Annotated in this window: 106 protein-coding genes, 1 tRNA gene, 1 pseudogene and 1 riboswitch (2 of these 109 running past the window's edge); of the genes and pseudogenes, 43 read left to right on the top strand and 65 right to left on the bottom strand. The window is 64.0% G+C overall.

Annotation, left to right across the window (positions count from 1 at the left end; translation table 11 throughout):
• Together C725_RS00790 and C725_RS00785 are read left to right on the top strand one after the other, a co-directional pair.
• Nucleotides 1-427, top strand: partial view of an HprK-related kinase A gene (locus C725_RS00790; protein WP_051051174.1) — the end only. Its footprint begins 458 nt before the window's first position; 427 of the gene's 885 nt are visible here — the last part of the coding sequence; its start codon lies beyond the left edge, outside the window; its stop codon occupies nt 425-427.
• Nucleotides 424-1,512 (top strand): nucleotidyltransferase domain-containing protein, encoded by a 1,089-nt coding sequence (locus C725_RS00785; RefSeq protein WP_008599539.1) that lies wholly within the window; start codon nt 424-426, stop codon nt 1,510-1,512. The genes C725_RS00790 and C725_RS00785 overlap by 4 nt, the downstream gene beginning before the upstream one ends.
• Here the strand turns inward: C725_RS00785 and C725_RS15600 are convergent.
• Nucleotides 1,400-2,104, bottom strand: a complete 705-nt coding sequence (locus tag C725_RS15600; RefSeq protein WP_038280962.1) for an HAD hydrolase-like protein — start codon at nt 2,102-2,104, stop codon at nt 1,400-1,402. The two genes, C725_RS00785 and C725_RS15600, sit on opposite strands and share 113 nt — an antisense overlap.
• 79 nt (nt 2,105-2,183) lie before the next feature.
• On the opposite strand from C725_RS15600, the gene glmU reads away from it, so the two are divergent.
• The 5 genes from glmU (at nt 2,184) to C725_RS00755 (ending at nt 9,015) form a co-directional block, all read left to right on the top strand.
• Nucleotides 2,184-3,548: a bifunctional UDP-N-acetylglucosamine diphosphorylase/glucosamine-1-phosphate N-acetyltransferase GlmU gene (glmU, locus tag C725_RS00775; protein ID WP_008599538.1), complete on the top strand. Its 1,365-nt coding sequence runs from the start codon at nt 2,184-2,186 to the stop codon at nt 3,546-3,548.
• Between the two features lie 3 nt (nt 3,549-3,551).
• The gene (gene glmS / locus C725_RS00770) at nt 3,552-5,378 is read left to right on the top strand and encodes a glutamine--fructose-6-phosphate transaminase (isomerizing) (RefSeq protein WP_008599537.1); all 1,827 of its coding nucleotides are present in this window, start codon (nt 3,552-3,554) and stop codon (nt 5,376-5,378) included.
• A 428-nt stretch (nt 5,379-5,806) separates the two neighbouring features.
• Nucleotides 5,807-6,628, top strand: a complete 822-nt coding sequence (locus C725_RS00765) for an NAD(P)-dependent oxidoreductase (RefSeq protein WP_008599535.1) — start codon at nt 5,807-5,809, stop codon at nt 6,626-6,628.
• Nucleotides 6,629-7,933, top strand: coding sequence for a glycerate kinase type-2 family protein (locus C725_RS00760; RefSeq protein WP_008599534.1), 1,305 nt, complete (start codon nt 6,629-6,631; stop codon nt 7,931-7,933).
• Nucleotides 7,930-9,015, top strand: a complete 1,086-nt coding sequence (locus C725_RS00755; RefSeq protein WP_008599532.1) for a tartrate dehydrogenase — start codon at nt 7,930-7,932, stop codon at nt 9,013-9,015. The genes C725_RS00760 and C725_RS00755 overlap by 4 nt, the downstream gene beginning before the upstream one ends.
• Nucleotides 9,016-9,282: 267 nt before the next feature.
• Here the strand turns inward: C725_RS00755 and C725_RS16065 are convergent, their stop codons facing one another.
• From C725_RS16065 to C725_RS00710, 10 genes are all read right to left on the bottom strand, one after another.
• Nucleotides 9,283-10,125: an AsmA family protein gene (locus C725_RS16065; protein WP_243442676.1), complete on the bottom strand. Its 843-nt coding sequence runs from the start codon at nt 10,123-10,125 to the stop codon at nt 9,283-9,285.
• Entirely contained in the window at nt 10,025-11,260 is a 1,236-nt protein-coding gene (locus C725_RS16060; protein WP_008599529.1) for an AsmA family protein, read from the bottom strand. The genes C725_RS16065 and C725_RS16060 overlap by 101 nt, the downstream gene beginning before the upstream one ends.
• Before the next feature lie 237 nt (nt 11,261-11,497).
• Complete coding sequence (locus C725_RS00745) at nt 11,498-12,256, bottom strand: crotonase/enoyl-CoA hydratase family protein (RefSeq protein ID WP_038281164.1); 759 nt, start codon at nt 12,254-12,256, stop codon at nt 11,498-11,500.
• Between the two features lies 1 nt (nt 12,257).
• The gene (locus C725_RS00740; protein ID WP_008599527.1) at nt 12,258-13,778 is read right to left on the bottom strand and encodes a class I adenylate-forming enzyme family protein; all 1,521 of its coding nucleotides are present in this window, start codon (nt 13,776-13,778) and stop codon (nt 12,258-12,260) included.
• Between the two features lie 75 nt (nt 13,779-13,853).
• On the bottom strand, nt 13,854-16,058 hold the full coding sequence (locus C725_RS00735; RefSeq protein WP_008599526.1) for a xanthine dehydrogenase family protein molybdopterin-binding subunit: 2,205 nt from the start codon (nt 16,056-16,058) through the stop codon (nt 13,854-13,856).
• Nucleotides 16,055-17,035 (bottom strand): FAD binding domain-containing protein, encoded by a 981-nt coding sequence (locus tag C725_RS00730; RefSeq protein ID WP_008599525.1) that lies wholly within the window; start codon nt 17,033-17,035, stop codon nt 16,055-16,057. Before C725_RS00730 ends, C725_RS00735 begins: the two co-directional genes overlap by 4 nt.
• On the bottom strand, nt 17,032-17,532 hold the full coding sequence (locus C725_RS00725) for a 2Fe-2S iron-sulfur cluster-binding protein (protein ID WP_008599524.1): 501 nt from the start codon (nt 17,530-17,532) through the stop codon (nt 17,032-17,034). The genes C725_RS00730 and C725_RS00725 overlap by 4 nt, the downstream gene beginning before the upstream one ends.
• A 140-nt stretch (nt 17,533-17,672) precedes the next feature.
• Nucleotides 17,673-18,791: a glycoside hydrolase family 130 protein gene (locus C725_RS00720; protein ID WP_008599523.1), complete on the bottom strand. Its 1,119-nt coding sequence runs from the start codon at nt 18,789-18,791 to the stop codon at nt 17,673-17,675.
• Nucleotides 18,788-19,573 (bottom strand): SDR family oxidoreductase, encoded by a 786-nt coding sequence (locus C725_RS00715; protein WP_008599522.1) that lies wholly within the window; start codon nt 19,571-19,573, stop codon nt 18,788-18,790. Before C725_RS00715 ends, C725_RS00720 begins: the two co-directional genes overlap by 4 nt.
• Before the next feature lie 58 nt (nt 19,574-19,631).
• Complete coding sequence (locus C725_RS00710) at nt 19,632-21,875, bottom strand: hypothetical protein (protein WP_008599521.1); 2,244 nt, start codon at nt 21,873-21,875, stop codon at nt 19,632-19,634.
• Between the two features lie 633 nt (nt 21,876-22,508).
• On the opposite strand from C725_RS00710, the gene C725_RS00705 reads away from it, so the two are divergent.
• Together C725_RS00705 and C725_RS00700 are read left to right on the top strand one after the other, a co-directional pair.
• Complete coding sequence (locus tag C725_RS00705; RefSeq protein WP_243442661.1) at nt 22,509-23,621, top strand: serine hydrolase domain-containing protein; 1,113 nt, start codon at nt 22,509-22,511, stop codon at nt 23,619-23,621.
• 225 nt (nt 23,622-23,846) lie between these two features.
• Nucleotides 23,847-25,493, top strand: coding sequence for a peptide chain release factor 3 (locus C725_RS00700; protein WP_008599519.1), 1,647 nt, complete (start codon nt 23,847-23,849; stop codon nt 25,491-25,493).
• 7 nt (nt 25,494-25,500) lie between these two features.
• On the opposite strand, the gene C725_RS00695 is transcribed toward C725_RS00700, so the two are convergent.
• The 6 genes from C725_RS00695 to C725_RS00670 form a co-directional block, all read right to left on the bottom strand.
• The gene (locus tag C725_RS00695; RefSeq protein ID WP_008599518.1) at nt 25,501-27,063 is read right to left on the bottom strand and encodes a DHA2 family efflux MFS transporter permease subunit; all 1,563 of its coding nucleotides are present in this window, start codon (nt 27,061-27,063) and stop codon (nt 25,501-25,503) included.
• Nucleotides 27,060-28,319: an HlyD/EmrA/EmrK family protein gene (locus tag C725_RS00690; RefSeq protein WP_008599517.1), complete on the bottom strand. Its 1,260-nt coding sequence runs from the start codon at nt 28,317-28,319 to the stop codon at nt 27,060-27,062. The genes C725_RS00695 and C725_RS00690 overlap by 4 nt, the downstream gene beginning before the upstream one ends.
• Nucleotides 28,316-29,800: an efflux transporter outer membrane subunit gene (locus tag C725_RS00685; protein WP_008599516.1), complete on the bottom strand. Its 1,485-nt coding sequence runs from the start codon at nt 29,798-29,800 to the stop codon at nt 28,316-28,318. Before C725_RS00685 ends, C725_RS00690 begins: the two co-directional genes overlap by 4 nt.
• Nucleotides 29,788-30,267, bottom strand: coding sequence for a MarR family winged helix-turn-helix transcriptional regulator (locus C725_RS00680; protein ID WP_008599515.1), 480 nt, complete (start codon nt 30,265-30,267; stop codon nt 29,788-29,790). The genes C725_RS00685 and C725_RS00680 overlap by 13 nt, the downstream gene beginning before the upstream one ends.
• Before the next feature lie 110 nt (nt 30,268-30,377).
• Nucleotides 30,378-32,015: a mechanosensitive ion channel family protein gene (locus C725_RS00675; protein ID WP_243442675.1), complete on the bottom strand. Its 1,638-nt coding sequence runs from the start codon at nt 32,013-32,015 to the stop codon at nt 30,378-30,380.
• Nucleotides 32,016-32,093: 78 nt separating this feature from the next.
• Complete coding sequence (locus C725_RS00670; protein WP_008599513.1) at nt 32,094-32,666, bottom strand: TMEM165/GDT1 family protein; 573 nt, start codon at nt 32,664-32,666, stop codon at nt 32,094-32,096.
• 94 nt (nt 32,667-32,760) lie between these two features.
• Nucleotides 32,761-32,878, bottom strand: a riboswitch (yybP-ykoY riboswitch).
• Between C725_RS00670 and C725_RS00665 the strand changes: the two genes are divergently transcribed.
• Nucleotides 32,868-33,641 (top strand): phosphatase PAP2 family protein, encoded by a 774-nt coding sequence (locus C725_RS00665; protein WP_160165693.1) that lies wholly within the window; start codon nt 32,868-32,870, stop codon nt 33,639-33,641. (Overlaps the previous riboswitch by 11 nt.)
• A gap of 13 nt (nt 33,642-33,654) precedes the next feature.
• Here the strand turns inward: C725_RS00665 and C725_RS00660 are convergent, their stop codons facing one another.
• The 3 genes from C725_RS00660 to C725_RS00650 are packed head-to-tail and all read right to left on the bottom strand — an operon-like array spanning nt 33,655 to nt 37,274.
• Entirely contained in the window at nt 33,655-35,823 is a 2,169-nt protein-coding gene (locus C725_RS00660; protein ID WP_008599511.1) for a TonB-dependent receptor, read from the bottom strand.
• A gap of 48 nt (nt 35,824-35,871) precedes the next feature.
• Complete coding sequence (locus C725_RS00655) at nt 35,872-36,111, bottom strand: hypothetical protein (protein ID WP_243442660.1); 240 nt, start codon at nt 36,109-36,111, stop codon at nt 35,872-35,874.
• Nucleotides 36,108-37,274, bottom strand: coding sequence for a PepSY-associated TM helix domain-containing protein (locus C725_RS00650; protein ID WP_008599507.1), 1,167 nt, complete (start codon nt 37,272-37,274; stop codon nt 36,108-36,110). The genes C725_RS00655 and C725_RS00650 overlap by 4 nt, the downstream gene beginning before the upstream one ends.
• 350 nt (nt 37,275-37,624) lie before the next feature.
• On the opposite strand from C725_RS00650, the gene C725_RS15595 reads away from it, so the two are divergent.
• The 3 genes from C725_RS15595 (at nt 37,625) to C725_RS00635 (ending at nt 41,109) form a co-directional block, all read left to right on the top strand.
• The gene (locus tag C725_RS15595; protein WP_008599505.1) at nt 37,625-38,767 is read left to right on the top strand and encodes an alpha/beta fold hydrolase; all 1,143 of its coding nucleotides are present in this window, start codon (nt 37,625-37,627) and stop codon (nt 38,765-38,767) included.
• Nucleotides 38,768-38,803: 36 nt separating this feature from the next.
• Nucleotides 38,804-39,673 (top strand): alpha/beta fold hydrolase, encoded by an 870-nt coding sequence (locus tag C725_RS00640; RefSeq protein ID WP_008599504.1) that lies wholly within the window; start codon nt 38,804-38,806, stop codon nt 39,671-39,673.
• 191 nt (nt 39,674-39,864) lie between these two features.
• Entirely contained in the window at nt 39,865-41,109 is a 1,245-nt protein-coding gene (locus tag C725_RS00635; protein ID WP_008599503.1) for a sigma-54 interaction domain-containing protein, read from the top strand.
• Here C725_RS00635 and C725_RS00630 read toward each other — a convergent pair.
• From C725_RS00630 to fliE, 18 genes are all read right to left on the bottom strand, one after another.
• Complete coding sequence (locus C725_RS00630) at nt 41,085-41,402, bottom strand: hypothetical protein (RefSeq protein WP_008599502.1); 318 nt, start codon at nt 41,400-41,402, stop codon at nt 41,085-41,087. The genes C725_RS00635 and C725_RS00630 overlap by 25 nt on opposite strands.
• The gene (fliS, locus tag C725_RS00625; RefSeq protein WP_008599501.1) at nt 41,399-41,785 is read right to left on the bottom strand and encodes a flagellar export chaperone FliS; all 387 of its coding nucleotides are present in this window, start codon (nt 41,783-41,785) and stop codon (nt 41,399-41,401) included. Before fliS ends, C725_RS00630 begins: the two co-directional genes overlap by 4 nt.
• Nucleotides 41,786-41,798: 13 nt before the next feature.
• Nucleotides 41,799-43,805, bottom strand: coding sequence for a flagellar filament capping protein FliD (gene fliD, locus C725_RS00620; RefSeq protein ID WP_008599500.1), 2,007 nt, complete (start codon nt 43,803-43,805; stop codon nt 41,799-41,801).
• A gap of 88 nt (nt 43,806-43,893) precedes the next feature.
• Nucleotides 43,894-45,039, bottom strand: coding sequence for a flagellar type III secretion system protein FlhB (flhB, locus tag C725_RS00615; RefSeq protein ID WP_008599499.1), 1,146 nt, complete (start codon nt 45,037-45,039; stop codon nt 43,894-43,896).
• Entirely contained in the window at nt 45,039-45,821 is a 783-nt protein-coding gene (gene fliR, locus C725_RS00610; protein ID WP_008599498.1) for a flagellar biosynthetic protein FliR, read from the bottom strand. The genes flhB and fliR overlap by 1 nt, the downstream gene beginning before the upstream one ends.
• Nucleotides 45,818-46,084: a flagellar biosynthetic protein FliQ gene (locus C725_RS00605; protein ID WP_008599497.1), complete on the bottom strand. Its 267-nt coding sequence runs from the start codon at nt 46,082-46,084 to the stop codon at nt 45,818-45,820. The genes fliR and C725_RS00605 overlap by 4 nt, the downstream gene beginning before the upstream one ends.
• A 4-nt stretch (nt 46,085-46,088) precedes the next feature.
• On the bottom strand, nt 46,089-46,850 hold the full coding sequence (gene fliP / locus C725_RS00600) for a flagellar type III secretion system pore protein FliP (protein WP_051051193.1): 762 nt from the start codon (nt 46,848-46,850) through the stop codon (nt 46,089-46,091).
• A 47-nt stretch (nt 46,851-46,897) separates the two neighbouring features.
• Nucleotides 46,898-47,188: a flagellar biosynthetic protein FliO gene (locus tag C725_RS00595; protein WP_008599494.1), complete on the bottom strand. Its 291-nt coding sequence runs from the start codon at nt 47,186-47,188 to the stop codon at nt 46,898-46,900.
• A gap of 4 nt (nt 47,189-47,192) precedes the next feature.
• Complete coding sequence (fliN, locus tag C725_RS00590; protein ID WP_008599493.1) at nt 47,193-47,516, bottom strand: flagellar motor switch protein FliN; 324 nt, start codon at nt 47,514-47,516, stop codon at nt 47,193-47,195.
• Nucleotides 47,517-47,521: 5 nt separating this feature from the next.
• On the bottom strand, nt 47,522-48,430 hold the full coding sequence (locus C725_RS00585) for a FliM/FliN family flagellar motor switch protein (protein ID WP_008599491.1): 909 nt from the start codon (nt 48,428-48,430) through the stop codon (nt 47,522-47,524).
• Nucleotides 48,427-48,858 (bottom strand): flagellar basal body-associated FliL family protein, encoded by a 432-nt coding sequence (locus C725_RS00580; protein ID WP_008599490.1) that lies wholly within the window; start codon nt 48,856-48,858, stop codon nt 48,427-48,429. Before C725_RS00580 ends, C725_RS00585 begins: the two co-directional genes overlap by 4 nt.
• A gap of 58 nt (nt 48,859-48,916) precedes the next feature.
• On the bottom strand, nt 48,917-50,467 hold the full coding sequence (locus C725_RS00575) for a flagellar hook-length control protein FliK (protein ID WP_008599489.1): 1,551 nt from the start codon (nt 50,465-50,467) through the stop codon (nt 48,917-48,919).
• Nucleotides 50,468-50,527: 60 nt separating this feature from the next.
• On the bottom strand, nt 50,528-50,938 hold the full coding sequence (locus C725_RS00570) for a hypothetical protein (protein WP_008599488.1): 411 nt from the start codon (nt 50,936-50,938) through the stop codon (nt 50,528-50,530).
• A complete protein-coding gene (locus C725_RS00565) occupies nt 50,935-52,305 on the bottom strand; it encodes a FliI/YscN family ATPase (RefSeq protein ID WP_008599487.1) in 1,371 nt (456 codons plus the stop codon). The genes C725_RS00570 and C725_RS00565 overlap by 4 nt, the downstream gene beginning before the upstream one ends.
• Nucleotides 52,302-52,994, bottom strand: coding sequence for a FliH/SctL family protein (locus tag C725_RS00560; protein ID WP_008599486.1), 693 nt, complete (start codon nt 52,992-52,994; stop codon nt 52,302-52,304). Before C725_RS00560 ends, C725_RS00565 begins: the two co-directional genes overlap by 4 nt.
• Nucleotides 52,987-54,006, bottom strand: coding sequence for a flagellar motor switch protein FliG (locus C725_RS00555; protein WP_038280953.1), 1,020 nt, complete (start codon nt 54,004-54,006; stop codon nt 52,987-52,989). Before C725_RS00555 ends, C725_RS00560 begins: the two co-directional genes overlap by 8 nt.
• Nucleotides 53,999-55,711, bottom strand: a complete 1,713-nt coding sequence (fliF, locus tag C725_RS00550) for a flagellar basal-body MS-ring/collar protein FliF (RefSeq protein ID WP_008599483.1) — start codon at nt 55,709-55,711, stop codon at nt 53,999-54,001. Before fliF ends, C725_RS00555 begins: the two co-directional genes overlap by 8 nt.
• Before the next feature lie 26 nt (nt 55,712-55,737).
• The gene (gene fliE, locus C725_RS00545) at nt 55,738-56,055 is read right to left on the bottom strand and encodes a flagellar hook-basal body complex protein FliE (RefSeq protein WP_008599481.1); all 318 of its coding nucleotides are present in this window, start codon (nt 56,053-56,055) and stop codon (nt 55,738-55,740) included.
• 213 nt (nt 56,056-56,268) lie between these two features.
• Here fliE and C725_RS00540 point away from each other — a divergent pair, with 213 nt between their 5' ends.
• Nucleotides 56,269-58,167, top strand: coding sequence for a flagellin N-terminal helical domain-containing protein (locus C725_RS00540; RefSeq protein ID WP_008599480.1), 1,899 nt, complete (start codon nt 56,269-56,271; stop codon nt 58,165-58,167).
• Nucleotides 58,168-58,516: 349 nt separating this feature from the next.
• Here C725_RS00540 and C725_RS00535 read toward each other — a convergent pair whose 3' ends face one another.
• The 6 genes from C725_RS00535 to flgA form a co-directional block, all read right to left on the bottom strand.
• Nucleotides 58,517-59,251 (bottom strand): FliA/WhiG family RNA polymerase sigma factor, encoded by a 735-nt coding sequence (locus C725_RS00535; RefSeq protein WP_008599479.1) that lies wholly within the window; start codon nt 59,249-59,251, stop codon nt 58,517-58,519.
• Complete coding sequence (gene flhA, locus C725_RS00530; protein WP_008599477.1) at nt 59,248-61,368, bottom strand: flagellar biosynthesis protein FlhA; 2,121 nt, start codon at nt 61,366-61,368, stop codon at nt 59,248-59,250. Before flhA ends, C725_RS00535 begins: the two co-directional genes overlap by 4 nt.
• Nucleotide 61,369: 1 nt before the next feature.
• Nucleotides 61,370-62,182, bottom strand: coding sequence for a transglycosylase SLT domain-containing protein (locus C725_RS00525; RefSeq protein WP_008599476.1), 813 nt, complete (start codon nt 62,180-62,182; stop codon nt 61,370-61,372).
• A 56-nt stretch (nt 62,183-62,238) separates the two neighbouring features.
• On the bottom strand, nt 62,239-62,595 hold the full coding sequence (locus C725_RS00520; RefSeq protein WP_008599475.1) for a hypothetical protein: 357 nt from the start codon (nt 62,593-62,595) through the stop codon (nt 62,239-62,241).
• Nucleotides 62,592-62,885 carry a flagellar biosynthesis anti-sigma factor FlgM gene (gene flgM / locus C725_RS00515; RefSeq protein WP_008599474.1) on the bottom strand — a complete coding sequence of 98 codons (294 nt, stop codon included), beginning with the start codon at nt 62,883-62,885 and terminating at the stop codon, nt 62,592-62,594. The genes C725_RS00520 and flgM overlap by 4 nt, the downstream gene beginning before the upstream one ends.
• Before the next feature lie 61 nt (nt 62,886-62,946).
• Nucleotides 62,947-63,651, bottom strand: coding sequence for a flagellar basal body P-ring formation chaperone FlgA (flgA, locus tag C725_RS00510; protein ID WP_008599472.1), 705 nt, complete (start codon nt 63,649-63,651; stop codon nt 62,947-62,949).
• A 243-nt stretch (nt 63,652-63,894) separates the two neighbouring features.
• On the opposite strand from flgA, the gene flgB reads away from it, so the two are divergent.
• From flgB to C725_RS15080, 14 genes are all read left to right on the top strand, one after another.
• The gene (gene flgB / locus C725_RS16590) at nt 63,895-64,272 is read left to right on the top strand and encodes a flagellar basal body rod protein FlgB (protein WP_008599471.1); all 378 of its coding nucleotides are present in this window, start codon (nt 63,895-63,897) and stop codon (nt 64,270-64,272) included.
• An 8-nt stretch (nt 64,273-64,280) separates the two neighbouring features.
• Nucleotides 64,281-64,679: a flagellar basal body rod protein FlgC gene (gene flgC, locus C725_RS00500; RefSeq protein WP_038281130.1), complete on the top strand. Its 399-nt coding sequence runs from the start codon at nt 64,281-64,283 to the stop codon at nt 64,677-64,679.
• A 2-nt stretch (nt 64,680-64,681) separates the two neighbouring features.
• Nucleotides 64,682-65,326 carry a flagellar hook assembly protein FlgD gene (locus tag C725_RS00495; RefSeq protein WP_008599467.1) on the top strand — a complete coding sequence of 215 codons (645 nt, stop codon included), beginning with the start codon at nt 64,682-64,684 and terminating at the stop codon, nt 65,324-65,326.
• A 25-nt stretch (nt 65,327-65,351) separates the two neighbouring features.
• Nucleotides 65,352-66,638, top strand: a complete 1,287-nt coding sequence (locus C725_RS00490; protein WP_008599466.1) for a flagellar hook protein FlgE — start codon at nt 65,352-65,354, stop codon at nt 66,636-66,638.
• 22 nt (nt 66,639-66,660) lie between these two features.
• Nucleotides 66,661-67,407, top strand: coding sequence for a flagellar basal body rod protein FlgF (locus C725_RS00485; protein ID WP_008599465.1), 747 nt, complete (start codon nt 66,661-66,663; stop codon nt 67,405-67,407).
• Between the two features lie 18 nt (nt 67,408-67,425).
• Entirely contained in the window at nt 67,426-68,211 is a 786-nt protein-coding gene (gene flgG / locus C725_RS00480; protein ID WP_008599464.1) for a flagellar basal-body rod protein FlgG, read from the top strand.
• The gene (locus C725_RS00475) at nt 68,192-68,857 is read left to right on the top strand and encodes a flagellar basal body L-ring protein FlgH (protein WP_008599463.1); all 666 of its coding nucleotides are present in this window, start codon (nt 68,192-68,194) and stop codon (nt 68,855-68,857) included. Before flgG ends, C725_RS00475 begins: the two co-directional genes overlap by 20 nt.
• A gap of 16 nt (nt 68,858-68,873) precedes the next feature.
• On the top strand, nt 68,874-69,968 hold the full coding sequence (locus C725_RS00470; protein WP_008599462.1) for a flagellar basal body P-ring protein FlgI: 1,095 nt from the start codon (nt 68,874-68,876) through the stop codon (nt 69,966-69,968).
• On the top strand, nt 69,968-70,300 hold the full coding sequence (locus tag C725_RS00465; protein ID WP_008599461.1) for a rod-binding protein: 333 nt from the start codon (nt 69,968-69,970) through the stop codon (nt 70,298-70,300). Before C725_RS00470 ends, C725_RS00465 begins: the two co-directional genes overlap by 1 nt.
• Nucleotides 70,297-72,165 carry a flagellar hook-associated protein FlgK gene (flgK, locus tag C725_RS00460; RefSeq protein ID WP_008599460.1) on the top strand — a complete coding sequence of 623 codons (1,869 nt, stop codon included), beginning with the start codon at nt 70,297-70,299 and terminating at the stop codon, nt 72,163-72,165. Before C725_RS00465 ends, flgK begins: the two co-directional genes overlap by 4 nt.
• A gap of 16 nt (nt 72,166-72,181) precedes the next feature.
• Nucleotides 72,182-73,117 carry a flagellar hook-associated protein FlgL gene (flgL, locus tag C725_RS00455; RefSeq protein ID WP_008599459.1) on the top strand — a complete coding sequence of 312 codons (936 nt, stop codon included), beginning with the start codon at nt 72,182-72,184 and terminating at the stop codon, nt 73,115-73,117.
• A 77-nt stretch (nt 73,118-73,194) separates the two neighbouring features.
• Nucleotides 73,195-74,061: a flagellar motor stator protein MotA gene (gene motA / locus C725_RS00450; RefSeq protein WP_008599458.1), complete on the top strand. Its 867-nt coding sequence runs from the start codon at nt 73,195-73,197 to the stop codon at nt 74,059-74,061.
• Between the two features lie 3 nt (nt 74,062-74,064).
• The gene (locus C725_RS00445; protein ID WP_008599457.1) at nt 74,065-74,967 is read left to right on the top strand and encodes a flagellar motor protein MotB; all 903 of its coding nucleotides are present in this window, start codon (nt 74,065-74,067) and stop codon (nt 74,965-74,967) included.
• Nucleotides 74,960-75,388, top strand: coding sequence for a PilZ domain-containing protein (locus tag C725_RS15080; protein ID WP_008599456.1), 429 nt, complete (start codon nt 74,960-74,962; stop codon nt 75,386-75,388). The genes C725_RS00445 and C725_RS15080 overlap by 8 nt, the downstream gene beginning before the upstream one ends.
• Here C725_RS15080 and C725_RS00435 read toward each other — a convergent pair.
• From C725_RS00435 to cpdR, 5 genes are all read right to left on the bottom strand, one after another.
• On the bottom strand, nt 75,385-77,124 hold the full coding sequence (locus C725_RS00435) for a hypothetical protein (protein WP_008599455.1): 1,740 nt from the start codon (nt 77,122-77,124) through the stop codon (nt 75,385-75,387). The two genes, C725_RS15080 and C725_RS00435, sit on opposite strands and share 4 nt — an antisense overlap.
• A 48-nt stretch (nt 77,125-77,172) precedes the next feature.
• Nucleotides 77,173-79,533 (bottom strand): pyruvate dehydrogenase E1 component, encoded by a 2,361-nt coding sequence (locus C725_RS00430; RefSeq protein ID WP_008599454.1) that lies wholly within the window; start codon nt 79,531-79,533, stop codon nt 77,173-77,175.
• Nucleotides 79,534-79,537: 4 nt separating this feature from the next.
• Nucleotides 79,538-80,218 carry a 6-phosphogluconolactonase gene (locus tag C725_RS00425; RefSeq protein WP_008599453.1) on the bottom strand — a complete coding sequence of 227 codons (681 nt, stop codon included), beginning with the start codon at nt 80,216-80,218 and terminating at the stop codon, nt 79,538-79,540.
• A gap of 24 nt (nt 80,219-80,242) precedes the next feature.
• Nucleotides 80,243-80,317, bottom strand: a tRNA-Val gene (locus C725_RS00420).
• 77 nt (nt 80,318-80,394) lie between these two features.
• Nucleotides 80,395-80,784 carry a cell cycle two-component system response regulator CpdR gene (gene cpdR / locus C725_RS00415; protein ID WP_008599452.1) on the bottom strand — a complete coding sequence of 130 codons (390 nt, stop codon included), beginning with the start codon at nt 80,782-80,784 and terminating at the stop codon, nt 80,395-80,397.
• A 178-nt stretch (nt 80,785-80,962) separates the two neighbouring features.
• Here cpdR and C725_RS00410 point away from each other — a divergent pair, with 178 nt between their 5' ends.
• The gene (locus C725_RS00410) at nt 80,963-81,844 is read left to right on the top strand and encodes an N-formylglutamate amidohydrolase (RefSeq protein WP_008599451.1); all 882 of its coding nucleotides are present in this window, start codon (nt 80,963-80,965) and stop codon (nt 81,842-81,844) included.
• A 173-nt stretch (nt 81,845-82,017) separates the two neighbouring features.
• Here C725_RS00410 and C725_RS00405 read toward each other — a convergent pair whose 3' ends face one another.
• Together C725_RS00405 and C725_RS00400 are read right to left on the bottom strand one after the other, a co-directional pair.
• Complete coding sequence (locus C725_RS00405) at nt 82,018-82,566, bottom strand: cytochrome b (RefSeq protein ID WP_008599450.1); 549 nt, start codon at nt 82,564-82,566, stop codon at nt 82,018-82,020.
• Nucleotides 82,567-82,642: 76 nt separating this feature from the next.
• Nucleotides 82,643-83,455, bottom strand: coding sequence for a SapC family protein (locus tag C725_RS00400; RefSeq protein ID WP_008599449.1), 813 nt, complete (start codon nt 83,453-83,455; stop codon nt 82,643-82,645).
• A gap of 157 nt (nt 83,456-83,612) precedes the next feature.
• Between C725_RS00400 and C725_RS00395 the strand changes: the two genes are divergently transcribed.
• The 3 genes from C725_RS00395 (at nt 83,613) to C725_RS00385 (ending at nt 86,359) form a co-directional block, all read left to right on the top strand.
• Entirely contained in the window at nt 83,613-85,016 is a 1,404-nt protein-coding gene (locus C725_RS00395) for a leucyl aminopeptidase family protein (RefSeq protein ID WP_008599448.1), read from the top strand.
• A 142-nt stretch (nt 85,017-85,158) separates the two neighbouring features.
• Nucleotides 85,159-85,518 (top strand): MarR family transcriptional regulator, encoded by a 360-nt coding sequence (locus C725_RS00390; RefSeq protein ID WP_051051191.1) that lies wholly within the window; start codon nt 85,159-85,161, stop codon nt 85,516-85,518.
• Entirely contained in the window at nt 85,448-86,359 is a 912-nt protein-coding gene (locus C725_RS00385) for a C40 family peptidase (RefSeq protein ID WP_051051171.1), read from the top strand. The genes C725_RS00390 and C725_RS00385 overlap by 71 nt, the downstream gene beginning before the upstream one ends.
• Nucleotides 86,360-86,393: 34 nt before the next feature.
• Here C725_RS00385 and ntrC read toward each other — a convergent pair whose 3' ends face one another.
• Genes ntrC through dusB form a run of 3 tightly spaced genes read right to left on the bottom strand, consistent with a single transcriptional unit; the run spans nt 86,394 to nt 89,943 of the window.
• Nucleotides 86,394-87,854, bottom strand: a complete 1,461-nt coding sequence (gene ntrC / locus C725_RS00380; RefSeq protein ID WP_008599445.1) for a nitrogen regulation protein NR(I) — start codon at nt 87,852-87,854, stop codon at nt 86,394-86,396.
• Nucleotides 87,851-88,948 carry a two-component system sensor histidine kinase NtrB gene (locus tag C725_RS00375; protein WP_008599443.1) on the bottom strand — a complete coding sequence of 366 codons (1,098 nt, stop codon included), beginning with the start codon at nt 88,946-88,948 and terminating at the stop codon, nt 87,851-87,853. Before C725_RS00375 ends, ntrC begins: the two co-directional genes overlap by 4 nt.
• Complete coding sequence (dusB, locus tag C725_RS00370; protein WP_008599442.1) at nt 88,945-89,943, bottom strand: tRNA dihydrouridine synthase DusB; 999 nt, start codon at nt 89,941-89,943, stop codon at nt 88,945-88,947. The genes C725_RS00375 and dusB overlap by 4 nt, the downstream gene beginning before the upstream one ends.
• Nucleotides 89,944-90,051: 108 nt before the next feature.
• Here dusB and C725_RS00365 point away from each other — a divergent pair, with 108 nt between their 5' ends.
• Together C725_RS00365 and C725_RS00360 are read left to right on the top strand one after the other, a co-directional pair.
• On the top strand, nt 90,052-91,179 hold the full coding sequence (locus C725_RS00365; protein ID WP_008599441.1) for a bifunctional 2-C-methyl-D-erythritol 4-phosphate cytidylyltransferase/2-C-methyl-D-erythritol 2,4-cyclodiphosphate synthase: 1,128 nt from the start codon (nt 90,052-90,054) through the stop codon (nt 91,177-91,179).
• Between the two features lie 16 nt (nt 91,180-91,195).
• On the top strand, nt 91,196-91,759 hold the full coding sequence (locus C725_RS00360; protein WP_008599440.1) for a CinA family protein: 564 nt from the start codon (nt 91,196-91,198) through the stop codon (nt 91,757-91,759).
• Here C725_RS00360 and C725_RS00355 read toward each other — a convergent pair.
• Entirely contained in the window at nt 91,657-92,181 is a 525-nt protein-coding gene (locus C725_RS00355; RefSeq protein ID WP_038280947.1) for a type II toxin-antitoxin system RatA family toxin, read from the bottom strand. The genes C725_RS00360 and C725_RS00355 overlap by 103 nt on opposite strands.
• A gap of 85 nt (nt 92,182-92,266) precedes the next feature.
• A complete protein-coding gene (locus C725_RS00350) occupies nt 92,267-94,204 on the bottom strand; it encodes a GGDEF domain-containing protein (protein ID WP_160165691.1) in 1,938 nt (645 codons plus the stop codon).
• Nucleotides 94,205-94,429: 225 nt separating this feature from the next.
• Between C725_RS00350 and C725_RS00345 the strand changes: the two genes are divergently transcribed.
• A complete protein-coding gene (locus C725_RS00345; RefSeq protein WP_008599438.1) occupies nt 94,430-95,587 on the top strand; it encodes a cyclic di-GMP phosphodiesterase in 1,158 nt (385 codons plus the stop codon).
• A 124-nt stretch (nt 95,588-95,711) separates the two neighbouring features.
• Here the strand turns inward: C725_RS00345 and C725_RS00340 are convergent, their stop codons facing one another.
• Nucleotides 95,712-96,329 (bottom strand): PEP-CTERM sorting domain-containing protein, encoded by a 618-nt coding sequence (locus C725_RS00340; RefSeq protein ID WP_008599436.1) that lies wholly within the window; start codon nt 96,327-96,329, stop codon nt 95,712-95,714.
• 218 nt (nt 96,330-96,547) lie between these two features.
• Here C725_RS00340 and C725_RS00335 point away from each other — a divergent pair, with 218 nt between their 5' ends.
• A complete protein-coding gene (locus tag C725_RS00335) occupies nt 96,548-97,567 on the top strand; it encodes a glucokinase (protein ID WP_008599435.1) in 1,020 nt (339 codons plus the stop codon).
• Here the strand turns inward: C725_RS00335 and C725_RS00330 are convergent.
• The 6 genes from C725_RS00330 to C725_RS00305 form a co-directional block, all read right to left on the bottom strand.
• Entirely contained in the window at nt 97,562-97,855 is a 294-nt protein-coding gene (locus C725_RS00330) for a hypothetical protein (RefSeq protein ID WP_149864474.1), read from the bottom strand. The genes C725_RS00335 and C725_RS00330 overlap by 6 nt on opposite strands.
• Before the next feature lie 90 nt (nt 97,856-97,945).
• On the bottom strand, nt 97,946-99,106 hold the full coding sequence (locus C725_RS00325) for an HD-GYP domain-containing protein (protein ID WP_051051170.1): 1,161 nt from the start codon (nt 99,104-99,106) through the stop codon (nt 97,946-97,948).
• Between the two features lie 62 nt (nt 99,107-99,168).
• A complete protein-coding gene (gene lpdA / locus C725_RS00320) occupies nt 99,169-100,557 on the bottom strand; it encodes a dihydrolipoyl dehydrogenase (RefSeq protein WP_008599432.1) in 1,389 nt (462 codons plus the stop codon).
• A gap of 6 nt (nt 100,558-100,563) precedes the next feature.
• Complete coding sequence (locus C725_RS00315) at nt 100,564-101,988, bottom strand: dihydrolipoamide acetyltransferase family protein (protein WP_008599431.1); 1,425 nt, start codon at nt 101,986-101,988, stop codon at nt 100,564-100,566.
• Nucleotides 101,988-102,995 carry an alpha-ketoacid dehydrogenase subunit beta gene (locus tag C725_RS00310; RefSeq protein ID WP_200858575.1) on the bottom strand — a complete coding sequence of 336 codons (1,008 nt, stop codon included), beginning with the start codon at nt 102,993-102,995 and terminating at the stop codon, nt 101,988-101,990. Before C725_RS00310 ends, C725_RS00315 begins: the two co-directional genes overlap by 1 nt.
• Nucleotides 102,996-103,007: 12 nt before the next feature.
• A complete protein-coding gene (locus C725_RS00305) occupies nt 103,008-104,240 on the bottom strand; it encodes a 3-methyl-2-oxobutanoate dehydrogenase (2-methylpropanoyl-transferring) subunit alpha (protein ID WP_038280945.1) in 1,233 nt (410 codons plus the stop codon).
• Nucleotides 104,241-104,613: 373 nt separating this feature from the next.
• Here C725_RS00305 and C725_RS16790 point away from each other — a divergent pair, with 373 nt between their 5' ends.
• A complete protein-coding gene (locus C725_RS16790; protein WP_008599428.1) occupies nt 104,614-104,739 on the top strand; it encodes a hypothetical protein in 126 nt (41 codons plus the stop codon).
• Here the strand turns inward: C725_RS16790 and C725_RS00300 are convergent.
• On the bottom strand, nt 104,736-107,471 hold the full coding sequence (locus C725_RS00300; protein WP_051051190.1) for a phosphoenolpyruvate carboxylase: 2,736 nt from the start codon (nt 107,469-107,471) through the stop codon (nt 104,736-104,738). The two genes, C725_RS16790 and C725_RS00300, sit on opposite strands and share 4 nt — an antisense overlap.
• 348 nt (nt 107,472-107,819) lie before the next feature.
• Between C725_RS00300 and C725_RS00295 the strand changes: the two genes are divergently transcribed.
• Nucleotides 107,820-108,347: a gamma carbonic anhydrase family protein gene (locus C725_RS00295; protein WP_008599426.1), complete on the top strand. Its 528-nt coding sequence runs from the start codon at nt 107,820-107,822 to the stop codon at nt 108,345-108,347.
• Nucleotides 108,348-108,452: 105 nt separating this feature from the next.
• Here C725_RS00295 and C725_RS15585 read toward each other — a convergent pair.
• A pseudogene (locus tag C725_RS15585) lies at nt 108,453-108,767 on the bottom strand (GFA family protein); the annotation flags it as partial.
• Nucleotides 108,768-108,874: 107 nt separating this feature from the next.
• On the opposite strand from C725_RS15585, the gene rsmD reads away from it, so the two are divergent.
• The 5 genes from rsmD to C725_RS00270 all read left to right on the top strand — a co-directional run.
• A complete protein-coding gene (gene rsmD, locus C725_RS00290; protein ID WP_038280943.1) occupies nt 108,875-109,429 on the top strand; it encodes a 16S rRNA (guanine(966)-N(2))-methyltransferase RsmD in 555 nt (184 codons plus the stop codon).
• A gap of 103 nt (nt 109,430-109,532) precedes the next feature.
• Nucleotides 109,533-111,815, top strand: coding sequence for an ATP-dependent helicase (locus C725_RS00285; RefSeq protein ID WP_038281112.1), 2,283 nt, complete (start codon nt 109,533-109,535; stop codon nt 111,813-111,815).
• Nucleotides 111,816-111,858: 43 nt separating this feature from the next.
• Nucleotides 111,859-112,230, top strand: coding sequence for a tRNA-binding protein (locus tag C725_RS00280; protein WP_008599423.1), 372 nt, complete (start codon nt 111,859-111,861; stop codon nt 112,228-112,230).
• A gap of 60 nt (nt 112,231-112,290) precedes the next feature.
• On the top strand, nt 112,291-113,124 hold the full coding sequence (locus C725_RS00275) for an alpha/beta fold hydrolase (protein ID WP_008599422.1): 834 nt from the start codon (nt 112,291-112,293) through the stop codon (nt 113,122-113,124).
• Between the two features lie 119 nt (nt 113,125-113,243).
• Nucleotides 113,244-113,437, top strand: the beginning of a protein-coding gene (locus tag C725_RS00270) for a 50S ribosomal protein L11 methyltransferase (protein ID WP_160165690.1). Its footprint extends 649 nt past the window's final position; 194 of the gene's 843 nt are visible here — the first part of the coding sequence; its start codon is at nt 113,244-113,246; its stop codon lies beyond the right edge, outside the window.

Here is a 113,437-nt window from a genome sequence, read left to right as displayed (position 1 = left end):
GGACGCGCCGCACCTGAAGCCCTACCCCCGTCCCATCGGCCTGAAAAATCGCAGTATCGAGGAAATGGCCGCCCGCGCGCCGGCAACGCGTTTCGGGCCCCGGCTTGAAAATACGGTGAAGGGTACGGTGCAGCATCTCCTGCCGCCAGTAGGCGCTATCGCGGCGATGCAAAGGTTCGCGCCCCCTGCCCTCATCGTTGCGCCGCACTATCGGGAGGGCGCTGAACCCGCCTATTATCCGATGAGCGAATCCGCCTGTTATCTAAGACTTTCTACTGCGTCGACCAATCAGTTGAAACTCGGGGAACGGGGGTTCGCCGCTCTCGTTTCCGTCGTGCGGAGCGTCCCGGCATACGATATCGTCTACGGCAAAAGCGAGGATGCCCTTGCCCTTGTCGACCGCCTGTGGACGGAGCACAGGCGATGACGCCCCCGGCGGAACTGCTGCATCATGCACTCGTCCAGCCCGAAACCATGGCCGCGCTCCAGCCCAGGGACTGGAACGCGCTCATCCGTGCGGCCCGATCCGAAATGCTGCTCGGCTCGCTCGCCCATGCTGCCCGCGGCATCCAAGTTCCTGCAAAGGTTTCGGCGCTCTTCGCCGAGGCAAGCGACGGCGCGGCGATGAACCAGAACGCCATCCGCTTCGAAATCGAGCGCATGGAAGAGGCGCTGGCGGGCTCCGGCATTCCCGTTCTGCTGATGAAGGGGGCGGCCTATATGCTGGCGGACCTGCCGCCACTTCCCGGCCGGCAGATCGGCGATCTCGACGTCATGGTGCCGGCAGCGCGATTGGCCAAGGCGGAGGCCCTGTTGAAGGCGCATGGCTGGCAATCCGTGAAGCCGCGCGGCGGCTATGACGATCAATATTACCGCGAGTGGATGCACGAACTGCCGCCGCTGGCTCATGAGCGGCGCGGCAACGTCATCGATCTTCACCACAATATCATGCCGCGCACCGCTCGCCTGTCCCCCCGCCCGACCCGCATGTTCGAACACGCCGTGCCGGTTACGAGCGTCCTGTCGGTCATGGGTCCGGAGGACATGCTCCTTCATGCCGCTGCTCACCTCGCCTATGATGGAGATTTCCAGGGCGGAGCGCGCAACCTTTGGGACATTGACCGCCTGACTCGGCACTTCGCATCCCTGCCGGACTTCTGGACTCGCGTGCAGGCGGTAGCCCACGATCAGCAACTGAAAGCGCCGTTGGCGCGCGCGCTGCGCCTGGCGGCGGAGCTCTACGGCACGCCGAGTCCGTCATCCCTGCGCGGACGTAGCGACATCGTCGACCTCCTGGCGCTGCGAAAGCTTCGAGGCCTCGACGAATATGGCCAGCGCCGCACGCCGATAAGCGATTTTCTCCTTTTCGTGCGCGGCCACTGGCTACGAATGCCGCCGTTCATGCTGGCGCGGCATCTGACGACCAAATGGCGGGCGCGCAGGCGCGAAGCGCGTCTGGAAGGTCGCTCCACGAATCGATCTCGGCGTCCGCCGCAAGCTCCTGTGGGGTAAGGTCGAGATAGCCGAATCGGCACAGGACGAACGGTATTCCCGCGCCATGCGCCGCTTCGCTGTCCGCCGAGGAATCGCCGACATAGGCGGAACGCGCGGGATCGGCTCCGGCCATACGGATCGTTTCCAGAAGATGCCGGGGGTCGGGCTTGCGGACCTCCAGACTGTCCCCGCCCAGAACGGCCTGAAAGCGCGATGTCCAGCCAAGCGCCTCGACGAGCGCCTTTGCAAGATGGAGGGGCTTGTTCGTGCACACCGCCAGAACGGCGTGACCCGCAAGCGCGTCCAGCACCTCGTTCGTCCCTTCCCACGGCCGCGAACCATCGCAAATGTGGTCTGCATAATGGTCCAGGAAGATCGGCACGCCTTCATCCAGCATCGCCTCCGTCCCGCCGCCGGTCAGTTCCAGACCCTTCTCGATCGTACGCCGGGCGCCGCGTCCGACCATGTCGCGAACCTGTTCAGGATCGACGAACGAGCGCCCGAAATGCGCAAGGACAGCATTCATCGCTCCGGCAAGATCGGGCGCGGTGTCGACAAGGGTGCCGTCGAGATCGAAGGCAATACACGATTTGGAAGCGTTTCCTGACATAGGCCGATGGCTTGTAGAAATCCGCCGCGTTTCACAATAGGCGGTCCGAAACCCAAGGGGAGCGTTCAGAGGGAACCGAATGAGCCAGCGTCCGATCGCCGCCATTATCCTTGCCGCCGGCAAGGGCACGCGCATGAAATCCGATCTGCACAAGGTCCTGCACCCCGTTGGCGGACGGCCCATGCTGCTCGGCCTTCTGGATGAAATGGCCAGCATCGAACTGCGCCGCGTGGTCGTGGTCGTCGGCGCGGGTGCCGATAGCGTCAGGCAGGCGGCCGGTCGCAGCGGCGTGGTCTTTGCACATCAGACGGAGCAGCACGGCACTGCGCATGCCGCCCTGCAGGCAAGGGACGCTCTCCAGGATTTCGCCGGCGACGTTCTCGTCTGTTTCGGCGACGTTCCGCTGCTGAAGGCGGCGACGGTCGCGCGTATGCAGGATCGTCTGAACGCGAAGGATGCGCCGGCCTGCGTCGTCCTTGGCTTCCGCCCGAGCGATCCGAAGGCCTATGGCCGTGTCATCGCGGACGAAGGCGGTCAGATCAGGAAAATGGTCGAATATAAGGACGCGACGGAGGCGGAGCGCGCCTGCGACCTTTGCAATGCCGGTCCGCTCATGGCTCGGGGCGAGGAGCTCTTCGACCTCTTGTCCCGCATTTCCAACGACAATGCCCAGGGCGAATATTACCTGCCGGACGTGGTCACGGTCGCAGCCGGCGGCGGTCGCGCCGCCGCCGTGGTGGAGGCGCCGGAGACCGAGGTCGCGGGTGTCAACGACCGCCGGGATCTCGCAGCGGCCGAGGCGTTGTGGCAGGCCGAGCAACGCGAACGGGTGATGCTTGCCGGCGTGACCTTGCGCGATCCCGGCAGCGTGTTCTTCTCTTACGATACCGAGATCGAGGCGGATGTCCTCGTCGAGCCGAACGTGGTTTTCGGCCCCGGCGTCCGCATCGAGCGCGGCAGCACGATCCGCGCCTTCAGTCATATTGAGGGGGCCCATGTCGGCCCGAGCTGCGAGGTCGGCCCCTATGCCCGCCTGCGTCCCGGTGCCCGCATGGAGGCGGGCGCCAAGGTCGGCAATTTCGTGGAAATGAAGAAGGCCGTTCTAGGGGCGGGCGCCAAGGCGAACCATCTGACCTATCTGGGCGATGCGGATGTCGGTGCCGGGGCGAACATCGGCGCCGGCACCATCACCTGCAATTATGACGGATTCTTCAAGTACCGGACCCTGATCGGGGACGGCGCATTCATCGGGTCGAACAGCGCGCTGGTTGCGCCCGTCAAGATCGGTGACGGCGCCATCGTCGGCGCTGGGTCGGTCGTGACGAAGGATGTGGACGTCGGCGCGCTGGTCGTCGCGCGCGGCCGCCAGGAGGTTCGGAGCGACTGGGCAAGGCGCTTCCGGGAAACGCAGACCGCCAAGAAACAGGCGGCAGGGAAAGACTGATCTATGTGCGGAATTATCGGCATTGCTGCGCGGCGGAACGTGGCGGACGAGCTCTACGACGGGCTGAAGCGATTGGAGTATCGCGGCTACGATTCCGCTGGCATCTGCACGCTGTCCGACGGTGAGCTCGAACGCAGGCGCGCCGAGGGGAAGCTGCATAATCTGCGCACAAAGCTCGACGAGGCGCCCCTTTCCGGCACCATCGGCATCGCGCATACGCGGTGGGCGACGCATGGCGCGCCGACGATGGGGAATGCCCATCCCCACGCCACCGATCATGTCGCGCTCGTTCACAATGGCATCATCGAAAATTTCAAGGCCCTGCGCGAGGAACTGATTGCGGCTGGCCGCACCTTGGAGAGCGAAACCGATTCAGAGGTGGTCTGCCACCTCGTAAGCCGGGAAATCGAAGCCGGGGCCAGTCCGGAACAGGCCGTCCAGACGGTGCTTCCCCGCCTGCGCGGCGCCTTCGCTCTCGCCATGATCTTCACCGGTCATTCCGACCTGATGATCGGCGCGCGCAAGGGATCGCCGCTCGTGCTCGGCTATGGCGAGGATGAGGAGATGTACCTCGGATCCGATGCCCTGGCGCTGGCCGGTCTGACCCAGCGTATCTGTTATCTGGACGAGGGCGACTGGTGCGTCGTGCGCCGGAGCGTCGCAGATATTTACGATGCGGAAAATCGACCGGCAGACCGCGATATCGTGCACTCCGGTGCCAGCGCTGCCGCGGTCGAAAAGGGCAATTACCGCCACTTCATGCTCAAGGAAATCCACGAGCAGCCGATTGTGGTCGCGCAGACGCTGAAATCCTATCTGCGGCCGCTTGAGGAACAGGTGGCCCTGCCCGACATGGAATTCGACCTGTCCGGGGTCACGCGCGTCTCCATCGTCGCCTGCGGCACGTCATCCTACGTCGGCATGGTCGGCAAATACTGGATCGAACAGTTCGCTCGCGTTCCGGTGGAAGTCGACGTCGCGTCCGAATATCGCTACCGCGACCCGGTGCTGGAAGAGGGTCAGCTTGCGCTGTTTATCTCCCAGTCCGGCGAGACCGCGGATACGCTTGCCGCCATGCGCCACTGCAAGGAGGCCGGGATCACCACGGCCGGCATCATCAATGTCCCGACGTCCACAATGGCGCGAGAGGCAGACCTTCTGATGCCGACCCATGCCGGCCCGGAAATCGGCGTCGCGTCGACAAAGGCGTTTACGTGCCAGCTTGCCGTCATGGCGGCCTTCGCAACCAACCTCGCCCGCGCGAAGGGGCGCCTCCCCGCGGATGAGGAACGCGAGATCGTCCGGCATTTGCAGGAAGTTCCGGAGTGCATGAATGCCGCGCTGGAGCGTGAGGATGTCATCGAGAAGGTCGCCGCCTTCGTCGCGAAAGCCCGCGACGTGCTCTATCTGGGGCGTGGCCCGGATTATCCCATGGCGCTGGAAGGCGCTCTCAAGCTGAAGGAAATCAGCTACATCCACGCAGAGGGCTATGCGTCCGGCGAGATGAAGCATGGTCCCATCGCGCTGATCGACGAGACTGTCCCGCTTATCGTTCTCGCGCCGTCAGGCCCGCTGTTCGAGAAGACGGTTTCGAACATGCAGGAGGCGCAGGCCCGCGGCGCCCAGGTCGTGCTGATCTCCGACGACACCGGCATCGACGAGGCCGGTAACGATGTGATCGAATATGTCCGCATGCCGAAGGTACACCCCCTTATCGCCCCACTCGTCTATGCGATTCCGGTCCAGCTTCTCGCCTATCACGTGGCTGTCGCAAAGGGCACGGACGTCGACCAACCCCGGAATCTTGCTAAGTCCGTTACAGTCGAGTGATACACCTCTGAGAGCTTTCGACTGTTGTAAGAGGAAATATTTCTTTCACTTACAACATAGCCTTCATGTCACAGTGTTAACAGGAACAGATTTTTAATATTTACCTTTATTGTCAGAATGATGAGCTGCTCCGAAATCAAAGAATATAGATAGTTCTTTTGGACTGCTATACGAGCTAAAATCGCCCTGTTTAGAACCCGGCAATGAAACTATTGGCGCCATCCTCTTGAAACGGATAGGTCACGTTTTGGCGCCCCTCTGCAGGCATGATTTTTGAGGATGTGCATTCCGCTGACTGGGCGGCCATGTGTTCGGCCTCTCGATGCGTCCTTGTCATGCGCCGCTGGCCATGATGCCTTTCTGAGGCGCGCTCTCGAAGCGCCACGCCCAAGATAGGTTTTCCCGATCCGGCGGATTCGACCGGCTTGATGCATCAACTCCCCCTTGCCCCTTCCAACTGCGTTAGGCGGTGGCGCGCGCTTGTTCATTACCCTCTCATCGGCATCGGCCCGCGAAGCGGTTGCCGCTGCCATCATAGCGCACATCATGCGCGTTTATCGGCAGGCGGCAACGACGCGTCGGTCGCCGATCACACGCTGGCGCTGATGCTCGCGGCGGATCAACGGCTACGCGAAACGCAGGAACGCATGTCCCGAGGCGACTGGTCGATCCTTCGCGGGCACGATCTGTACCGAAAGACGGTCGGGATCGTCGGGTTCGGCCGCATCGGCCGCAGCCTTGTGCAGCGGCTCAGAGGGTTCGACTGCGTTCTTCTCGCGGTCGCGACGGAGAGCAGCCGCGCGTTCGCGAAGCAGAACCACGTGCAGCTTGTCGAACTGGACGAATTGCTTCGCCGCAGCGACTATGTCTCCATCCACGCCCCGTTGACGGAGGAGACGCAGTTCATGTTCGGCGCAGAGGCTCTCGGCAAGATGAAGCCAGAGGCGGTTCTGGTGAATACGGCGCGGGGCGGACTGGTTGACGACCGGGCACTGCTCGCGGCGCTGAAGGATGGCACGATCGCGGCTGCGGGCCTGGATGTCTTCGTCAGCGAATCGGATCCCGCCTTCACATCCGTCACCGAGGAGTTGATCGGTCTTCCTAATGTCATCGCCACACCGCACGCCGCAGCATCTACCGAAGAGGGGCTTGCCCGCACGAACATGGTTGCGGCGCGCTGCGTGGTGGATGTCCTTACCGGCGGCGATCCGCCGGCCCAGTGCGTCGTCGCCGATGGCCGCCGCCGCTGAATGGAGGACGGCGCATACAGACATGCGATAGACGGCGATCCGCAGGCATTGCTGCGCGCCATGTTCGACGCCGCCGTGGCGAGCGCGCAGGCCGGCAACTGCGTGCCGCCAAACCTGCCCTCCCCGCCGCCCGGCCGTACCGTCGTCGTGGGTGCGGGCAAGGCGACGGCCGCAATGGCGCAGGCAGTCGAGGACAACTGGACCGGCGACCTGTCGGGGCTCGTCATCACGCGCTACGGGCACGAGGTGCCCTGCAAGAGAATCGAGGTTCGATCCGCCGCGCACCCCGTTCCGGACCAGAACGGAGTCGCAGCAACGCTGGAAATGCTCGCGCGGCTGGAGGGACTTACAGCTGACGATCTCGTGATCTGCCTGTTGTCGGGCGGCGCGTCCGCGCTGCTGGCTGCGCCGGCGGAGCGTGTAGCCTTGCCCGATTTGCAGCAGCTGACATCGGCGCTGCTCCGATCAGGCGCCGACATCGGTGCGATCAACACCGTGCGAAAGCATCTCTTGCGCGCGGCAGGCGGTAAGCTCGCCCTCGCAGCGCGGCCAGCGCGCCTCGTCACCTTGGCGATTTCCGATGTTGCGGGCGATGATCCTAGCGCGATCGGATCCGGGCCTACGGTCGGCGACCCGACGACACGCACGGACGCGCTGGCCGTGCTGGACCGCTACCGCATTTCGCCGCCGCCCGCTGTTCGCGCCTGGCTGGAAGATCCGGCCTCGGAGACGCCCGTTACGTCCCAAATTCCTAAAAGCGAATACCGCCTGATCGCGGGCGCCCGCAGCGCGCTAGACGCCGCGTCGTCACTGGCGCGGCAGGCCGGCTACGAGCCGCTTATTCTCGGTGAAGCGGTGGGCGAGGCGCGTGAAGTCGCTGAGAGTCAGGCTGACCTGGTCAAATCCCTGACCGAACGAGGGTCCAGCCCAGCGCCGCCCTGCGTTCTGCTGTCTGGCGGAGAGACGACCGTCACGGTGGCCGGTGACGGACGTGGGGGGCGCAACACCGAGTTCCTCCTCGCCCTCTTGCTTGCCCTGGGCGCTATACCACATGTGCACGCCCTTGCCGCCGACACTGACGGTATCGACGGCAGCGAGGACAATGCCGGAGCCATCATCAGTCCGGACACGCTCGAACGGGTGCGGGGGGCCGGCCACGACCCGGCGGCGTTCCTTGCGCGCAACGACAGTTACGGGTTCTTTGAGAAGCTCGGCGCGCTGGTCATCACGGGACCGACCCTGACCAATGTGAACGATTTTCGCGCCATCCTTATCGACCGCCCGCATTCGGGAGCAGCAGCATGACCAAGACCAACGCTCATCATATCGCCGTCATTCCCGACGACGGCATCGGCAAGGAAGTCGTGCCGGAGGGGCTGCGGGTGCTGAAAACCGTGTCCGAGAAATTCGACTGCGCCTTTGCCTTCGATCATTTCGATTTCGCGTCCTGCGACTATTATCTGAAGCATGGCCAAATGATGCCGGACGACTGGAAGGCGCTGCTCGGTGATCATGACGCGATCTTCTTTGGCGCGGTTGGCTGGCCCGACACCGTACCCGATCACATCTCCCTATGGGGTTCCCTGATCCAGTTCCGGCGCGAGTTCGACCAATATGTGAACCTGCGGGCTGCGAGGCTGATGCCCGGCGTTTCAAGCCCGCTTGCAAACCGGGGACCCGGCGACATCGACTTCATGATCGTGCGGGAGAATACGGAGGGCGAATATTCCTCCATCGGCGGGAAGATCTTTCCCGGCACCGAGCGCGAAGTCGTGATGCAGGAAACCGTCATGACCCGGACAGGTGTCGACCGCATCCTGCGCTTCGCCTTCGACCTCGCCCAGCGGCGCGAGAAGAAGCACCTGACTTCTGCGACGAAGTCGAACGGCATTTCCATCACCATGCCCTATTGGGACGAACGGGTCGAAGCAATGGCGGCGAACTTCCCGGACGTCCGCTGGGACAAGTATCATATAGACATCCTCGCGGCGCACTTCGTGCAGCACCCCGACTGGTTCGACGTGGTTGTCGCCTCCAACCTGTTCGGCGACATCCTGTCGGACCTCGGCCCCGCCTGCACCGGCACGATCGGCATCGCGCCGGCCGGCAACATTAATCCGGAGCGTGAATTTCCTTCACTCTTCGAGCCCGTCCATGGCTCCGCTCCCGACATTGCCGGACATGGCATAGCAAACCCGGTCGAGCAGATCTGGGCCGCGGCAATGATGCTTGACCATCTCGGAGAGCGAGATGCCGCTGCGGCGGTCGTATCAGCAATCGAAGCAGTTCTCGCCGAGCCACAATACCGCACACCCGATCTCGGAGGTCCCGCCAAAACCAGCGAATGCACGGAAGCGATCTGTCGCGCGCTAAGGGACATCGGGTGAGTAGCTCATCGTCATTCTCCTCGGCCTGATTGGCCAGAAGGAGGACGCTGAGGTGCCGGGACATTCCGGCAAGCTGCAGCCTGCCCGCTTCTCGGCCGCGAAAATGGTGGAGCAATTCTGCTCCTTGGAGGCCGAGCAGCTAAGAAGTCTGTCCGCGCAATATTGAACTCAGAGTCTCCGCGCGTTCAGTCGAGGCGGAACTGGGCCGGGGGCGCTTCGCGTCTGGACAACGATCAAATCGGTCAGCCTTCATAGCAGCACCTCTTCTCAACGCCGATCGCGACCGTTTTTTGCTGTCGTGCCGTCCCTGACGTCGTCACGCGGCTCGCCGGAGGAGGTTTTTTGGGCGGATGAGTTTGCGCCGGCAAGAATGGGGGCGCATGCGGCGGACTTAGCGTCGCCCGGATCGACGAAGGCCAGCAGTCCGGCAACGGGCGTTGCAACGACGGCCAGTCCCAGTGCGGCGCCCGCACGGCCGACGAGATCGCCGCTGATGGGATTGATCGATGGTTGTCCGAAATAGCCGCTCACAGCCACCGGGGACTGCCCTGAAAAAAGGCTGAACGTCTTGGCGTCCGCACGGACAGCCAAATCAAGGCGTTCATCCCTGAAGCTGAAACCGCCCCGCCCCAGTATGACGTTCTTCTTCGTATCGATCAGGATGGGATCCGCTGCGGCGAGACCGTTCTGGACGGTAAAGGCGATCAGCCCGCAATTTATTTCGACCGGCTCCTTCAATTCGTCTTCGAACATTTTTTGAACGAATGTGCCGATATCGAGTTCGGCAAGCTGCGCGCTACCGGTCATCAAGGTTCCGGAGGGCATGATAAGGGCTATCCGGCCGCTGGACGCGGCCAGGCTTTGCCGCAGGCTGTCGCCAGTACCGCTTAATTGAATACGACCGGACAGGGTGCCGGTGGTGCCCGCCTCCTCGGCGCCGAAATGCGCGAGAAGCTTGCCCATGGATGTGGGTGACAAGCTGATATCGTAGTCGGTCTTCACCGCCTGCTCACGCGCATCGATAGCGATGTCTGCGGTCAGGCGGCCCCCTGCCAAATCGGCCTTGAATGGCGATAGCTTCAGAACCGAATGTTCGAGATCCAGCGTCAGATCGATGTTTCTGAGCGGGAAGCTTTCCGACCGCATCCTGGCGACGGTAATGCAGATCCGCGTCGAAACGGCTGATCGCGTCGATCCGCAAGGTCGTGTCGGGTAGCACGCGGGGGTGGCCGCCATTTGCCTCGACCGCGCCGGAAGCGCCCGGATCTTCGAGCCGCTCCGGATCGTAGCCGATGAACGGTGCAGCATCGATAATGTTGAGCGTGTCGGTCGAAAGTTCGGCGATAAGCTTAAGCCGTTCGCCCGGCATGAGGATGCGGAGCGACCCCGAGATATCGCTGTCACCGAACATCCCTTCGATACCGGTGAAGCGCCATTCGCCATCCGCGTAGGTCAACGCGGAATCGATCCGGTATGCGCGCGTGGCCGGCACGGCAATCCCGAGAAAATTGAAAAGATCGGCGATGTTGACGCCCTGCGCGCCGAGTTTGAGGTCTGCCCCTTCGAACTGAGTTGGACCGGGCAGTGTACCCGAAACCTCCAGGCGGGTGCCGGGAGCCTCGGCCTGTGCCGTCAGGGCATTGCGGCCGCCGGCAATCGTCTCGTTCGGGCTAAGCAAGCTTCCGGAGAATTTGAAGGGCCGGTCATGCATTCTGCCGCCGCCTGAAAAGCGAATGTCGCTGTCGAAGCTCGTGTCCGCCGCTTTCGCCGTTTCTATATTGGCAACAGCGGTCAGGGCGAGCGGTGGATCGCGATAGCTCACCCGCGTTCCAGAGATCGTGCCGCGGCGAATATCCGGCATCTCAAGCGGTTTGGGTGGGGCATCGGAATCGCGGAAGGTCCAGCTATTGCGCGTCCCATCGGCGTCCCACTCCAGCGCGATGCGGCTGTTTTGAAGGTCGAGCCAATCGAGATCCCAGCGCCCGAAGATCATCGGCAGGGTCTCGATGCGGGTGTCGACCAGTTCGGCAGTAAAGACATGCTCTGCGCGCGCCCATTCGGGGCTCGAAATCCGCATGTCCTCCGCCATGAATTTTATGTCGAAGGGCGCAAGGTAGAGATTGAAGTCGCCGCCGACTTCCACCTGCCGTTCAAGCGCGGTGGACACGACGCTTTCAAACGGCTGCTTGAGAAAGCGCCCCTTGGTGATGAAAAGAATTAGCCAGATCGCAAACAGCGCCAGCATAAACATGGCCAGTGCCAGAATCGCGACCTGTGATGGACGAGTGCGCCGCTGAAACCATGCCGGCTTCCATCGGCGAAGAGGGAGAGCTCGCGAGCGCCCATTTGAAGCCGACATGACCACGCAGCGATAAACCGGAAACGTATCCGCTGAGTTCCATTCGATCTTCGCTGCTAGTCGCCTCCAGCTGCAATTCGTACTGCTATGTCTGCTAACGCCGCAGCCGGCTTCATTTGAGCACTAGATGTCTGTGAAATTCCCTCCCCGCCCACGCCCGGCGGAGAAACGCGCGGCGCCTGAACGACCCTCTTCAAGGTTCCGGAGGCCAAGCTCGAACTCTTTGGCGAGCGCATCCTCGATCTCGAGAGCTTCACCCACATACAATGACTGCCGATCGGATCGCATGGTTGCCTGCGGGAAGCGGGCGATGTCCTGAGCAAGAGAGATCGATTCATCCAAAGCGCTCCCCGTCGGGACCACCCGATTGGCGAGCCCCATCTCCCTTGCTTCATCGGCGCCGACCGGGCGTCCGGTGAGGATCATGTCGAGCGCTCGGCCGCGGCCCACGATGCGTGGCAGCCGAACGGTGCCACCATCGATGAGCGGCACGCCCCAGCGGCGACAGAATACGCCGAATGTCGCGTCCTGCTCCACGACCCGCAAATCGCACCAGCAGGCAAGCTCAAGTCCGCCGGCGACCGCATGACCTGAGACGGCTGCGATCACGGGTTTTGACAGTGACAGGCGAGTAGGTCCCATTGGCCCGTCGCCCTCCGCGCTCACCCGGTTTCCCTCTCCCTCCGCGAAACGCTGCAGGTCGGCACCAGCGCAGAAGGTGCCTCCGGCGCCGGTCAGCACGGCCACTGAGGCTTCCTGGTCTTCATCGAACCTACGAAATGCTTCGGCAATGGCTGCAGCAGTCTCGCGGTCCACCGCATTCCGCCGTTCGGGCCGATTGATAGTCACCACCCAGACGGGGCCCAGCTTCTCAACCAGCAAGCTATCCGTCATCGGTGCTGCTCCTTAACCGGTCGCGCAGGTCTCGCCTGAGCACTTTGCCCACCGCGCTTTTGGGCAAGGTATCGGTCCATTCAATCCGCCGCGGGACCTTATGCGGCGCAAGGCGCTGCCGCACCCAGTCGCCCAGCTCTTGCTCAGACGGGCACGCTCCTCCAGCAGACACGATAAATGCGCAGACCGTCTCTACCCATTTGGGATCGGGCGCACCGACCACGGCACACTCTTTGACGCCGGGATGATCCAGGAGCACGTCTTCCACTTCACGAGGATAAACGTTGTAGCCCCCCGTGACGATCATATCGCTGGTTCGGTCGACCAGATGGAGGAAGCCACGTTCATCGAACCGGCCCATGTCCCGGGTCCGGAGAGGTCCATCAGGGAGTCGGACTTCCTGATTGAGTTCCGGTGCATCGAGATAGCCTGCATGAACCATCGGCCCGGAAACGGCGATCTCACCTATTTCTCCGATGGCCACCGCCTCGCCGGCCTCATTCACCAGCTTCAGCGACACATCGACAGAGACCTGGCCACAGGCCGATAGCGGCGCGTCCGGGCCGAGGTGATCTTGTGAAGACAGAACCGTAAGGGCCAGCGGCGCTTCGGTTTGGCCATAATATTGCGAGAAAAGCGGCCCCCAGCGCTCCAGCGCATTTTCGATCACCGGTCGCGGCATGGGAGAGGCCCCGTAGATGACGCTCCTCAAGCCCCCCACATCCTGATTGCCACTGCCAGCAAGCAGCATCTGGAGCATGGTCGGCACTACGTTGGCATGCGTGGCGCCGTACCTCTTCACGTCAACGAGATAGGTCTCCGGATCGAATTTCTCGAGCACGATAGACCGGCCGCCGCGCAGCCAGAACGGCAGAACGAAGGTCCCGCTCGCATGAATCAGAGATGCGGCGTGTATCATGGCATCGCTGCGGCCGGGGGACACAAGATTGGCAAGAATGTTCGTGCAGATGGCGGCATAACTTGCCTGACTATGCTGTGCCGCCTTCAGGGTCCCGGTCGTCCCTGATGTGAAGAGTGCGAGCACGATATCGTCCGGCGGCGTGGCGAGGAACGGATCGCTATCCGCAGCTGCCACGATCCAGTCTGGTTCTGCCGCTCCGTTTTCCAGGCAGAGCACCTGCATGCCTGGTCGCTGTTTGGCCAAGGATTCCGCTCGGTCCCTAAGGCCTGCACTGGCCAGCAGGAATCGAGGCTGCGTCTGTTCCAGCATCGCGCGATGTTCAGCCTCGGAAAGACGGGAGTTGAGCGGGACCCGCACTGCCCGCGCCTTGAGGCAAGCAAAGTCGATGGACACGGAAAACGGCCCGTTATCGACCAGGAGCCCAACGGCTTCCTGCGGTGCAAGCCCGCGCCCGATCAGTGCGTTGGCAAAACGGTTCGCGAGACGATCGACCTGCCTGAAGCTAAGCTGCGTGGCTCCGCACTCTATGGCGGTCGCATCGCCCCATCGCACCGCCCCCTGTCGGACAAGGTCGACCGTTAGTGCCATTTTCCCCCTCTATCCACCACGCTGTGAATGCTGGAACAGGCCGGTCGCGTCAGTCAAGGCCGAGCCTTCAGATCCTTACGGGTCTCCCAATTCAGCCATGATCTTGTCCGGCGTGAACGGGAAGCTGCGCAACCGAACGCCGCAGGCGTCGTGAATGGCGTTGCCAATCGCACCTGCCGCCCCGCAGATGCCGAGCTCGCCTACCCCCTTCGCTTGCAGCGGGCTAGCGGCCGGATCGCGCTCGTCCACCAGCACCACGTCCAGGTGCGGCACATCGAGATTGACGGGGACGTGATACTCGGCGAGATCCGGATTTACGACGTGGCCGTATCGCTTGTCGAAGATTTCTTCTTCAGTGAGCGCACTGCCAATTCCCCACACCATACCGCCCATGCACTGCGAGGTGGCGGTCTTCGCGTTGAGCACGCGGCCGAATCCGAACGCGCCGGTAAAGCGCCGGACGCGGGCCTCTCCGGTATAGGCATTGACCGCCACTTCCGTGAAGAACGCACCATACATCGCCGCGGAGAACTTGTCCGAGATCTCCCCGGCCTTGAAATGCCCCACTTCTTCGATCTGATCGCCTTTTAGCACGTCGGAAAGCGCAGTGGTTTGGCCTCGCACGGTTGCGAAGCCGTCCTGCAGCGTGAGTTCCTCCTCCTGGCAGCCGAGCCGGGCGGCCAACCGGGTGCGAATGGCTTCGCACGCGAGGAATACCGCAGAGCCGGTCGATGGCGCACCCCAGCTGCCGCCCGAGCCCGCGCCTGGAGGAAAGGATGAGTCTCCAAGCCGCACCAGAACGTCGTTCCGATCGAGTCCGAGCATCTCGGCGGCAATTTGGCCCAGTACAGTATAGGTGCCCGTGCCGATGTCGGTCATGTCGCTTGCCACGGCGGCAGTGCCGTCCGGGTATAAGGTGACCCGCGCTTCCGCCTCATTGAGGTTGTGGACGCGCGCGGCGGTCGCCATTCCGGTGCCGATCCACCACTCACCCTCGCGAGTGTGGCACGGCGAGCGGCGCGCGCCGTGCCAACCAAACCGTTCGGCGCCGGCCTTCAGGCACTCGGCGAGCTTGCGCGAGCTATAGGGAATATCCTTGGCAGGATGCCGTTCGGGAATGTTGCGCAGCCGCAATTCGACCGGATCGATGCCGATCTTCATCGCCAGTTCGTCCATCGCGCCTTCGAGCGCTTGCATGCCCACTGCTTCACCCGGCGCACGGACGGACCCCGCCGTCACAAGGTTCAGCCGCGCAAGGTCGATCCGGAGGGTCCGGTTCTCCCCCGGGTAGAGAAAGTCGCTCGCCTGCGTCACGGGTTCGGCGAATGTTTCACCCGGAAGATTGGAAACCAGTGCCTCATGCCCGAAGCCAACCAGCCTACCGTCGGAGTCCGCCGCCAAACGTAGCCGCTGGGTGGTTTCGGATCGCCGCATCACGCACTGGAAGACTTGCTGGCGCAGCAGCACCACCCGAACGGCACGCCCGAGTTCCATCGCCGCAATCGAGGCGGCTACCCCTTCCGGGCTGATTCCGAGCTTTGATCCGAAGCCGCCGCCGACATATGGCGAGAGCAGGCGCACGTCCTCGGGATCAAGTCCGACCGCGTCGGCAAGCTCCTTCACATTGTACTTGAGCATCTGCAGGCTCGAATGAACCGTCAGCGTCGTGCCGTCCCATTGCGCGATACTGGCGTGCGGCTCCATCGGGGCGCTGTTGTGACACTCGGTCGTGTAGGTTACCTCGACCGCGTACGCCGCCTGGCTGATCGCCTTGTCGAGATTGCCCTGAATCGTCGGTTCGCCATGGGTTTCGATCGGCACGTCGCGCGAGTGCTGATCGATCGCCGCATCGTCATCCGAGCGGTACTCGATCCGCAGCTGCTTCGAGGCATTGCGCGCCTGCTCGAACGTCTCTGCAACCACCAGCGCGATCGGCTGGCCCCAATACTCGACCTGCCGCACGTTTCGTACGGGCGACTCGCCGGCACCGCCCTGTGCTGGACGCGCGACCATCCGTTCGTCGGAAATGACTGCGATCACGCCCGGCATGTCACGGACCGAAGCCTCGTCGATCGCGACCACTTGCCCCTTGCTGATGGTGGCGGTCACCAGAACACCTTCCGCGCAATTCTCCACCGCATACTCTGCGGCGTAGCGCGCGCTTCCTGTGACCTTTGCCGGCCCATCGGGCCGATCGAGCGGCTTACCGATCACCCCTTGCGCCATTGCGTCGAGGCGGTTGCGATCGTCTGGTCGATCCATTTCGAGGGAGCCGGTCACTCTGCATCTCCTGTGACTTCGCGCAGCACTGCCTTCAGCGTTCGGCGGGCCATCGGAATCTTGAAGTCGTTCGTGCCGTGACCTTGGGCGCCGTCCAGCAGCAGATCGGCGGCCTTGTCGAACAGCGCGTCGGATGGAACCTCGCCGACGAGTAATGCATCGACGCGCTCGTCATGCCACGGCTTGTGCGCCAAGCCGCCGAACGCAAGCGCTGCCGATGCGATCGCGCCGCCGTCCATCCGCACCACTGCGGCAATCGAAACGAGTGCGAACGCATATGACGAGCGGTCCCTGACCTTGCGATAGACGTGCTTTCCGCCGGGCGGCGCCGGCAGAACAACCGCAGTGATCACCTCCCCGGGCTCGAGGACATTGTCCCTTTCCGGCGCGTCATCCGGCAGCCGGTGGAACGCGCGTACCGGGACACTGCGGGTATGCCCCTCCGCAGTCGCTATCTCGACCGTGGCATTGAGCGCGCAAAGCGCCACGGCCATGTCGCCCGGATAAGTGGCAATGCAGGCGTCACTCGCGCCGAGTACCGCATGAATACGGTTGAATCCGCCGATGGCCGAGCAGCCGCTGCCCGGCTCGCGTTTGTTGCACGGCATCTCGGTATTATAGAAGTAATAGCAGCGGGTTCGCTGGCACAGGTTCCCTGCGGTCGTCGCCTTGTTGCGCAACTGGAACGTGGCGCCGGCAAGGATCGCGCGGGCGAGAACCGGGTAATCGCGCCGAATTCGCTCATCGGCGGCGCAGGCGCTGTTCGTGACGAGCGCGCCGATCCGCAACTCGTCGCCGTCCGGTTCGATACCGCCGAGCGGAACGCGATTTATGTCTACGAGCGCGTCGGGGGTTTCGATCTCCAGCTTCATCAGGTCGAGCAAGTTGGTGCCACCCGCGATCGGCCGCGCGCCATCGCTGGTCAGGCGCGCGGCATGATCGAGGTCGTTCGCGCGGTTATATTCGAAGGGCTTCATTGTTCGCGCTCCATGACTTCGACAATCGCGTCGACGATGTTGGAATACGCCCCGCAGCGGCAGAGATTGCCGCTCATCCGTTCGCGGATTTCGTCGGGCGTGAGGCGTGTCTCGCCCGAGAGATTTTCGCTAACGAAACTCGGCCAGTTGTTGGCCGCTTCTTCCAGCATCGCCTTTGCCGAGCAGATCTGCCCCGGCGTACAATAGCCGCATTGATATCCATCATGCTTAACAAAGGCCGCCTGCAGCGGATGAAGATCATCGATGGTGCCCAGTCCCTCGATGGTCGTAACGCTCTCTCCATCATGCATGACAGCAAGAGTGAGACAGGAATTGATACGCTGACCGTTCACCAGCACGGTACAGGCCCCGCACTGACCGTGATCGCAGCCCTTCTTGGTCCCCGTCAGATCGCAATCGCGCCGTAGAAAATCGAGCAGGGTGGTCCGGGGATCTCCCTCGAAAGCGTACTCGCGGCCGTTAATAATCAGAGCCATCGGACCTCCTCTGTTTCTGCCTCAACGTGGCCCACCGCCGATCGGTCCAGAGCCAGTGGAAAAGAATCCACGAGCAGCAAGACGTCCCTCGGGCCGCTTCGCCCGCAGGCCAAGTTGCGGGGGTGCATTCGGCTCTTGGTTCAGGTGAAGTGAGACCGCGGGATATGGGTAATCCGGCAGGCCAGATCCGCTTCTCCCGACGCGACCACATACATGTCATCATGCTCGGCGATGCCCGTGGTGAAGACGACGTTGCGAACGTACATCTTGTCTTCGAGCGGCGCCGTAAGCGCGGCATTGGCCTCGAGCAGCGGCGTATGTTCGGTGCGCAACACGATCGAAGGATCGTCGGGATCGAGCAGCGACCAATAGGTGCGGTAGATGCCGACGATCTCCTGCGGCTCCACCCCATGCCAGAGCGTAAGCCAGCCCTCATTCGTGCGGACCGGCGGGGTGCCTCCTCCCATGCGCGCGGTCGCCGCAGTCCCGACATGCGGCCGGATGCCAGGCTTGCGGCACGGCTTCCAGTGCAGGGCGTCGGGCGACGTGGCGAGATTGATCGACGGGCCCGCCCGCCACTCGCTGTCCGGAGGGTAGGAGAAATAGAGGTCGCCGAGAGGCCGGGTCTGCGCCCAGTACCGACCCTCAATGAGACCCTCGAAGATCAGCATGTCCTTGTTCTGGTGATCGAGGACGATGTCCTCGAAAGCGAAGGTCAGGCCGTCCGTGGAACTGTACAAGGTCGTCGAATGGCGCTCGGGACTGACCGAGCAGGTCGTCATCAGCCAGCGATCGCCGACCTTTGAAACGCGCGCGTCTTCCACGCCGTAACACTGGAAGCTTGCCTGGGGCGCGATGGCCTTGTCGTAATGGACCGCAACCCTTTCGGTCCCGTCCGGCGAAAGCTCCACGGGCAAGATCCACGATAGCGAAGTCAGCGCCATCACGCGCCACTTGCCGCCGTGAACCAGGAACTTGCGAGGATCCGACGTGTCGCACAGGTCGAGCGGCCAGGGATCGAGGACGTATCGCCCTTCGTCCCATCGAATGGCATGGATATTCCCGGCGCGTATCGGCTGGCACAGGGCCTCGGCCACACGCACGAAGATCGCCAGATTGCCGCTTGGAAGTCTGGTCATCCCGGGGTTGAAAGCCCCCAAGACATAGGTTTCCGCATCGAAATGGCCCGCCAGGGGCGAACGGGCAAGGTCGACGTCATCGGGCCCGAAAATCAGACGGTCATGGAGGAAGTCGCTCATTCGTCCTCTTGCGTGCGCGGCGCGACCGTCACCTGTTGCACCACCGACCGGCGCGGCTGGGTAAGCACGAAGTGGACCGCGACCGCGATATCCTCGGCCCGAAGCATCCATTCCTTGTTGATCTGCTCGGCCTGCTCCTCCGCGCTGAACTTGGAATACTGGAAATCGGCACCGGTCTTGCCCGGCTCGACGTTACTGACCTTGATGCCCTGTTTGCCCAGTTCCTTGCGCAGCGCTTCTGAAAAGCCAGCGATACCTGCCTTCATCCCGGCATAGACGCTCGATCCCGGACCCAGTACGTGCGCGCTCATCGAACCGATGAAGACGATGTCGCCGAAGTCCTCCATCACCTCGACCGCCGCGTTCGCAGTGGCGAGATACGCGGTGAAGTCGACGGCGACCGCGTATCGCAGTTCGCTGGCGGTCATCTTCGTCACCCCCTTAGCGGGTATCGCGGCATTGACGATGGCAACGTCAAAACCTCCGCCAAAATAGGCTTTCGCTGCATCGACGAAATGTTCAACACCGTCATCGTCGGCGAGATCGACGCTGATGCCATCGCCCTTGCCCACTTCGCGTATCCGCTGAAGGCCATCGGCGAGGTGCTGCTCGTTACGCCCGCAGACGAAGACGTCGACGCCTTCAGACGCGAGCAGGACCGCGATCGCGCGCCCTATCCCTGTGGTTCCACCAGTGACGATTGCCTTGCGCCCGGAAAGGCTTGGCATTTTCGTGTGGGCGTCCGAGAGGTCCTCGTCCTCGCGGTTCGCGGGCTTCGGCATCGCAACTCTCCTTCGATCGGTCCACCTGAGCACCGGTCGAAAAGGGTTTTTGTTCCCCTCAATTCCACATAATCGTGATACTGCTGTCCGCCGGAACACGGTATTCCATGCGCTCCGCCGAGCGGCTGCTCGCCCGGATAGCGTCGCCCGCTCCGTTCATTACCGTGAACGAGGGCATGGATTTGCGCCCCACTGAGACGAGCGCAAGCATCGCTTCGTTGCCCTCGCACCCGCCCAGTTCAAAACTCAATGCCCGATCAGACGGGCGATGGCTGGCCAGCAGGAAATGGTCGCAAAATATCCGGAACGGCCCGTCTTCGACCGAGTGAAAGGCCCGGCTGGCGAACACGAAGGCGGCGCCGCATCCGTAGATTTCCTGGCCGACCTGCCCCGCGGGCTGGCCATCGACGTAAAGATCCTCGACCGGGAACGAGAGGGTAGGATCGATGTGGCCGTTCCCCTCGCGCTGCTCGGGAGAGATCGCTTCGGGCGGCAGGGCATCGGGGTAATAGAACCAGGCCCTGTCCAGCGTGTAACGGCAATATTCGGTCACCAGCAGCCGCGCTGACGGGTCGAGATCGGGACCGCTGTCCTTGAGCAGGCGTTCGAATGCCGCGAAACTGTCGAAGCATTCGTAGAGCGCCATGTAAGGCGCATCGTGCAGCGCTGTCACTCCGAGGAAGTTGCGGTAGTTCTTCGCATAGTCGATCCGCGATTCCCACATCGCGGTGTTGTGAAAGAAGCTGGCGAGGAAGACGTAGCTTTGCCGCAGATACGTCTCCTCGTTGGTTATCCGCCATAACCGCATGCAGGCCGCTGCTCCCCAGGCGGTCAGATTGGCCTGATAGTTCAGTTCGAACCGCATTCCCTTTGCTGCATCGATCGCGGCGCGGGCCTCGTCGAGGTACTCCTTGTCGTCGGTCAGGTCGAAGGCCTGCAACATCACGTAGGCGTACAGCCCCCCCACGTCCGTCTGCCCCAGCTCCTGATCGTCGCGCGCGGCGGTGATGACGCTGAAATCGCGCAGGTCGTACTGGATCGGCCATTTGTACTCGAAATGGCGGGCCGCCTTGATGCCGAAGCCGATCGACTTTTCGAACAGATTCAGCGCGGCCTTGTCACCGTCCACCGCCAGGCGGCCCAGTTGCGAAAGCGGATGATAGAGATACCAGCTGTCTATCGCGTTCGCATCCTTATCCTTGCCGACATTCGGGAGATAGCGCCGCAAGGTTCCGAGCTCGGAATCGTAGAACTTGCCGAGTCCGGCGGCGAGTTTCGCGCCGATCGGCACCTTGGTTCGGGCCCAAGTCTCGTAGTCCCGGATCGCCGCCAGAACCGAAAGCTGGACCATGGAATCGGGATATTCGGCCGCAGTGTAAGGGTGCAGGTAAAGGTGGCCATAGTGCCGGATCGTCGCTTTGGGCGAATGCGAAAGATCGTGCAGCGTGCGCTCCGCGCGATCCATCCAGTCGTGGAATTCGGTCTGCGGCCGCTCGACGACCTCCAACATCTTTCCGAGCAGGGTCAGATAGCGCCGAGCCATATTCTGCTCGTCCCCGCCGCTTTCTCTGTGGAAGGCGATCCAGCCGTCGGACAGTGTGATCTCCTCCTCGGCCGGCAACGGATCGACGGGCGGGGTGCCCTGTTGCGGAGGAGTCGGCATCAGATAACCGATTTCGGGCCACACCCCGCCCATCGCACCGTCGGGTTTGGTCTTCGTCGCTGCGAAGAAGTCGTTCAGCGCCGTCAGGTCCTGAAGGTATAGCACGCTGCCGAAGTCCGGTTCCGTCAGCCGGAAGTAGATCGATCCGGTGTTGAAGCCACGCTGCGCCGCCTCGACCTGGCCCACAGCGCCTGCCGGATCGCCGCTCTCGTCAAGCGGATACAAATCCCTCGGCACGAACGAGGCAAGCAGCGGCTCGGCGGGCGTCAGCGTCGTCTTCACACGCAGCATAGGGATCGCGCCGTTCCGCAGTGCGACCGCCACCCGATGTCGTCCGAGCGGAGAAACGGCCTCCGCGCGCATCGCTTCGTTCCGCCTACGCCGGACCATCTTCGCAGTGCCGATCCCGGCGGGAAAGAAGGCCACCCGGTACGCCAGCCCGCCGCTGCCGGGTTTGCGCATAAGAAGCCACAGGGCATCGTGCCCACGCGCCAAGGTCAGATCCAGTCCGGCAAAACCGGTGGAGCGCAGGGTGCGCAGGCGTCCGTTCGCAAGCTCGTCGCGCAATAGAGCGATTCCCGGACTGATACCCGAAACCGGCCGCTTGCCCCCCTCCTCCTTATTGGGTGCGATCGCCATTTCGAAGCTCAGCCGGCTTGGCGCGCAAGCGCTGCCCTGAGAGCTATGATCTCAACGTTAGCTTGCCGCAATTGGCCGAACGAATTCATGACCTTTCGTTGACTGTCCTTCAGAAGGGCGCTTGCACCGGTAGATCCTTCGCTTGGCATGACGGCGCCTCCTCGACCGAGGGAGAATGTTCCGATGCCTCCGACAGTTCCGGGCGAAGGGTAGGGCGCCAATTGTTCAAGGAACGGGCATCCAGGCAGCATAGCCTTCCTTTTCATGACAGCCGGGCAACCCGATAAGAGAGGATCTGGTCTTTACCACCGAAAAGCGAAAGCAGCCCGTACACTCCTGATGTCGTGGACGGCTCTCCACGCTCGTGCTGCCTTTCGCCGCAGTTTTGAACCGACCACGACGCGGCGGCGTTCCTTCATCATATGACCTCAGAACCTCATTTTCTCGTCTCCGACATCGAACCCCCGAAGGACCGAACCAGACATCGCGAGCGGCTCGGCAAGAGTTCGTTGCGGAGAATAATTTCCCATTGTGCTTACAGGCCGATCCCTCAGATCTCAGCGCGGCTGGAAGCGGGCATTCACCGTCCAGTGCCCCGAACGGGCGGACGGACATTCGCTATGAAGACAGCGCATGAATAGGATGCACGGGCGCGTCCTTGCCGCACCGCTCGCGGCTTTGCTTACGGCCTTCAGCGCTTGTGGGGATGCGCCTGCGCAGCAAGGGCCCGAGGCGGGCCGGATGGCGACCACCTCTCCCCAAACCAGCGAAATCCGGCCGGGTGCGCTTAGCCGGGGGCTCGACAGCACGCTGCTGGAAAGCACGATCGAGGCTGCCGAAACGCTGCCGCGGCTGCGATCCATGATCGTCCTGAGAGATGGGGAGGAAGAATTCGCCGCAACCTTCAACGACGGCGCGCCGCTCGACCAGCCGGTAAACATCAAGTCAGCGTCGAAGTCCGTACTCTCGGCATTGGCGGGAATTGCCATCGAGCGCGGCGTCCTCGAGGGAACGGACCAGCCGATACTCAGCGAACTTGCCGATTTGGCGCCTGCAGCCCCCGATCCCCGCCTGGCCCAAGTGACCGTCGGCCATTTGCTTTCGATGCAGGCAGGGCTGGAGCGAACGTCAGGTGAGTATTATGGCGCGTGGGTCGCCAGCCCGAATTGGGTCCGATACGCTCTCGCGCGCCCGTTCGTCGACGAGCCTGGCGGCCGAATGCTCTATTCAACGGGAAGCAGCCATCTTTTGTCCGCCATGCTGACGCGGGCAAGCGGGCGCAGCACCCATGCTTTGGCGCAAGACTGGCTGGCCGAGCCGCTTGGCATTCGCCTGCCGCCTTGGCCACGCGATCCGCAGGGTATCTACTTCGGCGGGAACGACATGCTGATGTCGCCGCGCGCGCTCAGCCGTTTCGGGGAGCTTTACCGCCTCGGCGGGGTGCTGAATGGCGAACAGCTGCTACCGGCCAGTTGGGTGGAGGAAAGCTGGACACCACGGGCACGGTCTCCATGGAGCGGCAATGCCTATGGATATGGCTGGTTCCTGACGGACATGGCCGGGCATCCCGTCCGTTTCGCATGGGGATACGGCGGGCAGATGCTCTATATCGTTCCCAGCCTCGCCCTTACCGTCGCCATGACGTCCGACCCGTCGGCACCCAGCGATATCGGCCATATAAGAGCGCTGCACGATCTTGTTTCCGAGGGGCTTGTCCCTGCCGCCGAAGCAGGTGCGACGGGCTGATCGCCGGCCTGCCGGCTCCATCGATCCGCCCCCTTCCCCGGACAGCACGGCATGCTAAAGGACAGAGCCAAATTCAGCGCCTGGCTCAGCCTTGGACATTGGGTGGATGGAGAAAGCCGTTCCCCATTGAGAAGCGAACCGGCGCCCCATCACGCAGCGGTGCACGCTTGCCCGGCAGACTGAAAGCCGGCCCGGCCAGCGCACCCGTGCAGCAGGACCTTGCCCATGTCTCTGGAAACTCAGACCCTTCCGCCCAAGAACGCATCCGTAAAGGCGGCGGGCGACGCCAGCCTTCCGCGGCGTACATTCGCCATCATCTCCCACCCCGACGCCGGCAAAACGACGCTGACGGAAAAGCTGCTGCATGCCGGCGGTGCAGTTCGGGAAGCCGGGGAGGTGCGCGCTAAGGGCGATCGGCGCCGCGCGAAATCCGACTGGATGGCGATCGAGCAGCAGCGCGGGATTTCGGTGACGTCCTCCGTCATGACCTTCGAGTTCGACGGAATCCGTTTCAATCTGCTGGACACGCCGGGGCATGAGGACTTTTCAGAGGACACCTACCGAACGCTGACCGCCGTCGATTGCGCCGTCATGGTCATCGATGCGGCCAAGGGCATCGAATCTCAGACCTTGAAGCTGTTCGAAGTCTGCCGTCTGCGCGGCATCCCCATCGTCACCTTTATCAACAAGATCGACCGCGAGGGCGTCAGTCCGTTCGAACTTCTGGACGAGATCGCGGAAAAGCTGGCGCTCGATACGGCACCGATGTCATGGCCCATCGGCATGGGCGGGCTCTTCGAGGGTCTTTACTCGTTCGAACATGACTGCGCATTCCTGGCGCCGCAGCGGGGTAGCGGCGCCGGACAGACAGTGGAGGGCATTGCACCGGACAGTGCGGAACTGCGCTCCGCGTTAACGGACAGCGCCGCCCCCCTGCTGGAGGACCTGATCCTCGCCGCAGAGGCATGCCCGGCATTCGACCGCGAGGCCTTTGCCGCCGGCGACCTGACCCCGGTCTATTTCGGCAGTGCGCTGAAGGAAATCGGTGTCGATCATCTGCTTGCGGCTCTTGCGCGATACGCCCCCTCCCCGCAGCCACAACCCGCCGATCCCGCGCCCGTCCAACCGGACGATGACAAGGTTTCCGGATTTATCTTCAAGATGCAGGCAAACATGGATCCGAACCACCGGGACCGCATCGCCTTCATGCGCGTCTGCTCGGGTACGCTGACCCGGGGCATGCGGCTCGGCAACAGCCGCACCGGAAAGGCGATGGGCCTGCACAATCCGATCTTCTTCCTCGCCCGCGACCGCGCCGTCGTCGACGAGGCGCAGCCGGGCGACATCGTCGGCATTCCGAACCATGGTACGCTGCGTGTGGGCGACACGCTCAGCGAGCGCAGCGATCTGTTCTTCACCGGCCTGCCCGATTTCGCGCCGGAACTCCTCCGGCGTGTGCGGCTGGAGGACCCGATGAAGGCAAAGCAGATGCGCCGTGCCCTCATCGATCTGGCCGAGGAGGGCATTGCCCGCCTGTTCCGCCCGCTTCTGGGATCCGACTGGATCGTCGGCGTCGTGGGCGCCCTCCAGCTTCAAGTCATCGCCTCGCGCATCGAGGCGGAGTACGGTCTCTCCGTCGGGTTCGATATGGTGCCCTACGAAACCGCGCGCTGGATCGGCGCACCCGACGAGGCGAGCCGCAAGGCCTTTATCGCGCGGGAGCGTGCGAGCGTGGCTGAGGACGAGGACGGGGCACTCGTTTTCCTCGCGCGCAACGCATGGCAGCTTCAGCGGCTGGAGGAGGAGTGCCCCGACCTTAAATTCCTGGCCGTGAAGGAGCGGCAGCGCAGCACCGGCACCGCTGCCTTCTAGCCCGGCCTCAGTCGGCTGCGACGGGACCCGTGCTCCCCGCAGGGCGACGCGCAAACCAGACCAGCGCGATCATGGCCAGCGAGATCCAACCGGAAATCCAGAACAGATCGGTGGAGGCCAGCAGATAGGCTTGCTGCACCATCTGGCGGGTGACGATGGCAGAGGATTCGAGCGTTCCGGCACCCAGATCCGACAGTCTCTCCACCGCCTGCCGGTACGGAAAGGAAAAGGCTGACGAATGATCGGCCAGACGGCTCTGGTGCAGCGCCTCGCGCCGATCCCACATTGTCGTGATGATCGAAGCGGCGAAGCTGCCCGCCGTGATGCGCGCGAAGTTGGAGATGCCGGTCGCGGACGGCAACTGCTCTGGCGGGATACCGTCGAGCTGGATGTTCAGCATGGCCAGGAAGAAGCTGCTCATTGCGACGCCCTGCACCAGCATCGGCATGGTGAAATCCCAGAAGCTGGCATCCGTCGTATAGCCCGCGCGCATGAAGAAGGAGATGGCAAAGGCCACGAAGGAAAAGCTGGCGAGGATGCGCGCGTCGACCTTGCTGCTGATACGCGCGATGAACGGCGTCAGCACGACCGCGACCATACCGCTTGGCGCCGCCACCAGGCCGGCCCAGGTCGCCGTGTAGCCGAGCTGCGTCTGCATCCACAGTGGCAGCAGCAGGACATTTGCGAAAAAGACCGCGAAACCGAGGCAGAAGGCGATGGTACCGAGCGAGAAATTGCGCCTGGCAAACAGCCGCAGATCGACGGCGGGGTGCTCGTCGTTCAGTTCCCAGATGATCCAGGCGATAAAGCCGATGGCGGCAACCAGCGACATGATCACGATGGTCTGCGAATGAAACCAGTCCGCGTTCTTGCCGAGGTCGAGCACCACCTGCAGCGCCCCCACCCACAGGACGAGGAGGCCGACGCCCACCTTGTCGATGGGAAGGTTGCGGGTCGCCGTCTCACGCGTTTTCAACATCTGCCAGCTCGTGAAGGCACAGAAAATGCCGACCGGCACGTTGATCAGGAAGATCCAGCTCCAATGGTAATTATCGGAAATATAACCGCCCAGGATCGGTCCCGCGATGGGCCCCACCAATGTGGTCATCGACCATACTCCGAGCGCGGTGGAGCGCTTGTCAGCGGGGAAGATGGAGATCAGCAGCGCCTGGCTGCCGGGAATCATCGGGCCGGATACCGCCCCCTGAAACACCCGGAAAATAATGAGGGAATCGAGGCTCCACGCTATGCCGCAGAGGAGGGAAGCGAGCGTGAACAGCGCAACGGACACGACAAAGGTTCGCACCACGCCAAAGCGGCCCATCAGCCAGCCGGTCAGCGGAACGGCGACACCGTTTGCCACGGCGAAGGAGGTAACGATCCACGTGCCGTTGTCGGGTGCCACGCCCAGATTGCCGGCGATGGTGGGCAGCGACACGTTGGCAATCGTCGTGTCGAGCACCTGCATGAAGGTGCCGAGCGCCAGCGCGATCCCCGCCAGCGCCAGCGCCGGGCCCGTCAGCGGCGGTGGACCGGCATTCGCCGCGGTCTGGCGCTCAGGCACGCTCATCGCGCGCGGCCGCTATTCTCGGCGATGATCCGCGCGATCTCCCCATCCACTTCGCTGCCGGGGCTATCCGTCGCCATGCGTTCATAGGGTGCCGCCGCCTCTCGCGCGACGAGGCTGCCGCTGGTGTCGGCAGTATCCACCTCAACCGTTACCGACAGGCCGATGCGCAAGGGGTGTTCATCCAGCTGGCCCGGATCGATGCCGATACGCACGGGCACGCGCTGAACGATCTTGATCCAGTTGCCGCTGGCGTTCTGCGGCGGCAGCAACGCAAAAGCACTGCCGCTGCCCGCACCCAGACCCAGCACATGCCCGGTGAAGACGACGTCGCCGCCATAGGTGTCGGTGGTGATGGTCGCGGCCTGCCCCACCCGCAGGTCGGCAAGCTGCGTTTCGCGGAAATTCGCATCGACCCACACGCGCCCCAGCGGCACCACCGCCATCAGCGGCGTTCCGGCCGCGACCTGCTGACCGACCTGAACGCCGCGCTTCGCCACCACACCGTCAATGGGCGCCGTAATATGCATATGACTGCGGCGTATGGCGGCCTGACGATAGGCGGCGATGGCGGCGAGCACGGCCGGATTGCTGCGGATATCGGTCCCGGCGACCTGGCTCTGCGACTGCTCAAGGCGGCTGCGCGCGACATTCAGCGTTGCCGCCGCCGTCTTGACCGTATCGGCCGCGTGCGAGACCTCCTCGCCCGAGACGGCGCCCTGGGCAGCGGCCTCCTGCCGCCGCGACAGGTCGCTGCGCGCCCGCGCCAGCTCCGCCTCTGCCTGCACGACCGCCGCGCGGCCGGCATTCACGTCGGAGAAGTTCCCGCGCACATTTCGAACGGCGCGGGCAAGCTGCGCCGCCGCCGCCTCCAGTTCCACGTCGGCCGTATCCGGATCCAGGTCGATCAGCGGCTGGCCCGCCTCCACCCGCTCCGTATCGTCGGCATAGATCGCCGTCACCGTGCCCGGATCGCGCGCGGTGATCGACACCACATCGCCCGCCACATAGGCATCTTCGGTTTCCTCGGTCGGCGGAGACAGGAAGAACGCGTAGATTCCGTAGGCGATCGCAGCGACCAGAACGATCAGACCCAGAAGCAGAAATGCCCGCTTCCGCGTGCGTGACTTGCTTCCTTTGGGTGCATTGTCAGGCGAAGGCGGTGCGATCGCGGCGGGCGGTGCAACAGCGGCGGCATCCGCATCGGCCGTTACAGGTGCATCGGACTCGCGCGCGATATCGCGGGGAGCGTCGGTCACTTGGGTTTCCTCTCATCCGCAGCGGCCGTTTCAGGGGCCGCGCCTTCTTGTGCTGTTATATTGGCCGCCGTTTGCGCGCCGGTATCGAAGCTCCCGCCCATCGCCACGACCAGCCGTACGGCCGATAGCGCCGCGTCCGCCTGCAGATTTGCGGCCTGCTGCTCGGCATCGAGCAGTCGGACGTCCGATCCGATGAGTTCCAGTCGGGAACTCAGCCCCGTTTCGACGCGCACATTGTCGAGGCGCCGAACCGCCTTCAGCCCGGCGACCACGGCAGCCTGCTCCGTCAGTTCCGCGCGCGCGCGGCGCACATCGGCAAGCGCGTCCGCGGCCTCCCGAACGGCTCCGAGGACAGCGGCGTTGTAGAGTGCCACCTGTCGGTCGACCCCGGCCGTCGCTCCCTCGTAATCCGCGCGCAGACGCCCACCCTCGAAAATCGGCAGATGCACCGCGGCGCCTGCACCGTACGTGGCGGCCTCGTCCGAGAAAAGATTGCCGAGGCCGACGGCCTGGAGCCCGGCGATGCCGATCAGGTCAATGTTCGGATAGAAGGCTTTTCGGGCCACCTGCCGACCCGCGCGCGCCGCCTCGACACGCGCCCGGGCACTCAAGACATCGGGGCGCCGTGACAGAAGATCCGCTGGCAAAGTTTGCGGCAACGGCAGGACAGCCTCAAGATCCGCGCGGGCCGGGTTCACCTCTTCGTAGAAGCCCGCCCCCTGCCCGGCGAGTTCGGCAAGCGTGTGAACGACAAGCGCCCTTTGCGCCTCTGCCTGAACGAGCGCGCGCCGCGCCTGCGCCAGCACCGTCTCCGCTGCACGGGCATCGATTTCGCTGGCAAGTTCGCTTTCGATGCGAACCTGCGTCAGCTGCAGCGAGCGTCGGCGCTGACCGAGCGTATCCCGAGCGATGGCGATCTGCCGTTCGGCGCGGACCAGCTCGACATAGGACTGTACGACAGCGCCGGTCAGGGCGAGCCGCGCGGCCGCTGCATCGAGCGCGGCCGCGTCCACGCCCGCCGCCGCCTGCCGCACCGCATCGGCGTGACGGCCCCAGAAATCCAGATTCCAGCTCAGATTGGCCGCAGCTTGTCCGACCCACCGCGTCGACCCGCCATAAGGGGGCGGAATGGTGTAGACATCGCTGAGGCGGATGCGCTGCTCCTCGACGGTGCCGGAAATCTGCGGACGAGTCGCGCCGCGCCGCGCATCGAGCTGTGCGGAGGCAGCACGAAGCCGCGCCATCGCTTCGTCGATCCTGGGGCTGCCGGAAAGCGCTTGTGCCATGATCGCGTTCAACTGCGGATCGCCGAAGGCGCGCCACCATTCCTCGTCGATCCGCGGGGCGGCAAGCTCTCCCAGACCAAGCGTAGGCGTACTCACCGGAACGACGGCCGTCCCGATATCGGGCGCGGCGCAACTGGCAAGCAGAGATGCCGCCAGTGCAGCGGCATGAGCCCCGGCGCGAATCACGCTTCGCATCCCGGTGCGATCCCCTCTCGCGCCTCGAAGCGCGACAGGACTTCGGTCAGAAGGAGCAGCAATCGGGTCACATCCTCTTTCGGCATATCGCCGAGCACGTCCTGCCAAACGGCACGAACATCGGCGGCCTGTTCCTTCAGCGTGTCCCGCCCCGCCGGCGTTACCGCCAGCTTCATCACGCGGCGATCGTCGGTACAGGGCTCCCGCTCAACCATTCCCCGCTCCTCCAGGCGATCGAGAAGCCGGGTCATCGCACCGCTGTTGTGACCGGTGTGCCGGGCTAGTTCGCTCGACGTATTGCTGGTCCCGGAATTGACGAGCGCAAGCACGACCCACTGGGTGAATGTCGTATCCTTGTCGGAGAATGCTGCCTCGACCCGCGCGGTCGACAGTTTGGCGACGCGCCGGATCAGGTATCCGAGTGCGCGGCGTGGATGTTCGTAATCGCAAATGGGAAGTTCGGCCATAATCTCTGCCAAGGCATTATCTGCCGAGGCAGCTAATATGTCGTCACAAGCGAGTCAATTCCTTTGAAGACGTGCCGAGCCGCGGTGCCGCCCCCCGCAACGGCTCGCGGCTATGCCTCGCGGGGCTCTGACCGCGGCGCCTGCGCTTCAGGATCCGCAACAAGATGTAGCGTGCGCGTCGGAAAGGCGATGCCGATGTCTGCCGCTTCGAGCCGTTCGAAGATGGTCAGCAGCAACTCTTGCCTCACCTTCAGGCTGTCTGCGAAATCCCCGACGCCGATATAGGACCAGATATCGATATCCAGCGAGCTTGCGCCAAAATCTGCGAAACGCGCGCGAACGCCGTCGTCATCGACCAGCGGATGGTCGCGCAGCACCGTTTCGATGAGGTCCACGGCCTCCTTCAGCTTGGCCGGGCCGATGCCGTATTCCACACCGATGCGGGGATTGAACAGGAAGCGGTCGCGCTTCGCGTAGTTCTCGATCTGGCGCGACGAGAAATCTCCGTTCGGAATGGTGACGACGGTGCGATCATTGGTACGAATTCGGGTGGAGCGCATGCCGATATCCTCGACCGTTCCCACCACATCGCCGACACGGCAGAAATCGCCGACCTGAACTGGCTTGTCGGCAATCAGCGTGACGCTTCCGACGAGATTTTCGACGGTTTTCTGTGCCCCGAGCGCCAACGCGATACCGCCGATGCCTAGCGCGGCGACGCCCGTCGTCACGTCCACGCCCAGCGTGTCGAGGATCGCGACCACGGCAACGGCGAGCAGCAGCACCTTCACCGTTCGGCGAAGAAGGGTGATGACCGATACAGCCTGCCGCCGTTCCGAACGCTGCATGCGCGCAGCAGACACCTGCGCGATTGCGTCCACCAACCTCAGTGCGAACCAGATCAGCGCGAACCAAGCGACGATGCCGGCGTAGCGGAGCAGCGTCTGCCGCGCGACGATCGACACCGGAATCGCGTTTGCCCAGAGCTGGAAACACACGACCGCCGCAAACAGGCTGAATGGCGGCAGCGCAGCCTGAATGAAGCGGAACAGCCCGCTGCGAGAGGGGTCGCGACTGAAAATGCGGATTGCCGCCAAAAGGCCAGCCGCGATCAGGCGGAATCCGGCAAAGCTGATCGCCGCCAACCCCATGAGTATCAACCAGTCCTTCAGGGGCGCTCCGGCAACCAGAGTGGCTTCGGCCGCCCGCTCTTCCGCGGCGATTTCCGGCGCAGGCTCATCCCTATCGACCCATTCACGTGTTTCATCGGAGATGCGCCACAATTGTACACCCTCGGCATTCTCCTCTCGCACGAGGACGATGGGCGGAGCATCTTCCTCCGGAAAGCTGCCGACGCTTTCGAATTGCGCATCGAGGCCATCCTCGATGCGGCCGGCCGGCTCGTTCGCAAGGGCTGCGAACGGATCGAGCGTACCGCCGCGATCCAGCGCCGCCTGAAGTTGTCGTGCGAAGTCGGCAGCCTCGGCCTCCTGCCCCTCGCCATCCATGGACAGGTAGAAATAATTTCCGGCGCGGTTGTAATCCTGATCGCCAAGCGCCCTTATCAAACCTGTGACGGTAGATCGCGGCGTTTCCCGTCCGTACGGATCCGGCGCCGGCTCTGCAGCGGGGGCCTCCGCTGCGGGCTCCTCCAGAATCTGCGCGTGAACGGGCACAGCGGCCGTGACGCCGAGCCAGAGGCAAATCAGAAGCAGCGGAAGACCGCTTCCCTGAAATCGACCCAACACCTGCAACGCATTTTCTCCAGCTTCGCGAACCTCGGCACCTTTCCATTGCGTGGGCCGGGCCCAGGTTCCATCCACGCGCTAGACGATACGGAGCGTCTGCAGCAGCAGCCAGACGCCGATGACGAGAAACAGGAGGGCCGCGGTCACTCGCATAAGCCCAAACGGGACACGATCGAGGAGCGCCCTGCCGAAGAACACGGCCGGGACGTTTGCAAGCATCATTCCAAGCGTTGTGCCCATCGTCACAAGAACGACACCTTCGAACTGCGCCCCCAGCGCGACCGTCGCGATCTGTGTCTTGTCGCCCATTTCCACGAGGAAGAACGCGATCAACGTGGTCAAAAAGGCGCCGAACGGGCTACGGCGGCGCTCCTCTTCCTCGCCAAGCTTGTCCGGAATCAGCGTCCAGACCGCCATCAGGATGAAGGAGGCTGCAATAATGTAGCGAAACCAGTCGCCTTGCAGGATTTCGGCAGCCTGCTGGCCAAGCAGGGCAGCCAGGAAATGATTGGCGATGGTCGCCAGAAGAATACCAAGGATGATGGGAAGCGGTCGATTGAAGCGCGCCGCCAACACGATGGCGAGCAACTGCGTCTTGTCGCCGATTTCAGCAAGAGCAACCACGACGGTGGAGGTAAACAAGGCTTCCAAGAAAACGGTCTCCAGGGCCGGGCGCCAGACAAGCCAATGACATCGCCAGTTCCCGCCCAGCCCAGACGGCACCGCAATGCCACCGGTCTCGCCCGAACGGTGATCCCGTTCCCCCTGCGCCACGACCTCTCGGCCGAGTATGTTGACGCAGGAGCTTGCAACGCCCTTTCAAAACCGGCGCCGCAACTGGCTACTCCCCAGATGACGAAGAGAACCCTAGACGGCCGGACCGCGGTGTTCAAGCATGGAGCGGGACGCGGTACGAAGGCGACGCAGCCGGAGGAAGGGATAAACGACGCCATGGCCCCACCTGGCCGCACCGGTTTCATCATTGCCGCCGCGGCGTTGCTGTCGCTCCCCGCTGTCGGCCTGATCGTCGACTGGGGCGGCCTGGCATGGGCGGACGAACGGGCACTGCTTCTGCTGCGCGCCCAAGACGGTAACGGCGGCTTCGTTCCCGGTCCGCGCTGGCTCACGCAATTTCTGACCGACCTGACCGCGCTTGGAGGCATTTCGCTTCTGGCGCCGATCACCCTTGTCATATCGGCATATCTTTGGGCGACCGGCCGGCCCCACACCGGACTGTTCCTCACGCTCACCGTCGCGACGGGCTGGCTCTTGAGCCGTGCGCTGAAATCCCTTTACGATCGGGCGAGACCCGAGGCGGTGCCGCATCTGGTCGAGGTCAGCTCCGCAAGTTTTCCAAGCGGACACGCGATGAATTCCGCCATCGTCTATCTGACGCTGGCGGCCATTCTGGCAGAAGGGCGTGAGCAGCCAACGAAGCGCCAGTTCCTATACCTGACCGCGGTCGCGCTGGTGTTTCTGATCGGATTGTCCCGCCTCTACCTCGGGGTTCATTACCCCACCGATGTGCTCGCCGGCTGGAGCTTCGGAGCGGGATGGGCGATCCTATGCTGGATCGCCGCATCTCGGTTCAGAGAAGGCAGCCCTCCGCATCTCCTTCGAAATTGACCGCTCGGCGACCTTACAGATCGATGGAGGCGGACAGGCGGAACGTGCGCGGCGTTCCCTGGAGAAGTGCGGTGCCGAAGGAATCGAACGCCGTCGCCCAGTAGCGCTCGTTCGCGACATTATCGATCCCCGCGCGCAAGGTGAGCGGGCGATCGCCGACCGCAGCGACGTAGCGCGCGCCAATGTCGAAGGTCGTCCAACTGTCCAGCCGAAGGGTATTGGCCGCGTTCGCCGCCTGCTCGCCGGTATGCACGGCCCGTCCGGTCAGCGTCAGTCCGCGAAGGAAGGGCAGGTCCCACTCGACATTCGCGTTCAGCAGATATTCCGGTACGCCGGCCGCATCATTTCCCTCGTTGACTCCGCCCGTATCACGCAGCTTCGCCTCCAGCACCGATCCGCCCGCGATCAGCCGCAGCTCCTCGGTCAGTTCGCCGTTCAGAGTCAGCTCGATGCCGCGATTGCGCTGTTCGCCGAACACCCCGTAGACGAGGTCGCCGTCGGGTTCTGCGGGATCAACGGGCCGCGCATAGCCGTTCGGCTGCTCGGTCTGGAACAGGGCCAGGGCCGCGTTGAACGTGCCCAGCCGAGCCTTGCCGCCCACCTCGTATTGCACGGACTTGTACGGCGGAAAGGCTTCACCGGGATTGACGATATCTTCGTCGTTCACCGGCGCGGTCTCGCCCGCCGCCAGGCCTTCGATACGATTGGCGAAGAAGGAAATCCTGTCCGACGGCTTCACGACGACTCCGACCACTGGCGTGATGGCGCTGTCGTCATATTCTTCCGTCAGTCCGCTGCCGTCATAGCCATAGGTCTTCGTATTGATGACCTGCATGCGCAGACCGCCGGTCACGAGTATGCGATCGTCCCAAAGGCCGATCGTGTCGGATGCGAACAGGCTGGCAATATGCGTGCGATTGATCGGAAACGGATTGTCGAGGTCACCACCCGCAAAGTTTGAACCGGGCTGCGCTACGACCGGCGTGTCGTAAAGGTTCGTTTCATAGCCGGTAAAGAAATCGTAGGCGGTCCGCCCCTCCTGCCAAAGCACGTTCCCGCCGACGTTGAACTCGTGCGTAATCCCCGCGCCCTCGAGGTCTATACGGGCCCCGGCGCGCGCACTTTCATTGTTGGCCTCGTAGGGAATGAAGCTGCCCCCGCCCGTTGCGGCCCCGGTCGCTCCATCGTTGAGCGTGATGTTGCCGTACGTGCCCGCCTCATCGGTGTCGCGCGCACCGATGGCTGCATAAAGCAGCGCATTGTCCGCAAGATCATATTCGACCGTCAGCGTCCCGAAGACATCCCGCAGCTCCGTACTCGTCCAGGGCTGCGCGTAGTTCGCGTCGGCGTCGGGAACGTCCGGAATCTCCGTCACTGCGCTGCTGAGCTGAACCTTCGGACGCAGTCCGTCGACCTCGACGCGCTGATAGGCGATGTCGAGAGCGACGCGCAGCCGCTCACCGGCGTAGTCGATAGCGCCCCCGACAACGGCCGTGCGACGAAACTCGTCGTCGACTGATACGTCGCCGGCGCGGTAGGCCCCGTTTACCCGAACGCCAATCGTATCGTCGGCAAATCGCCTCGCCACGTCGGCACTGCCGCCGAAATGGCTGTCCGAGATATAATTTGCCGTCACCCGGGTCAGGTCTGCCGTTCCGGCACGCTTCGGCACCAGGTTGATGTTGCCGCCCACGCCCGTGCCGCCCGGCGCCGCGCCGTTCAGAAAGGCGCTTGCGCCGTTCAGCACCTGCACCTCCTGATAGAGTTCCGGCGCAACGAGCTGACGCGGCGTGATCCCGTAAAGACCATTGAATCCCAGATCGTCACCGAAGAGCGGAAACCCGCGCACCACGAACAGCTCCGCCGCGTTGCCGAAGCCATAGCTCGTCCGGATCGTCGGGTCGTTGTCAAGCACCTCGCCAAGCGTCAGGGGCTGCTGGTTGAGGATCAGCGTTTCCGTATAGGTCCGGACGTTGAACGGAACGTCCAGGGCGTCCTTGCTGCCCAGAACGCCGACATCCGCGGCGTTCAGCACTTCGGTCGCGTTTCGCTGCTGTGCGGTGATGACGATTGCTTCGTCGTCCGCTCCTGGCGAACTTTCACTCTGCTGCGCAGCAGCCGGCGTCGCGATCGCGAGCGGAGAGACACAAAGCAGCAGCGGTACGGCGAACCTGACGTTCATAGATTGGCCCTTTTTTAATTGGTTATAGGGTTTTGTTCAGAATTGAGGTCAGCGACGGCGCGTTCTCAGCGCCCACATCGCTGCCATGATGGGCAGGCCCAGCAGGATCCACGCTCCGGCATCGAAGAGACCGTCCCCCAGAAGCGCCAGGCCCAGCCCCGTCAGGCTGGCGAGAGCGATCACCGTCGGCAGAGCGAAGACGTCCCGCAACGGCCGGCGGCGCTTCCGCACAAGAGCGGGAGCGGGCGCCGTCCTCATGAGCGTGCCGGGGGGCGAGATGCGCGTCATTCCGCCGCCACCAGCGACTCATTCGCTGTCTCGGCTTGCAGCAGCGGGCGCGCCTGCGGCCGGCGCCCGGCAATCCACAGGTAAACGCCCGATCCAAGAATGACGATGGTGAACAGGTCGAGAGCGGCCCAGACGATCTTCAGCGGCAGCCCGCCATAATCGCCGAAATGCAAGGGGCGGGAAATCTGCAGCGCCTTCATGTACCAGGGCATGGGCCGAACGTCGGTCAGCGCACCGGTTTCCGCATCGACGACAGCCGGCGTCAATATCCCCTTCGTCAGAGGCGTCCCGCCCTGAAGAAAGATGGTGTAATGATGGGCAGAGCTGTACGACCCGCCGGGGAATGCGATGAATTGCGGGCGGCTGCCGGGCCGAACGGCGCGCACCGTTCGCAGGGCGGTGTCGACCGAACCGTAGCGGGACGCCGGCAAAGGTTCCGCTTCGGCATAGGCCGCAGTCAGTTCGGCCAGCTGATCGCCGCGCCAATAGTCGACGATCGGCGTTGCCAAGGTGTGGATAATGCCGGTCAGGCCGACGACAGCGGCCCAGGCCAGCGCCGTGATGCCCAGCAGATTATGGTAATCCAGCCAGCGGATGCGCGTCGGGCGGGATGCGCGCACGGTGCCGAAATCCATTTTCCGCATGATCGGCGCATAAAGGACGACGCCGGAGACAAGCGCGACGATGAACAGCGCCCCCACCGCGCCCAGAAACAGCATTCCGGGCAGGCCCAGAAACATATCGGTGTGGATCTGCAGGATGACATCCATGACGCCGTCTTCGGCAATGATGCCGGCAAGCTCACCCGTCAGCCTGTCATAGGAACGGATCTGCATGTCGATGCCCGCCGCATCGGGCGTCGGCCCCGTCGTGACGTTCACCACCGGGCGTTCCTCGTCGAAGCTGAGGAACAGCGGAACATGACCGGGATTGGCGGCCAATGCCTTCGCGATCATCTCGTCGAGGGGTAGCATATCGGCGCGCTCGGCCGCCGCATCGATAACCGGACGCCCATCCTCGTCTCCGGCAAGCGCATCGATCTCGTCATGGAAGATCAGCGGCAAGCCCGTGACGCAGAGCATCAGCAGGAATATCGTGCAGACAAGGCTCGACCATTTGTGGATGCCCGCCCAGGTCCGCAGGCTGGACGCCGTCACGTCCATCGATCCTTATTGCTAATCATTATCGTTAGGCTGTAGTGCCGACGAGAGAAGGTTTCAACCGGATATTTGTCGGATGGCGGCTTTCCGGCCGCTTTTGTCCAGCTACGCCCGCGCGCCCAAAGCCGTGCAGGTTCGAGGCGTGCCGATGCCGATGCCGAAGTCGGCAAAGGGACGCGGCTGTCCGTCCCCGCCTCCAGCAGCGACCTTTTCATCAGGAAGGAGCAGCCCGGGGCGCCCCCGCCCCTTCGCCCCCTGTAAAGCCTGAACATCGACCTATATGATTGGCGCAAGCGGGCCAGCGCGGCTGATCGAAACGCACAGTCGCCAGCGTCGATGAATCAAGGGTGGTCATGGGGCAACGCACATTTTCCGGTTATGGCGGTATACGCCTTACAGCGAAAACATACGGTCAGTCCGATGCTCCGCCCGTTCTGCTGCTGAGAGAAGACGCATCGGACGACTGGACCGGCATTGCCGTCGCACTCGCCGGTGCCGGACGGTATGTCGTCAGTCTCGACCTGCGGGGTCAGGGCGAGAGCGAGGATCCCGGCGACGGACCGTTCGACCTCGACGCGCATGTGGGCGATCTTGGCAGCATTCTCGCCCAGCTCTCCTCGCGCCCGGTTGTGATCGGTCAGGGCAGCGCCTGCTGGATCGCGCTCGTTGCCCTTGGGGAGAACGGCCCCGATATCGCCAGCGGCGCCGTCTTCGTCGATCCCCCCCATCTGCCGCGCGGGGCGCCGGCCAGCGTCGATGCCGCTCTCGCGGATGACCGCTGCGATACGCCCCTCGGCGAGCGGCTGACGGACTCCGCGCGCCGCCTTTCCCTGCCCGGCCTCGTGGTGGCGGGCGGCGGGGCATCCTCGCCCCTGGCCGAAATGCTTGCCGATGCCGAACTGGCCCATGTGCGAAGCGCCGGCGAACTTCTGGCGGATGCAGGCGAGGATCTGAACGCCGTGCTCGTCGAGTTTCTGGAGCGGCGCGTGCCGCGAGAACCGCCGGAGTATCATGCCGGTTCGGACAGTCGTACGCTTCGCGATGCGCTTGGGACCTTCGCAACGGGGGTCACCGTCGTCACCACCCTCGGCGCGGAGGGCGAACCCGTCGGATTAACCGCAAACAGCTTCACCTCCGTCTCTCTCGATCCCGAACTTCTGCTCGTCTGCCTGGCCAAGACCGCCAGCAGTCTGGTCGCGTTCGAACAGGCGCCGTTTTTTGCGGTCAATGTTCTTCATATCGGTCAGCAACTCGTCTCCAACCGCTTCGCCATGAAGATGGACGACCGCTTTGCCGAGACGGACTGGGAGCGGTGGGATAGCGGCGTGCCGATCATCCGCAACTCGCTCGCCAGCTTCGAATGCGCACGGCACGAGATGCACGATGCCGGTGATCATGTTCTGCTGATCGGCAGGGTGGAGCGCGTCCGCTTCGAACCGCGCCGCGATCCGCTTCTTTATTTTCGGGGGAAGTATCGGCGCCTGCATTTCGCTTGAACGGCGTATCCGCAGGGGAAAAGAGGGGCAGTCAGGATGCAGATCGTCGGACCATCGTCCCAGACGGTGATTTCACAGCGAACGCGCCTCCATTTTGCCGACTGGGGAAACCCGGACGCCCCGCCGCTTATCCTGCTGCATGGGGGGCGCGATCATTGCCGCAACTGGGACTGGACGGCAGAGGCTCTGCGCGGCGACTGGCGCGTCATCTGCCCGGACCTTCGCGGCCATGGCGACAGCGCCTGGGACGAGAGCGGCAATTACACGACCCTGTCGTACGTTTACGACCTTGCGCAGATCGTTCACCAACTGGGTCTGTCGCCGGTCACGATCGTCGCCCACTCCCTCGGCGGCAACATCGCACTCAGATATGCCGGCCTCTATCCTGAAACCGTACGCCGGCTGGTCGCCATAGAGGGGCTCGGTCCGTCACCGAACATGATCGCCGAGCGTGAGGAGACGCCGCTTTCCGAGCGGTGGCGGCTGTGGATCGAAGAAAAGCGCGGCGCAGCGGGCCGGCAGCCGCGCCGCTACGCGACTTTCGAAGACGCCCTGTCTCGGATGCAGCAAGAAAACACCTATCTCTCGGACGTACAGGCCCGCCACCTGACGAAGCATGCCGTCATTCGAAACGAGGACGGCACCTATAGCTGGAAGTTCGATCCCTACGTCCGGGTGTGGCCGCCGGTGGACGTGCCGCAAGACGATCTGCACGGCCTCTGGTCGCGAATCACCTGCCCGGTCCGGCTGGTCTACGGTGCCGAAAGCTGGGCCTCCAACCCCCAGGAGGACGGACGCATCGGAAATTTTTCAAATGCTGAAGTCTCCGTTTACGAACGCGCGGGTCACTGGGTTCATCATGATCGCGTCGACGATTTCCTGTCGGAATTGCGCGCTTTCCTCTGACAAGCTTCCGGCGCGCCTGTCAAAAATTTGACGTTCCCGCGGGTCGATACGCTACCGTTAACACCTCGGTAACCACCTCGCTTTATGGAATTTTTCACCGGGAGCGGTTTCTTCCAGAAACATTGCGAGACGGATCGGAGCGTCAAGTTTCAGGCGCACCGGTGGGGCCGATTGAAAAAGGGGACGGGGCGTTGGCAATCGAGAACGGAATTTTGACGCGGGGCGGGGCAGTAAAGGGCAAGCGTCCGCTGCTGCTGGGTTCGAGCGCCGCCATGGAGGCCGTTCGCTACTTCATCGATCAGGTGGCCGCCTCGACCGCCACGTGCCTGATCACCGGCCCCTCCGGGTCGGGCAAGGAGATTGCTGCGCGAACCCTGCACGCGCTTTCGGATCGCGCGAATGGACCGATGATTTCCGTCAATTGCGGCGCCATCCCTGCCGAACTGATCGAAAGCGAATTGTTCGGTCATGAGAAGGGCGCTTTCACCGGCGCTGCGGGTACGCGTATCGGCCGCTTCGAGGCCGCACATGGCGGCACGATCTTCCTGGACGAGATCGGCGACATGCCGCTGGAGATGCAGGTGAAGTTGCTTCGGGTTCTGGAGGAGCGGCGTTTCGAGCGCGTCGGCGGAAATAAGAGCATCGCCGTCGACGTTCGCGTCGTCGCCGCCACGCACCGCGACCTGCAGGAGCGGATCGCCGACGGCAGCTTCCGCGAAGACCTTTTCTACCGTTTGAACATCTTCCCCATCCACCTGCCCTCCTTGCAAGCGCGGCGCGACGATGTGCCGGAACTCGCTGCCCATTTCGCCGCCGAATTCGGCAATGGGTCGCCGGCGTTCGCACTCAGTCCGTCGGCTCTCGAGGCGCTGGTCGCCTATGACTGGCCCGGAAATGTGCGCGAACTGCGAAACTGGGCGGAGCGCGCGTCGGTCCTCTACCGCGGTAAGGAGGTGGACGCGGCGGGAACGCAGTTCCTTCTGTCCCTGGGGCGGATGCGCGCGCAGATCGATGCCGGCGAGGCCGTGACGCCCCTCGCGCGTTCGGCGGAACAGGTCCCTGCAATGCCTGCATCGGTGCCGGCTGTGCCGACCATGCCGGCAGCGCCGAACAATGTGACGGCCTTGCCGTTTCTGAAGGACAGGGCGCCCGAGGCGGTCGCTGTCGCGGCGCAGCGCACGATGGATGTGACGACCAATGAAGCAGCGCCGATGCCGCGTGCAGAGGAGATGCTGGGATCCGGCAAGGTGAACTTGAAGAAAATTCTTCAGGATCTGGAGGTCGAGTTCATCGAGTCCGCCCTGATCCGGACGGGACACACCGTAAGCGAAGCGGCCAAAATGCTGGGGCTCCAGCGAACGACACTATGCGAGAAGATGCGGAAATACGGTTTCGAAAGGAAGGACGCCCTTCAGCAGGCCTCCGCGACGGCATAGCTACGGGCGCGCCGCGCCCGCCCCGCCGCCTGCCCGAGCGCCGATTCAACCGCAGCTTTCTGCTGCTCGATCTGCTGCTGCATGGCCGTATAACGTCCGCTGATCCGCTGCAACCGCTCGGCACTTTCACGGCCTGATCCGTACTGCGCCGCAGTGCTTGCGAGTTGCCGGACATGGGCTTCGATCAGCGGCAGACAATGCGCCGCGCTCGCAATCTGCCCCTGACGGACGAACTCCTCCTGCTGCGCGACGATAAGGTCGATATCGTCAAAGTGGCGCGCGAGCGGCGTCACTGCCGGATTTCCGTCCACGCCCCGGCGATTTCGCCGATCAGACCGGCCACCTCGGCAAAGACCCCTTCATCGGCCGTCCCGGAAATGCCCGCCTGAATGCGGCGAATGGCGTAGTCGTAGATCGCCTGCAGATCTTCCGCGATGCGCCCGCCCCGTTCGAAGTCGAGAGTCGACGACAAACCGTAGAGAATTGTGACGGCCCGGTTGGCCGCGGCCACGCGCCGCTCGCGCAGCTCGGGAGAATTGAGGTGGACCAGCGCGCCGAGGACACTTTCCAGTTCGTCGAACATGATCTTCACGAGCTGATGCGGGGTTGCGCCCGCAACGGACGCTTCGCGTCCGCGGTCCGTATAGAAATTCGCCGCCTGCTTTACCGAGTACATCACCGATACCACCTCAATTTTCCGAACTGGTCCACATTTTGATCTGCTGGTCGAGAAAGTCCTGTGTCGACTTGAAGCCGGCAACCGCCGCTTCCATCGCTCCGAACTGAGCCTTCAGCCGCGCCTCGTAGGACACCATTCGGGCCTCGAGCTTCTCTTCATCCTCACCGATGCGAAGCTGTTCGTTGTTCAGAGCCGCCAGCCGGCTCCCGATACCGCCATCGGCACTTGCGGCCTGCTCCGCGATGCGTGCGAGCTGCGTGCTAAGCCCGTGCGAGACTTCGAACGTGGCGCTCGCGATGGCGGCGGTGGCGGTGAACTTCATGCCCGCACCGGGGTCGCCGGATTTCACCATCAGACTGTCGCCGAAACTCAGAAGGTCCCGGCCGTTCAGCTTCCCCGAAGCGGCGGTGCCCTGCTGGGCCGTGGCCGTATCGAGGCCCAGGCGGGCACTGAGCGCGGGGTCCATTTCCGTAATTGCGAAGCTGCTGCTGACACCCTTGCTGTTCGAGGTGAAAACCAGGCTGTCGTTCTCCACCGCCACCGAGCCACCGGCCCCGAAGTTCGCCAGCAGGGAGTCCCGCGCGATCGCCCGATCCATCATCGCGGCAAATTCCGCGTAACTGGTATACGTTCCGTCATCGAGGGCGATGGTCAGCGACCCCACCCCGTCGACGCGCACGCGGATGTTTCGATTTGAGGAATCGATCGTAAGCGGCATGTCGAAGGCATTGGGCTGGGAGGTACCCCGCAGCGTCCCGCGCGTTGCCGGGACCACGTCGGTCAGTTCGTACTCGCCCGCCGGGATGCCCGACACATCGCTGTCCAGAGCGATACCGCCGGCGGAAAAGGATGCGCTGTCACCGAACAGCGTCGACAGCACTTCCGGCGTCTGAGACACAACCGTTTGCAGCGCCTCATTGTCCAGCGACAGCGTGCCGTCCCGATTGCTCTTCACGCCGATGTCCGCCAGACGAACAGCGTTCGATCCCGTGCCGAGACGCGTGGTGGTCAGGGCGCTCAGCTGGCTCTGAAGCTCCCGCACCTCTCGCGAACCGTTCAGCGCGCCGCCCTCCGAACTGCCCGTCGGACGAGCCGTCAACTCGTTCAGGAGCCCGACGAGTTCGTTATAGGCTGCGGTGAAATTGCCGACTGCCGTGGACAGTTCGGCCGTATCGTAGGCTGCCGCCAGATTGATGGTTTCGCCCGGCTCGGCCTTGATCAGGTCGATCTGGACGCCGGTGACCAGATCGTCGATGCGGTTCGAGGATCGCGTAATCTCGACGCCCTCGACCAGGAGGCGCGCGTCCTTCGCGGCCTGCGTCTGCGTCATCGCACCGGCACCGACGTCGAAGCTGAGATCGGCGAGGGCGCTTGCAGGGTCGTCCGGCTCGACGCTGATCTTGAAGCCGTTCTCGGCCCCCTCCGGTCCCTTCATGATCAGCCGGGTCGTATCCCCGTCTCGCAGGAGAGAAGCGGTAAGGCCTATACCCGCGGCGTTGATCTTCGCGGCGATGGCGTCGAGTGTCTGGTCGGAGGATCCGATGTCGAGCGTCAGGCTTTTTGGCGGAAGCGCACCTTCGAACGCGCTGGGCATGCCTTCGCTGTCATAGGTGAAACGACCCAGATCGATGGTGATCTTCCCGGTGCCCAGCGAGCCGGACTCTCCCGGTCCGAACGCGCGGCTGACCAGCTTTTGCGGCGCCGCAAGAGCCTCCACGGAGAAGCTGAGATTGGCAGGCCTCGCCTTGCTGCTGACGATCGTCGCGGTCGCAAGATCCGTTCGGCTCATTTGCGGCAGCACGCCCAGCGCGCCGCTCGACTGCAGCGAGCGCAAGGCGTCGGAAAAGGCGCCGACGGTCGCACGGACCTGGCCGAGCGCGGAAATCTTCGTGTCGGCAGCCTCCCGGCGCTTGCTCAGAAGCTCCGTCTTCGGATCCCGCTCGGCCGCGACGAGGCCGCTGATGATTTCGCTGGTGTTAAGGCCGGAGCCTGAGCCCAGGGCAGAAAGAATATCCAAGACTACCCCCTTTCCTTGCGTTCGGCCGCCCGAACGCCTGCGCGTGTTGTATGAGGATAACGACCGCTGCGGCCGCCCATTAAATGGGTCATGGCTGCTCCGCCTTCGGGCGATCGCCGCGCTCGTCGAAACGCATCGCCGGCGGCACGGTTACGGCGGGTTTCGCACGCGAAAGATCGCGATCGAGATCGAAGATGAACGCCAGTACGGTCGCGACGGCAACGAACAGTTCGCTCTTGATCTCCTCGCCAACCTTGCTGGTGAAGTAGATCGCGCGTGCCAGTTGCGGATAGGACAGGACCGGCTTCCCAAGCTCCGCGGCCAATTCACGAATGACCGCTGCCACCTCGTCCTTGCCCGCCGCGACGACAACGGGCGCGCCGCCCTTCTTCTGGTCGTAGGACAGCGCGACGGCGAAGTGCGTCGGATTGGTCAGAACGACATTCGCCATGTCGACGCCCTGCCTTACGTCGCGCTTGATCGCGTCGCGCTGGCGCTGGCGAATGGCAGCGCGCACTTCGGGCGAGCCCTCGCTCTGCTTGTGTTCGTCCTTCACCTCCTGCTTCGTCATGCGCAGCTTTTTGGTGCGCTGAATAAGCTGGACCGGCACGTCGACCAGTGCGACGACCACAAGACTGCCGACCAGCGTGAACATCAGCAGGGCGAGCGTGCTGCCGACCTTGTCGATAGCGCCCGTGACCGAAGCATAGCCAAGCCCGAGGAGGAGGTCGCGGCCCTGCCATAGGACGACGAAGCCGCACGCGCCGATCAGGGCGACTTTCAACACGGACTTGCCCAGTTCGATCAGCGAATTTGCGGAAAACATCCGCTTCATTCCCGCCATCGGATTGATCTTGCTGGCCTTCGGCTTGGCGGCCTTCATGTTGAATTGCAGGCCGCCAAGCATCGCCTGCGCCAGCACCGCGCCGATGATCGTGGCAAACAGCAGGCCGGCCAGCGGCAGCGCTACGGCCCCGAGAAGGCGCAAGGTGCGTCCAAGCACATCAAAGGTTGCAAGGTCGCCGCGATCGAAGGTGAGACCGGTCACCAGAACATCGGACATGCCGCTGAACAGCATGCCGCCGGTAAAGACCAGATAGGCGCAGCCGACCAGCATCACGGCAGCGGTCAGCAGCTCGCGAGACTTCGGAACATCGCCGTCCTTGCGAGCATCCGCCTTCTTCTTTTCGGTCGGCGCTTCTGTTTTCTGGTCCTGATCGGGGGCATCGGCCATCAGAAGCGCCCCTCGGAAATATCGGTGACCATCGTCAGCCCCTCCTCGATGACATCCTCGAACAGGGCCGTCATTCCCGGAAACAGAAGCGCCAGAAGGGCGGTGCCGATCATCAGCGTCAGCGGCAGACCGACGGCGAAGATGTTCAGCTGCGGCGCACTTCGCGTCATGACGCCGACGACGATGTTGACGGCGAACAGCGCAAAGCCGACCGGAAGCGCGATCATCAGCCCGGCGCGAAACATGATGGCGCCGAACAAGGCGATGTTCTGACCGAGCGAAGCCGTCAGCCAGTCCCCAGCGATGGGAAGCACCTCGTAGCTGTCGACAAGGGCGCGCAGCAGAATGAGGTGCCCGTCCATGCCAAGGAACAGGAGAACGGTGAAGATCATCAGGAACTGCGCCAGAACCGGGCTGTTCACGCCCATCTGGGGGTTCATCATCGACGCGAAGCCGAGCCCCATGCTGTTGGCGATATAATCCCCGGCGAGGAGCGGCGCGGCAAAGGCGACCTGCAACACGAACCCCATGGCGAGGCCGAGCATCACCTCCTGAACCGCCGCGGCAAGCGCGACGAGGGACAGGGGATCGGCGGGCGGCGTTACGCCGGCAGCCCCGATGACGATGAAACCGATCGCGGCGGAAAGCGACACGCGCACGATGATGGGCAGGCCGAGCGCTGAGAAGACGGGCGCAACGAGGAACGCGCCGCCGATACGAAGCATGGCGAACAGCAGCGCCACGAACTGCGCTTCCACATCGAGGCCAAGGATCTGCGTCATCGCGACAGAAGCGGGATCGTCTCGAAGACGCGCAGCGTGAAATCGCTGAGAAGACCCATCATCGCGCCGCCGAACACCGCCAGGCAGACCATGACGATCAGGATCTTCGGCACGAAGCTGAGTGTCATCTCGTTGATGGACGTCGCCGCCTGCACCATGCCGAGAAGCAAGCCGACGAGCAGCGCCGGCAGGATGACCGGCAGCATGATAAAGAACAGCACCCACAGCATTTCCGTGGCGAGGCCAGAGATTTCCGCTGACATCGGGCTACACCGTGAAGCTTGAGGCGAGCGAGCTCATCGTGAGCGCCCAGCCGTCGACCGCGACGAACAGGAGGAGCTTGAACGGCAGCGAGATGAGCGTCGGCGACAGCATCATCATGCCAAGCGACATGAGCACGCTCGCCACCACCAGATCGATGATCAGGAACGGCAGGAAGATCAGGAAGCCGATCTGGAACGCGGTTTTCAGCTCGCTGGTGACGAAGGCCGGCAGAAGCACCGAAAACGGCACGTCCTCGGGCCGGGCGAACGGCCCCTCCTCCGCCATGTCGGCGAACATGGTCAGATCCCGCTCACGGGTCTGCGCCATCATGAAGCCGTGCATGATCTCGCCGCCACGCTCGATACCGCCACCGATCGCTACCTGCCCCGCCGTATACGGCTCGAAGACGTCCTGGTTCAGCTGGGAAAAGACGGGCGCCATGACGAAGAAGGTCAGGAAGACCGAGAGGCCGACCAGCACCTGGTTCGGCGGCGTCTGCTGCAAACCCAGCGCCTGACGCAAGATCGACAGGACGATGATGATGCGGGTGAAGGCGGTCATCATCAGAAGTACCGAGGGCAGCACGGCCAGCAGCGTCATCAGGACGAGGACCTGCAGCGAGAAGGATAGCGGCTCGCGCTCCGTGCTCGCCTCGTCTCCGGACAGAAGCTCCGCGGCAAATTCGATGGGGCCGCCCCCCTCGGCCTCGGTGGCGGTGGCGGGTGCGCTCGCGGCGTCCTGTGCCGCCGCCGGCGCGGCCAGCATGGTCAGCGTCAGCAGCAGCGCGGCGAGCGCGCCGATCAGCCTCCGGATCACAGGGCGGACTCCTCGTTCGGCAGCGAGAAGGCCGCGTCCGCCTTTCGGCTGAGGGGGGTCACGCCGTTCTTGCCAAGAGCGATCAGAATCCGCTCGCCCTGAAACGATATGACGGCAAGACGGGTCGTCGGGGTCAGCGACAGCGTTTCCTCGAGCGCCACCGTGCGCGCGCCGCCGCGCAGCCCGGCGGTCCGGTCCTGCACCTTCTTCGTCAGCCACAGCGCGCCGACCACCAGACCGCAGACAAGCGGCAGGAGGATGATCAGGCGCAGAATATATTCGCCCATGGGATCAGGCGCCTTCCGACGAGCGCAGACGCTCTTCGGCGTCGCTGATCTCGGTAAAGCGGATACCGAACCGGTCGCCCGACTTCACCACTTCGCCGCGCCCGAGCAGCGCGCCGTTCGCATAGATTGAAAGCGGTTCGTCGAAATTGCTTGCGAGCTCGACGACACCGCCCTCCTCGAGGGCCAGAAGATCGCGAAGACGCATAGTCGTGCTGCCCAGTTCGACGCTGACGCGAACGCTGATACGCTCCAGCAGCTTCGTGCTGATGTTCGTGGCGCCAGCCTCCGCAGCGAGTACGGATTCGGTTTTTCCCGGTTGATCGGTCATGATGCTTACTTTCCTGCCGGAACGATGTTCTGGCCTGTTTCGAAGGCCAGGACGCGGACCGCCTTCTGCCCGTTCTGGTCGCCTGCCTCGGCGGCGGCGATGCGGGTGCCCTGGACGTCCAGATTGGCGAAGTCGGCGGATTGGATTGGGATTTCGCTTCCTGCGGAGAGGCCGGTCAGACGGCTCATCGGCATGGTCAGCTGCGCGACATTGGCGTCGACCTGGAATGGAATTTCGAGCGCGGCCTCGTAGAGACTGCGGCGCCAGGCGGCCGCATCCTTGCGCGCCGGCTTCATCGCGGTCTCGACGAGGGACGCCGCCACGGGCCGGGGACACAGGATCTCGAGTTCGGGACCGGCTCCCTCGACCGCCCCATGTCCGAGCGATACGCGCACATGGCTGACGGGCAAGTGAAAGAAGTCGAGCGGCAGCCGCGAGATGTTTCCATCGCGGCCCTTGATGGCAAAGTCGCCCGTCGATGCGAGCATCGCGGCCATCTCATCTGTCAGGACAGAGATCGCGCGGTCGGCAATGGCCCGGTCGAGCGGCGTGACATCGCTTCGCGCCGGCTGTTCGGGCGCGAAGATCTCCTTGTCCTCGGCGTTGAAGATGGCTGCGCAGATGCGGCTCAGCAGCACGTTCGTCACCAGAATATAGAAGGGTTCCGACGTGCCGCTGACGGATAGCCGTACGACGCTTGCGGTCCCCCGACTGGCATCTTCGGTGACGATCAGGCGATCGCACAGCGGCCGACCGGCGAAATCGCTGAGCCGCAGCGCCACGCGCTTCTGCACCGCCGCGCAGAAATCCTGCACCAGCGTCCGCTCGTCGGATTCCGCGCGCTGCACGAGAAGCGCGCCGAGATCGACCGCCTCCGGCACCGCCGCCATCGTATCGCCTGCCGCCTCTGTCATTGGATGACGAGGTCCGTGAAGAAGACTTCAGTCACGCCGGGTTCCGCGCCCCGGTTCTTCAGTTGTGCATTCGTCGCCTCGCGCATTTCCTCCGCCAGAGCCGTGCGACCCTCTGCGTTGGTCAGATCGGTCAGCGGAGCTTCCGCAAGCTGCGCGAGCATGGCGGCCCGGATCGGCGTTTCATGTTTCTTGACCTCGTCGAAGAACAGCGGCCCCTTGTCGCTGCCGATACCGACCTTCACCTGCACCAGGCGGGGCGAACCGGCGATGTTGCTCGTGAACGCCTCCTCCATCTGATAATAGTCGTAGGTCTTTGGCGGTTCGACATGTTCCGCCTCCATGGAGGGTTTCAGGAACACATAGGCTCCCGCCGCGCCGCCACCACCGACGAGCACCAGCCCCAGCAGACCGAACACGATCAGCTTCATCTTGGACTTCTTCGGCGCTTCGGCGCCCGCGTCTGCCGAGTTTTGCGTTTTAGCCATTTTATGCCAGCAGGCTTACTCGCCCGCTCTCCTTTGCGTTTCCGTTTGCGTTGGACTGAATCGTTGCAGTGCGCGCGCTTGCAGCCGACGACGCAGCGCGCTCTTCACGCTGCGGCCGGGCAAGCTGCGGATCGGCTTGCGGCTGCTGCTCGCGCCCGCCGGCGGCGCCCTGTCCGCCGCCCGCCATCTGCCGCTCCCCCTGCGCCTGATTGCCAAGACGCGTGTCGAGCTGATCGGAAAGACGGTCGAGAGCACCGGCCAGATGCTGGCGTGCCCGTTCGTCCTGAACGACGAGTTCGATACGCGGAGTTGCCGGATCGAGTTCGATCTTGACCTCCAGCGTGCCGAGATTTGCGGGGGTCAGCCGAAAACTCGCTTCGCGGCGCCCGCCCATTTCTTGAAGGATGTGTTGGCTGGTTTCGTCCGCCCATGCCTGCTGAGCGTCCGAAAGCGGACCGCCTGACGGCGCGGGCCCAGGAAAGGACGGCAGAGCAGAAAGCGGCACCGAACTGCTGGCCGGCAGGGCCGAGGGCGCGCCGGCAAGCGAAAAGGTTGAAGCGCCTTGCGAACCTGCGGGGGTTGGCGCCGACAGCGGAGCTTCGGCGTCTCTGCCTGCAGAGCCCTGTCCTGTACCGTCCGCATCGGTGCCTGCCAGAGGCAAAGTCTGAACCGCCGGACGCTGCGTCGTTACCGGCGGGGCATCTCCGGCCTCACCGCGGTCCGACTGCGCGTCCTGTGAAGCGCTGCTGGGCAGTCCAGCGGAGCGCTGCGAGACCCTGCCGCCGGCACGCATGCCAGGCTGAACGCTTGCGATCGTTTCGCTGCCGGCTTCGGTCGCCGGGGTTGCGGCCGCGGTAACATCCTGTTGAGCGAACACCGGCGCGGGCGCTTCGGATTTCCGCATGTCCGTCGGAGGCGCTGCGCCGGTCCCCGCATCCAGATCCGCTTCGACCTGGTCGGCAACCGCAATCTTCACGGCATCGGCGTCCGCGCGGCCTGCGAGGGAACTGGCCTGCTCAGCGAGGGCGCTGGCCTGCTCAGGCTGCATTGCCTGCGAGTCCGCCACCGCGCCGTTCCCATTAGGCCGCCCGTCGAGCACGGCAGTACTCAGGGCCTTGCCCGCCTCCAGCTTTGCGGTCTCGGCCTCGATATGTGCCGTGGGAGACGGGCTTTGCTTGCCGCCCGGTACGGCTGCGAGTTCCGATCCCTTCAGCGAGACCGTTTCCGTTAGAGGGACGACGTTCGCCGCGATCAACTCTATTCCGCCGGGGGAGTCAGTTTCGTCGCTGTCCGGCGTACCGTCCTTCGAAACCGGATCGGCGTTTTCACCGACGGGCGAGAACCGCGCTGTCATTTTTTTGGCGCTTCCCCCCGAAAGCTGCTGCGGACAGCGCAAAAGCAGCGATGCGAAGCTGTCCGCGTCAGGCGCCCCTTCGCCGCCCTCCGCAGTCGGGCCCATGCCGTCCGCGGCCAAATCCTCCGCAGCCCCGTTCGCCACGCTGGTCTTTCCGGAAAGCATGTCCGCAATACGCGGGGCGGAGCTGATCTGCATGTGACGACTTTCCGTCGATGGTTGACGTTTTAACCATCACCTCAGCAACAAGCGTGCCAGTCAGGAGGGGCGCCGCTTTCCGATCCGCGCCAGATCGATCTTGCGCTCGCGTTCGCGCTGTTCCGCTGACCGTTTATCGTCGATCAGCTCGCCCAGGACCCGCTCCCGCCGTTCGGCATTCAGGGCCTCCCGCCGCGCAGCGCCCAGCATATGTTCAAGGCGTGCGGCATGCTCGCGGGTGACGAGGCGGTTCTTCACCAGCCGGTCGCGCTGCGCTGAACTTGCGCAAAGCGCGTGCGCCGACACCTGTCCGGTGACATGCCCGTAGTCATCGATCAGAGTCGTCAGACGGTGCTCGAGATCCTGCGTCTGGCGCAGTTGCCTGTCCACGGTCTGCTGGCGGTCCGCAGCGCGCTGCGTTTCGATCCGGCGCAGTTTCGCCAGGCGCGCGAGTTTTGTCGACCCGGTCACAGGGGCCCGGCCGCGACGGCAAGGTCGGCTTGTGCCTGCTCGAACGTCACCGGCGTTTCGGCGTCCTGCCGCATGAAGGCTTCGAACAGTTCGCGCCGCTTCACGGCATCGTCCAGTGCGGGGTTCGCCCCTGGCTGGTAGGCGCCGAGGGTGAACAGATCGGCATTCTCTTCATAGACTGCATTGCTGCGGCGGAGCGCGCCGGCATGGTCATTGTGCGCTTTGCCGGTGATCGCACGCATGACGCGGCTGACGGATTTCGACAGGTCGATCGCCGGATACTGCCCCCGCTCGGCCAGGGATCGCGACAGCACGAGATGCCCGTCCAGGATGGCGCGGGCGGAATCCACCACCGGGTCGCCCTCCACGTCACCGCCATCGGCAAGCACCGTATAGATTGCCGTGATGGAACCGCCGCTTTGCGAATTGCCTGCGCGCTCGATCAGGTTCGGGATCAGGCTGAACACGGAGGGCGGATAGCCCTTCGTCGTCGGCGGCTCGCCAAGAGCGAGACCAATTTCCCGCTGCGCATGCGCCACTCGCGTCAGGCTGTCCAGAATCAGCAGCACCGACTTGCCGCGGTCGCGAAAATGTTCGGCAATGGCGGTCGCCCGCTCCGCCGCGCGAATGCGCAGAACGGCCGAATGATTGGCCGGCACCGCAACCACGACGGTCTTCTTCGCGCTCTCGCCGCGAAGATGCTGTTCGCAAAAGTCGGAGACTTCGCGTCCGCGCTCCCCGATGAGGCCGATGACCACGACATCCGCGGCGGTGAAGCGCGCCATCATGCCCAGCAGCACCGACTTTCCGACGCCGGAGCCGGCGATGATGCCGACACGCTGCCCCTGTCCCACGCTCAGAAGTGCGTTGATCGAGCGAACGCCCACGTCGAGCGGCTTCGAAACGGGTAGATTGTCGAGCGGGTTGCGCGGACGGGCATGCAGCGGCTGCGTTTCCGTCGGCACGGGCTGCAACCCGCCATCGATCGCCCGGCCGCGGCCATCCAGAACCCGGCCCAGAAGCTCATCACCCACCTTTACAGAAGGGTCGGAACTGATGACGGAAATGCGGCTGTCGGGACTGACGGCTGCTTCGGCGTCCAGCTTCATCAAGAGAGTATTATCGTCGCGAAACCCGATGACTTCGGCATCGATGGTCGTTCCGTCGCCGCCGGTCAGCCGGCAAAGCGTTCCGGTCGGCGCGGAAATTCCGGAGGCCTGTAGCAGCATTCCGTCGTACGCCCGCAGCCGCCCGCTGGAACGCGCGCCAAGACGCGGCAGCGAGATGGAGGCATGCTGCAGCCGCTGCCGGATCAGCGCGGTCGCCGAGGGTGCCGCTAAATCTCCAGGGTCGGCGCAGGCGCTCACTTCAGCCAGTCCCGCGCCGCTTCCAGACGACCGGCGATGGTGTCGATCAACTCGGCATCGCCGCTTGCCAGACGAAAGTCTCCTCGCTGCACCTCCTCGTCGATCACCAGTTCGAACCGGCCAGCATCCGCCTCGAAAAAGGCCGCATCCGCAGGGTTGATGTGGAGCGCCGGCAGCATGCGCCCCTTCTTGAAGTCGGCGAGTGCGGCGGCGACGCGCACGGAAATCGTTTCCGGCAGATGGATCGGCAACTCGCCCGCAATGGCCACGGCGATGGAAAGCGCCAGGCGGGAAAGATCGGGCGCAATCAGTTCCCCGTCGATGTCGAGCTGATCGCCGAAGGCGGTCTGCAGCTTTGCAATCATCGCCCGTGCTGCATCGAGCTCCGCCCCCAGGCTGAGTTCGGCCGCCTTTCGTCCGGCTTCGAAGCCCTCCGCGCGAAGCGTTTCCTCATCCACCGGCGGAACCGGATGCTCAACAACATCAGCATGCGCATCCGGCGCAATCTGATCCGCGAGCTTCGCGCCGACCGGAGACGTCTCGCCGACCGCGCGGCGAAGGTCCTCCGCGCTCGGTCCCAGCCCCGCGCGAAATGCGCCATCGGCCTTGGCAGCAACAGGCCGTGCCTCGAAAGATCTTCCGCCGTCCACGTCCTTATCGGACTGCGCCGCGCGGGCGGACTTAAACATCGGCCTTTTCCTCGACCAGTTCGATCTCGCCCTTCTCGGCCATGGTGCGCGCGCTCTTGACGATGGCGGTGCGCGCCTCGGCAATGTCCGAAGCCTTGCCCCCCCTGCCCTTCAGCGCATCCTGAACGGTTTGCGCGGCGCGGGTCGACATACCGGCGTAGATTTTCTCCGCCAGCGCCTCCGGTGCGCCGCGAAGCGCGCGGGCGAGCGTGTCGGGGTCGATCGCCTGGATCAGAAGCTGCAGGCTGCGCGGCGGCATCTCCATCAGGTCCTCGAAGCGCAGCATATTCTCCTCGATCTCGCTGCCGACGATGTCGTCCCGCTTGCGCAGCGCGGCGAGGAGCGGCCGGTTCTGCTCGTCCGGCATGGATTTCAGGATCGCGACCGTCATCGCATTGCCGGGAATGGAGGAGACGGGCAGCGCCAGACCCTGGCCGCCCTCCGGCGCAAGGTGACGAACGAGAAGCACGACAGCCTCCTCCTTCAGTTCCCGCAGGATCGCCAGACGGTAAAGAATGTCGACCTGTCGTTCTTCTTCCATGCCCAGGATGACATCCGCCGCCAGGGCGGGCGAAATCAAGGTCAGCGAAGCGGCAGCAGCCTGCGGATGCTGACAGACGATCATCTGCCGCAGCGCGTCGGCGGACAGCCATTCCGATCCCGGCAGTCTGTAGCGATCCTGAAAGGGAGTCACACGCTGCAGGACGCTTGTCGCGCGCACGTCCCCCATCGCCTTGCTGAGCGCACCGCGGAAGAAATCGAGACCGCCCGACACCGCAATGCCGGTCTCGGCATGCGCGATAAACTCTTCGATCACATGCATGGATGTCGCGCGGTCGACGTCCGACATCTCGACCATGGCGCGGCCAAGGGCTTCGACTTCCGCCGGACCGAGATCGCCGATCATGGCGGAGGCTTCCTCCTCGCCGACCAGCATCAGGAGCACAGCTGCCTTTTGAGCCGCCGAGAGATTTGCCGGCTCACCGCCCGACACCGCAAGTGCCTCAGCCATTCTGCGCACTCCGCTTCTCGTCGGTCATCATCCGGCCAAAGGCCTGAGAGGCGCGGCCGGTATCGGCCGCGATGAGTTCGCGCAGCAGCGTCAGACGCTCGTTGAACTGGTCCTGGGTCGGTGCCGCGAGAGATGTCTGCGCGTCCGCGGCGCTTTCCGCCGCTGCCGAATCCGCCGCTGCCTGCGCTGCGTCGGTGCTCGCCTCGTCATCCTTGGATTTCCCTGCCGCGAGAGCCTTCTTCAAGGGCCGGCCGACCATAAAAAGCGCCGCAAGCCCCAGCAGCAGCACAACGCCCTTCGTTCCCCAACTCTGCACCCATTGCTGTTCCCACAGCGGCGGTTCCTCCATCGCATCGAGGGCAGCGAAGGACTGGCCGCGCACGACGAGCACATCACCGCGATCCTTGTCGATACCAAGCGCGCCGTTCAGCAGCGTCTCGATTTCCTTCAGCTGCGTATCGGACAGTTTCTGTCCGTTCTCGCGCAGCGCCACGGCAACGGACGCCCGGCGGATCTCACCGACGCTGTCGCGCGTCACGGATACCTGCTTGCCCACCTCATAATTGCGGACTGTGCTTTCGTCGGCGAGAGCCGGGGCCTGCGCCGCCGCATCGGCCGCGGCCTCGCCTTCCGGCGGAATTTCGCCGTCCGCGGGCGTCAACTGCGCGGCTGCGGGGGGCGTGTTCGAAACCGTGCCGGGAATCCCGCGCGCCTGCTCGCCCCCACCCGACTGCGTCACGGTGCGCTGCTCACTACGCAGGACCGCGTCCTTGTCATAGGTCTCGCTGGTGGATTCGCTGCGATTGAAATCGAGGTCGAGCGCCACTTCCGCGCTGAAATTGTCCGCACCGACGATGGGGATAAGGATTTTCGCAATCCGTTCGCGCCACGCATCTTCAAGACGCGTCGTGTAGGCGAGCTGCTCGGCCGAGGCCGCAAGATCGCCCGTCAGGCGCTTCGACAGCAGATTGCCGCGCTGATCGACAACACTGACGTCTTCGGCAGCGAGGCCCGGCACGGACGACGACACGAGGTGCACGATCGCCGTGACCTGCTCGTCGCCGAGCACGCGGCCGCCCTTCAGCTTGACGAAGACAGATGCCGTGGGCGTGCTGCGACTGCGCACAAAGGCGCTGGGTTCGGGCGCGGCGATGTGGACACGCGCGGATTCGACACCGCTGACTTCCTCGATGCTCGCGGCGAGGCCGGTTTCCTGCGTCTGTTGCAGGCGCGCGCGCTCCACGGCCCGGCTGGTCCCAAAGGGCATGTCGTTGAGGACGTCGTAGCCGCTGAGGCCGGTTTCCGGCAGCCCTTCCGAGGCAAGCGCAATGCGCGCCCGGTTCTTGTCGGCGGCCGGTACGGTCAGAAGACCGCTGTCCGGTTCGATCCGCGCGTCAAAACCCTGTTTCTGCAGCGTCTCCAGCATGCGTGCCGTTTCCGCCTCCGGAACGCCGGGAAAAAGCGGCGCCCGGGACGGTTCTACGAAGCTGAGCGCCAGCGCCAGCACCGCAGCGGCGCCGACGATGGCAAGGCCGATCGGGAGCCAACGCTTGAAAGCGGCGCTCCCCGTCAGGTTGCGCCAGAGCTGTGCCGGGTCGGAAAGCGCTCCGCCGCCGATCATGCCGCTGCCCTGTGCCGCCACCGCGCCGGCGCCGCCGCTCTGCGGAACGATGGCACGGCCATCTATGATGTCGTTGTCAGCCATTTGTCTTCAGTCCCGTGCCGTTGCCGTCAGACCGGCATGTTCATGACGTCTTTGTAGGCGGACAGGACCTTGTTCCGGACCTGTAGCGTCGCCTGGAACGCCAGCGACGATTTCTGCCGCGCGAGCATCATTCCAGCCACGTCCTGGCTATCGCCCCGCTCAAAAGCATCGGTCGCCTGCGCCGCGTCGGCCTGTGTGGCCTTCACGCTGTCGATGGCCTGCGTCAGCGCGTTGCCGAACCCCGCGCCCGCCGCCTCCGACGGTTTCTTGACGCCCTGCAGTTCGGCATTGCGGGAGATGATTTGCGACCGCAATTCCAACAGGTTGGAGCTATCGACCTTCACTGCGCGCTGTACCTTCCAAAGCCTGCAATCATGTTCGGGAGCTATCTAGCAAGCGCTATGCCAGACGCTCGCCTATCTCGGTGATCCGCACGGCGTGACGAAAAATCGGCAGCGTGATTTAAACATCAGGCGACCGGGTCGTCCCTTCCATTACCGGACACCGGCCAAGCGCCTCACGCCGGACGAAATCGAAACGTAAGGGATGGAATTCTCATGTCAGTCATCAACACCAATGTCAGCGCAATGCGTGCTCAGAGCGCCGGAGCCATGGCGGGCAAGGAAATGTCCACCACCATGGAGCGCCTGTCGACGGGCCGCCGCATCAACTCCGCGAAGGACGACGCCGCCGGCCTCGCCATTTCGCAGCGCATGACCGCCAACATCCGCGGCGCCAGCGTCGCCATCCGCAACGCCAATGACGGCATCTCCATGGCGCAAACCGCCGAAGGTGCGCTGGGCGAAGTCACGAACATGCTGCAGCGCATGCGCGAACTGGCCGTGCAGTCCGCCAACGGCACCTACTCCGCCGACGACCGCGGCGCTCTGCAGTCCGAAATGAACCAGCTGATGGAAGAGGTGAACAACATCGCCAAGACCACCAGCTTCAACGGCACCAACCTTCTGGACGGCAGTGCCAAGAACGTGACGCTGCAGACGGGCGTGAACTCCGGCGAAACGGTGTCCATGTCGATCGGCGCCGCCACGACGAAGGCGCTCGGCCTCGAGGGCTACGCCATTCAGGGCCAGCTGACGACGGGCCGTGTAGGCGATGCCTCGGGACTGGCCGTCGATGACGTCCTCATCAACGGCAAGGCCGCTTTCGGCACCGCTCCGGCGACCGCCAGCGCGACCGATCTTGCCACGGCGATCAACTCGAACACGGCGAACCACGGCGTTCGCGCAACGGCGTACAACACGCTCAGCGGCTCGCTTCCGTCGGCGTCCTCCTTCGCTGAGGGTGCGCTGAACATCAACGGCAACGATGTCGGCGCGGCCGGCAGCGTCGAGGAACTGGTTTCCAACATCAACCGCGATGTCGCTGGCGTGACGGCCTCGCTTGGTGACGATGGCAAGATCACCCTGTCCAACGACACCGGCGCCTCCATCGAGATCGGCGGCACGGCGGCCAGCGAAGCCGGCTTCACGGACGGCACCTATGCGGGCTTCGTGGCGCTCGAGAGCGTCGACGGCGGCGACATCACCGTCACGGCCAACACGGACGCCGCTGGTACGCTCACGGACGTTCAGGCTCTCGGCCTCAACCAGACGACCGACGGCAAGAGCTTCGAGTCCGCCTCTGTCGGTGCCGGCGCCTTTGCCTCGACCGACGATCTGACGATCAACGGCATTCAGGTCGGCACGTCTTCGGATGCCAGCGCCGCCGCCAAGGCCGCTGCCATCAACGAGATTTCCGACCAGACCGGCGTCACGGCCTCGGCCAAGACGGAAGCCAAGGTCGCGGTCGACTTCTCGCAGACACCGGCCGCGGACTCGCTCGTCATCAACGGCAGCACCGTCGACGTATCGGGCGCCAACAACGTCGCTGACGTCGTCACGGCGATCAACGGTGCCGGCATCAGCGGTCTGAAGGCCAGCGTCAACGAAGACGGCGAGCTGCTGCTCACCTCCTCGCAGGGCGGCGACATCACCCTGACGGACACGAGCGGCTTCCTGGCCGACACGACCGCGACCGGCCAGCTGACGCTGACCTCCGCGAACGGTGAAGACATCCGCATCGACGGGTCTGCGGGCTCGCTCGGCAAGGCCGGCCTTGCCGTGCAGGGCGGCTCGGGCGACAAGATCGGCGGCGGTCTCAGCATCAACAGCCAGGCCAATGCCAGTTTCGCTCTCGAGGCGATCGACAAGGCGCTGGACAAGGTCGCGCTGAACCGCGGTGACCTCGGTGCGGTCCAGAACCGTCTGGAAGTCACGGTCAACAACCTGACCAACACCAGCACGAACCTCTCGGCAGCCCGCTCGCGCATCGAAGATGCCGACTTCGCCGCCGAGACGACGAAGCTGGCGAAGTCCCAGATCCTGCAGCAGGCAGCCCAGGCGATGCTCGCCCAGGCGAACCAGTCGCAGCAGGGCGTGCTCAGCCTGCTCCGTTAAGGATCAGCATCATTCCGCGTGACGCCACATCCCGCCGGCGTCACCGACTGAAGCCTCGGTCTTCCCAGGAAGGCCGGGGCTTTCTTTTGCGAGCGTTCATGAAGGGATCACGCAGCTCTCGGCGGCGGCCGGTCGGCCAGCAGCCGCGAATGCGCCAAGCCTCGGTGGTCCCTGCCCCGGCGCGCCCCCGCCCTGTTCCCAGCACGTCATCACGGCGCAGGCCGGGATCCACTCCCCCGAGCGCTCGACCTCAACGAACGGTTCGAAAAAGTGGCGTGGATCCCGGCCTGCGCCGGGATGAGGATAAGAGAAGGGTGGTGACGTCAAAACGGATCGAACCGCCCGTCCGTCAAATCGAGTCCTGCAACGCCTTGCGGAGCTTGGAAAGCGCAGACGCCTTCAGCTGGCAGATGCGCGCGGAGGTGAGATCGAACACCTCGGCAATCTCGACGAGGTTCAGTTCCTCGACGAAATAGAGCTGCAACACCAACGCCTCACGCTCCGGCAGGCCGCCGATATGTCTGGCGAGGAGCGCGCGCATCTGTTCATCGGCCACGCCGTCGAACGCGTCTTGCTGCTCGTCCGCGAACAGCATGGAATGATCGGAATAGACCTCATCCATCGACGAATAGCGAATGCCCTCCGCCTCGTCGCACCGGGCAGAGAACTCCGCCTCGTCGATATCGAGATGGGCGGCAATCTCCGCACGCGTCGGCTGCCGACCGAGAGAGGCGGACAGCGCCTCCTGCGCGTTGAGCATTTCGCGGCGGCGGCGTAGCGCGCCGCGAGTCATGGCGGCGCGGCGGCGCATTTCGTCGAGAAGCGCACCCTTGATCCGCATGCTGGCGTAGCCGGGGAATGTCGCATCGTCCCCCTGATGCGCGTTCGCCGCCTCGATCAAGGCAACGACCGCCATCTGCTGCAATTCCTCCACCTCGATCGCTCCCGGCGCCTTTCCATGGACATGCCAGGCGACGCGGCGGGCCAGCGGCAGGTGCTGTGCGATCAGCCCGGCCGGGCCGCTCGGCGCTTCCATCTGCTCGCGGTAGGCGCGCGCGGCTGCGTTTCTCAGCGGCATCGTCATGCTGCCTCTCCGATTTGCGCGGCGGGCTCGATGACCGAGACGACGTCGACGGGTTTTTCTTCCGGAATCTCGTCAAAGGACAGCACCGTAATATCGGGGATCTGCGGCCGCAGCAGATTGAAGACGATCCGGCGCAGGCGCGGACTGGTGACCAGCGCAAAGGACAGGTCGCGCGCGGCAAGAGCCTGCGCGGTTTGCGTCACCGATTCGATGATGCGCTGCGCCATGTTCGGCTCGATGGCTCGGTGTCCAGCCTCTGGATCGCCGGCGACCGAATCGGCGAGCAGCCGCTCGATTTCTCCGCCGAAGGTCACGACGTTCAGCGTATCGCCCGACCCCGTCACGCCCTCGACGATCACCGGCCCCAGCGACCGGCGAACCGCTTCGCCAAGCGCGCCCGGCTCCTGCGTCCGCAAGCTCGCGGCGCAGATCGCCTCCGCGATCCTGCGAAAGTCCCGCACGGGGACGTTCTCACGCAGCAGCGCCTGAAGGATGGTGGTCAGGGTCTGAAGCGACACGCTGGCGGGCACGAGATTTTCGGCCACCTTCGGCGCCGCCTCTGTCAGGCCATCAACCAAGCGAGAGGCTTCCTCCTGTCCGAACAGTTGGTAGGCGCGCGCGGACAGAACACGGCCCATATGCGTCGCGATCACCGTGCTGATGTCGACGACCGCGTAGCCGAAGGCGACGGCCTGATCCTTGACCGCCGGTTCGATCCACTTCGCCGGCAAGCCGAAGGCTGGATCCAGCGTATCTTCACCGGGGCATGGGGCTGCGACATCTCCGGTATCCAGCGCCAGAAGCGCATTGGGGCGAACCGTTCCGCGCGCCAACGTCTCGCTGCCGAAGGCGATGCGGTAGTCGCCCGCCTGCAACTCCATATTGTCGCTGATGCGGCAGCGCGGAACCAGGAAGCCGAGGCGCTGGGAGGTTTGCTTGCGAACGCCCGTGATGCGGCCGGTCAGCGGCGATCCCTTCGCCTCGTTCACCAGATCGATAAGACCAAAGCCGATCTCCAGCGTCAGCTGATCGGTATCGATGACATCGTCCCAATCCACCGATGCGGGTTCGCTGGGCGCCTCCGTATCGCGCGGCGTCGCAACCTCGACCGGTTCGCTCTTCGGCTTCGACAGGCGGTAGGCCACGTACCCGGTCAGACCGGCGAACGTCAGGATCAGGATATGCGGCATGCCGGGAATGACTGCGATGATGAGGAGGATAGCGGCAACGGGAATCCAGGCCTTCGCGACCCCGAACTGCGTCGAGACCTGACCGGCGAGGTCATCCGAGGATTTGACGCGCGTGACGATAGCGGCGGCGGCGATCGACAGCAGCAGCGAAGGGATTTGCGCGACCAGGCCGTCGCCGATCGCCAGCGTGATGTAGGTCGTTGCCGCCTCACCCGCCGTCAGACCGTGCTGCATCGTGCCGAGCAGCAATCCGCCGAGGATGTTGATGAAGAGAACGAGAAGGCCTGCGACGGCGTCGCCCTTCACGAATTTCGAGGCGCCGTCCATGGCACCGTAGAAATCAGCCTCCGTCGCCACATCCTGCCGGCGCGCCTTCGCCTCGTCCGGCGTCAGCAGGCCCGCGGCGAGATCGGCGTCGATCGCCATCTGCTTGCCGGGCAGTGCATCGAGCGTGAAGCGCGCACTGACCTCCGACACGCGGCCCGCGCCCTTTGCAATGACCACCAGGTTGATGATGACGAGGATGGTGAAGACGAACAAGCCGACGATGTAATTGCCGGCTATGATGAAGCTGCCGAAGGCGGCGATGACCTCGCCCGCCGCATGCGCGCCCTCGTGCCCGGAAACGAGCACGACGCGCGTCGAGGCGACGTTCAGCGCCAGCCTGAGCAGAGTGGCGAAAAGAAGGACCGTCGGGAAGGAGGAGAAATCGAGCGGCTTGCCCGCGCCAAGCGCCAGCGTCAGCACCAACAGCGACGTCACGATGTTGACGATGAAGAAGATGTCAAGAAGCAGCGGCGGGATCGGCACGACCAGAAGCGCGATCAGCGTCAGGATCAGCGCCGGCAGCGCCACATTCTGCGGCTTCAGCGCCATTCCGGCAGACGTCATGGCAGCCGATTTGGGACCGGAAACGGCGAGCTGCATGTCAGACTTGTCCCGTGGTCAGCGAAAGGTACAGAAGCCGCGCCGTCGAAGGCGTGATCGAAGGCGGTGCCGCATCGCCTGCCGTGCCGCGCTGCATTGCGACCCATTGGCGCGTTGCTTCCAGGGCACGGCGGGCAGTCGGGGATTCCTGGCGAGCCAGCATGGTTCGCGCCGGCATGTCCCCCGACCGGCCGAGCTTTTCCGCAAATCGCTCGTAAACCTCGCGGACCGATCTGGCCTCGCCGCTCTGCTGGTAGAAAACCGGCCGGTTGGCGCGGGCCGCCGCCGGCAGAAGCGTCGCGGCGGGCTGCTCCGGATTGTCGGCCATGCCGCTGAGGAAATTCGCCGCGCCGGCCGCGCCCAGAAAATGCGCCATGTAAAGATCGGTCTGGCCGACGGGGCGGCCAAGGCGCTGTTCCAGATAGTCCTGATTGTCGGATGCGAACTCCGCCGCCATCGCCGACGCGGCCGCCGGATCCTTGCGAAGATCTAGGATGTCCCGTTCCGCACGGCCGGCGGACAAGCGTCCGCCCGGCCCCGACGTGATGCTGTCCGCAGCCCAGCCGAGGCCGTGCTTCGCGCCGTGACGTTTTACCGTCGCCAGCCAGGTCTGATCGATGAATTGATAAAGACCGGTCGCGCTTGACGTGGACGCCTTCGCATCCGGGTTCATGCCGCTTTCGAGGCGGGCTTGCGCAAGCAGGTAGGATTCGTCGACGCCGGTGCGGGCGCTCGCGTCGCGGATGGCACCGACGACATCGCTGCCGGCGCCGCTGGCGCGCAGGTTCGCGATTGACGAAAAATTGACGCTCATGACCGGCATGCTCCTATTCGCCGATCATTCCGCAAGGAGCGTGCCAGAAGGGGTGTTCAGGCGCTGGTGCGGGCCCGCGTGCGCGGCATGGCGGCAGTAATGCCCGCCTTCGTGTAGGATACGGCGCCGCCGTCCTGACGCAGCCCCTGCAGGCGCCGCTCTGTCCGGTCGGACATCAGCCGAACCGTCTGCATCATGCGGTCGAGACTGGCCCGCGTTTCGGTCGCCGCCGCCACTTGCGATTGCGTCAAGGTTTCGGGCTGCGCAGCGGCAAGCGCTGCGCCGGCGTCCTCCACATCGGATAGCGCGGAAACAAGCGCGCCCTGATCGCCGCCTGTCAGCCGGCCGCCAAGGGTGTGGACCGCGGTCTGCAATGCGCCAAGCGCATCCTCGAATGAAAGTTCGCGCGTCATCCGCGCTCGAACGCCAGAAGGCGGTCGGCAATCGCTGCGGCATCGACCGGGTAATTGCCGGACGCGATCGCCGAACGGATCGCCTCCACTCTGCTTCGATCGACCGGCGCTTCCGCGCTCGTCGCTTCAGACGCCATGGCCGAAAGCTGCACGCTTGGCTGCGAGGTCGCGGCCTTTTCGGCCGCGCCCGAACGCTTCGCGGCGTTCGCCGCGGCCAATTGCTCGTCGTTCTTCGCTGTCGCATTGGCGACGCGCGGGGTCGCCAGAACCGTGCCGTTGACCTTGTTCATCGTCCCATCCCTGGTTTTGGTGAGTGTGCATACTCCCAAGAACGACCATCGCAGGTCTAGCTTAAGAAGAAATTAAAACCGATCCGTCTGCCGCGACGCGGCCCTGGATCTTCTCTCCGGAACTCAGGTTCCGCACCGTCACGCGGTCGCCAACCGAACCGTTCTCGATGGCTTCCGCCTCTACCGCCACGGCAAAATTCGGCCCATCCGCGCGCAAGCTGACCCGGTCCCCGCGCATGATCAGCGGCGCGCGTTCCAGCATCGACAGGCGCAGCACGGTCCCCGGCATGACAGAGCGGCGCAGTTTCAAACCGGATGCCATTTCGACCGACCGAACCGTGTCCGCCGCCATTCGTCCCGGCACCGGCACCATTTCGATATCGGAGGCGGTGATCATGCTTCCACGGGCAAGAGACACTCTCAACTGGGCGACGAGCGGTGCCTGCGCGTCCTGCGCCGCCGCAGGAACCGGGGCCTCCGCCCCTTCCGTGCGTACGAAGATGCGCCACTCCGCCCCGCATCCGACTTCCAAGGAGCGATCTCCACGCCGCGCAATGTCGAGAGGATCGGCGCAGGCCTTCAGATGCAGGCGCGCATCCACAGGCACGCCGCTGTCGCCGCCGCCCTCGCCATCCAGATAGGCGGCGACGGCCGCGTCTATACTGGTCGGCGCCTGAAATTCGACTGCGGATGCACCCGCAGTCGAAAGGGCAGATGCCCAACCCAATACCAGGGCGAAGAGACGGAAACGCGGCGAGAACTGCATGAACGACCTTTTTCTTGTCGGCATCGAGCGGACCGCCACGTCGATGCAAGGGCCTTGCCAATTGGCCGGACCCGAGGAAGCCAAGGCTCTGTGTCACTTCGCCGTCACCAATTCACACCTACCGCGTCAAGATTTTGTCGGCCCCGACATGTGCCGACACAACCCTTTGTTTTCGGGTCACAATATACGACTGGCACATGCCATGCTTGTGAGTGCGCGAAGGTCCGAATTGGGAGCACGAACGTGGCAAGCCTGGACGAGTATTTTGGTGTGAGCGGAACGGCGCTGAAGCTGCGTGCGCAGCGCCTCGACATGATCGCGTCCAACATCGCGAACGCGGGGACGCCGGGATACAAGGCGCGCGATCTCGATTTCGGCGCGGCGCTGAAGTCCGCCAGCGACGATCTGACACGCTCGAACCCCCTTCATATGACCGCAGCGCGCGGCGGCGGCGCGCAGGCCGGCTACCGCATTCCCCACGAAGCATCGCTCGACGGCAACACGGTAGAGCTGGCCACCGAACAGGTGGCCTTTTCGGAAAATTCGGTTCGCTACGAAGCGACCCTCGACATCCTGAACGGCCGCATCAGCACGATGATGTCGGCGCTGAGGGGAGAATAATCATGGGTATGAGTGTCTTCGACATTTCCGGGCGCGCCATGTCGGCGCAGCTCGTCCGGCTGAACACCACTGCCAGCAACATGGCCAATGCCGGCGCCGTCGCAGGCAGCGCCGACGAGGCTTATCGGGCCAGGAAGCCGGTGTTCGCCACCGCGCTCGATCGCGCCAGCGATGCGCGCGCCACGGTGGACGTCGACCGGATCGTGACGACAGGCGCCGACCCCATCAAGCGGCATGACCCCGGCCATCCGCTCGCCGACGATGACGGCTATGTCTACGAGGCGGCGGTCGATACCCAGGCCGAGCTCGTCGATATGCTCGAAGCCTCGCGCCAATATCAGAACAATGTGGAAGTGCTGCGCACGGCGAAGTCGCTGATGTTGAGCACGCTGAAGATGGGCGGCTGATCATGGATGCTGTATCTCTCGGTTCGGCAGCGTCGCCGACGCTCTCGGCAAAGGGCCAGACGCTGGGCCAGAACGACTTCCTGCGGCTTCTCACGACGCAGCTTGTGAACCAGAGCCCGCTCGATCCCATGTCGAACGAGCAGTTCGTGGCGCAAATGGCGCAGTTCTCCACTGCCACCGGCGTGGCCGAGGTCAATTCCGGCATCGCATCCCTTCGCGAGGAGCTGACCGCCAACCGCTTGTCGGAAGCCGCTGGTTATATCGGTCGCACCGCTCTCGTCAGCGCATCTGACGTGACCCCTGGGGACGACGGTGTCAGCGGGCAGGTGCAGCTCGAACGCGATTCCGACGCGCTTCTCGTCAACGTCAAGAACGCAGCGGGGGAAATCGTCCGCAGCCTCCCGCTCGGCGCGCAGTCGGCGGGGAGCGTCGATTTTCAATGGGACGGCCTCACCGGAACCGGAGAGGACGCCGGCGACGGCCCATTCTTCATCTCTGCTGAAAGCGTGCAGTCCGGCCTCGTCAAATCCGCGCCGCTCTACGTTCGCGGGCATATTTCCTCCGTCTCCATGAGCGGCAGCGGAGCCCAGTTGGTGGTCGACGGCGTCGGCCGCATCGAGCCCTCCTCCGTCGTCTCGCTTTCCTGATTTCCCTCCGAAAGGACCATAGACCATGTCTCTCTACGTCGCGCTTACCGGCCTGAAGGGCGCCCAGTCGTCCCTCTCCGTCACCTCGAACAATATCGCCAACGCCAACAGCATCGGCTTCAAGCGCTCCACGACCGAATTTGGCGATCTCGTCGCCAATTCCGGCCTGGCGGGCGCAACCGGCGGCACCGGCACCGTGCTGAAGGGAACGAGCCAGCAGTTCGAGCAGGGCATCATCGAATCCACCGGCAACACGTTCGATCTCGCCGTGAACGGACAGGGTTTCTTCGCCATCCGGCCCAGCCTGAACGGCACGGACGTCTCCTACACGCGCGCCGGCGCCTTCGACCTCGACAAGAACGGCTTCGTCGTGGGGTCGAGCGGCCAGTATCTTCTCGGCTATCCGGTCGGACCGGATGGGACGACCACCACGAAGTCGGCGCAGTCGCTGCTGCCGCTGCGCCTGCCGGACAGCTCGGGCGAGGCCATCGCCTCGACGCAGCTCAGCCTGGCGGTGAACCTGTCGTCCAAGGGCTCCGTCATCCCGGACGAGCCGCGCTTCGCCTCGACCGGTTATCAGTTCGATCCGACGAACCCGCTGACCTACAACAATACGACATCGGCCACCCTGTTCGATAGCGAGGGCAATCCGCAAACGGCGCAGGTCTACTATACGCGTACAAAGGCGCCGGACGCCGACGACCCCACGAGCAGCTGGACCGTCAACATCACCATCGACGGCAAGGAAGTTGCCGCCGCCGACGGCAATCCCATCGAATTCCAGTTCGACAGCCTGGGCAACAAGACGGCACCGACCGGCCCGATCCAGCTTGCCGCGCATGATCCGGCAAACGGCGCCGCGCCCATGAACCTGACGTTCGATCCGGGCGAAGCAACGGTGCAGAAGCAGGATATCTTCTCGGTCCGCTCCGTTGCGCAGGACGGCGTCCCGCCAGGCCGGCTCGACGGCGTTTCGGTGGATGAAACCGGCCTTGTCACCGCCGGCTTCTCGAACGGCACGTCACAGGCGATCGGGCGCATCGCCGTCGTCAACTTCGCCAATCCGCAGGAACTGGCGCAGCAGGGGAACGCCACCTACCGCGCGACCGGCGGCTCGGGCGATCCCGTTTACTTGGAGCCGGGCGAAGACGGCGCCGGCGGCGTCCTCAGCGGCTCCATCGAGCGCGCCAATGTCGACCTGACCGAGGAGCTGGTGCAGCTGATCACGGCGCAGCGCAACTTCCAGGCCAACGCCAAGACCATCGAGACGGACAACGCCATGGCGCAGTCCATCCTCTCGATCCGCGGCTAAGACGTAAAAGGGAGACGCCCGCATGGACAAGCTGGCCTATACCGCCTTCAGCGGCATGCGCGCGTCTCTCGCCGCCCAGTCCGTCACGGCGAACAATATCGCCAATTCCTCGACGACGGGATTCCGGCGCGACTTCTCCGCCACCGTCGCCGCGGCCGTGGAAGCGCGCGGCACCCTGGAGGCGCGAATCCTGTCGCAGTCGCGCGAGAACCAGGCAGACATGTCGGAGGGGACGCTGATCGCCACGGGCCGCCCGCTCGACGTCGCCGTCAGTTCGGGCAGCTTCCTGACTGTCCAGGCAGAAGATGGCAGCGAAGCCTATACGCGCCGCGGCGATCTGACGGTGGCGCCGAGCGGCCTGCTGGTGAACGGCGAGGGTCATCCCATCGTCGGCGAGGGCGGGCCCATCACCGTGCCCCCCGCCTCACGGATCGAGATCGGTGCGGACGGCACCATCGCCATTCAGGCGCGCGATGCACGTCCGGGCGACGAACTGGAACAGATCGGCAAGCTGAAACTCGTCACACCGGAGGATCCGGCACAGCTGAAGCGCCTGCCCAGCGGACTGTTCACCGACCCCGCCGGCGGTCTTGCCGGCGATCCGGCCGCACGCGTCGTCACCGGGCAGCTTGAGGGATCGAACGTCAATATGGCGGCCGAACTGGTCAACCTGACCGAGCAGGCGCGGCAGTTCGAACTTCAGGTGGGTCTTCTGACCGCCTCGCGCGATCTTGATCAGGCCAGCGCATCCCTGATGCGCAACGAATAATCACACGGAGACAGATAGATGTCCTCAGCTCTTCATATCGCGCGTTCGGGCCTCGATGCCCAGGACATGCGCATGCGCGTGATTTCGAACAATCTCGCAAACGTCAACACGACCGGGTTCAAGCGCGACCGCGCAGACTTCGAGACGCTGATGTACCAGAACCTGTCGCAGGTCGGTGCGCCGACCAGTGCGGAGACGGAGCAGGCGAGCGGTCTGAACGTCGGCACCGGCGTTCGCATCGCCGGCACCGAACGCATGTTCGGCCAGGGCGAACTGATGCAAACCGAAAACCCGCTCGACATGGCGATGGACGGTCCGGGCTATTTCATGGTCACCCGGCCGGATGGTTCCATCGCTTACTCTCGTGACGGCGCCTTTCGCATTTCCGATCAGGGCGAAATGGTGACGACGCAGGGCTACCCCCTGGAGCCGGCCGTGAACATTCCGGAGGGCGCGCAGTCCCTGAGTGTCGGCAATGACGGCACTGTCACCGTCGTCATGCCGGGACAGGCTGAACCCGTAGAGGTCGGCAAGATCGACATCGCCAGTTTCATCAACGAGGGCGGCCTGCAGCCCATCGGCGACAATTTCTATCTCGAGACTGGCGCCAGCGGTCCGCCGATCGTCGGTGAGCCGGGCCTCGAAGGGCGCGGCAGCATCCGTCAGGGTGCGCTTGAGGCCTCCAACGTCAACGTCGTCGAGGAACTCGTCTCCATGATCGAGACGCAGCGCGCCTATGAAGTCAATTCCAAGGTCATCAGCACAGTCGACGGGATGCTCCGCTATGTCACGCAGAACATGTAAGCTGGCGCCGGCGGCGCTGATCCTGCTGGCCGGTTGCACGGCCGCGCTTGAGGATCGCGGCCCCTCGCCCGAATATGCCGCCTCCTACCCGGTCATCCCCGCGGAACCGGCGGCGGCGACGGGCGCGATCTATCAGGCGAGCAGCTATCAGGCCTATGCCACCAGCCAGCGCGCGCGGCAGATCGGCGACATTCTGACGATCCGCCTTGTCGAACGCACGACGGCATCGAAGTCACAGTCGGCAAGTGCGAACCGGTCGAGCAGCACCGCCGTTTCGCTGCCCGGCGCCTTCGGCAGTGTGATCCCTCGCGATCTGCTGGAGGGCGGCTCGGATACCGATTTCGAAGGCGGCGGTGATGCCGACCAGCGGAACGCACTGACCGGCGACATCACCGTGACCGTCGCCAACGTCATGCCGAACGGCGTTCTGGTCGTACGCGGAGAAAAGCGCGTGCGACTGAACCGCGGCGACGAGTTCATCCGCTTCTCGGGACTTGTCCGGCCGGAGGACATTGCCGTCGACAATACGGTCCCCTCTCCGCGCGTGGCGGACGCCCGGATTTCCTACGCCGGCACCGGACAGGTCGCCGCTGCTTCCCGTCAGGGATGGCTGCAGCGCTTCTTCACCGCCGTCTCACCCTTCTGACCGGGACGCCAGACCCATGCGCACGGTTCTCGCCGCCCTCGCGGCACTGCTCTTCGCCCTGACGCCTGCGTATGCGGAGCGTCTGAAGGACATCGGTGCCTTCGCCGGCGTCCGTACAAACCAGTTGACCGGTTACGGCATCGTCGTCGGTCTGGCCGGCACGGGCGACGACAATTTGCCCTATACGATCCAAAGCGCGAAGGCCGCCGTATCCCGTTTCGGCCTGACCCTGCCGCCCGGCGTCGACCCATCGCTGAAGAATGCGGCCGCCGTGATGATCACGGCCGAACTGCCGCCCTTCGCGAAGCCGGGACAGACCATCGACGTGACCGTGTCGGCCATCGGCAAGTCGAAATCCCTTCGCGGCGGCAATCTGATCCTGGCACCGCTGCAAGGCGCCGACGGCCAGATCTACGCCATGGCACAGGGCAGCCTGATCGTCGGCGGCCTTGGCGTCGACGGCGCGGACGGATCGCGCGTGCAGGTCAATGTGCCGTCCACCGGCCGCATCCCCGCAGGCGCGACGGTCGAGCGCATGGTGCCGACCGCCATCGGCGACAGCCAGGCGCTGGTCTTCAACCTGCGAGAGCCCGATTTTTCGACCACGATGAACGTCGTGGAGGCGATCAACGAATATATCGGCGAGGGCACGGCGTCTCCCCTCGATGCGGTTTCGATTAAAGTTGCCGCGCCGCCGGTCGTAGAAACCCGCGTGGCACTCATCAGTCTCATAGAGAATATCGAGGTCGAAAAGGCGCAGGCTGCCGCCCGGATCGTCGTCAACTCGCGCACGGGTACGGTCATCATCGGGCAGGATGTGAAGCTGAGCGCGGCCGCCGTTTCGCACGGCAGCCTGACGGTTCGCGTCGACGAGGCCCCCTTCCCCAGCCAGCCCGGTCCGTTCTCCGACGGACAGACTGTCGTGGTGCCGGATTCGCAGATCAGCGTCGAGCAGGGCGATGGACGCATGTTCCTGTTCGAACCCGGCGTGTCGCTCGCCGATCTCGTCAAGGCAATCAACTCTGTCGGCGCGGCGCCCGGCGACCTGGTGGCGATTTTGGAAGCCCTGAAGCAAGCCGGCGCCATGAGCGCGGAACTGGTGGTGATCTGATGACGCAGCCCCTCGCCTTCCTCAACATGACCGCCGCCGCCGACACGGGCCAGGTCCAGAAGCCCAGGGCGCCTTCGAAGGAATTGATGGACGCGGCGGCATCGTTCGAGGCGATCTTCGCGCGCCAGATGATCTCGTCCATGCGCAAGACCAGCCTTGCCGAGGGCGCTCTCGACAGCAGTTCGGGTGCGCTGTTCCGCGACCGCTTCGACGGCGAGGTTGCCGAAATGCTCGGTCAGCGCGGGGCGCTCGGCATCGGCAAGGCGCTGGTGCAGCAGCTCTCGCCGGCAGCACGCGCCGCCTATGATCCCAAGGAAGGAACCGGTAAATGAGCGACCTTCTCAGCATCGGCGCTTCGGGCCTCCGCGTTTCGCGCGCGGCCCTCGACGTCGTCGGCGGCAATGTCGTCAATGCCGGCACGGAGGGGTATACCCGGCGCCGGGTCGAGGCGCAGGCCGCCCCCGACCCTTCCAGCGGATATATCCAGTACACGACGCGCGCCTCCGGAACCGGAGCCATCGTGGGCGGCGTCATCCGTTCGCAGGATCAGTTTCTGGCGGCGGAACTGCGCAACTCCATGGCCGCCGCCGCAGAGGCGGGCGGAACGCGCAAATGGCTTTCGGAAATCGAATCCAGCCTGGGTACGCAGAGCACGGGCATCGCAAGCGCCCTGCGTTCGTTCTACGAATCCGCCGAGGATCTGGCCGCCGCCCCCACATCCGGCTCCGCGCGCGCAGTCTTCCTGGAACGGATGGAAACGCTCGCCGCCCGGTTCCGCGATACCGGGTCGAGCCTGTCCAACCTGGAATCCGACATCCACATGGATATCGACAGCACATTGTTCGATGCCAATGCCGCGATCGCCGAACTCGACAATATCAACAAGAAACTGCTGAAGGCGAAGGACGGAACGGCGGCGCTTGCCAGTCTGCGCGACCAGCGCGATGTGGCGCTCACGCGTCTCGCCGAGGTCGTGCCGGTGCACATCCAGGAAACCGGGCTGAACCAGTTCATCGTGAAGCTGGGCGGGCCCACCGGTGAAACCATCGTCGGGCCGGGCGAGGTCCATACGTTCGGCGCGGAATATGACGAGAATGGCGGGGCCAGGCTGCTGTTCGACGCAGGCTTCGCGCCGCGGGCGATCACCGCGCCGACCTCCGGCGCCTATGCCGGGCTGACGACGGCCCTCGGCACGCTGAAGACGACGCAAGACGCCGTCGACGAACTGGCGAATAACTTCGCGGCGACCCTGAACGAGCAAAATCAAAACGGTGTCGACCTTGCCGGACGCCCGGGCGAGGTTCTCCTGGCCACGAACGGCGTCGACGTCACCGAGAGTACGCAGAATATGGGCCGCGCCGCCGTCGCGGCAACGATCGATCCATCCGCAAACCCGGAGGGGACGTACGAGCTCGTTTACAACGACGCGACCTCGTCCTGGACCATGACGAACGTCGAAACCGGTGCCTCGGTCAGCGGTTCCGGCACCCTGACGATGGACGGTATTACGGCAGATCTCGGCGGCGAGCCGCGGACAGGCGACCGCTTCGTTCTGACGCCGACGACCGGAGCCCAGAATATGCGGCTGATCAACAAGGATGCCAGCCGCATCGCCACGGCCGCGCCCTATCAGATCGAAAAGAACAACCGCTTCGATGGCGCCGCCACCATGACGATCATCGAAGATCCGACCACGTCGCTGACCGGAACGGCGCCGCACACCTACAGCTGGACCGCCCCGGACGCGGTGACCATCACCGATGCTGACGGTCTGGTGGTCGCAACGGTTCCGTTCGCAGAGGGGGACAGCCTGCCCGGCCCCGGCTTTCAGATCCAGGTCGACGGCTCGCCGCCAGCCGGCGCGTCGGTGGTGGTCGGGGCGACGCCACCGAACATCGCCGACAATTCGAACCTTCTTGCCATGATCAGCGCCGGGGGCGTCGACGGCGCAGGCTTCGAAGGATCGTTCGCCGGCCTGCGAACCACTGTCTCCGCAAGTCTGTCGGAGGCGCGCACGCGCGCCACCATCGCCGAAATGAGCACCGATTCCGCGCGCTCAGCCCTTGCCGATGCGACAGGGGTGAACCTGGACGAGGAGGCGGCGGATCTGGTCCGCTACCAGCAAAGCTATGAGGCGGCCGCGCGGATCATCGCGGCGGCACAGGATATTTTCGACGCCCTTCTGAACGTCCGCTGAGGAAAGACCCGGAACCATGCGGCTAAGCACGAACAACTGGTACAACACGCAATCGCAGACCATGCTGGACCGGCTCAGCGAGGCTTCGCGGATTCAGAACCAGATCGCCACCGGCAAGCGGCTGCAGCGGGCGTCCGACGACCCGACCGCAGCGCAGCGCGCGGACCTTCTGAAACGATCCATGAGCGAAGCGAAGCAGGCGCAGCGCAATGCGGACGCGCTGAACGCAAGACTGGAAACAAGCGGCATCGCTCTCGGCGGAATGACCGATCAGCTTCTGCGACTGAAGGAACTCGCGCTCTCCGCATCGAACGACACGTTGACCGCAGAGGATCGCGTGACCATCGGCACGGAGGTCGCACAGATTCGCGAGCAACTGCTCGGCCTTGCCAATACGCGCGACGCCGACGGCAGCTACGTTTTTGCCGGGGCGCGGGCCGGACGCCCGGCCTATGAAAAGGCGGCGGACGGTACCATCCATTGGGCCGGCAGCGGCGATCCGATCGAAATTCCCGTGGGCAGCACCAATCTCGTCTCGAGCGGCGACAGCGGCAAGAGTTTCCTCGACCTTCAGAATGAGGAAAGCGGCTCCGTCTTCGACATGCTCGATCGCTTTACCGCGCTAATGCAGCCGCCGGCGAGTGGCAGCGAGACGGTGGAGGAACGCGACGCCCGCCACAGCGGCATGGAGCAAATGCTGGCCGACATTACCGAGGTCGCGGACAGCATCGGCAATGTCCAAGCCAGCCAGGGCGCCCGTCAGGCCGGTATCGTGAAGGAATCAGAACGGCTCGACAGCCTGATGATCGAGCTTGAGGCCGCGCGTTCGGACCTGGAGGACGTCGACGTGACCGAAGCCGTCGTCGACCTCGAGCGCCTGAACACCATCCTGAAGGCGGCGCAGGCCAGCTTCGGCCGCATCGCCGGCCTTTCGCTGTTCAACCAGATCTAGCTGCGGATTGTCGCTTAACTCCCGCGCCTCCGCGTCGTTCCTGTAGATGCGGTATCGCGTGCGGGAGCAGTAACAAGATGATGTTCGGTATAGGTCTGGCCGTTTTGTTCGGCATGGTTTTCGGCGGGTTCCTGATCGCCGGCGGCCATATGGAACCCATCCTCCATTCCCTGCCCTACGAACTGATGATCATCGGCGGCGCCGCCATCGGTGCGATGATCATCGGCAACTCCATTCGTGCGGTGAAGCATCTGGGTGGCTCCTTCGCGAAAATCCTGAAAGGACCGCGCTGGAAGGATGCGGATTATATGAGCGCGATCCTGCTCGTCGGCCGTCTCACCAAGCTGATGAAGGACGAGGGCCCGGTCGCCGTCGAACCGCATGTCGAGGAGCCGCAGACCAGCGACATCTTCAAGGATTATCCGACGCTCCTCGCCGATCACTTCTTCGTCAGCTACGTCACCGACGCGCTACGCCTGCAGGTGATCGCGCCCGGCGGCCTTGATCCCTTTCAGGTCGAGGAAGTCATGGACAGCGCGCTGAAGACGCATCTTCATCATGAGGAGGAAAGCGTCCACATGCTGGAGAGCCTGGCCGACGGCCTGCCCGCTCTCGGCATCGTTGCCGCCGTGCTGGGCGTCATCAAGACGATGGGCTCCATCGACCAGCCGCCCGCCGTCCTTGGCGCGATGATCGGCAGCGCACTCGTTGGCACCTTCCTCGGTGTCTTCATGGCCTATGGCATCGCCGCCCCCTGCGCTTCCCGCCTGAAGCAGGTGCTGCGCGAGGAGGCGGAACTCTACCACGTCGCCAAGCAGATCATCGTGGCCTCGATCCGCAACAGCCCGCAGGCACTGGTCATCGAGGCGGCGCGCACCAGCATCAGCGCGCACAATCAACCAACATTCGCCGCCGTCTTCGACGGTCTGCGCGAGGCCGCCTGACCCATGTCGACCACCAACGACAATCGGCCGCCCGCCATCATCGTCAAGAAGGTGATCTCCGGCGAAGCGGGCCATCATGGCGGCGCCTGGAAGGTCGCCTATGCCGACTTCGTGACCGCGATGATGGCGTTCTTCCTCCTGATGTGGATCATCGGCGCAACGACCGAGGATCAGCGAAAGGGCATTGCGGACTATTTTCGTCCCACTCTCGCCCAGACGTCGGATGGCGGCGGTGCGAACGGCTTCATGGCCGGCCGCTCCCTGCATGAGAAAGACGGCATCGCAATCTCGTCACAGAAGGCCCTGACATCGCTGGAGCGTCCGATCGATCAACTGGATTTCGCCGGCGGGCCGCAGACGACCGAAGCGAGCCGGGCCGACGATTTCGAATCGTTCGAGGACTTTCGCGAACGGCTGCTACAGATCGTGCAGGCTGACCCGGAATTGGAGAAATTCGCCGATCAGTTCAACCTGGCGCTGACACCCGAGGGCCTCCGCCTGGAAGTAACGGACGCGCCGGGCGCCTCCATGTTCCAGGTTGGGGAAACCAGTGCCGCGGAGCTGGCCGGTCCCGTCATGGCTGCCGTATCCGAAGCGCTTTCGGTCCTCGACAACGAGGTGGCCATTCGCGGCCATACGGACGGGCGGCGCTACACCGATCCGCATCTGATGAACAACTGGCTGCTGTCGACCGGCCGCGCGGATGTCACGCGCCGAATGCTCGTCGCGCGCGGCGTCGACGAGGCCCGCTTTGGACGCATCGAGGGTTCGGCGGACAAGGAACTTCGCAATGCCGACGATCCGCTGTCCGCAAGCAATCGCCGTATCTCGATCACCCTGCTATATTCCGAACCTACAGACCCCTCGCCCAGCGAAACTTTGTACAGAGCGGAAGCGTATGAGTGACGAAAACACGCAGCAAACAGCGCGGGAGGCACGCCGGAAGATCCTGAAAAAGGCAATGGCCACCGTGGATGGGGAGTCGCGAACGGTGCTGATCCGCGACCTTTCTCCGCACGGCGCTCTCCTGAAGGTCGATCAGACATTCACGCCCGGAGAGTTCCTGCTTATCCATATAGAGGCCTACCCGGATCTTCGGGCGGAAGTTCGCTGGGTCGACGGCGACCGCATCGGCGTTCGATTCGACGAAGGGATTTCGCTCGACGAGAACGGCCTGCCTGTTCTTGCAAAGCCGAATGACAGCGGAAGCATGAAGGGTTTCGTTCCCTGGAACCCCTATACGGCGCAGACGACGGCCAAGCGTCCGGCGGTCAACAAACCGAAGGTGTTTGGCCGCGCCGACCCGAAGAGGCCCATTCGCTCCTAATTTCTCTCGCTTCGAACATGACGCTCGATCCAGGCATCGAGACGCATCGCAACGGGCGGCCGCATGCCAAATCCAGCGACCAGATCCTGAAACTGCTGCGCCGCCAAGGGGTGGTCCGCTTCGAACTCGCGCCAATAGGCATTCGCCTTGGGGCGATCACCCCGTGCGCCGGCCGCAATAGCCTGCCAGAAGGCCTTCGGGAATCGCGCGCGCGAATCCCGAACCATTCGGTCGGCGTAGAGCCGGACGGAATCGTCATCCCCGGCCAGAACCGCAGCGACGACCTGCGCGGTGATCAGGGCTGCGGGTGGTTGCACATGGTAACGCTCCGCCTGGTCCAGAAGCGCGGCACCGGATTCCTCTCCGGCGTAGAGTCGGTGCAGGCCGACATAGAGCGCGACGTCCGGATCATAGGGATTCAACGCCAGCGCGCGCGCGTCCGCCTTCGCGAAAGCCGGATCGCCAGCCAGGAACTGAACATGCCCCAGCGACATCTGCGCAAAGCTGTCGGACGGGTCCAGCGCCACGGCAGACCGCGCGGCGGCGAGGGCTCCGTCCAGATTTCGCGTCCGTGGATCCGCGGCTTGCTCGCGCGCGGACAGGCTCCAGGCCAGCGCCGCAGGAATGGCGGGCGCGCGGTTGCCGGACGCAAGAATGCTGTCGAGACAGTTCCGGACACGCCGGCGATCCTCGATATCGGGACTGTCGAAGCCGTCGCGCCACAACATCAGACAGCGATACCCGGGCGATCGATCCTTTCCCTCTGCTCGTGACTCCCGCGAATGAATGATGCCGCGTTGCTGGGCGATTTGGGTGACGGCCGAACGCGCCGCCTCGGCCAGCGCCATTTTTGCGCCGGTCTTGTCGATCGAGCGCTGCAACCGCCAGACGATCCCGCCGCTGCGGTCCCTTTCATCGGTCAAGCGCAGCCTCAGAAGCCAGCCGGATCCCTCGCGAAGCACGTCGCCCGTCAACCGATAATCCGCGACCCCCTTCTCGGCCACGCCGTCCAGAATCGTCAGGCGGCGAAAGCGCGGCAATGCCGAACGCAGCTCTGCCGTCAGCCAGCCTGCATGACGCACGGTCGGTTTGCCGCTGCTGAGCGGCTCGATCCGATCTATGGCGAGTATGGGATAAGCCATGGTTGCCGCCCCGGAGGTCGCCGCCCGGTCGCTGCCGCCTGCCGAAGCAGAGGAACCGGGTGCCGCGTCCCGGTAGGACAGCCCGCCAATCGCAAGCGCGGCGATCAGGCTGGCGCCGCTCGCCCAAAGCGCCGCGCGCCGCGCCGGCGACGTCCGCATCGCGTGCAGCCTGCCCGTCATCGACTTTTTTTCGGGCGGCTCGTGCGAAGCAGGCGACCGGGCGAACCGTATGCGGTGGTCGCCAGGCACCAGATCCAGAAGAACGCGCCGCTCACCGCGCACAGACCGGTAATGCTCCGAAAGCAGGCGGCGTAGGCGCGTTACCTGAACGGGCGGATCGGAATGCCTTTGGGAATCGACCGTTTCCGGCCTTCCGAAACACTCGGCCGCGATGCGGTCGGCGGAAACATCGCCGCGTCCGGCAAGCGTCTCGTTCACCAGATAACGCAGCAGCCGCGCAAGAGCGGGTGCGCGCCGGAAGGCCGGATCGCGAAGGACACTCTCCAGTTCCTGCAGAACCTCCTCTTCTGCAAATGCCTCTTCCGGCAAGGTGGAAAGCTCCCCAAACAGGCCAGCGCTCTTCGACGGGAGCACAGACGGTCGTTTCTTAACCAGCGGATCTTAAAGAACGCTGCCCTTTTCCTAGACGAACAGTTCGGCAGCAGCATCCAGGATCGCGTGCTTGTCCAGCCGGTATTCACGGTAGAGATCAGGCAGCGTTCCTGTCTGACCGAAGCGCTCGGTGCCAAGTGGAGCCACGCGCATACCGTAGACTCCGCCAAGCCAGGACAGGGCAGCGGGCGTCCCATCAATAATGGTGATCAGCCGGGCACCGGGCGCAAGGCGGCCGAGAAGATCGCCGGCATGGCAAGCGGGCGTCCCCGTGCCGCTCCAGCGCGCGTGCCGGGCGGCCGTGAACCCGCGGGACAGGAGGTCCGGCGATGTTACGTTGAGAACGCCGAGGCCGGGAATGTCACCGCGCAATTCCTCATAGGCGGAGAGCACTTCCGGTGCCACGGCTCCCGTGAAGACGAGCGCCGCTTCGGCCCCTTCTGCCGGTTCCCGCAGCCAGTAGCCGCCCTTCAGCGCATCGTCCTGCCATGATCCGCCGTCCCTCTCCTCCTGCCGCAGCGTTCGCGTGGACAGGCGCAGATAGACAGAGCCCCCCTCCCCGGCCGCCGCCTGCATATGATCAAAGGCCCACCCCATGATCAGCGCCAGCTCGTCGGCAAAGGCCGGTTCGAAGTAGGTTAGGCCAGGCTGGCCCATTCCAATCAGCGGCGTCGACAGTGATTGGTGTGCGCCCCCCTCCGGACCCAGGGTCAGACCGGACGGGGTCGCCACCAGGAGAAAGCGGGAATCCTGATAACAACCGTAATTCAGGGCATCGAGGCCCCGCGCGATGAACGGGTCGTACACGGTGCCGACGGGCAGCAACCTCGTCCCGAACAACGGCTCTGACAGGCCCAGCGCCGCCAGCATCAGAAACAGGTTGTTCTCCGCAATGCCCAGTTCGATATGCTGCCCGGCGGCATGGAAGCGCCATTTTTGCGCGGAGGGAATCTTTGCCGCCTTGAAGACGTCCGGCACCTCGTTGCGACGGAACAGGCCGCGCTGGTTGACCCAGGCGCCGAGATTGGTCGACACCGTCACATCGGGCGAGGTCGTCACGATATGATCCGCCAAGGCGCTGCGGGACTTAGCGATATCGAGCATGATCTTGCCGAACGCCGTCTGGGTTGACTGGCTCTCGTCGGCCGGGGCGGCGAGTTTCGGTGCCTCATGACGCGGCGAGGCTTGAGTGCGCTGCGCTTTCAGAGCTGCCCCCAGCGGTGAAGCGGCGAGCAGGCGCTTCACGCCCCGGGCGGCATTGTCGCCGAGACCCGCCAGCGGCTCCCATTCCTCCCCCTTCGCAATCCCCAGCGTCTCTCGCAGATCGTCGATCTGGGACGGCGTCATCAGGCCCGCATGATTGTCCTTGTGCCCGGCAAAGGGCAGTCCGAACCCCTTCACCGTATAGGCGATGAACATCGTCGGGGTCTCGCCGTGCGAGGCGGCGGCAAAGGCCTCCACCAGCGTTTCGAGGCAATGTCCTCCGAGATTGGTCATCAACGCCGCAAGGGCGTCATCGTCATGGGACGCGATCAGGGAAAGCGCCTCATCGTCCTCCGCAAGGTCGCGCCGCAGCCGCTCCCGCCATGCACCGCCCCCGCCATAGGTCAAAGCGGCGAAGTCGGCGTTCGGGACCGTGTCGATCCACTCCCGCAGCGCGGCGCCGCCAGGCCGCGCGAAGGCGGCAAGCTGGCGCTTCCCGTATTTCAGCGTGACGACAGTCCAGCCGCAGGTTTCGAAAATGTCATCGAAGCGCCGAAACATGCGATCCGCCGTCGTGGCATCCAGGGACTGACGGTTATAATCGACGATCCACCAGCAATTGCGAATCCCGTGCTTGTACCCCTCGATCAGGCATTCGTAGATATTGCCCTCGTCGAGTTCGGCGTCACCCATCAGCGCGATCATCCGCCCGGCCTGTTCCGGCCCGAGACGATCATGCGCGATCAGATAATCCTGAACGAGGCTCGCAAAGGCGGTGATTGCCACGCCCAGACCGACGGAACCGGTCGAGAAATCGACGGGAATGCTGTCTTTCGTTCGGCTGGGATAGGACTGCGCGCCGCCAAACCCGCGAAAGCGTTCCAATTGCTCGCGCGTCTGGTTGCCGAGCAGATAGTGGATGGCATGAAGAACGGGACCGGCGTGCGGCTTCACCGCCACCTTGTCGTTCGGGCGCAGCGCGGTGAAATAGAGCGCCGTCATGATTGCGGTCATGGACGCGCAGCTCGCCTGATGGCCGCCGACCTTCAGCCCGTCCGAACTTTCGCGCAAATGATTGGCGTTATGAACCGTCCAGGAGGACAGCCAGCGAAGCCGCTGCTCCACCAGCTCCAGCAGATCCGTGGACGCGCCCTCGAGCGCCGCGCCGTCTTCCGATGCTGTGCTCATGAACTCAGTCCGTCAGGACGTGCGCATCGACCGGGACGGTCACCTTCCGCAGAACCTGACCGAGCGGCGTCTCCGTATCGCCAGCGCCTGCGGCCTCCAGAGCCGCCTGGTTCTGCCCGCGCAGGGCAAACAGCACCGTACGCGCCTTTGCAACGGCATGTCCCGAGATGCTGACGATCTGCCGACCGCCCGGCGTCTCCACGCCGAGGGCGCGGATGTCGTCCGGCGATTCAATGGCCTCCGCAAGGTCGGGCCCGTCGACGAAGCCGGCAGCTTCCCCATCGTCGGAGAACGTCATCAGAACCAGATCGAGCGGCCAGCCCAGATCCTGCAAGCGAGCATTGGCGGCGCTGCCGGCAAGCTTGTAGTCCGGATTTTCCGACGACAGCGGCAGCACCCGCGCACCCTTCGGCATGAACAGCTTCGCAAGCTTGGCAACCTTGGACGTCGGATCATTCACCGGAACGAGATCGTCGTGCGTCGGAACGAACGTGACGTGCCGCCAATCGCGGCGCTGCTCGGCCAGCTTGTCGTAGGCGGGCGCCAGAAAGTCTTCCCAAGGCAGGGCGATCAGAGCCTGGCGCCGGGCATCGAGCGCACTGTCGATGATAAACCCGATATCCCCGGCTATGGACGACGCGAATTCGTCCGCGTCCTCGGCCTCCCAGAGTTCGAGTTCGGTCATGTCACCTCGGCCGGATGGAAAAAATGGTGGGCGCAGGAGGGTTCGAACCTCCGACCCCTGCGATGTCAACACAGTGCTCTACCACTGAGCTATGCGCCCAACCGGGAGAGCGGCATGTAACGGGGCGGCCGGGACGGTGCAACCCACTTCTTCCCAGAAGGCGAAATCTTCCGCCATTACGCCGCCAGAATGCGTTCGATCTCGTTCGTAAGTTCCCGCAAATGAAAGGGTTTCGAAAGAACGCGCGCACCTTCCGGTGCGCCGGCATTCTTCGACAGCGCGACGGCAGCGAAGCCCGTTATGAACATGACCCGCATCTTTGGCGCCAGCTGCGCCGCTCGCTGGGCAAGTTCGATTCCGTCCATTTCCGGCATGACGATGTCGGTCAGTAGCAGGTCGAAATCGCCCTCCGCCAGGTGGGGAAGCGCCGCCGTACCGCAATCGACGGCGACGACCGAATAACCGGCTCGTTCGATGGCCCGCTGCAGAAAGGCTCGCATCGAATCATCATCTTCCGCCAGCAGAATACGTATTCCGCGTCCGCTACGATCAGGCTGCTCGCCCATCTTGATCCGCCCTTCGCTGTGACATCAGGAACGCTGCTTCGATCGTCAGAACCTGTTTCGCAGCGGCTGATCGTTTCTGCAGCGAGATTAGCACGCCCGGCGTTAATGGCCAATCAACGTCCACCGCCAATTTAAGGCGCTTTGCAGCATCCTTCGGGCGCGCTAGTCGTTTCGCACGATGCCCGGCGCCCCCTCTGCCAGTTCCCTTACCCCCGCCTACACGCTGCGCGATTGTCGCAGCGCGGATCTGCCGCCCATCGTGCTTGCCTCTCCGCATAGCGGACGATCGTACCCCGACGCGTTCCTGAACGAACTGGCCTGTCAGGAAGTCGACCTTCGCCGCGCGGAAGATGCCTGGATGGACCGCATTGCCGGTCACGCCGCCGAGCGCCTTGACCTGCCGCTGATCGCCGCGCGATGGGGCCGGACGTTTCTCGACCTCAATCGGGCCGCAGGAGAGCTCGATCCAGCGGTCGTCGAGGATGTGCCCGCGGGACCGCAAAGCGACCGGCTGCGGGCTGGGCTAGGGGTCATTCCCCGTGTCGCAACCCCCGGCGTCAGCCTGTACCGCCGGCGACTGAGCTCGCGCGAGGCCCGGGAGCGCATCGAGGCGGTGCATGGCCATTATCACCGCGCGCTAACGCAATTGCTGGCGCGCGCGCGCGGTGCGCATCCCGCCGTCCTTCTTATCGACTGTCACTCCATGCCGCCGCTCCGGCGCAGCCATGGCGGCGGGGCGGACATCGTCATCGGCGACCGCCACGGAACAAGCTGTCGCACCGATATCGTTGAGATGCTGGAGGCGAGCCTGTCCCGCCACTACGCCGTGTGCCGCAACACCCCTTATGCCGGCGGTTTCACCACGCAGCATTATGGCCGGCCGGAGGATGGGGTGAATGTCCTGCAGGTCGAAATCAGCCGCAGTCTTTATATGGACCTGACCACCCTGCTGCCCGCCCGCGGAATCGAGTCCGTATCCGCGCGGCTCTGCGCCGCCATAAGCGAGCTGGTGCCCCTACTCCGCGCAGGCGGCGAACGCCTGCCGCTGGCCGCGGAATAACGCCGCGTCGGCATCAGAGGGAAAAAAGGCCACCCGCAACAGGAAAGTCCTGCAGAGGTGGCCAGTCTCGAACAGCGCCGTGAAAAAGGGGCAAAACACGGCGTTGAGACCCGGAAATGGGGTTCGTTTACCATGCTTTCAAGGTGCCCCGGAGAGGACCGGGGGCGCGGCATTCAGCCGCGCGTGCGGCGCAGAGCGGGGATCATCCGAGTGAGGACATCGTCCCTGTCGAGGAAATGATGCTTCAGCGCCCCCGCCACATGGAGGAAGAACAGATAGAATATGCCCTGTGCGGCAATTTCGTGGACGTCATGGAGGACGTCGCGTGCGCCGGAGAGCGGCAAGGCGGGAATCGGAAGGACGCCGTACCAGTCCAGCCCTCGTTCCGGCGTCACGGCGAAGGCCCAGCCGGCGAGCGGCACGATCAGGAGGAGCAGGTAGAAAAGAATGTGCGTCCCGCGCGCCAGGATCACCTCCCAGCGGGCCATGTGTACGGGTAAAGGGGGGAAGGATTCGGTAAGGCGAATGATAAGCCGGATGAGGGTCAGCGCCAGAATGGTGATGCCCGTCGATTTGTGGATCATGTACACCGTGCCCGTCGACGGATCCCCCTCTGGAAGGCCATGGGCGTACTGAATGCCGATGAACTGCCCGATGACGAGAAGAGCGATCAGCCAGTGAAGCGTGATTGCCGCGGACGAATATGGACTGCGCTTCGACATTTTCTGGCTTCCCCCCTCAATCCGGCGAAAAACCTAGCGCCGAATGAGGGGGAGGTAAACGGGATGCCGCAGCTTGTCAGCCGATCGGCGTGTCCTGACCGGCTTCTGTGGCGGACGACGGGACCGCTTGCGCGACCGGATTGGCGCGCGCGTAAATCTCGCGGATGATCTGAACCGACATCAGATGCGCGTAGACGAGCGGCAGAGCGCCGTTCTGTACCATCTTGCGGACCTGATCGCCGCGCAGCTCACGCAGCTTTTCCTCGTTCACCATGCGAAACCCGCGATACACGGAGGGCTTGTCGGCGCCCGGCGCCTGAATGCTGACCTCCCCGTCCATCAGCAAGTCGCTGTCCTGCAGTTCCTTCACGAACGCGGCCGTGCGCGCGATGGACTTCTCATACTCCTCGCAGAAGCTGAGAACATTCTTGGTGATCTCGGTCTGTTCGCCGCCCTCGAAGAATTTCTGCTCGCCCTCGGCCGACACTTCGTCGAACGTGTCGTCGAAGCAAAGGGACAGCGTCTCATTGTCGGGCGACGTCCGCGCAAGCAGGAAGGGATAGCGACGGATATAAGCGGGAACATAGGTGTTCTCGCGCCACGTCCCGTCATCGTTCAGAAACAGGTTCTGGCCCTCCGACAATCCCATCAGCGCCAGCGGCGTCGGCTGATCACCTGTCGAGAAGATGATCGGAAAATAACGATGCGCGGCGGGAAATTCGTCCGCCGTAATGGGAACGGCGTGCGTTCCGCGAACGAACTCGAGCTGTGTGCGGGGTTTGACACCAAAGTCGGGGTGCTGCGCCGACGAGAGCGGCGTCAGCGACTTGTAGAAAAGCGGAAGTCTTTGCGCATTCCCCTGCGCGCCGTTCGTCGGTGTCGTTGCCATGAAAAATCCTGAATCGATGATGAAAGTATCGCAAGAAAACGTGCTGGGCCGAGGTCATAGGGGCTCGCCCCCCCGCCTGCAAGCGAGACGACGGGCTGGCGGGACGCCGGTCATGGCGGCAATTGCAATGGATCGCCGCCGCGCATAGCCATAGGGCATGAACGAATTCGGCAGCTGCTTCGACGTGGACCGCGCTCAGGATGCGCGCACCCTTCATACCGTGCGCGAAGACCGGTTCGACGAGTGGAAGAACGGTCTTTCGCCGCGCCACCGCGCCGCCGTGGACGCGGCCGCATTCGATGGCAAGCCAGGCAGTCTCGTCATCCTGCCTGGGCAAGAGGCCGACGGTTGGACAGTGGCCATCGGCGTAGAGGGACGCCCCGAACTCAGCGCGTGGGCACTTGCGGGCGCGGCGCAGAAACTTGCCCCTGGCACGTACAGGCTGGAAGATGGCGACCCCGGGGAAGCGGCGCTCGGATGGGCGCTCGGCCAGTATCGTTTCGACAGATATATGTCGGACAGTCCAGCGCCGGAGCCGCGCGTGCTCCTGCATCCCGAAGACGGGACGGTCGAACCCGTTCTGCGGCAGGCGGACGCGCAGGCACTGGTTCGCGATCTGGTCAACACCCCGGCCGAGGATATGGGACCGGCAGAACTGGAGGCGGCCGTTCGGACCGAGGCGGAGGCGCACGGCGCAGCGGTAACGGTCGTGACCGGCGACGCGCTTCTGACACAAAACTTCCCGACGATCCACGCGGTCGGCCGCGCAGCATCCGCCGAACGCGCGCCGCGACTGATCGAACTGAACTGGGGAGAGGAGAACGCACCGGTTCTGACACTCGTGGGCAAGGGCGTCTGCTTCGACACGGGCGGTCTCGATGTGAAGGGCGCGGCCGGAATGCGCCTCATGAAAAAGGACATGGGCGGCGCAGCGCACGCGCTGGCTCTTGCCCGCCTCGTCATGCAGGCGAAGCTGCCCGTGCGGCTGCGCCTTCTGATCCCAGCCGTCGAGAACAGCGTATCCGGAAACGCGCTGCGACCGGGCGATGTCGTGAAGACGCGCAGCGGCCTGAGCGTCGAAGTCCACAATACGGATGCGGAGGGCCGGCTCGTCCTGTGCGACGCTCTCGCTTATGCCTGCGAGCGCGACACCGACCTTATCGTCGATTTCGCCACGTTAACCGGTGCGGCGCGCGTCGCGCTGGGACCGGACCTGCCCGCCCTGTTCACTGACGACGAGGAGGTTGCCGGGCAGATAGACCGGGAGGGTCACGCCTGCGACGATCCCGTCTGGCGCCTGCCGCTGTGGCAGCCCTATCAGCGGCTATTGCACTCCGACATCGCCGATCTGGCGAATGCGGGAACCAGCTCGTTCGCGGGCGCCATCGTCGCGGCGCTATACCTCTCGCGCTTTGTGCTGGACGGTCGCAGCTGGGTCCATTTCGACACCTTCGCCTGGATGCCCACCAGCCGCCCTGGACGTCCAAAGGGAGGCGAAGCATTGGGACTACGCGCGACGTTTCGGATGCTCGTAGATCGTTACGGAACGGTAAGAACTTGACATAAACCATGTTCGTAAGGGTTGTGTTAAGGTAGACTAACGCTTCTTTGATCTATCCACGGATCGAGAACTGGGGTCGATTATTATGGGTTTCACGCAGGATCAGGACGATACCTTGGAGGAGGGCGTTCTTGGCGAATGGATGCATACGCTTATCGCCTATGTGCGATCGGCGCGTCCCGATCTTACCAATCGCCAATTGGCGCTTTTGATGCTTGTCTATCTGACGCCCGGGCCGCATACGGTCCGCGGCCTGGCGGCGAACCTCTCGGTTTCGAAGCCGGTGATTACGCGAGCGCTGAACACACTGGGCGCTTTCGGCTATATCAGACGTCAAAAGGACGAGAGTGATCTTCGTAATATCTTCGTCGAACGGACCGAGGCCGGTCACGAGTTCCTGCAAGCGTTCGCGGGATTGATCGAGCAATCCTATGGCCGAAGCTCGGAACGCCCGTCAGCACAGGACTCCTCCGCACGGGGAGCATCGCGGCACGCAAGCTGATAGTCCGCTCGACAAGCGCGTTCATGCCTTTTCGGCAGACGTTGCCGATATCGCCCTTGAGGGACGTGTAGACGCAAAGCGTTTTGAACGTCCCGTACCGCATCGGCTGGTGGAGGGTGTCAGCGAGATGATGCGCGCTGCGCCGGACGCGACGGCGGTCTGCGTCAGCGAGCTCCTTCCGGGCCAGCGCTTCGACGTCGTCGATGATGCCGAGGGCTGGGCGTGGGGATTTTCTGCCCATGATCATTATGTCGGCTATGTCCGCTCAGAGCATCTCCGAGCGGACGCGCCGACGCGCACCCACCGCGTTGTTGCCCCACTGGCGCTCTGTTTCCACCGCCCCGACATCAAGTCGGAGGTTGCGATGACGCTCCCCTTGAATGCCGAGATTGCTGCCGAGAGGTTCGACGAGACGTTCCTGCGGCATCGCAATGGCACCTTCGTCCATCATCGTCACGCCGGCGCGATAGAAGATTTCGCCGACGATTGGGTCGAGATCGCAGAATTCTTCCTGGGCACCCCGTATCGCTGGGGCGGCCGTCAGCGGGCCGGCATCGACTGTTCCGGACTCGTGCAAACCGCCCTGGCCGCCTGCGGGCATTTCGTTGCGCGCGACAGCGATCAGCAGGCGGCAAGCATCGGCAGGGACGTTCGCGGAAAGGCGCTGCAGCGCGGTGATTTCGTATTCTTTCCCGGCCATGTGGGCATCATGGCGGACGGCGAGCGCCTGCTGCATGCGAACGCACATTGGATGACCACGCTGATCGAGCCGCTTTCAGAGGTGGTCAGGCGGCTAAATCTTCCTGATGGCGACGCCGTCACGGCGGTTCGGCGCCTCTAGTCCAGCACCGCCAGCCCTTCGCTGGGCTGCGGCCTCATCCCGGATTTCCTTCGGTTCGGCGATATTCGAGCGGGTCGATCGCCCGGTTCTCCAGCCGCGTGCGAAGTGTATTGCGATTGATCCCGAGCAGGCTGGCGGCGCGAATCTGATTGCCTGCCGTATGCGCAAGCGCCGCGCGCAGGACCTGCGGTTCGACATCCGCCATGATCGCTTCCATGAGGCCGCGGGGCACCGTGTCGCCGTAACGGACAAGGAGTTCGGCCGCCCTCGCCTCGGTGGCAGCGGCGAGGCTTGTTTCGCGTCCTGCCGCCTGCGCCGGCACGGCGCTGCGCCCGCCTTGCATCGCCTGCAAGACAGCCGCCTCGTCAAGGACATCCTCGCGCGAGAGCGCTGCCATCCGGCGGACCAGGTTCTGCAATTCCCGAACATTGCCTGGCCAGTCATAGGCTTCCAGCCGAACAAGCGCCCCGGGAGACAGCGTCTTTCGCGGAAGACCTTCCTGCGCCGCCAGTTTCAGGAAATGCCCGGAAAGCTCGGCGATGTCGCTTCGGCGGGCGCGCAGCGGCGGCAGCGCGATCGGAACCACGTTGATGCGGTAGTAGAGGTCCTCGCGAAACTCCCCCCGCTCGATCAGACGTTCCAGATTCTGGTGCGTCGCGCAGATGATCCGCACATCGGTCCGGATCGCGCGGCTGCCCCCGACCGTATTGAACTCTCCCGATTGCAGCACACGCAGCAACCGTGTTTGCGCCTCGAACGGCATGTCCCCGATTTCGTCGAGGAAAAGCGTACCGCCCTGCGCCTGCTCAAAGCGGCCGATGCTGCGGCCCTGCGCGCCTGTGAAGGCGCCCTTCTCGTGACCGAACAGCTCCGTCTCGATCAATTCGCGCGGGATTGCAGCCATATTGACCGCAACGAAGGGTTCGGTTCGGCGCGGCCCCAGATCGTGCACGGCACGCGCCACGAGTTCCTTGCCCGTCCCGGATTCGCCGAGGATCATCACGGTCAGATCGGTCTGCATGACGCGGGCGATGAGCCGGTAGACGTCCTGCATCGGAGGCGACCGTCCGATCAGCGGCAAATCCTCTCCGGCGCCGCTCTCCCGCGTATCGTGCGCGGCTTGGCCGCGACCTGCAAGCGCCGAAGACACCGCGCGGGTCAGTTCATCGAGATCGAAGGGCTTTGGCAGGTATTCGAACGCGCCCTGGGCAGTGGCGCGCACGGCAGTGGCAAGCGTATTCTGAGCGCTGACCACGATCACCGGAAGACCCGGGCGCTGCGAAAACAGCGCCGGCAGGCCGTCGAGGGCATCCCCATCCGGCAGCGCAACATCCGTTATGACAACGTCCCCGGATCCGCTGGCAACGAGACGCATCAGCCCTGCAAGCGTATCGGCCGTGCGGACCTGATACCCCTCTCGCAGAAGCGCCTGGCGAACGACAGTGCGGATCGCCGTGTCGTCGTCTACGACGAAGACCGTATTCGTCACGGTCATACCGTTGCCATCGGCAGCAGGACGCGCAGAATGGTACGTCCGGCGCGCTCGTCGCGTTCATATTCGACGTGGCCGTTGTGATCGCTGGCGACCTTCGCCGCGAGCGCGAGACCGAGACCGCCAAGGCCCCGCTTCGAGCTGACGAAGGCGTCGAACATGTGGGCAGCAATCTCCCGCGGTGCGCCCGGACCGTTATCGATGACGCAAATCTCGATCGGAACCGCCATGCGGCCGCGTCCGCTCGGCACGGCGATCTTCAGACCATGTCGATAGGCTGTCGAAATCTCAATCTGGCCGTTCCTGCCCGCAGCTTCGTGCGCGTTGCGCACCAGGTTCAGAAACAATTGGATCAGTGCGTCCTGATCCGCGGGCACTGGCGGCAAAGACGGATCATAGCTTTGATCGATGACGATCCCCTCCGCCTCTGCCAGCTTGCGAACATGACTGAGTACCGAGTGAATGTTCACCGGCTCAAGCGTCGGGGGACGGGGGTCGGTGAAACGCTCCATGCGATCGATCAGCGCGCGCACACGCTCGACCTCCGTGATGATCAGGTCGGACAGCTCCGCGCGTCCTTCCGTATCCCCCGGGGCGCGAAGCAACTGCGCAGCGCCGCGAATACCGGACAGCGGGTTCTTGATCTCGTGCGCCAGCATGGCTGCCAACGCCGTCGCCGATCGCGCCGAAGCCCGATTGTCGCTTTTCCGCTCCAGCAGGCCCGCGACGCTGCGGCGCTGAAAGGTGACGATGAAAGGCCCGCTTCCCTCCAGGACGGGAGCGATCAGTATGTCCGCGCTGATCGGTGCCGCGTCGACGAACGCCATGACAAGGTCATAGGCGCCGAGTTCCGTCCCCGCGCTCGCGGCTTCCCGGATCAGCGACAGCGCCGGGCTGTCCGGTGGCAGGAGACCGTCCCATCCGCGGGACGCCAGTGAGCGCTGCGACCGGCCGAGCATCATTTCCGCCGCCGGATTGCAGGATATGGGCGCGCCGTCGCCATCGACGATCACGGTCGGCACCGGCAGGGCGTTCAGAACCTCCTCCGCGGCCGGCACGAGCGGCTGTTCCAAAGATCGCGATGCCGTCTGGCTCACGCGGCGGCACGCTCCCGGTAAGGGGCATAGAAATCCGCCAGCATCGCCTTCACCACATTGGGGTCGGCTTCCTGGTTCACCCGGTTGCGGAACTCTGCGGACCCGTGCAGGCCCTTGGTGTACCAGCCCACGTGCTTCCGGAAGATGTTTACGCCGTTTTCAATGCCGTAAACGTCCAGGACCATCTCGTAATGCTCGGCGATCAGCGCATATTGTTCGGACAGGCCGGGCGTCGGCACGTCGCGCTCTCCGCTCAGCGCCGCCATGATCTGGCGCAGCAGCCAGGGCTTGCCGTAGCAGCCCCGTCCGACCATCACCGCGTCCGCCCCGGATTGGTCGAGCGCGGTCTTCGCATCTTCGACAGAGCAGATATCGCCGTTGACGACGACCGGCAGCGAGGTCGCCTCCTTGACCCTGCGCACGAAATGCCAGTCGGCCGTACCCTTGTACATCTGGCAGCGCGTCCGGCCGTGAACGGTAATCATCTGAATGCCGGCATTTTCGGCAATGCGCGCCAGTTCGGGCGCGTTGAGGCTTTCGTGATCCCAACCCATGCGCATTTTCAGGGTGACGGGCAGATCTACCGCCTTGACCGTCGCCTCCATCAGGCGCGTTGCGAGGGGGACTTCACGCATCAGGGCGGAGCCGGCATGACCATTGACGATCTTCTTCACCGGGCATCCCATGTTGATGTCGATGATGGCCGCGCCGCGCTGTTCGTTGAGCTTCGCCGCTTCCGCCATCACATCCGGGTCGCAGCCCGCGAGTTGCATGGACACCGGCTCTTCGATCGGGTCCCACGCTGCCTGCTGAAGACTACGCCGCGTTTCCCGCACCGCCGCCTGGCTGGCGATCATCTCCGTGACCGTCAGGCCCGCGCCATAGCGTTTCACGAGTTTTCGAAACGGCCCGTCCGTCACACCCGTCATAGGCGCGAGAATGACCGGCTGATCGACGGTCACAGGACCGACCTGAATGGGGTTCAAAGCTGGCATTGTCATATCTTGCATAAAGTTTGGGCAGACCGTTAGCGTGCCGAGGGGCGTACACGCAATCGTTAAGGGGCTTTCGCCCGGCACGCCGCGCCGCTAGACGCCGCCGCCATGACCACCGTCTGCCTGATCGTCGCCGCCGGAATGGGCGAGCGTGCCGGTGACGGCGGCCCAAAGCAGTACCGTGTGCTGGGCGGAAAGCCTCTCCTCCGCTGGTCGGCGGAACGGCTGGCCGCGCATCCGCGTATCGACCGCGTGCATGTCGTGATCGGCGATGGTCAGCGCAAGGCCTATGACGAAGCCTGCGGCGACCTTGCGCTCGGCGAACCCGTCATCGGTGGCTCCTCTCGGCAGGAATCGGTGCTCAGAGGTCTTGAAACTGTCGAGGGTGCCGCGAACGTCCTCATCCACGACGCCGCAAGGCCCTTCATCAGCGCGGACATGGTCGACCGGCTGCTCTCGGCCTTGGAGACGCATGATGGCGCCGTCCCTGCCCTGCCTGTGGTCGACAGTTTGCGCACCGGCAGCACGCGGATCGAGGGCGAAGTGGCAAGAGACGGTCTGAACCGCGTGCAGACGCCGCAGGCCTTCCACTATCTGCCGCTGCTTGGCGCACACCGGGCGGCCAGTCCGGGCGCCACCGACGATGCCGCCGTGGCCCGCGCTGCCGGTCTGTCTGTCGCGATGGCTCCCGGTGACGAAGACCTCTTCAAGCTGACCTATGCCGAGGATTTCCAGCGCGCCGAGCGGATGATCGCCGGCCGTGGGTTTCGCACCGGCACCGGCTTTGATGTCCACCGGTTCGAGGCTGGCGATCATGTCATGCTCTGCGGGATTACAGTCCCACACGACGCCGGGCTGAAGGGGCACAGCGATGCGGACGTGGGTTTGCATGCCCTGACGGACGCACTGCTGGGGGCGATCGGCGCTGGGGACATCGGCGACCATTTCCCCCCCAGCGACCCCCAGTGGCGCGCCGCTGCGTCGGACCGATTTCTTGCGCATGCGCGCGATCTGGTAACAGCCGCCGGGGGCGTGATCGAACATTGCGACCTGACGCTGATCTGCGAACGCCCGAAGGTCGGTCCCTACCGCCCAGCGATGCGGGCCCGTATCGCCGAAATCTTGCGGCTGCCGGAGGGGCGCATTAGCGTGAAGGCCACCACCACCGAGGGACTGGGTTTCACCGGACGCCGCGAGGGCATAGCTGCCCAGGCTGCCGCCACCATACGAATCTAATTGCCGGAGCTATGCGATGACATCGCTGTTTCCCGATGACCTTATCGACCTGGCCGAGCGCGTGCTGGACGAAAACCGCGCCGCCGGCCGCCGGATCGCTGTCGCCGAAAGCTGCACGGGCGGTCTCGTCGCGGGGCTCCTTACCGAGATCGCCGGCGCCTCGGATGTGCTGGACCGTGGGTTCGTGACCTATTCGAACGGGGCGAAGCAGGACGTGCTCGGCGTTCATAGCGATATGATCGATACGTTCGGCGCCGTTTCTATCGCGACCGCCTGGGCCATGGCCCTTGGTGCGTTGGAACATAGTGATGCCGACATTGCAGTCGCCATCACCGGTATCGCCGGTCCCGGCGGCGGAAGCGAGCAGAAGCCCGTCGGAACCGTGGTCTTCGCCCGCGCCGAACGCGGCGGCGATCCCGAGGATATCGCGGCCGACAGTCAGCTGTTCGAAAACGCCGACCGCACCGAAATCCGGCTTCAGGCCGTCCGGTGTGCGCTGGAATTGCTGCTGCCCGGGGCGGACCGCCCTTCCTCGGATACCGATGCAGACGGTGCAGAAGACGAGGTCGGGGCGCCGTAAATCTCGGCGGCGCGCTTCTCGAATGCCGCGACCATGCGCCGGAACGCTTCGTGGAAGAAGGTGCCGGCCAGTCGTTCGAACAGCTTCTGCTTGAATTCGAAGTCGACGAAGAAACAGAGGTTCGTTCCCCCCTCGCCGTCCGGCTCGAAGGTCCAGTCGTTACGCAGGTACCGTAGCGGGCCGTCCATATATTCAACGTGAAGTTCGCTCGGACGATTCATCTTCACGCGGCTGGTGAAGGTTTCCCGCACCATGCGAAAGCCGACCATCAAATCGGCAACCAGTTCGGTTTCCGATTGCGATCGAACCCGCGTTGCCACGACCCATGGCAAAAACTCCTCATAGGAGCCAACATCCGCAACGAGGTCGAACATCTTCTCGGGCGAATAGGGCAGACGCCGCGTTTCCTTGTGTCGGGGCATGATGCGTTCAATAGTCCTTTCCCGCACCAGATAGCCTGCGGACCTGCCCTTTTCGACCCCTTACCCGTTTCCGCAGTGATGCGGGTCAGGATTTCACGATACGCATACGCTGCGCCTGTACCGCGCCAGCCGTCTTGAAGATGCGGCCTTCCCGGCAGACAATATCACGGCCGGCCTTCTTGGCCTGATACAGATTGGCGTCGGCCCGTGCATAGATGCCGTCCTGCGTATCGGCGGCGGAACGGAGCGCCACCCCAACGCTGATCGTGACGGGCAGGCTTTCCCCGGCGGCAACCGTTACGGGATCTGCGGCGACGACCGCGCGCAGCCGAGCCGCCAGCGCATCGGCCTCCTCATATCCGCGAACCGGCGCGACGACCATGAACTCCTCGCCGCCGACGCGGCCCAGAAGGCTGCCATGCCGCAGGGCCCCCGCAAGACGCCCCGCAACCTGTTTTAACACCGCGTCCCCACCGGGATGACCGTGCCGATCATTGATCGATTTGAAATGATCGACGTCCAGCAGGATCACCGCCATTCGGTCATACGCGCCCCACATGGCGGCGAAATCGTCCATGATCTTGCGGCGGTTGGGCAGATCGGTCAGCATGTCCCGCTCGGACAGCAGGCGCAGCTTGTGATTGGCCGCTTCCAGTTCGAAGGTTCGCCGCGCGACCCTCTGCTCGAGCTCGGAACGCACCCGCGCGACCTCCCCGGCCATGCGGTCGACCAGATCGGACACATAGGCAAATTCGTTGCGGCCGCGACGGGGCAGGTCTGACTGGTCGGCCAGCGCCGTGCCTGCAAGCAGGCGGACCTTTCCGGCAAGTTCGCGCAGCGGGCCAATGACCGTTCGGCGCGTGACGACCAGACAAACCGCCACCATCAGGACCGAGCAGAGAATCGCCGCGATCGCGACCCGCTTTACCGGATGCAACGCCTCCGCCGTGACCGCTTTGCCGCTTCGGGTCGCCACCGTGTACCACCCCGTCGTCGGGATACGTTCGATCGCCACGAAGGCGCCAAGCTCGTCCGAATATCCCGAATACCCCCGAGCGCCATGGTCGCCGAGCAAGCTCCAAAGATCGTGGAGAGCTCCGGTTCCGGTAGAGGAGATGTCAGGATAGTCGCCGGCTGTCGAGGATGCGGATCGTATCGCGCGGCCAAGGATGCTGTCGCCTGCCGACAGCCGCGGTGGCGTGAGCAGCCGTCCCTCCGGCGAGATCAGAATGACCGAACCGTCATTTGGACCGTTGAAGAACGGAGCATCGAGGACATCGTCAAGAAGAAGGCTCGTTCCGAAACTTCCGACGTGGCGACCATCGAGGTCGAACGGTGTCACGCACGCCGTCGTCCATACGGAGCTGGCATTCGCATGCATGATCGGTCTCAGGGATGTGCAGCGCATGGCGCGCGAGGGATTTTCAGCAGGAGATGATAGCCGCGAGAACTCCTCCCTCGCGAAACTCATGCTCGCCGAAGCCGTTTTCCGATAATATTCCAGCCGATCGCTTCGTTGAGGGGCATAGATGATCAAGGCATCGTCGGGTGTGAAGAAGTAGACGCTGCTGAGGTCGAACGCGCTGACGCGCCCCGTCAGGAAAACGGTCTCGGCTGCGGCTATGGCCTGCGCTGGCGAAATCCTTGAGGCCTCCGAGAGAAAAGCCCCCACGCCGGAAATGCCGAACAGATTTCCTTCTCCGCCCTCATAAAGATCGTCCGCGCTTCGCCGAGTGCCGTCGGGCCGTCTTGGGAACATCTCGTCGAAGCGCGATTCCAGTGCGCCGTCTGTTCCGACGGTCTCCAGGCGCGTACGGAAAATCGCGCTCGCAGAGGCTTGGGTCGCCGAAATCCGGGCGAACTTCGCTTCATAATAGTTGACGATGTCCTGGTTGAAGACGGCGAGGTCCTTTGCCGCGCGGTCGAATGCGCGCTCCCGCGCATCGAGATAAACTCCGACGCCGATCAGCGTGAACAATAAGAACAGCGTCAGCGCCAAACTTGCCGCCAGCCGCCGTGCCACCGAAAATCCCTGCCCCTGCATCCGTCAACCCAATTCACTCAGCCAAGAAGCGGTCCCGCTTTCCGCCATTTTGAACAGAATTGGTTACTTTTCCTTCAATCGAAGGTCCGGGCATGCGTTGCGGGGATCAGACCTTGTCTGCAGCGGAGGGAGGCAGACGAACTCGCACCGATCGCGCCGAACAGGGACATATTGTTAAGGTTTTTGGGGTTTAATCAATCCATTATGAAATGGATCGCGCCGTCTGAAGCTGAAATCGGCATGCATGTCCGGGGGTTCGACGGCCCATGGCTTCAGCATCCATTTTGGCGGAGCGATTTCAAGATCAGCACGGCAAGGCAGCTGAACAAGGTTCGGCAAAGCGCGATCAAAGCCGTTCTCGTCGATGACGATGCAACGCCCATCGGCTCGGCGTTTGTACTCGATACCGTGTTACCGGCGCATATTCCGGATACCAAGGCGCTGACCCCGCCCGTCCAGATCGCAGACCGGACCGAGGAAACGGGTGCACGAAGGCTGCTCGTGAAATCGAAGCGCCAGATGATGTCCACATTTGCAGATCTGCGCATGGGGCGCCTTGTCGACACCGACAGTCTGCTGCCGCTTATCGGGGAAATCTCGGATGTGATCGTCAGCAGCAGCACCGCGCTGCACAGTATCCTAAGTCTGAAAACACGCGACGAGTATACCTACATGCATTCGGTCGCGGTCTGCGCGATGATGATCAAATTCGCGCGGGACCTCGGATTTTCCGCGCCCGCCGTTGCTGATCTCGGGCTCGCGGGCCTGTTGCACGATGTCGGAAAGGCGCTCGTACCGGAGGACGTGCTCAACAAGAAAGGCCGTTTGACGGACGCGGAATTCGCGCTGATGCGAACCCACCCGGAACTCGGCTATCGTGAGCTCAAGAGAACGCCAGGCATTCCCGCAGTCGTGCTCGACGTTTGCCTCAATCATCACGAGAAGATCAGCGGTGATGGCTACCCGAATGCATTGCCGGCGAATGCCATTTCAACCGCCGCGCGCATGGGCGCGATCTGCGACGTCTATGACGCGCTGACGTCGGACCGCTGTTACAAGGATGCCTGGTCACCGCAACGGGCGCTGCGGGAAATGGGGAGCTGGCCGGGCCATTTCGACCCGGAACTCCTCGCGACATTCGAAGAGGTGCTAGGAATTTACCCGGTTGGGGCACGAGTGCGCCTGATCAATGGAGACGAAGCCATTGTCGTGGGCGAAAGTCCGAACCCCACGGTTCACGCGCTGAGAATTGTCGGCAAGGAGCGCTTCAATGCGGAGGGAAGGCTCATTGTCGAGAATATTCGTTCCGAGGAGATCGCGGGATTGAGTCTTAAGAGACCCGCTCTGGCCAATCTGGTCTGACACTCCGCTTCCGGAGCCGGCCGCCGGGGTGCAATTGCAGGTCGCCGTCGCCAAACTTAACCGGGAACGAAAAGGCCGCGCCCCACGGAGAGGCGCGGCCCAGACTTCCCGGATGGAGGAATGATCAGGCGGCGCGGCGGCGGCGCAGACCCAGACCGGCCAGCCCAAGACCGAGAAGCGCCAGCGCGCCGGGTGCCGGAACGGGCGACGGATCGTAGACATGGGCGATGGTCGCGGTGACGGAATAGGCACCATCACGACCCGGCTCCAGATCACAGAAAACCTCGCCAACGCCGCACGGCGTGAAGTTAAACGTTCCGCCATTCAGCGTCACGTCGATGCGGCCCGGAACGCCTGTCCCGTAGAAAATGGAAAATGTTTCCGAGTCGGAGAAGTCGAGAACGCCCTGATTGGAGCCAAAGGCCGCATCTTCAAACGTGAGGCCCATCGTCGACCCCGAGCCAAGCCCCGCAAGAGCGATTTCCACCTCGATCGTACCGTCGCTGCCATCGGAAGTAGCTTGATTCGTCCAGATATCGAACAAGTCGAACTGGGCCGACTGACCGACGGCGAGGTCAGCGACGAAATAGGGTGTGGAAATCAGCGTATCCGTCTCGACCGCAAGACCGTCAGGGCCGCCGCTGTCCGTCGTGATGCCGACGCCGCTGACAGTGATCGGCAGGGCCGCAGCGGACGTTGCCAGTCCGAATGCCAGCGCGGCGGAAACAACAAAATTCTTCATACCTACTCCCCCCTTGAATACGGCGCTTGGTGATGGGGAGCTTTTACGCAATGAACATGCCAGGAGGATTTATCAGGCGATATCAGGAATATATTTCGATTTCGGTGCGAAATGATTAATTTTTTGTAAACTTTTCCGACACGAGGCAGAGCCGGTGTCGAACGCCGGTTGCGACAGTCGCTTGATATCGGCGGCTTTCCGCGGGCAAGGTCGTTCCCATGACCCGAATTGCCGAGCGGACGCCGCCCCCCCTACCTGCTGCACAGATAGAATTGCTCGTGGCAGATATTGGCGGCACGCATGCACGCTTCGCGCTCGCGGAGCTTAGCGCAAATGCCGCGCCCGTCCTTCATGACATTCGCAAACTTGCGGTCGCTGAGTTCGCGAACCTGCCCGCGGCTGTCCTTTCCTACACGGATCAGATCCACCGCGACCTTCCGGACCGCGCCGTCTTCGCCATTGCGGCCCCGATACGCGGAGAGGAAGTGCGATTCACCAACAATGACTGGCGCATCCGCCCGGCCGACCTGCCTTCGGAACTCGGCATCGGGAGCATTATGCTTCTGAACGATCTGGAGGCGAGCGCGCACGCGGCAGCCAGCCTCGAGAGTGACAGCTTCATGCATATCGGCGGTCCGGAGGGATCGCTTGAGAAGGCCCACTCGATCAGCGTCATCGGCATCGGCACCGGCCTCGGCGTTGCCGGCATATTGCGCGACGAGACCGGGTCCCACATTCTCGCGACCGAGGGTGGTCATGCCGGTTTCGCGCCGGTCGACAGCTTCGAGGATGCGCTTCTCAGCCATTTGCGCAGAGAGCACGGCCGGGTGAGCGCAGAGCGCGTCGCCGCCGGCATGGGCCTGCGTCCCTTCATGGAGGTCTTGGCGGCAGAACGTGGTCAGATGGTCGCAGACCGGGACGACAAGAGCCTGTGGCAATCAGCGCTCTCCGGCAGCGATCCGCTCGCCGTGGCTGCGCGGGACCGCTACCTCCTTTGCCTTGGCTCGATTGCGGGAGACATCGCCTTGATGCACGGACCGGGCCCGGTCATTCTCACGGGAGGACTGGGAGCGCGGCTCGCCCCCTATCTTGCAGGTTCGGGTTTCATGCAGCGGTTCGTCGCGAAGGGCCGCTATCAGGACTTGATGCAAACCCTTCCGGTGAAGCTTATGCAGCATGAAGAGCCCGGACTGTTCGGCGCCGCTGCGGCCTTCTTCCGGCGGCAATGCCCCTTATGAGGCCGTTTCATCCAGCATTTCGCGTACGCGCCTAGCGAACCGGCGAGCGCGGTCGCGGCCATCGGGCGTCGGCAGGGCGGCTAGCGCGTCGAGTTCTTGCGCCGCGCGTTCCAGCAAATAACGCAGCGCCGAGCGTTCGGCACCGGCTGAATTGATGGCTTCTATCCGCTCGCGCTCTTCATCGTCCGACAGAGACGCGCCGGAAACGCTCGTCGGAGACGAGAACCGACTGCCGCCATCCTTGTCATCAGCGGAAATGTCCCAATCGACTCGGGGGTGCTTTCTCACGGCCATATCAGCACATACGCATCTGGATCGTCGGCAGACGCGAAAAATTCGCCTGCGCAACAAGATGGACGGGCGTGAACCCGGAACAACTCAGTTCGTGAAACCCAGTGCAACCAGGGCAACGACATCCTCGCGCCTGACATTTTCGACGATCAGCGCGCCATCGGCATTGTAGCGTTCGCGCCCCGGCATATGGACGCTGAGAATGGCTGGGTTCGGGCTTTCGGCAACGACCAGAGCCTCTCCGCCTTCGGCAAGTTGCACGCGGCTGCCGACGGGGAAAACCCCGATGGTTTGCATGAACACCTTAAGCAGATCGAGATCGAGGTGGCCGTCCCACTCCGACATTTCCTTGACAGCACGTTGCGGCGACCAGGCGTCCTTGTAGCAGCGGTCCGACGTTACTGCGTCATAGACGTCACAGATACCGCCCATGCGCGCCGGAACGCTGATGCTTCCCGCGGCCAGCGCATCGGGATAGCCCTTGCCGTCGATGCGCTCGTGATGATGCAGGCATACGTCCCCGACGACGAGCGGCACGGCCCCGTTTCGCATGACTGCGGAATGTCCGAGTTCCGGGTGCGCCTGAACGATGTCGATTTCTTCTTTCGTCAGCCTTTCCGGCTTGTTGAGGATCGTATCGGGGATGAACGCCTTTCCCACATCGTGCAGCAAGCCAGCCATGCCCATCTCAAAGACCCGCTCCTCGTTCATGCCGAGGGCGCGGGCGAAACTGGTCATCAGTCCGCACACCGCAACGGAATGCATATGAGTGTATTCGGCGCGCGTTTTCATCGCCATCAGGTTGTGCAGCACGGCCGCACTCGCCTCGACGGCCGCATTGATCTCTCGAACGACCGGCGCGACATCCTCCGCCGCGACATCGTTACCCATGCGAAGGCTGCGGAAGATTTTCTGTACCGAGCGCTTCGAACGATGAAGCAAATCTCTTGAAAACTCCCGCTCCGCTGCCGTGCCCTGTACCGGCGCGATTCCCGGCGTACGCAGGTCCAGGGTGAAGCGCGGAAGCTGCACTTCCATATCGGCGAGCGGCCCTTGCGCTGCCGGGGCTTCCCGGCCACCGCTGTCAACATGAACGGCGGGCACGCTGCTTTCATGAATCTTGCGAAGCTGCGCTTCGGTAGAGACTCGGAAATGCGTTCGCCAGAAGGGATGATTGATCCATGGACCGTCGAAGCCCGTGACATACATGCCGATCTCGACATCCCTAGGCGCAATCCGTTGCATCATGGGAACATTATGTAATCTCCGTCCCTTTCCGACAGGTAAACGGTATGGGTATGACAAATCGCCTAGATGTGAAGAGCGTGCCCCAATGTTCGCAGCGCCGCCTCCTGGAAGGCCTCGCCCTGTGTCGGATGCGCGTGGATCGTGCCGGCGACATCCTCCAGCCGCGCACCCATCTCGAGGGCGAGGCCGAAGGCGGCGCTCAGTTCTGCAACGCCCTTTCCGACAGCCTGAAGGCCGACGAGAAGATGATTGTCCTTGCGAGCGACTGCACGGACGAAGCCATCGGAGGACTCCATCGTCAGCGCGCGGCCGTTGGCGGCGAACGGAAAAAGGTTGGTCTCGATCTCGATTCCCTCCGCCCTCGCTTCCTCCGGGGAAAGGCCGACGCTCACGATTTCCGGGTCCGTGAAGCAGACGGCGGGAATCGCCCGTTTGTCCCAACTGCGCCTGTGGTCCGCAACGATCTCGGCGACCATTTCCCCCTGCGCCATGGCCCGGTGCGCAAGCATGGGTTCGCCGGTCACGTCGCCGATCGCGAAGATTCCGTTCATGGAGGTGCGGCATTCGTCGTCGATGCGGATGAACCGGCCCTCCATATCCAGGACCAGCATCTCCCGGCCCCAACTCTCCGTCACCGGCGACCGGCCGACGGTTACGAGGATCTTGTCGGCCTCAACCGTCAGCGTTTCGCCGTCAGAGGTTTCGACGGTCACGCCGGTTTCCACACGTTCCTTCGCCCTGGCGCCGAGATGAACGTCGATTCCCAGAGATTCCATATGCTTCGCGACGGGCTTCGTCAGATCCTTGTCGTAAAGCGGCAGCACATGATCGGCCATCTCGACGATAGTGACCTTGGAACCCAGCTTGGCGAAGGCGATGCCGAGTTCAAGGCCGATATAGCCGGCACCGATCACGGCCAGCGTCTTCGGCGGTTCTGAAAGGGACAGCGCCTCCGTCGAGGAAATGACGTCACCGCCGAACGGCAGGAACGGCAATTCCACCGGCTGCGAGCCCGTGGCGATGCAGACATTCTCCGCCCGGATCGTCGCGGGTCCATCCGGCCCCTCCACACGCACGGTCTTGCCGTCGAGGAACTTGGCCGTTCCCTCGATCCGCTTGACCTTCGCCTTCTTCAGAAGACCGGAGACGCCGGTGGTCAGCGTCTTGACGATTCCATCCTTCCACGCGACCGTTTTCGAAAGGTCGAGCTTCGGCGCGCCGGCCGAGATGCCCAGCGGATTGCCGTCCGCAAAGGCCCGCGCCTTCTCGAACTCTTCCGCCGCGTGGATCAACGCCTTCGATGGAATACAGCCAATGTTGAGGCAGGTGCCGCCGGGCGCGGCGCGCTCGACGATGATGGTGTCGATCCCCAGTTGGCCGGCGCGGATCGCCGCGATGTAGCCGCCGGGACCGGCCCCGATGACCAGAAGTTTGCAGCTATGGTCGGTCATGGCAAATCAGTCCTCGATGAAGATGGAGGCGGGCGCTTCCAACAGGCCCTTGATGCGCTGGATGAACACGGCTGCGTCCCAGCCATCGATCACGCGGTGGTCGAAGCTGGACGACAGGTTCATCATCTTGCGCGGCACGAATTGGCCATCCTGCCAGACCGGCATCACGCGCATCTTGTTGACGCCGACGATGGCGACCTCCGGATGGTTGATGACCGGCGTCGTGACAATGCCGCCCATTGCGCCCAGCGATGTGATGGTGATCGTGGCGCCCGTCAGTTCCTCACGGCTGGCTGTGCCGTTCTTGGCGGCATCGGCCAGCCGGTTCAGTTCGCCGGCACAATCCCAGATGCTCAGCGCCTCGACATGGCGGACGACGGGAACCACCAGGCCCTTATCCGTCTGCGCAGCGACACCCATGTTCATGCCGCCGTAGCGCCGGACGATCCCGGCCTCGTCATCGTAAAGCGAGTTCATCTGCGGCTGTTCGGCGATCGCTCTCGCCATCGCGCGCATCAGGAACGGCAGCAGCGTCAGCTTGGGCTTCGAGCCGCTCTTTTCCCTGTTCAGTTTGGCCCGCAGGTCCTCCAGCGCGGTAACGTCCACCTCGTCGACATAGGTGATGTGCGGGATGCGCGACTTGGACGTCGACATCTTCTCCGCGATCTTGCGGCGCAGACCGACGACCTTGATTTCCTCGACGCTCATGTCCCGCGCGCGTACGGAGCCACCCGTAGCAGCGGGGGCGCCGCCGGCTGCGATGAACGTGTCGAGATCATCGTTGGTAATGCGTCCGGCCGGCCCGCTGCCGGCAACGCGGCGAAGATCGATGCCGCCATCCTGCGCCCGGCGGCGGACCGCCGGCGAGGCAAGCGGCTTCTCGCCGATCGCACGCGGCAGTCCCGTGTCCGCCGCAGCGGCAGCCGAACCGGACCCTGCTGGTTTTGTACCGGACTCCTGCGGGGCGGTTGAGGTGGAGGCGCCTCCACCGGTTCCGGCCGGCTTTGGTGACGGCCGCGCCGCCTCAGGTTCCGCAAAGTCGGCCTTGTCCGACGGTGCGCCCTCCTTGGCGCGCGCGGCCTCGCCTGGCGATTGCGGTTCACTGGGCGATTCCGGGCCGTCCCGGGCCTCTGCCGCCGGCTCATTCTCTTCGGCCGGAAGCTCCTCGCCGGGCTTCACATTGCCCTGCCCCTCGACCTCCATCCGCACGATGGGCGAGCCCACCGCGATGATGTCGCCGATTTCCGCACCCAGCCAGATGACCTTGCCGTCGCGCGGCGCGGGGATTTCAACGGTGGCCTTGTCGGTCATCACGGCGGCAAGGACCTGATCCTCCAGCACCTGATCGCCGACCTTGACTTCCCATTCGACGAGTTCCGCCTCTGCGACGCCCTCGCCGACGTCCGGCAGCTTAATGACATGTTCGCCCATCAGCTGGCCTCCATCACGGTCTTGAGAGCGGCGCCGACACGCACCGGCCCGGGAAAATACTCCCATTCATGCGCGTGCGGATACGGGGTGTCGTACCCGGTCACGCGAATGGGCGGCGCCTGCAGGTGCCAGAAGCAATGCTGCGAGATCAGCGCGACGAGTTCGGCGCCAAAGCCCGCCGTCAGCGTCGCCTCGTGCACGACGACGCAGCGCCCCGTCTTGCGCACGGACGCTTCGATCGTTTCCATGTCGAGGGGCACGATAGAGCGCAGGTCGACGACCTCGGCGTCGATGCCCGTCTCTTCGGCCGCTGCCAGCGCAACGTGCACCATGGTGCCATAGGCAAGGATCGTCACCGCCTCGCCCGGGCGGCGGATCGCGGCCTTCCCGACGGGAACGGTGTAGTGGCCCTCCGGCACCTCGCCGAGTTCATGTTTCGACCAGGGCGTCACCGCCTTTTCATGATAACCGTCGAAAGGCCCATTGTAGAGGCGCTTCGGCTCCAGAAAGACGACGGGATCGTCATCCTCAATCGCCGCGATCAGCATGCCCTTCGCATCATAGGGATTGGACGGGATCATCGTCTTCAGCCCCGATACGTGCGCGAACAGGGCTTCGGGCGACTGCGAATGGGTCTGACCGCCGTAAATGCCGCCGCCCGTCGGCATGCGAATGGTGAGCGGCGCCGTGAAATCCTTGTTCGACCGGTGGCGAAGGCGCGCGGCCTCCGACACGATCTGGTCGAAGGCAGGATACATGTAGTCGGCGAACTGGATTTCGACGCACGGCCGCAGTCCGTAGGCGCCCATGCCGACCGCCGCCCCGACGATGCCGCTTTCGTTGATGGGCGTGTCGAAGCACCGCTGCAGCCCGTATTTCTCCTGAAGGCCCTTGGTGCAGCGAAAGACGCCGCCGAAATAGCCGACGTCCTGTCCGAACACGACCACCTTCTCATCGCGCGACATGGCGACGTCCTGTGCGTCGCGTATCGCCTCGATCATCGTCATGCGTGCCATGGCTTAAATCCCCGCCTCCTGACGCTGCCGCTTCAGGTGGGGCGGAAGCTCCTTGAACACATCTTCGAACATGTCGCGCGGGCTTGCGCGCGGCCCGTCATGCAAGGTGCCATTCTTCTCGGCCTCCTTCTGCGTACGAATAACCTCGGAATCGATTTCAGCCTGCGCCTGCTCATGACGCTCTTCGCTCCAGATGCCGCGTGCGATACAATGCTGCTTCAGGCGCGCAATGGGATCGCCCAGGGGCCAGTCCGCCGCCTCCGTCTTGGGCCGGTATCCCGAGGGGTCATCCGATGTGGAGTGCGGACCGGCGCGGTACGTCACATGCTCGATCAGCGTCGCGCCGTGACCCAGATGCGCGCGCTCCGCTGCCCACTTGGCAACCGCGTAGACGGCATAGAAATCATTCCCGTCGACACGCAGCGAGGGGATGCCGAAGCCCAGCCCTCGGGAAGCGAAGGTCGCGGCGCGGCCGCGTGCGATCCCCTGAAAGGTGCTGATCGCCCATTGATTGTTGACGATGTTGAGAATGCAAGGCGCGCGAAAGGTCGATGCGAAGACCAGCGCGGAATGGAAGTCCGATTCCGCCGTGGCCCCATCGCCGATCCATCCGGCGGCGATCTTGCTGTCGCCGTTGATCGCGGACGCCATGGCCCAGCCCACCGCCTGGATGAATTGCGTGCCCAGATTGCCGGAAATCGAGAAGAAGCCGTGCTCCTTCGATGAGTACATGATGGGCAACTGCCGGCCGTGCAGCGGGTCGGCGCTGTTCGAATAGATCTGGTTCATCATGTCCAGCATGGGATAGCCGGAGGTGACGAGCAGGCCCTGCTGACGATAGGTCGGGAAGTTCATGTCCCCCGGCGACAGTGCCGCCTGAAATGCGCAGGACACCGCTTCCTCGCCCAGCGCCTGCATGTAGAAGCTGGTCTTGCCCTGCCGCTGCGCCATCAGCATGCGGCTGTCGAAGCTGCGCACCGTCATCATGTCCCTGAGGCCCTTCAGCGCCTCATCGTCTTCAAGGCCCTCCGCCCAGGGGCCCACCGCCTTCCCGTCGTCGTCGAGAACGCGAATAATATCATAGGCGTGATCGTGAATATCCTCCGCGTCCACATCCACGGGCGGACGGACAACCTCTCCGGCAACCGGCACCTCGAACTTCGAAAAGTCGGGCGTATCGCCCGGCCGGCACTCCGGCTCCGGGACGTGCAGAGAGAAGATGCGGTTCGTGGCCATATGCAATCCTGACTGTTCGTGTCCGGCAGCATGACGGTGACGGCCCTGTCGCAAACAGCCGCTTCTGCTTTCCACCCGCGGTAATTGCCGCAGAATGTCCGTCGCTGCCGGGTCGGAAGACCCCATGTTAGGAAATGGGGAACAAGCAGGAAGGTTTCGTTCTGTCCAGATGGCCCGCCGCTTGCCAATGGGCTGAACGGCACATGCGCGGATCACAAACGCGCCTGCCGCTAAATCATCCTTTCACCTCTCGGCGGCGCGCGGACATAAAACTGCGCAATTCGCGATTCGCCAACAAAATCGAGGCGTCTGTAAAAAAATTACACGCAGGCGTATCTTTGTTTGCCCCCGCTTGCAGATCTCGAACGGCGGCGTGACCGACCTTCCGCACCCGAACATTGGGACGAGCGAATCGAATGAAGACCAACTGGACGAGATCGCCTTCACCGAAGCGAAATGGGCGTATCCCGCAGCAGGCGACACCGAGAGCCGGATCTAACCTATGGCGCCGAACGTATGGGCGATCGCCCGTGTGATGCGCAGCATCAGGCCGTAGGCACGCTCGATCTCATCGATATAGAGCCTCTGGATATTCTCGTAGGCCGGCCCTCTCCGATCCGGATAGGCTGTCGCCTCCTCCATGTCGAAATCGCCGATATTCGCCGCATCCAGCGGATAGGCCTGACGCAGCAGGTCGACGACGTCGTCGATTCTCAGCGCCATCACCATTTCCATGATGTCGTCGCGCGACACGTCGTTTCTGCGCGAAAAGGGCGGGATTGCGGCGGCGCGAAGGAAGATATGCTGCATCAGCGCGATGCGCAGCGCATGCAGCACACCCAGCGTACGGCGCCGCTCCTCGCTTCGCTGGGGAAGCTTTTCCGCCGGTAGCAGGTCGATCAGCTGCCGAAGTTTCAGGCCATCCACCCGCATGCGTGTCGCCAGCTCCCGGAACGCTGCCGATCGGTCGTCTCGCGCCAGCCGCTCCCCCAGTTCCAGGCAGGCATCCTCGATGCCGGGCTCCTGCCCCCGATAGGGCCGGCTTGCCCAATAGGCACCGTTGAACAGATCGCCATAAGCCACCAGCGTCTTGAGGCTGGCGAGTCTGTCGCTTGCCTGCACGAGTCCCAGCAACTCCTGTGCGCGCGGCGACTGGTCGAACAGGGCCGCGAAACGGTCGCGCTCCGCCTCCGCCGCCGTGCCGACGCCGGCGATGACGTTCACGGGATAGCCGAGTTGCTGCAGGACGGCATTGTGCGGAATGGCGCGGATCTGCCGCAGCGTCATGTCGCGCTCGCTGGCAACGTCGGACTGGCGGCGGCTTTTGCGGGATCCCGTCTTCGGCAGCAGCCCAAGCCCGAATGCGGTCAGGGCGCGGTTGTAACTCGCGTCGTGGAACAGGTCGGCCTGCACCCGGCGAACATCGCGATAGAAATCCAGGCTGACCTCGACCTCCTCGTAAAAGGGATCGCGCACCCTGGTGCGCCGGAGCGCAATGGAAGCTTCCGCAATCCGGACGAGCGCGGCATAGGCGAGATCGTCCGTCCCGAAGAACATGTACCCATCGCCGCCCTGAAAGCTCGCTTCCGGCTCCAGTACGACGCCATGCTCGGCGAAGCGGGACCGTGCCCAGCGGCTGAGAGCATGTGTCAATCGCGCCTCGATGGAGAGCGGATGCGCGCCTCGGCCCATGGATTCCCCATGCGTGTTGAAGATCAGCGCGGAAACGTCGTTGAGGCCATGCTTGCCCATAAGTTCGGCAAGCCGTCCCTGCAGGCGCTCGATGGCGAGCGAGGCCGGGATCTGCCCCATGAACCGGCCGGCATCGGAAAATCCGGTCTGTATCGCGATGCGCCCCCGCGCACGCGCGTAGCGTTGGAAGGCCGGCTCGGCGAGAAGGGCATCGAGAAACCGTCCGCCATGTTCGAGCGCATGGCTCGTTTCGAACAGAGGGGAGATGTCGATCCGGTCGTCGATCCCGAACAACCGCGCGAAATAAAGGGCGGAGAGGACGGTCGCCGGTTGCTCGCATTCGGCGATGAGCAGGCGGATCGAGCTGTCCGCATCGATATGCTTCAGCATCTGCGCCATGCCGAGAAACTGGCGGATCGCCGTCGTCGCCTCGATTGCCAAGGCGGCGAAATTCACCTCGACGGGGTCGACCTCCTCAATCAGCTGACGCAGCCGGCCGATCGCCGTCCGGCTGGACATGGCGATGGTCTCGTCCGCGCCCAGGCGGCGGCGAATAGCGTTGTGCAGCTGCGAGGCGTTCATGCGGAAATGCACCGTCCCCGTTCCCAGCCGGTCCGTATCCATCGCTGCGGCAATCGGGATGAGCGCCGCGGAAAGCTCGGCCTCGGCATCGTCGATGACGGCGTCAAGCTGGCCGAGAATGCTGTCCATCGAGACCAGCCGATCCGCGTGGTCGGCGGTCAGTTGATTGGCGGCGGCCGAAACCCTCGCGGGATCCTTGCCTGCCTCGACGAAGGCGCGGTGTATGCTCTCCGTATGAGACGCGGCACGCGCCAGAACGTCGATTATCTCGCCCAGCCGGGCATCGCGACCCTTGAGCGGTTCCAGACGCTCGCCATAGCGGCGCAGCTGCTCTGCCTTTTCGGCCAGGCGGAACAGGATCGGCGTCGCCCAGCCGATGTCGGTTCGCCCGTCCATGTCGTAACCGACCCAGGTGGCGAAGGCATAGGGTCGCGGCCGGAAGCTTCGCCAGACATCCGGGAATCGCTCGCGGGCGCTTTCGGTCAAGGCCGCATTCATGCGATGGCGCGCCGCCGCTGCTCGGCGGATCGCCGCCATCGCCGCCTCGTGCTCCCCCTTCAAGGTGGGATTGGCACCGTCCCGCACGGCCTCTGCCGTCCCGCCGGAAGCGGCGCGCGCCAGCGCGTCATAACCTGAACCTGAAAGCATGAACGTCGGATGCGCCGTGAAGACGCAGCCCATCAACGGCCGCTCCCAGCGCCTCGCGAAGCTGGCAAAGCTCTCCCCCTCTTCCGCCAGCGCCTTCAGCCGTTCGTCGTTTTCATCCTGATCGACCGGTGTCAGCAGCGCGTTGAAACGCTCGGCCCGCGCTGCAAAGGCGCGGCTTTCATAATCGTCGACCACGCCGGCGATCCGGTCCATGCCGATCTCGTCCGCCTCGAGAAGCCGCGACAGTTCGAAACCGAGCTGGCTGACCGGGTTGAAAAGCGGCGCCTCCAGCGTCCGTTCGTAGTGCATGGCCAGCCGGCCGTTCAGATCCTCCAGGATCTCACGCCCCGCGCCCGACGGGAATCGCGCGGAATTGCCCACAGAACGGGGTGTGCTGCGGCGCGCTGGAGTGGCGGAATGTCGCTGGTCGTCGGTCAAGTTTGACGGCTCCTTGCAATATCGTCCCTTTCGAGGGGACGCATGACTCATAAGGAAGGTCCATCGGGCACTGCAAAGTATTTATCTTATTTATATGCTCAGAACTCGGGCGGGGCGCCCGTGCGAATGTCCGGTTGTCCGCTCTTTATCCTTTCCCTTTGATATGATGAGGATGAGAGGGCGCCGATCCGCAGGGCGCGACCTTTTGGGGAACCGATCATGGCGCAGTATGAATTCGATGACAAAGCTCCGTCTCTAGGCGAGGGCGCCTGGATCGCGCCCAGCGCGGACGTCATCGGCGAGGTGATTCTCGGCGCGGGCGCAAGCGTCTGGTTCGGCGCCACCGTGCGCGCCGACAACACGCCGATTCACATCGGCGAACGCTCGAACGTGCAGGAGAATGCCGTTCTGCACTCCGATCCCGGTTCGCCGCTCAAGATCGGTTCGGACGTCACGGTCGGTCACAACGCGATCCTGCACGGCTGCACCATCGGTGACCGCACACTGGTCGGCATGGGCGCCACCGTGATGAACGACGCCCGCATCGGTTCGGAATGCATTGTCGCGGCTGGCGCCCTCATCACCGAGGGCAAGAGCTTTCCCGATCGCAGCCTGATCGTCGGTGCGCCGGCAAAGGCGATCCGCACGCTCGGCGACGATTCCGTCGGCATGCTGAAACTGTCCGCCGCCAGCTATGTGCAGAAGGCCGGGCAGTTTTCGTCCGGACTGAAAAAGATCGCCGACTGACCGCCCTCTACCCCGCGCCCCCTTTCCCTCCGGATAGCGTTCGAAGGCGGGCAGCGCGTCGAGCCCCTCCATCCACGGCAAACGCTCGGCCACCTGTATCTGGGCTTGGGGCGCCGTTGCAGCCGCATTGTCCAAGGACGCCATCTGCACATCGACAAGACCGGGAAGGACTGTTTCGTTAATGTAGTAAAGGCCGGTACCGCAATCGGGACAGAAGAAGCGCTCCGCAAGCTCGGAAGAACGGTAGGCCTTCGCCTGCCCCTGGACGACGGCGAACCGCTCTGCGGGAATGGCCGCCCACCCTACGACCGGGGCGCCGGCGTGCCGCTGACAGTCGCGGCAATGACAGAGCGCCGCGCGATCGATCTGGCCTTCGATCCGGTAGCGAACCGCGCCGCAATGACATCCACCCTCATGCATAGCTGTCTCCCACTTTTAGTTCGCCTTTTGTTCTATCCCGTTCTTGCAAGCCGGACAAGAGCGCTTGCAGGCTTGCACTACACATCCGGCAGGACGAAACGGCTGCCATGCAGACTATACGGATCATTGGCGGAAAATGGCGCGGCCGCTCCCTCGCGGCCCCGCAGGGGGCAAGCACGCGTCCAACTTCGGCGCGTGCGAGGGAAGCGCTGTTTTCCATGCTGCTGAGCGAGATCGGTACGTTCGACGGATTCAACGTCGCGGACCTCTTTGCCGGAACGGGCGCGCTCGGACTGGAGGCGCTTTCCCGCGGCGCAGCGCATGTCATTTTCGTGGAGGATGCCCCTCCTGCCCTGACGGCGCTGCGGTCGAACATCACCCGCTTCAGTGCGGAGTCCCACTGTACGGTGCTCCCCAGACGCGCGCCTGCACTGCCGCAGGCGACCGCTCCCGTGCACCTGGCTTTTCTCGACGCCCCCTATGAAAAGGGGCTGACCGGCCCGACGCTTTCGGCATTGATGAAGCAGGGATGGCTGGCCCCTGGCGCTCTCGTCTCGGCCGAGATAGCCGCCGAAGAATCCCTGCCGGTCGAAGCCTTGGAGACGCTCAGGGACCGTCGTTACGGCAAGGCCAGAATCCTGCTTTTCCGGCACGCCGCCTGACCCGCGCCGGGCGGCGGCGATGGACGCCGTTCTCCTCCTGTTCTATGGATGACGGATCGCCGCGACATTGAACAGGATGCAGGAAGCCGCCATTTCCTCCGACATGACCGCCCCGCAGAACATCACGACACCGCGCCCCGAAGAGCCAGCTTATATGGACGGCCTCAACGCGCCTCAGAGGGAGGCGGTGCTGACCGTCGATGGCCCGGTCCTGATGCTGGCGGGAGCGGGGACGGGCAAGACGCGCGCCCTCACCTCTCGCCTGGCTCATATCATCTACACCCAGCGCGCCTGGCCGTCCGAAATTCTGGCCGTCACCTTCACCAACAAGGCCGCGCGCGAGATGCGGGAGCGCATGCGCGGGATGATCGGGGACATGGTCGAGGGACTGAGCTTCCTTGGCACCTTCCACGCCATTGGGGCGAAACTGCTGCGGCGGCATGCCGCCCTCGCCGGGCTCGAGAGCAATTTCACCATCCTCGACACCGATGACCAACTGCGCCTGATGAAGCAGATCATCACCGGCGCGGATCTCGACGAGAAGCGCTGGCCGGCAAAGCAGTTCGGGGGCCTGATCGATCGCTGGAAGAATCGCGGCTGGACGCCGGACGACGTCCCCACCGAAGAGGCCTACGCCTTTGCCGACGGAAAGGGCGGCGAGCTCTATGCTGCTTATCAGGCGCGCCTGAGGGAGCTGAATGCCGCCGATTTCGGCGATCTTCTGCTGACGCCTTTGACGATCTTCCGGACGCACCGCGATGTCCTCGAAACCTATCAGCAGCGGTTTCGCTATATCCTCGTCGATGAGTATCAGGACACGAACGCGGTCCAATATCTCTGGTTGCGCCTCCTTGCGCAGGGCCACCGAAACATCTGCTGTGTCGGCGACGACGACCAGTCGATCTATTCCTGGCGCGGCGCGGAGGTCGCCAATATCCTGCGTTTCGAACAGGACTTTCCGGGCGCGGCCGTCATCCGCCTCGAACAGAACTACCGCTCCACCGGTCATATCCTGGGCGCTGCTGGCGGACTGATCGCGCGCAACGCGGGCCGGCTCGGCAAGACACTCTGGACCGAGGGGGAACTTGGCGAGAAGGTTCGCGTCGTCGGCGTCTGGGATGGTCCGGAAGAGGCCCGGCATGTCGGCGACGATATTGAGAGCCTGCAGGCGCGCGGCACCAGCCTCGATGATGTCGCAATTCTCGTGCGCGCGCAGTTTCAGACGCGCGAGTTCGAGGACCGCTTCATCTATATCGGCCTTCCCTATCGGATCGTCGGAGGCTTTCGCTTCTACGAGCGCGCGGAAATTCGCGATGCCCTCGCCTATTTTCGTGTCCTCAGCCAGCCGGCGGACGATCTGGCGTTCGAGCGGATCGTGAACACGCCGAAACGCGGCCTCGGCGATAAGAGCGTGCAGAAAATCCGCACGTTCGCTCAGGCAGAGAACCTGCCGCTCAGCGCGGCCGCGGCGCGCATCGTGCAGACGAACGAACTGCCCGGGCAGGCTCGAAAGGGTCTCTCGGACCTCATGGAAAATGTCCGCCGCTGGCGCGAGCAGCTCGGCACCACACCGCATCCGGAACTCGCGCGCATCGTTCTGGAGGAGTCCGGATATATCGGCATGTGGCAGGCGGACCGCTCCGCCGAGGCGCAGGGCCGTATCGAGAACCTGACCGAGCTGACCCGCGCCATGGAAGACTTCGAGAGTCTGGACAGCTTCCTTGAACATGTGGCGCTGGTCATGGAGAACGACGCCTCGCGTGAGGAACCGAAGGTCACCATCATGACCCTGCACGCCGCCAAGGGCCTGGAATTCGACCATGTCTTCCTCGCCGGTTGGGAGGAGGGCGTATTTCCTTCCCAGCGCGCGCTCGACGAGGGCGGCACCAAGAGCTTGGAGGAGGAGCGCCGCCTGGCCTATGTCGGTATCACCCGGGCGAAGAAGCGCGCGAAGATCATGCACGCCGCGAACCGGCGCATCTACGGACAATGGACCTCCAGCATTCCCTCTCGCTTCGTGGGCGAACTGCCGGAGGGGCACATCGATCAGGAAACGACCATGTCGGGCGGCGCCAGCCTGTGGCGCGCAGCGCTCGACGATGACGATCCGTTCGCAAAGGTTGAGCGCGGGTCGAGCCGCGGCCCCGGATGGCAGCGCGCCGCGGCGATCGGCCGTGCGCCGCGCGGATCGCACCAGATTGAGACAAAGCCGGTCAGCGTCACGGTCGGAAAGCGGGCGCGCAGCGACCTGAAAGCGGGACAGCGCGTCTTTCACCAGAAATTCGGCAATGGAACGGTCGAAAGCATCGAGGGTAACAAGCTGGAGGTCGCGTTCGACAAGGCGGGCGTGAAACGCGTGCTCGACAGTTTCGTCGAAACGGTCTGAAACGGGCGAAGGCGCATCATTCACCGGCAAGGGGACCCCGGCCATGCATATCGTTCACGATCCGGCCGCCCCGGCGGCGGCGGAAACCGCCTTCGACACGTTCCTCGGCGTCGACATTCGTGCCGGCACGATCACGGACGCAAAACCCTTTCCGGAGGCGCGCCAGCCAAGCTACCGCTTGACGGTGGACTGCGGTCCGGGGATCGGCATTTGCAAAAGCGTCGCGCGCATCACCGAACATTACACGCCGGAATCCCTCATTGGCCGCCGTGTCCTTGCGGTGGTGAACTTCGCCCCGCGTCAGATCGGCCCCGCACGTTCGGAAATTCTCATCCTCGGCCTTCCCGATGAAAGCGGCGCGATCCTTCTTGTCGAACCCGACATTCGGGCACCGAACGGAGCGCGCCTGTCCTGAAACTTCATCGGATCGCGCCGCGTTCGCTGTTCAGGAACAGACTGAGAAGGAGACTGCCAAATGCCGATGGTCGAAACCCGCGACGGGACTAAGCTTTACGTCAAGGACTGGAACCCTACGTCCACGGAAGGAACGATCGTCCTTATCCATGGTTGGCCGCTGAACGCCGACAGCTGGGAATACCAGGCACGTCCGCTGGCCGAGGCCGGGTACCGGGTGGTTTCCTACGACCGCCGCGGGTTCGGGCGCTCCGAACAGCCTTGGCACGGTTACGACTACGACACGATGGCGGACGATCTGGCCGACATCGTCTCCGCCCTCGGCATCCGCGACTTCACTCTGGCGGGCTTCTCCATGGGCGGCGGCGAAGTGGCGCGTTACATGTCGCGCCATGCTGGAAAGGGCGTGCGCAAGGCGGCGCTGATTTCCTCCATAGCCCCCTACATGCTGAAAACGGACGACCACAAGGAAGGGGTGCCCGAGGATGACCTGCGCGCGATCGGCGAAGAGCTGAAAAAGGATCGCCAGACATTTTTGAAAGGCTTCTTCAAGGGCTTCTACGGCGTCGGCATGATGAAGCACCCTGTCAGCGATGCCGTCATAGACTGGTCCTGGAACATGGCGATGATGGCCAGTCCGCAGGCGACGCTGGCCTGCGCGCAGGCGTTCGGCTTCACCGATTTGCGCGGCGACATGAGCGCCTTCACCGTTCCGACGCTCGTGGTGCACGGAACCGGGGACGACACCGTTCCCATCGACGCGACGGGGCGACTGGCCGCGAAGATGATCGGGGGCAATGCCGAGCTGACCGAATATGACGGCGCACCGCATGGGCTGACCGCAACGCATGGGGAAAAGCTTGCAACCGACCTTCTGACCTTCATGCGGGTCTAGAGGGCGGACCTTCCCGTTCCGGCGGCTTGCCTTGGCGCAGCCGCCGGGATAGCGGCGAACGGATGAAAGATTGCTGGAAAATCAGTCTGCCTGTTGCGAAGGCCGATGCGGATCGAATTGTGCAAAGTGAAAACGCGCTGAGCGCTTTCGAGCCCGTGCCGGTTGTCGTCGTTACGGAAATTTCACCCGAACGTCCGAACGACTATCGCCTCGACGTGTTCGTGGAGAACGAACCCTCCGCGACGCTCGTGGCGGCGGTGAGAACGCTGGCAGGAGTGCATGCGGGCGAAAATCCGCTGGTCGAGAAACTTCC

The organism is Pacificimonas flava (assembly GCF_000342165.1).
Classification (GTDB): Bacteria; Pseudomonadota; Alphaproteobacteria; order Sphingomonadales; family Sphingomonadaceae; genus Pacificimonas; species Pacificimonas flava.
The sequence above is the reverse complement of the archived record's forward strand: the minus strand, read 5'-3'. Positions and strand labels throughout refer to the sequence as shown.

What these genes read in the sequence shown, in the direction of transcription:
- C725_RS00285 (WP_038281112.1), top strand. Translation starts at nt 109,533, where the DNA reads ATGACCGCCCCGCAGAACATCACGACACCGCGCCCCGAAGAGCCAGCT.
- C725_RS00520 (WP_008599475.1), bottom strand. Translation starts at nt 62,595, where the DNA reads ATGACGCGCGAACTTTCATTCGAGGATGCGCTTGGCGCATTGCAGACC.
- C725_RS00710 (WP_008599521.1), bottom strand. Translation starts at nt 21,875, where the DNA reads ATGGCGATCGCACCCAATAAGGAGGAGGGGGGCAAGCGGCCGGTTTCG.
- C725_RS00580 (WP_008599490.1), bottom strand. Translation starts at nt 48,858, where the DNA reads ATGAAGCTGATCGTGTTCGGTCTGCTGGGGCTGGTGCTCGTCGGTGGT.
- C725_RS00680 (WP_008599515.1), bottom strand. Translation starts at nt 30,267, where the DNA reads ATGGCCGAACTTCCCATTTGCGATTACGAACATCCACGCCGCGCACTC.
- C725_RS00305 (WP_038280945.1), bottom strand. Translation starts at nt 104,240, where the DNA reads ATGGCCACGAACCGCATCTTCTCTCTGCACGTCCCGGAGCCGGAGTGC.
- C725_RS00430 (WP_008599454.1), bottom strand. Translation starts at nt 79,533, where the DNA reads ATGAGCACAGCATCGGAAGACGGCGCGGCGCTCGAGGGCGCGTCCACG.
- fliP (WP_051051193.1), bottom strand. Translation starts at nt 46,850, where the DNA reads ATGCTGGCCGCGCCGGCGGCGGCACAGGACGCCGCGAGCGCACCCGCC.
- C725_RS00535 (WP_008599479.1), bottom strand. Translation starts at nt 59,251, where the DNA reads ATGACGATGCCGCTGAGAAACGCAGCCGCGCGCGCCTACCGCGAGCAG.
- lpdA (WP_008599432.1), bottom strand. Translation starts at nt 100,557, where the DNA reads ATGACCGACCATAGCTGCAAACTTCTGGTCATCGGGGCCGGTCCCGGC.
- C725_RS00325 (WP_051051170.1), bottom strand. Translation starts at nt 99,106, where the DNA reads ATGATGCAACGGATTGCGCCTAGGGATGTCGAGATCGGCATGTATGTC.
- C725_RS00720 (WP_008599523.1), bottom strand. Translation starts at nt 18,791, where the DNA reads ATGAGCGACTTCCTCCATGACCGTCTGATTTTCGGGCCCGATGACGTC.
- flgA (WP_008599472.1), bottom strand. Translation starts at nt 63,651, where the DNA reads ATGCAGTTCTCGCCGCGTTTCCGTCTCTTCGCCCTGGTATTGGGTTGG.
- fliS (WP_008599501.1), bottom strand. Translation starts at nt 41,785, where the DNA reads ATGTACTCGGTAAAGCAGGCGGCGAATTTCTATACGGACCGCGGACGC.
- C725_RS00760 (WP_008599534.1), top strand. Translation starts at nt 6,629, where the DNA reads ATGGAGGACGGCGCATACAGACATGCGATAGACGGCGATCCGCAGGCA.
- ntrC (WP_008599445.1), bottom strand. Translation starts at nt 87,854, where the DNA reads ATGACCGTGACGAATACGGTCTTCGTCGTAGACGACGACACGGCGATC.
- glmU (WP_008599538.1), top strand. Translation starts at nt 2,184, where the DNA reads ATGAGCCAGCGTCCGATCGCCGCCATTATCCTTGCCGCCGGCAAGGGC.
- C725_RS00700 (WP_008599519.1), top strand. Translation starts at nt 23,847, where the DNA reads ATGTCTCTGGAAACTCAGACCCTTCCGCCCAAGAACGCATCCGTAAAG.
- C725_RS00345 (WP_008599438.1), top strand. Translation starts at nt 94,430, where the DNA reads ATGAAATGGATCGCGCCGTCTGAAGCTGAAATCGGCATGCATGTCCGG.
- C725_RS00445 (WP_008599457.1), top strand. Translation starts at nt 74,065, where the DNA reads ATGTCGACCACCAACGACAATCGGCCGCCCGCCATCATCGTCAAGAAG.
- C725_RS00280 (WP_008599423.1), top strand. Translation starts at nt 111,859, where the DNA reads ATGCATATCGTTCACGATCCGGCCGCCCCGGCGGCGGCGGAAACCGCC.
- C725_RS15080 (WP_008599456.1), top strand. Translation starts at nt 74,960, where the DNA reads ATGAGTGACGAAAACACGCAGCAAACAGCGCGGGAGGCACGCCGGAAG.
- C725_RS00275 (WP_008599422.1), top strand. Translation starts at nt 112,291, where the DNA reads ATGCCGATGGTCGAAACCCGCGACGGGACTAAGCTTTACGTCAAGGAC.
- C725_RS00755 (WP_008599532.1), top strand. Translation starts at nt 7,930, where the DNA reads ATGACCAAGACCAACGCTCATCATATCGCCGTCATTCCCGACGACGGC.
- C725_RS00490 (WP_008599466.1), top strand. Translation starts at nt 65,352, where the DNA reads ATGTCTCTCTACGTCGCGCTTACCGGCCTGAAGGGCGCCCAGTCGTCC.
- C725_RS00405 (WP_008599450.1), bottom strand. Translation starts at nt 82,566, where the DNA reads ATGTCGAAGCGCAGTCCATATTCGTCCGCGGCAATCACGCTTCACTGG.
- flgC (WP_038281130.1), top strand. Translation starts at nt 64,281, where the DNA reads ATGAGTGTCTTCGACATTTCCGGGCGCGCCATGTCGGCGCAGCTCGTC.
- C725_RS00560 (WP_008599486.1), bottom strand. Translation starts at nt 52,994, where the DNA reads ATGTTTAAGTCCGCCCGCGCGGCGCAGTCCGATAAGGACGTGGACGGC.
- C725_RS00310 (WP_200858575.1), bottom strand. Translation starts at nt 102,995, where the DNA reads ATGACGATGATCGAGGCGATACGCGACGCACAGGACGTCGCCATGTCG.
- flhA (WP_008599477.1), bottom strand. Translation starts at nt 61,368, where the DNA reads ATGCAGCTCGCCGTTTCCGGTCCCAAATCGGCTGCCATGACGTCTGCC.
- C725_RS00585 (WP_008599491.1), bottom strand. Translation starts at nt 48,430, where the DNA reads ATGACAGAGGCGGCAGGCGATACGATGGCGGCGGTGCCGGAGGCGGTC.
- C725_RS00660 (WP_008599511.1), bottom strand. Translation starts at nt 35,823, where the DNA reads ATGAACGTCAGGTTCGCCGTACCGCTGCTGCTTTGTGTCTCTCCGCTC.
- C725_RS00340 (WP_008599436.1), bottom strand. Translation starts at nt 96,329, where the DNA reads ATGAAGAATTTTGTTGTTTCCGCCGCGCTGGCATTCGGACTGGCAACG.
- cpdR (WP_008599452.1), bottom strand. Translation starts at nt 80,784, where the DNA reads ATGGGCGAGCAGCCTGATCGTAGCGGACGCGGAATACGTATTCTGCTG.
- C725_RS00540 (WP_008599480.1), top strand. Translation starts at nt 56,269, where the DNA reads ATGTCAGTCATCAACACCAATGTCAGCGCAATGCGTGCTCAGAGCGCC.
- C725_RS00640 (WP_008599504.1), top strand. Translation starts at nt 38,804, where the DNA reads ATGCAGATCGTCGGACCATCGTCCCAGACGGTGATTTCACAGCGAACG.
- C725_RS00705 (WP_243442661.1), top strand. Translation starts at nt 22,509, where the DNA reads ATGAATAGGATGCACGGGCGCGTCCTTGCCGCACCGCTCGCGGCTTTG.
- C725_RS00695 (WP_008599518.1), bottom strand. Translation starts at nt 27,063, where the DNA reads ATGAGCGTGCCTGAGCGCCAGACCGCGGCGAATGCCGGTCCACCGCCG.
- motA (WP_008599458.1), top strand. Translation starts at nt 73,195, where the DNA reads ATGATGTTCGGTATAGGTCTGGCCGTTTTGTTCGGCATGGTTTTCGGC.
- fliR (WP_008599498.1), bottom strand. Translation starts at nt 45,821, where the DNA reads ATGACGCAGATCCTTGGCCTCGATGTGGAAGCGCAGTTCGTGGCGCTG.
- C725_RS00390 (WP_051051191.1), top strand. Translation starts at nt 85,159, where the DNA reads ATGCATACGCTTATCGCCTATGTGCGATCGGCGCGTCCCGATCTTACC.
- fliN (WP_008599493.1), bottom strand. Translation starts at nt 47,516, where the DNA reads ATGACCGATCAACCGGGAAAAACCGAATCCGTACTCGCTGCGGAGGCT.
- C725_RS00555 (WP_038280953.1), bottom strand. Translation starts at nt 54,006, where the DNA reads ATGGCTGAGGCACTTGCGGTGTCGGGCGGTGAGCCGGCAAATCTCTCG.
- C725_RS00410 (WP_008599451.1), top strand. Translation starts at nt 80,963, where the DNA reads ATGCCCGGCGCCCCCTCTGCCAGTTCCCTTACCCCCGCCTACACGCTG.
- C725_RS00495 (WP_008599467.1), top strand. Translation starts at nt 64,682, where the DNA reads ATGGATGCTGTATCTCTCGGTTCGGCAGCGTCGCCGACGCTCTCGGCA.
- C725_RS00525 (WP_008599476.1), bottom strand. Translation starts at nt 62,182, where the DNA reads ATGAGCGTCAATTTTTCGTCAATCGCGAACCTGCGCGCCAGCGGCGCC.
- C725_RS00335 (WP_008599435.1), top strand. Translation starts at nt 96,548, where the DNA reads ATGACCCGAATTGCCGAGCGGACGCCGCCCCCCCTACCTGCTGCACAG.
- C725_RS00725 (WP_008599524.1), bottom strand. Translation starts at nt 17,532, where the DNA reads ATGGCTCTGATTATTAACGGCCGCGAGTACGCTTTCGAGGGAGATCCC.
- C725_RS00595 (WP_008599494.1), bottom strand. Translation starts at nt 47,188, where the DNA reads ATGGGCGAATATATTCTGCGCCTGATCATCCTCCTGCCGCTTGTCTGC.
- C725_RS00360 (WP_008599440.1), top strand. Translation starts at nt 91,196, where the DNA reads ATGACATCGCTGTTTCCCGATGACCTTATCGACCTGGCCGAGCGCGTG.
- C725_RS00715 (WP_008599522.1), bottom strand. Translation starts at nt 19,573, where the DNA reads ATGCCGAAGCCCGCGAACCGCGAGGACGAGGACCTCTCGGACGCCCAC.
- flgL (WP_008599459.1), top strand. Translation starts at nt 72,182, where the DNA reads ATGCGGCTAAGCACGAACAACTGGTACAACACGCAATCGCAGACCATG.
- C725_RS00575 (WP_008599489.1), bottom strand. Translation starts at nt 50,467, where the DNA reads ATGCAGATCAGCTCCGCCCCGCGTATTGCGGACATGCTTTCCGGAAAG.
- flgK (WP_008599460.1), top strand. Translation starts at nt 70,297, where the DNA reads ATGAGCGACCTTCTCAGCATCGGCGCTTCGGGCCTCCGCGTTTCGCGC.
- C725_RS00650 (WP_008599507.1), bottom strand. Translation starts at nt 37,274, where the DNA reads ATGGACGTGACGGCGTCCAGCCTGCGGACCTGGGCGGGCATCCACAAA.
- C725_RS00470 (WP_008599462.1), top strand. Translation starts at nt 68,874, where the DNA reads ATGCGCACGGTTCTCGCCGCCCTCGCGGCACTGCTCTTCGCCCTGACG.
- C725_RS00295 (WP_008599426.1), top strand. Translation starts at nt 107,820, where the DNA reads ATGGCGCAGTATGAATTCGATGACAAAGCTCCGTCTCTAGGCGAGGGC.
- C725_RS00475 (WP_008599463.1), top strand. Translation starts at nt 68,192, where the DNA reads ATGTCACGCAGAACATGTAAGCTGGCGCCGGCGGCGCTGATCCTGCTG.
- flhB (WP_008599499.1), bottom strand. Translation starts at nt 45,039, where the DNA reads ATGGCCGATGCCCCCGATCAGGACCAGAAAACAGAAGCGCCGACCGAA.
- C725_RS00365 (WP_008599441.1), top strand. Translation starts at nt 90,052, where the DNA reads ATGACCACCGTCTGCCTGATCGTCGCCGCCGGAATGGGCGAGCGTGCC.
- C725_RS00665 (WP_160165693.1), top strand. Translation starts at nt 32,868, where the DNA reads ATGACGAAGAGAACCCTAGACGGCCGGACCGCGGTGTTCAAGCATGGA.
- fliF (WP_008599483.1), bottom strand. Translation starts at nt 55,711, where the DNA reads ATGGCTGACAACGACATCATAGATGGCCGTGCCATCGTTCCGCAGAGC.
- flgG (WP_008599464.1), top strand. Translation starts at nt 67,426, where the DNA reads ATGTCCTCAGCTCTTCATATCGCGCGTTCGGGCCTCGATGCCCAGGAC.
- C725_RS16060 (WP_008599529.1), bottom strand. Translation starts at nt 11,260, where the DNA reads ATGCTGGCGCTGTTTGCGATCTGGCTAATTCTTTTCATCACCAAGGGG.
- C725_RS00655 (WP_243442660.1), bottom strand. Translation starts at nt 36,111, where the DNA reads ATGACGCGCATCTCGCCCCCCGGCACGCTCATGAGGACGGCGCCCGCT.
- C725_RS15595 (WP_008599505.1), top strand. Translation starts at nt 37,625, where the DNA reads ATGGGGCAACGCACATTTTCCGGTTATGGCGGTATACGCCTTACAGCG.
- C725_RS00315 (WP_008599431.1), bottom strand. Translation starts at nt 101,988, where the DNA reads ATGGGCGAACATGTCATTAAGCTGCCGGACGTCGGCGAGGGCGTCGCA.
- C725_RS00395 (WP_008599448.1), top strand. Translation starts at nt 83,613, where the DNA reads ATGAACGAATTCGGCAGCTGCTTCGACGTGGACCGCGCTCAGGATGCG.
- C725_RS00685 (WP_008599516.1), bottom strand. Translation starts at nt 29,800, where the DNA reads ATGCGAAGCGTGATTCGCGCCGGGGCTCATGCCGCTGCACTGGCGGCA.
- C725_RS00730 (WP_008599525.1), bottom strand. Translation starts at nt 17,035, where the DNA reads ATGAAGCCCTTCGAATATAACCGCGCGAACGACCTCGATCATGCCGCG.
- C725_RS00605 (WP_008599497.1), bottom strand. Translation starts at nt 46,084, where the DNA reads ATGTCAGCGGAAATCTCTGGCCTCGCCACGGAAATGCTGTGGGTGCTG.
- C725_RS00765 (WP_008599535.1), top strand. Translation starts at nt 5,807, where the DNA reads ATGCATCAACTCCCCCTTGCCCCTTCCAACTGCGTTAGGCGGTGGCGC.
- glmS (WP_008599537.1), top strand. Translation starts at nt 3,552, where the DNA reads ATGTGCGGAATTATCGGCATTGCTGCGCGGCGGAACGTGGCGGACGAG.
- C725_RS00400 (WP_008599449.1), bottom strand. Translation starts at nt 83,455, where the DNA reads ATGGCAACGACACCGACGAACGGCGCGCAGGGGAATGCGCAAAGACTT.
- C725_RS00465 (WP_008599461.1), top strand. Translation starts at nt 69,968, where the DNA reads ATGACGCAGCCCCTCGCCTTCCTCAACATGACCGCCGCCGCCGACACG.
- C725_RS00355 (WP_038280947.1), bottom strand. Translation starts at nt 92,181, where the DNA reads ATGCCCCGACACAAGGAAACGCGGCGTCTGCCCTATTCGCCCGAGAAG.
- C725_RS00425 (WP_008599453.1), bottom strand. Translation starts at nt 80,218, where the DNA reads ATGACCGAACTCGAACTCTGGGAGGCCGAGGACGCGGACGAATTCGCG.
- C725_RS00785 (WP_008599539.1), top strand. Translation starts at nt 424, where the DNA reads ATGACGCCCCCGGCGGAACTGCTGCATCATGCACTCGTCCAGCCCGAA.
- C725_RS00485 (WP_008599465.1), top strand. Translation starts at nt 66,661, where the DNA reads ATGGACAAGCTGGCCTATACCGCCTTCAGCGGCATGCGCGCGTCTCTC.
- C725_RS00300 (WP_051051190.1), bottom strand. Translation starts at nt 107,471, where the DNA reads ATGCACTACGAACGGACGCTGGAGGCGCCGCTTTTCAACCCGGTCAGC.
- dusB (WP_008599442.1), bottom strand. Translation starts at nt 89,943, where the DNA reads ATGCCAGCTTTGAACCCCATTCAGGTCGGTCCTGTGACCGTCGATCAG.
- rsmD (WP_038280943.1), top strand. Translation starts at nt 108,875, where the DNA reads ATGCAGACTATACGGATCATTGGCGGAAAATGGCGCGGCCGCTCCCTC.
- C725_RS15600 (WP_038280962.1), bottom strand. Translation starts at nt 2,104, where the DNA reads ATGTCAGGAAACGCTTCCAAATCGTGTATTGCCTTCGATCTCGACGGC.
- C725_RS00740 (WP_008599527.1), bottom strand. Translation starts at nt 13,778, where the DNA reads ATGGCACTAACGGTCGACCTTGTCCGACAGGGGGCGGTGCGATGGGGC.
- C725_RS00385 (WP_051051171.1), top strand. Translation starts at nt 85,448, where the DNA reads ATGGCCGAAGCTCGGAACGCCCGTCAGCACAGGACTCCTCCGCACGGG.
- flgM (WP_008599474.1), bottom strand. Translation starts at nt 62,885, where the DNA reads ATGAACAAGGTCAACGGCACGGTTCTGGCGACCCCGCGCGTCGCCAAT.